The sequence below is a fragment of the Cylindrospermopsis curvispora GIHE-G1 genome (assembly GCF_014489415.1).
Taxonomy (GTDB): Bacteria; Cyanobacteriota; Cyanobacteriia; order Cyanobacteriales; family Nostocaceae; genus Raphidiopsis; species Raphidiopsis curvispora_A.
On sequence record NZ_CP060822.1, the window covers coordinates 1907501 to 2022843 of the forward strand.

Sequence of the window (115343 nt, forward strand, 5' to 3'; positions counted from 1 at the left end):
CCTCGTGCCCCGTACTACTCGGGATTCAGCTTCTATCCTTTGACTTTCGACTACAGGACTTTCACCCCCTCTGGTGCAGTATTTAGCTGCTTCGTCTAGTCTCTGGATTCGATGTTGCTGTCCCACTACCCCAAGAGGTATACCCCTTGGTTTAGGCTCTTCCCCTTTCGCTCACCACTACTGGGGGAATCTCTTTTGATTTCTTTTCCTCTGGCTACTAAGATGTTTCAATTCGCCAGGTTCGCTCTTTCCTGTCTATATATTCAACAGGCAGTGTTCAGGGTTGCCCCATTCGGATATTTCCGGCTCTCTGTTTGCTTCCAACTCCCCGGAACTTTTCGCAGGTAACCACGTCCTTCTTCGCCTCTGTGTGCCTAGGTATCCACCATGAGCCCTTATTAGCTTGACCACTTGGTTCTTCACTTGCTTCTATCTTTCGATTTCGGCTCTCTTATCTATCTATATGCAGTTTTCAAGGTTCTGGCTGGTTTCCACCAGCAGTCTAGGTCTTTCCTAGTTGCTAGTTTCTTCCTAATGTGGAGGTTAGCGGACTCGAACCGCTGACATCCTGCTTGCAAAGCAGGCGCTCTACCAGCTGAGCTAAACCCCCATTCAGGTGGGCCATCCTGGACTCGAACCAGGGACCTCACCCTTATCAGGGGTGCGCTCTAACCACCTGAGCTAATAGCCCTCTCGCGAACCAAATATTAGTTTGAAAGACTTCACAATCTTACGTCATCGACCTAGAGTAGACCATTTGATTCTCTATTCGCCTGCGGCTTTCGATTCCTCAATGGGTAGGTCTCCCTAAAAGGAGGTGATCCAGCCACACCTTCCGGTACGGCTACCTTGTTACGACTTCACCCCAGTCACCAGTCCTACCTTAGGCATCCCCCTCCTTTCGGTTGGGGTAATGACTTCGGGCGTGACCAACTTCCATGGTGTGACGGGCGGTGTGTACAAGGCCCGGGAACGAATTCACTGCAGTATGCTGACCTGCAATTACTAGCGATTCCTCCTTCACGAAGGCGAGTTGCAGCCTTCGATCTGAACTGAGCTACGGTTTCTGGATTCGCTTGCCATCCCTGGCTCGCTGCCCTCTGTCCGTAGCATTGTAGTACGTGTGTAGCCCAAGACGTAAGGGGCATGCTGACTTGACGTCATCCTCACCTTCCTCCGGTTTGTCACCGGCAGTCTCTCTAGAGTGCCCAACTTAATGCTGGCAACTAAAAACGAGGGTTGCGCTCGTTGCGGGACTTAACCCAACATCTCACGACACGAGCTGACGACAGCCATGCACCACCTGTCTCTGCGCTCCCTAAGGCACTCCCAGCTTTCACCGAGATTCGCAGGATGTCAAGTCTTGGTAAGGTTCTTCGCGTTGCATCGAATTAAACCACATACTCCACCGCTTGTGCGGGCCCCCGTCAATTCCTTTGAGTTTCACACTTGCGTGCGTACTCCCCAGGCGGGATACTTAACGCGTTAGCTCCGGCACGGCTCGGGTCGATACAAGCCACGCCTAGTATCCATCGTTTACGGCTAGGACTACTGGGGTATCTAATCCCATTCGCTCCCCTAGCTTTCGTCCCTCAGTGTCAGTTATGGTCTAGCAAAACGCTTTCGCCACCGGTGTTCTTCCTGATATCTACGCATTTCACCGCTACACCAGGAATTCCTTTTGCCCCTACCACACTCTAGTTCTGTAGTTTCCACCGCTTTTATTTGGTTAAGCCAAACTCTTTAACAGCAGACTTTCAGTTCCACCTGCAGACCCTTTACGCCCAATCATTCCGGATAACGCTTGCATCCTCCGTATTACCGCGGCTGCTGGCACGGAGTTAGCCGATGCTTATTCCTCAAGTACCGTCACTTTCTTCTTCCTTGAGAAAAGAGGTTTACGACCCAAGAGCCTTCCTCCCTCACGCGGTATTGCTCCGTCAGGCTTTCGCCCATTGCGGAAAATTCCCCACTGCTGCCTCCCGTAGGAGTCTGGGCCGTGTCTCAGTCCCAGTGTGGCTGATCATCCTCTCAGACCAGCTACTGATCGACGCCTTGGTGGTCCCTTACACCACCAACTAGCTAATCAGACGCGAGCTCATCTCCAGGCGATAAATCTTTCACCTCTCGGCACATCCGGTATTAGCAGTCGTTTCCAACTGTTATCCCCGACCTGGAGCCAGATTCTCACGCGTTACTCACCCGTCCGCCACTAGATGCCTAAGCATCCCGTTCGACTTGCATGTGTTAAGCATACCGCCAGCGTTCATCCTGAGCCAGGATCAAACTCTCCGTTTTGTTAAGTTTGTTTTTAGCTCTTTCTTTGACTGATTACCTCAGTCTGGTATTATTTTCTTGACGAGTAGATTGCTTTATACTGTCTTTCAAACTATATTGTTTTCAAGGTTCGGGTGGACTTGGGAGTCGCTGTTTCCTGCGTCTCTCTCAGCCACTTATTCAATATAGCGAACCTCTCTGGGAATGTCAACTACTTTTTTCACTTTTTTTGGAAAAAAGTTTTTTGGCTAAATTTTAGGGGCTAAATCCTTTACGGGTTAAGCATTTGAGCCATGGGCAAACTGTTGAAATTTTCGCTTAGGCTTGATTGTATTTGAACAAATAATGGAAAATTCGATGAAAGGTTTTTTGGGTGTATTACCACCGGTTTTATTGCTTGACCCGATGTTGCGGGTCTGGTTGATGGAGGATATTGGTAGGGGCGATCGCACGACTCAATCTCTATTATCCCAGCACCATACTATTGTACAAGCCAGGTGGGTGGCTAAGGCCCAGGGGATAATCGCTGGGTTGCCAATTGCAGCTAGGGTGTTTTATCTATTAAATGATCAAATCAGTTTTGTACCACTCAAGGCTGAGGGGGATCCGTGTCAACCTGGTGAAGTGGTGGCAGAAATTACAGGGGCTTGGGATGGGTTATTGATGGGGGAGCGGGTGGCACTCAATTTGGTGATGCGGTTAAGTGGAATTGCTAGTTTGACTAATTTATATGTGGAAAAAATAGCAGATTTGCCCGCCAGGTTTGTTGATACTCGCAAGACTACTCCAGGGTTGCGAATTTTAGAAAAGTATGCCAGTGCGGTGGGTGGAGCTATTAATCATCGGATGGGATTAGATGATGCGGTGATGATTAAGGATAATCACATAGTCGCAGCTGGCAGCATTACTCAGGCTATTCAACAAGTGCGATCGCAAATTCCATACCCGTTAAGTATTGAGGTGGAAACGGAAACTATAGACCAGGTTGAGGAAGCTGTACAATGTGGAGCTGAAATTATTATGTTGGATAATATGTCCCTGGATCTGATGACTCAAGCAGTAGGGTTGATTCGTCAACAGGATAAACGGGTGAAAATTGAAGCATCGGGCAATATTAGCCTAGATACCATTCGCAGTGTGGCACAAGTGGGAGTTGATTTTATTTCTAGCAGTGCTCCCGTCACTCAATCACCATGGTTAGATCTGAGTATGAGGTTAATTTAGATGCCTACAAGTGATTATAACTCCCTATTCGGAAGATTATAAGTCCAGATAGTTTGAGAACGGGCCATGTTTAACCACTGATGGTCATTGGTCAAATACCCGATTTCTGTCATGTACTCATGATGGGTTCTGGGAATGGCTAGGTAGTAATCTGATCCTGATTCTTCACACTCATATTCCTTAACCAAATGGGGAGATTGAACACTCAGATCCAGATTGGTCACGTCATAAAGTCTAATGGCTAGAATACTTCCCCCCCTTTGTTTTGCCAACTGGCGATCGCTCTCGGAAATGTACCAGTAAACATAGGCCCATTTAGCTGAGCGTGGTACAAAGACAATAGAGCTTCCTGTACCGATTTGGGAAGTAGGGGGAATGTGATTCTTGTGATTCTCTATTGGGGATTCTGGAGAATCAAGGGTATTGATGACTGGGACTGGTGCTTCTATATCCCAAACTAACTCACCGAAATCTAACCCTACTGCTTGATCGAAAACATCGGAGTCACTGGCAATCACTTCCTCCGTGTTTGGATATGGGGAGTAATTAACTGGATCCTCATTACTATTGTGATCTGTTTCTTTCAGAATTCTCCTTTTGGCACTTTTACTAGAACCTGATATCCCTCCAGCAACAAGATTTTTCTTTCGTCGAGATTTTCTCCCCATTAATAGCCAAATTAAAAACGTTAAGACTATTACTAAAAAGCATAAACCAATTAACAGTCCTAGGAGTTTTCTGTTTCCCACCACATCGGAAAATAGCCGCCTAGCATAATCCCAATAATTACCATTATTTCTTCCTGGGGAAGTGTCTGGGGAGACAGAACTTGACAGCAGGGCATTTTGGGAATAGATGGGAGCTAGATACTCAGAACCAGCAGAGGTGGAGTTTTGTGCTGTATTTGGTAGTGTCTCTACTGCTGACATCTCTTCTTCTTTGGCCTTAGATATAGCTTTTTTTCCTACTTGGGTGGTAGCAAGATCCACAAAATTAACCACTGTAGGATCAGAGTTACGCTTGTAAGCATAAACCAGAGGTAGTGAAAAAGGATATTTGGAATGATCGGGATAAGTACCCTGAATTTTGAGTATTCTTACCTGGGGAACGGTTTTTACCTGGCTGACTATGGCATAGCTCATACCATCCTTACCCAATTGTTGGATAATTTCCGTAGTTTTATCTCGGCTAATAGTAAGATATTTATCACTATTAGTAGTAAATTCGGAAAAATTGAACACTGGGTAACCACCGAGAGAACGGCGAGTTTCACTGGTGACAGAACGATCAATAAACCGAATTGCCATGGGAGGCCCACCTACCTGGGACCAATTAGTAATTTCACCTCTAAATATCCTCGTAAACTCCTCAATAGTTAAACCACCCTGAAATGGATTATCAACACCAACCACAACGGCAATTTTTTCTCTGGTTAGAACAACTTGCTCTATTCCCTGAGCTTTTTCTCCTGGAGTCAGTCCTCGGGCGATCGCCGCTACATCAATTTGGCCATTCAACAAGGATTTAATAGCTGCATCATTACCGCTTGTCCCTATTTCCACCTGAGTATGGGGAAACAGTTCCTGAAAGCTATTTTTCAGCTTTTGGTTGATTACTAACAATTTAATCGAACCATCAATTCTGACCTTATTCTTATTAGCGACTCTTGGTAACAGTTCCAAACCATTACTTTCCGTGTTTGATTGTGCTAGTGCTGGTGCAAAAAAGTTTGTTGTTAGCAGACTACCAGCTAAAGTTAAAAACAAGAATAATAAATTACGTGTTAGTTTATTTGCACTATTTAGATTTAGATTATTATTTTTACTTTCTTTTCGCATACCTTATTTACCAAAATGCTGTACTTTACAGATCTGTCGAGACAGGTAGTTCATTAACCAACAACAACTGACAGAAAATTAACACACAGAGTTCACTTTTTGCCAATGTTTTTCCACTTCTTAACAATTATACATTATATGGGACTTTTCTTAACTATTCGACCCCGCAAGAATAATGATCACTCCCGGAACCATTCGTGCTAAAATAAACATGCGAACTAGATAATAAACCAGCTTAGATATTCAGTAAAAATATCCTCCCACCAAAAGCCATGAATCAGATATGCTGTCTGAATCCTACTTATGAATGTGATAATCCCCAAGTTCCAGATCACACTAGTTCTTGCCCTACCTGTGGCACTCCTCTAGTAATATTGAAGAATCGTTATCAACCAGTTAAACGTTTAGGGGGCGGTGGATTTGCTAAAACCTACTTGGCGCTGGACACTCATAAATTAAATGAACTTTGTGTAATTAAACAGCTGGCACCTTCCTTAGGTAATCAAACAACACAAGCCTTAATTAAAGCTACAGAGTTATTTCTACAAGAGGCACAGCAATTACAAAAGTTGGCCGAACACACCCAAATACCTAGCTTATTTGCATACTTTCAAGAAAATCGACAGTTATATTTAGTAGAGCAGTTTGTTGATGGCAAAAATTTACTCGAAGAACTACAAACTGAAGGTGTGTTCAACGAAGGTAAAATTCGCCAGTTTTTGCAGGACTTATTGCTCATCCTCCAGGAAGTTCATAAGCAAGGAATTATACACCGAGATATTAAACCGGAAAATATTATGCGTCGTCACAAAGATGGTAAATTGGTGTTGATTGATTTTGGTGCTTCAAAGGAATTACAAGGAGGAGCAACTTCAGGAACTCGGATTGGTACAGATGGTTATGCACCCTGGGAGCAAAGAGTTGATGGTGTGGCAAGTACTGCTGGTGATTTATACAGTCTCGGTGTAACCTGTTTTTACCTGCTTACTAGTAAAAATCCCTATGAGCTTTGGCTTAAAGACGGTTATAACTGGGTGGCAAACTGGCGTAACTATCTAAATCAACCTTTAAGTCAGAAATTGCAGCAGATTTTGGATAAGTTATTAGTAGCTAGTTCTGAGAACCGCTATGGTTTGGCGGACAAGGTACTAGAAGAATTGAGACAACCGTTTAGTATTATCCCATCGAACTGTCCTAAAACAATAATATCAAACACTAAAAAACCCCGGCCATTCGGTTATATCCTAGCACTGATTAGTGTGGTTCTACTAGGAATTGGTTACCTATTAATAACCAAAACTCCACAATTTCAACCTAAGACCGAGCCTAATGGAATCCAAGAAACAGATAGGGGACTTTAATAAACGCATCTAACAACTAAAACTGGACAAAACCTGAGTAATAATATCCGTTGGTACCTGATCTGTAACTAGAACCTTTCCTATTTGAGTAGGTAGGACAAATCTCACCCTTCCTGATTTAACCTTCTTATCTAATTGTAAGGCATCAATTAGTTGATTAATATCCAAACCCACAGGCAATTTAGTTGGCAGTCCAGCTTTTTTGATAAGTGTATTTTGACGCTCTGCATCTGATTTTGACCAAAGTTCCAACCTAACAGCAATTTCCCCCGCCGCTATCATACCAAGACCTACGGCTTCACCATGCTTAAACACTCGATATTTAGTGACACTTTCCACTGCGTGACCAATAGTATGGCCGTAATTCAAAATTGCCCGGATTCCAGATTCTTTTTCATCTTGACTGACCACATTTGCTTTAGCTGCACAAGAATGAGTTAAGATATAGTTTATCAGGTCGGATTTTACATAGCGGAGTTGATCAAGGTGCTTGCTCGCTTCCAACTGAGTAAACAATTGGGGATCCCAAATTACCCCGTACTTGATCACTTCCGCCATTCCCGCTCTGAACTCACCGCTAGGTAAGGTTTGGAGAACTTGAGGGTCAATTAGTACTAATCTGGGTTGATAAAATGCACCGATTAGGTTTTTACCATAGGGATGATTAACCCCTGTTTTTCCACCCACGGAAGAATCAACCATCGCTAATAAACTAGTGGGGACTTGTACTAAATTAATTCCTCTTAGCCAGGTAGCAGCAGCAAATCCCGTCATGTCACCCACAACACCACCACCCAAAGCTACCATGGTAGAGTTGCGCTCTAATTTATGTTCTAAAGCTGTATCATAAATTTTTTGAATAGAGTTTAATGTTTTATATCTCTCTCCAGGTGGGAGACTATAGTGAACCACATCAAAACCAGCATTTTGCAAAGAGGCGATCGCCCGCTCTCCATAATGCTTAAATATCATGGGGTTAGAAACCAACAAGACCTTTTTACCTAGACTGAGACTAGCCATTTGTGGGCCCAGTTGATCTAGACTACCTGGTGCAACAATGATTTGATAGGAATTTTCTGGTATATCTACTTTAATTACGGAAGTCATCGAAAAACCCGGATATAATGGGAAATTATATATGATTGAATAGATTTAGTGAACTAAATTCTGGAGCAAGATCAATGGCCGTAGTAGAATATGTGGCTTTTTTGGCCGTGTTTACAGTTATCGCAGTGGGACTATTATTTGGTCTTCGTGCTGCTAAGATAATCTAGAGACTGTCCGTGGGGGAGACAGGGAATTAATTCCCTGTCTGAAAGCCAAAGTCGGTTCTCAACCGACTGGTTTTATGGGTTGGGTTTTAGGAAGTTTAGAAGGAGGACGCATTTGCAAACCCAATAGCTTTAACATTTCCCCATCCGTGTCATAATCGGGACAAGGGGTGGTAACCGTCAACATTTTCTGGTCATCACTAGAAAAAATTGAATTGGCACCCGCCATAAAACACAAAGACTGTTCCACAGGAGAAAGTCTGGCTCTTCCAGCACTTAAACGCACGTCAGAGGTGGGCATAATGATTCTAGCAGTAGCAATCATCCGCACCACATCCCAAATAGGAACTTCCGGTTGGTCGGCCAGGGGTGTTCCCTCAACCTGGGAGAGAATATTAATAGGAACTGATTCAGGATGGGGTGCCAAACTAGATAGAGTATATAACATTCCCACCCGGTCTTCCACACTCTCACCTAGACCGAGAATACCACCAGAACAAACAGTCACATTAGTTGATCGAACATTCTTAATTGTATTCAGGCGATCGCTATATGTTCTAGTGGTAATAACACTGCTATAATATTCTTCAGAAGTATCCAGATTATGGTTGTAAGCGTAAAGACCCGCATCTTGCAATTTTTGAGCTTGATTGGCTGTTAACATGCCCAAAGTGCAGCAGACCTCCAGTCCCATAGAGGTTACATTTTTAACCATATCCAAAACTTGTTCAAATTGGGAATTATCTCGTACTTCGCGCCAAGCAGCGCCCATACAGATTCGACTGACACCATTTTCCCTAGCTTTCTGAGCAATATTTAATACTGTTTCCTTAGCTAATAAAGCTTCTGGCTTGACCTCAGTTTTATAATGGGAGGACTGGGCACAGTAACCACAGTCTTCTGGGCAACCACCAGTTTTAATAGATATTAGCTTGCACACCTGTATTTGTTTAGGATTATGAAATTGACGGTGTACAGTAGCGGCTTGATAAACCAGCTCTAAAAATGGTGTATTGTAGATAGCGAAAATCTCATTTTTTTGCCAATCGTAGCGTATTTGCGCCATTACTATCCTTTTACTATCCTTTATAATGAACAGAAAGACACGAAAATTTTAACCGTGGGATACAAGTAGACTAGCATCATCTACGGACCAATGGCAATTAGCAATCATGTAGAATCAAGAAAACACTAAAAATCCTAAAAATGACCCTAGCTGAAACTCCAAATCATACAAACTCTCATAATCCTTTACTTTCCCTCAACTATGAATATAAATTGGAGTCATTAGGTAATGATTACTATGACGAAGTTGACGCGGAAGAATTTCCCCAACACATTTTACGCTGGCGAAATAACTCATTATTAGAACGTTTAGGAATAGACCATCAAATAATTACAGACCAAAACTTTATTGATAGCTTTGGCAAATTCGAAGGAAAGAAACCATTTTTAGCACTGCGTTATCACGGCTATCAATTTGGTGAATATAACCCCCATTTAGGAGATGGTAGAGGTTTTCTTTATGGACAAGTTAGGGGTGTGGATGGAGAACTATATGATTTTGGCACTAAGGGGTCAGGGAGAACGCCTTATTCCCGTGGTGGTGATGGAATGCTAACCCTCAAGGGAGGGGTGAGAGAAGTTTTAGCAGGGGAAGCATTACATCGTTTAGGTGTGAGAACATCCCGATGTTTAAGTATGATTGAAACTGGATTATCTTTATGGCGAGGAGATGAACCTTCTCCCACCCGTTCATCAGTTATGGTGCGCATGAGTAAATCCCATATTAGATTTGGCACTTTTGAGAGATTACATTATTTAAAACGCCCGGATTTAATCCAGAAATTATTAGATCATGTGATTGATCAATATTATCAAGATCTAAACAATCAGCAGGATAAATATGCTTTGTTTTATGCTGAACTGGTGAAGAGAGTAGCGGAGTTAGTGGCACAATGGATGTGCGCGGGTTTTTGCCATGGGGTTTTAAATACTGACAACATGTCTATTACAGGGGAAAGTTTTGACTATGGACCCTATGCTTTTATCCCCACCTATGATTTAAATTTTACTGCTGCCTATTTTGACTATTATCGGCGTTATTGTTATGGTCAGCAACCAAGTATTTGTTATTTAAATTTAGAACTGTTGCAAGAGCCATTAAAAGCGGTGATTGACCCAGCGGATCTGGATTATGGGTTAGCAAAATTTCAGGAATACTACCATGCAGAATATGGGAATTTGATGTTGAAAAGATTAGGTTTCGCCCAACCCAAATTTCCAGAAGCTGATGATTTGTTAGATCTCACAATTATTTTTTTAAAAGAAAGTCAAATTAATTATCATCAGTTTTTTGCCGATATGGCAAAGACATTTTCCCCCAGATGGCGTGAGGAACCTAGTTTAATTATGGAGGAATCACAAATTTTGCCAAGGTCATTATCTGTTTTTAAAAACTGGTGTGCACTTTATCATCAAGTCCTCAACAATTCGGTTTCCCAAGAAATGGCGACGAATGTTGGTACAACCTTAATCCAATATAATCCCCAGTCCAATTTACTAAGACCAGTAATTGAAGAGATTTGGCAACCAATTGTGGAACAGGATAATTGGCAACCTTTTTATGATTTGATCCAAAATTTTCATACCTAGATAACAAACCGTGCTGTCTAAACTTTTAACAGCACGGCTATTTGCCTTATTTATTTCCAAACTCTACTCAGATAAGCCTTGGCTGGTGTAAGCATCCATACCATAAGCAGGAGTGCGGGTTTCATAATTAATTTCTTGACCGGTAATTGACTTGGCTAGTCTTGCAAACGACTCAGAACGCCAATTACGTTCATGAATGGGCTTGCTTTGCTCACCCATAAAATATGCTAGGGAACCAATCAACCCAGCTGCGACCCAACCAATAACAAATAATGCAATTAACACAACCATTTGAGTAACTCCTTGTTGAATGAGTCTTTATTACTCTATATAAATAAAGATAACAAAATGTTAAGAAAATTGTCAAATGGGTCTCAAGTGTGGTAACCGCCATTTAAAGTAGGGGTTGCTGGAAAAAAAGACAGGCTTTTTGCCTGTCCCAAGAAAAAAGTGCGATTAGCAGGGAATTTAGAAATTCATCTCAGCAGCTTGGACTTTTTCTATTTGTTTCTTCTTCAGCACTAGCATTACCTGTGCCATCATGACTAAACAGATAAAGGCAATCAGCCACACAACCCTAGAACTATCTTGTAGGACAATTTCTACGTCTTTCTGACCAAAACCACCCACATTGGGGTTATTGGTTAAAGCATCACCAGATGCTACAGTTTGTCCCTCAGAAACAATTAATTCCGGACCCGCAGGGACAGTGTCTTCCACCACATCTCCCGATGCAGTGGTGATGCTAACTATAGATTTGACATTACCATCTTCATCTTCGGTTTGGGCAATCTTGCTAATTGTCCCCCCAGCAGAAGCATTGTAAATGTTATTGTTGCTCTTTTCACCTGTGGGGTAAACTTGTCCACGTCCCCGATTTCCGCCAACATGAATGGAATATTTGCCAAAGTGGATATTTTTGTCGGTAGCAGGGTTAGGTGACAATACAGGAAAAACAATTTCTTGATATTCTTCCCCAGGTAATGGCCCAACAATAATTACATTTTCTTGATCTTCCTTGTAGGTTTGGAATGGTAGATCTCCTACTTCTTCTTTGAGTTCTTCTGGTATGCGATCTTCTGGAGCAATCTTAAACCCTTCCGGTAACATCAATACCGCTCCAACGTTTAGACCAACCTTAGAACCATCCGCTCCTACTTGCTGTACGCTGGTATCGTATGGTATTTTGACCACCGCTTTAAATACGGTGTCAGGTAGTACGGATTGTGGTACTTCTACTTCCGTGTTTTTGGCAGCTAGGTGACAGTTGGCACATACAATTCGCCCTGTGGCTTCGCGAGGTGTTTCGGGAGCAGTTTCCTGCGCCCAGAAAGGATAAGCAGCAGCACTTTGGGGTTGAACGAAATCGCTAGCCAAGGAAAATGTCACGGAGGCGATCGCTATTAGTAATGTATTTAACATTACCTTAGCAGCGCGAGTTAACCTCGCTGGTGTAAGGGCGTTTCTCATCTCTATAAAGTCACGTTTCGGTTTTAGTTAGTCAGTTGTCATTAGTCAGCATTGAATTAAGCCCACCAGGGGTTTTCATTAGTGCGGAAGTCAGTTTCCGTCCAAGGGGTCAAAACGATAGTGTCATCGTTGACATTAGCATGAGCTAAAGCTAGGGATTTAGGTGCAGGTCCGCGTACAACTTTACCAGTAGCATCGTATTGAGAACCGTGGCAAGGACATTTAAACTTATTCTCTGCTACGTTCCAGGGAACAACACAACCCAGGTGAGTACAGATAGCATTAATGCCATAATCAGCAATTGCTTCTTTAGTTTCCACCACGATGTAGGTAGGGTCTCCCTTTAATCCTTGTACTAAAGTCCGATCTCCCACATTGTGACTAGAAAGGAACTTGCTGACACTAACATCATTGCCCAGTTCATCCTTTGCTACTGAGCCACCACCAGCACCACCGCTAGCGGGCGGGATGAAGTAGTTAACAACCGGATAAAGCACTCCAGCAGCTACCCCGGTAACAGTCCCAAAGGTGAGTAAGTTCATAAACTGGCGACGACCCATATCAGGTACGTCCATTGATTCAGAAAATTGAGCCATAGTCTACACGCTCTTTGTGTGATTTGTTGAGTATTTTGACAAGATTGGTAGCACTATATCAACTCTTGTCTGAGTCGAAATGCTAACGCCCCCAGTGATGTCTGATCTTATAGGATTGATCTGGCATCATCATTTATTAGCATTACATTTCTTTATATCCCTATCATACTTGAGTTAGGGAACTTAATATCATGACTCCATTTTTTATCTGGAGAACAGGAGGTAGAATCCAACCAAAAGTTATGCTCCCTCTACCAAAGCAGCATATTCTCCAGCTGTCATTCCCTGCACCACTTCTTGGGGATTACTTATATGTACTTTGATAAACCAGCCATTTCCATAGGGGTCATTTCCTATGGATTCTGGAGACTCAATCAAGGATTCGTTTCTTTCTATAACTACTCCTGTGACTGGGGATTTTAATTCTTCCACCGCTTTGACTGATTCGATTGTGCCAAAGGATTCTCCTCCAGACACATCATTTCCAACTTCTGTCAGTTCTAAAAATACTATATCTCCCAATTGGTCTATGGCAAAATCAGTAATGCCCACAGTAGCGATCTCACCTTCTATTCGTACATATTCATGACTATCGAGATACCGTAAATCTTCGGGATATTTGAGCTCCATAATTTTCCTCTATAGATTTAAAACCAAATTCAACCAAATTCAAAGATTGATTGCAAGCTAAGGGTCTCCAACCATCATTTGTGGACACGACTTTTAGACTTATAGAAGGGTCGTTTTACCACCTGGGCTGGATAGGTTTTACCACGTATATCCACTTCTAGCTGCTGTTTAATATTTGCTAACTCAGCAGATACATAAGCTAGAGCAATAGGATAGTTTAAGGTGGGAGACAGAGTACCGCTGGTCACCTGTCCAATAATTTTTCCAGATGATAGAACGGAGTAGCCATGACGGGGAATATTTCTTCCCTGAGTTTGTAAACCCACTAACTTACGCTCCACCCCCTGTATTTTTTGCCGTTCTAAAATCTCTCGACCAATAAAATCACCTTTTTTATCTAAATGGACTAACCATGCCAAACCAGCTTCTAAGGGTGTAGTATGATCATCAATGTCTTGACCATAAAGTGACATAGCTGCTTCTAACCGCAATGTATCCCTACAACCTAATCCACAAGGGGTGACACCCGCACCATGGAGACATTGCCAAAATTCCAGTCCCCTTTCCGAATCTACCATGATTTCAAAGCCATCTTCCCCTGTGTAACCAGTACGAGCTAAAAAGACCCTACCACCCAAAATTTCGGTTTCTAAATGACCAAAAGCTTTGATAGGTGTTAAATCATCAGCTACAAAAGACTGTAATATACCAGTAGCTTTTGGACCCTGGAGGGCAATTAATATCTTATCCCTAGATAGGTCTTCAAATTGAATTTGATTCAAGTCCAGATTTTGGCACAACCAATTCCTGTCTTTATCTGTGGTAGCTGCGTTAACAATAATTACCACTTTTTCATTATTTGTATCTTCCCTACTTTGACAATAAATAATAATATCGTCAATAATACCACCTTGAGCATTTAATAGTACAGTGTATTGAGATTGACCCGGTTGCAAACTACCTAAATCAGAAGGGACTAATTTTTCCAGTTGGACCATGAGGTTTTTACCCTGGAGGGTAAATTTACCCATGTGGGAAATATCAAACATTCCCGCACCATTTCTCACAGCTTGGTGTTCCTCAATAATACTGGTGTATTGTAAAGGCATTTCCCAACCGCCAAAGTTGGTAAATCTGGCTTTCATTTCCACACCAGTTTGATATAGAGGGGTTTTTCCCCCTGGTGAAGGAACAGAATGATTTACAGGACTGTCTGATTTGATCACGAGTTTTGAGTTAACTGACTGTATTTTAGATATTCTAATATTGTAGATTGATAAGATTTATTACTCAAAAATCATGAAGTATTGGCAAATATTTGTCGGTTTAGTTTTAACCGCAGTGTTCTTTGTATCTAACTTACCCGCACAAGCAGCCAGTTCTTCTAGTATTACCCGGTCTGCAGGGAGTAAGATAGAAATTCAAGATTATTCGGGAAAAAGTTTAGTAGGTAAGGAGTTCACCAACATTAAATTGGAAAATGCTAACTTTAGTAATGCTGATTTGCGAGGTGTAGTATTTAATGGCACATTCTTAACTGGTGCGAATTTACATGGGGTCAACTTTAGTGACGGAATTTCTTACTTGTCTAATTTTAAGAATTCTAATTTAAGCGATGCCATTTTTACTAATGCCATGATGTTGCGCTCGACATTTGACAATGTGGATGTTACCGGTGCTGACTTTACCAATGCCATTTTAGATGGAGTGGAGGTGAAAAAACTGTGTGCTAATGCTAGTGGAGTTAACTCTCAAACGGGAGTTAACACTCGTGAATCCCTAGGTTGTAGATAGAGTAAGCGGGTGATGGGACTCGAACCCACGACATTCTGCATGGGAGGCAGACATTCTACCACTGAATTACACCCGCAGTCAACAGTTGAATCGACCATTGAACTCGAGTTCAATGGTAAGGCAAAAATCTGTTAGTGTCAAGAGATTTTTGCCAGATCCTCCCCAATTGTAATTAAACTCAGAAATTAGAACTATGAACTGGTGGCAAAGACTAAAGAATAACAACTTAGCGCGATTTGGTGCAATAATACTGTTAGTATTTTACATAGGAGTAATTGGTGCCGATTTTATAGCACCCTATAATCCTTATGATTCTCAACCCCATGGTTCCCTATTACCACCGACCAAAATTTATTGGAAAACGCCAGATGGTAAATTTATTGGACCACATATTTATCCGACAACTCAGGGGGATACAAATTTAGAAAGCGGAGAAAGAAAACTAATTGTTGATTTTCAAAAACCATCATCTCTGGGTTTATTTGTAATTGGTTCTGAATATACATTATTCGAGGTAAAATTACCCTTACCTCCCACATGGGAAGAAGTAAAGATTATTCCTGGTATCACCCTAAATTTACATTTATTTGGTGCTAAAGACCCAGCTAAAATTAATTTGTTGGGAACAGATGAACAGGGTAGAGACCAATTTAGTCGGTTGCTACATGGGGGAAGGATTAGTCTATTTATCGGCATTTTTGGGATTATTATTACCTACCCATTAGGTTTAATCATTGGTGGTATTTCTGGCTATTTTGGTGGTTGGATTGATATTATTATTATGCGGTTGGCAGAAGTTTTGATGACCTTTCCTAGTATTTATTTATTAGCAGCACTGTCAGGAATTTTAAGTCCTCAATTGACCAGCACACAAAGATTTCTGCTAATAGTCTTAATTACTTCAGTGATTAGTTGGGCTGGTTTGGCCCGAGTAATTCGTGGTCAAGTCTTGTCTATTAAAGAACAGGAATTTGTTCAAGCATCACTAGCTATGGGAGGCAAACCTTTTTATATTATTTTCCGTCATGTATTACCTCAAACCGCCAGTTATGTAATTATTTCAGCCACTTTAGCTATTCCTAGTTTTATAGGTGCAGAAGCAGTATTAAGTCTAATTGGTTTAGGTATTCAACAACCTGATCCTTCTTGGGGAAACATGCTTTCTTTAGCTAGTAATGCTTCTATTTTAGTTTTACAACCCTGGTTAGTTCTAGCTCCAGCTATGCTGATAATATTGACAGTTTTAGCATTTAATTTGCTTGGTGATGGATTGAGAGATGCTCTTGATCCCCGGAGTATTCGTTAAGCCCACCCAAATCTAAGTAGGGAGGCACAATTATTTGTAGGATGGGTTGAGGAACGAAACCCATCCTATGTTCATCTTATATTTAATTCCACCCACCTAATATCTAATTCTTGGATCTATATAAGCATTGAGAATATCAATCACAATACTAGCACTAACAACAATTCCCCCGAAAAATACTAACACTCCCTGCACAGTAGGATAATCCCTGTCAGCAATTGCTTGATATAGTCTATTGGCCAACCCGGGCCAAGAAAAAGTCACCTCGGTTAAAATTGCTCCTCCCAATAAGGAAGCAAATGTTAACCCTAAAACTGTAATTACTGGTATGAGGGCATTTTTTAAAGCGTGGGATACTAAAATCTTGTTTTCTGGTATTCCTCTAGCTCGAGCTGCTTCCACATAGTCAGCTTTTAGAGTTTCTTTTAAATTCACTCTAACTATTCGCTCAAAAATGCCACTTAATAAAATTCCTAGGGTTAAACTGGGTAGAGCTAAATGATGCAAGGCCAGGAAAAAATAATTCAAGTTACCACTTAATAAACTATCAATGGTATATAAACCAGTAATAGTTGTGGGGGGACTAATATTGGGAGGAAAACGATTGGAATTAGGAAACCATTGTAACTGGACAGAGAAGACTAATTGTAATAACATTCCCGCCCAGAACATGGGGAGTGCATAGGTAATAATGCCAAATAATCTCCCCCCCAAATCCAAGGGAGTTCCTGGACGGGATGCAGAAAGGGTTCCTACTAAAATCCCCACAATGAGGGCTACTAACATGCTACAAACTGCTAGTTCCACTGTTGCGGGAAAATGTTGACTGATGATTTGCCAGACATTTTGACCACGACTAGTTAGGGAACTACCCAGGTCAAAACGGAGGATGTTCCCCAGGTAGTTGATATACTGTAGCCAAATGGGTAGGTCTAATCCCAACTGTTTTCTCAGTTCCTCTTTGGCACTTTCTGGAGCCCTACCTCCTAAAATAGCATCTGCTGGATCTCCCGGTGTTGCTCTTAATAAAAGAAAGACAATGGTGACAATGGTTAATAATTGCAGCGGTGCAAATAATAACCGAGAAGCTATGTAATACTGGAGGGCTTTAGACCGAGACATAGGGCAATAATTGTTTTTTGGGTTTTTATTTTTTGATATTTTTGTAAATCAGATTCTGAGTGGGATCAAGTTGGACGTTGTTCACGCCTTTTTGGGCAAAGACATAATCTTTGTTTTGCCATAGGGGAATATAAGGAACGTCTTCTAAAACCAGGTTCTGAATCTGATTAAATATTTTCTTTCTGGCTTCTGGATTCTGCTCTTGACGCTGTTGATCAATCAATTTATTCATGGTTTGGCTATAATAAAAAGCTCCTTGGGTTTGACTACCACCTGTTTCACAACCTTTGCTTTCTGAACCTTGCTCACATGCCAAAAATGGTTGGACATAGTTATCGGGATCTAAAAAGTCCGGATACCAATCTAATAGGGCTATGGGATAGGAACCTTTAGAAATTTCTTTGAAGAATGTTGCTCCTTCTACAGTTTTAATTTCTAGTTGTAATATTCCACCCATTTTGGTGTCAGCTAGGGATTTTAAGGTTTGTGCCACTAAACTACGGGTAGGTGAACTGGAAGGATACCAAACTTGAATTTTGGCTGGCTTTTCTACAGAGAATCCCGCAGCAGTTAATAGGTTTTTAGCTCGGTCAAATTCTCCGTCACCATATTTGTTTTTAAATAATGGTTGGGAAACACTAAATGTTGTTGGAATCATGCTATAAAGCGGATCCGCTTGACCATATAACACTCTCTCGTTTAATAAAGGACGATTGACTAGTGAGGCGATCGCCTTTCGTACTTCTGGTTGGTCTAGGGGTTGTTGATTTCTATTGAGTACTATATAACTAACTACACTACCTTGAGCAGTTATTGCTTGCCAATTTCCTATTTTTGCTCCCTCTTCTAAACTGCGAATTTGATCTGGTTGTAATGACAAATAAGCAACGTCAAACGCCCCTGTTTTAAAGGCATTAAACAGGTTGACGGGACTGGATTGAATTTGTACGTTAATGCCCTTATTTGCCGGTTTTTCTCCCCAATATTGCTCAAAAACATCAAATTTTAACGAATCCGCCCCATATTCTTGCAGTTTATATGGACCAGTTCCCACAAATATATTAGGTTGGAATTTACCCGCCCCAATTTGATAGGATTTAGGTGATACCGGACACACCCCCGAAAAGGCTAATAAAGCAGGAAAAGCGGCAAAAGGTTTCTTTAGTCTAATTGTTAATTCATGTTCCTTAGTTGCTTTTACTGAGTCTATAGTATCAGAAAGTAAAAACGAGGGTTTACCCTTATTTTCTATAAACCGCTGAATACTGAATTCCATAGCTTTAGCGTTAAAGGGAGTACCATCGTGAAAAACCACATCTTTACGCAAAGGTATGGTATATGTTAACCCATCCGCACTAACTTTAGGTAAAGAAGTAGCCAGTTGTGGTTGAATTTCCGTGCTACCTGGATTATACGTATACAGGCGATCGCTCATATTAAAAATTAAACCCAGGGATGCTAACTCATAAGCATCAGCGGGGTCAAGAGTTCTTGGTTTGGCAGTAGTGCCTATGGTAATGCGAGCATCAGCGGAAGTATTCTGGGGAGTGGTATTTAACTGCTGAGTAGGACTACAGCTAATAGTCACTAAGAAGCATAAAGAGAATACGGATAGAAATTTGGCTGGTTTACCTAACCAGCGGAAAAACTTAGTTATGACCATTGTTGTTTTAACCTTAGGAATAATTTGGCGAACTTGCCAAACTTGACCTCCTTCTCCTGGAATAATAACAAAGACATTTGGATCAACAATCACATTTTCAGGTTATACTTACTAAAAAATTCTCATTTTGCTTGGAGCTGAAATAGGGGAGTTCCTGAAAGTGATGGGCTGGAGGGACTTAACTTATAACAGCAAATCGGCGATAATAAACCTAGCTACACAGCTGGGGATTTCCCTAGCCAAGGTGGTTAAGGTATGTTTCACAGTGCCACAACGATATAAATTGGATAAGCTTTCTAAGATATATCGTGATGGAGTAGATGTGCGGCTTCAACCCGAATCCGCTCACCGATTAAAATCCCCATTTTTCCAAAGCGGGGACATGTCAATCAAGACTGGCAATAACAAAAACTGACCGGAGACCTGTGAGTGGTAGATTATCACCTGAGCAGTCTCAGTAAGAAAATTGCTTTGTAAACTAACTTTTTAAGGAGGAGCGTAGTCAATGGGACTACCTTGGTACCGAGTACATACAGTGGTGCTGAACGATCCAGGCCGACTGATTTCCGTACACTTGATGCACACAGCCTTAGTTGCTGGTTGGGCCGGCTCAATGGCACTCTATGAACTAGCTGTTTACGATCCTAGTGATCCTGTTCTCAACCCCATGTGGCGACAAGGGATGTTTGTATTGCCCTTTATGGCACGCTTAGGTGTAACCGAATCCTGGGGAGGTTGGAGCGTAACAGGTGGTACAGCAGTAGATCCTGGCTTCTGGTCATTTGAAGGCGTAGCTGCTGCTCATATCGTTCTCTCTGGTCTATTATTCCTAGCTGCTGTTTGGCACTGGGTTTATTGGGATTTGGAACTCTTCAGAGATCCCCGCACTGGCGAATCTGCTTTAGATCTGCCAAAAATGTTTGGCATTCATTTGTTCTTATCCGGTTTACTTTGTTTTGGATTTGGTGCTTTCCATCTTACCGGTCTATTTGGTCCGGGAATGTGGGTTTCTGATGCTTATGGTTTAACTGGCAGTATTCAACCAGTGGCCCCTGAATGGGGACCAGCAGGCTTTAATCCTTTTAACCCTGGTGGTGTTGTGGCTCACCACATTGCTGCGGGTGTAGTAGGTATTATTGCTGGTTTATTCCACCTATCGGTTAGACCACCGGAAAGGCTCTACAAAGCTCTACGGATGGGTAATATCGAAACCGTACTTTCCAGCAGTATTGCAGCAGTGTTCTTTGCGGCCTTCGTAGTAGCAGGAACAATGTGGTATGGAAATGCAACTACACCCATTGAACTGTTTGGACCTACCCGTTACCAATGGGATCAAGGGTACTTCCGACAAGAAATTCAACGTCGTGTCCAATCCAGTGTAGCTGGTGGTGCGACCTTAGCAGAAGCATGGTCACAAATCCCTGAAAAGTTAGCTTTTTACGACTATGTGGGTAATAGTCCCGCTAAAGGTGGATTATTCCGCACAGGTCCTATGGTTAAGGGTGATGGCATTGCCCAATCTTGGCAAGGTCATGCAGTATTCACAGATTCGGAAGGAAGGGAACTGACTGTTCGTCGTCTACCTAACTTCTTTGAAACCTTCCCTGTGATTTTGACCGATAAGGATGGGGTTGTCCGCGCTGACATTCCTTTCCGTCGAGCGGAATCCAGATACAGCTTTGAGCAGACAGGTGTAACTGTTAGCTTCTACGGTGGTAATTTGAATGGTCAAACATTCACAGACCCTGCTGATGTGAAGAAATATGCCCGGAAAGCTCAAGGTGGGGAGATTTTTGAATTCGACCGTGAAACCTTGGGATCTGATGGTGTGTTCCGCACCTCTCCTAGAGGTTGGTTTACCTTCGGTCACGCTGTATTTGCTCTCTTATTCTTCTTTGGTCACATCTGGCATGGTGCTAGAACTATCTACCGCGATGTGTTCGCAGGTGTGGAAGCAGACCTAGAAGAACAAGTAGAGTGGGGTCTGTTCCAAAAATTGGGTGATAAGACTACTCGTGTTCGCAAGGAAGCTTAATTAGGTGTAAGGCAAAAAGTATGGGTCTTCAGACTTCCTACTTTTTGCCACCGGGCCTGTTTAATGTCAATTGGTGACCAAACCTCCCGGTTTTCACTGTGTTTGATAAAATCAAAATACTACCCTGATAGGAAATCCTAACATGGAAAGCGTTGCATACATTTTAATTTTGGCTTTAGCAATAGGCGTTCTATTCTTTGCGATCGCCTTTCGTGAACCTCCTCGCTTTGAAAGAAAACCCAAAGAGTAATACTTAGGGTTGAACCGGTTAAAACTCACTCAAAACTACCCAGGTCTAGATTTGGGTAGTTTTGATTTTCATTTCCACCAATTTCATGTCAACTAGCAATTCGGCCAGAAAAAAAGTCATTGTTGCTGTGGGAGGTGGTATCGCAGCTTATAAGATTTGTCAGCTAATTTCCACCTTGTTCCAATCACAAGTGGAACTAAAAGTTATCCTCACCAATTCAGCTCAAAAATTCATTACTCCCCTAACTGTTTCTACCCTTTCTCGCCATCAGGCTTATACTGATGATGACTTTTGGCAACCAATCTACTCCCGTCCCCTTCATATAGAATTGGGAGAGTGGGCCGATATTATGGTTATCGCCCCTTTAACAGCCAATACTATAGCTAAGTTGGCTTATGGCATAGCTGATAACTTATTGACAAATACAGTTTTGGCTTCTACCTGTCCCATACTTTTAGCACCTGCTATGAATACTGATATGTGGGAACAGATCACAGTACAAAGGAATTGGCAACAAATATTGACAAATCCTCGGTTTTATGCTATGCAAACGGCTCAGGGACTATTAGCGTGCGATCGCACGGGAGCGGGGAGAATGGCGGAACCGGAGGAAATAGAGGTTTGGGTAAAATCTTTATTACATACTCAAGGGAAAAGAGATTTAAGGGGAAAACAAGTTTTGATTAGTGCGGGAGGAACTAGGGAATATTTAGATCCGGTGCGGTTTATTGGCAATCCAGCAACAGGTAAAATGGGATTAGCTCTTGCACAAGCAGCACTACACAGGGGAGCAGAGGTAACACTAGTCCATTGTCCTTCTAGCTGGAGTGTTCCCCTGGGGGTCAAGGGTATACCGGTGATTAGTGCAGCACAAATGCAAGAAGCAATGTTAGAATATTTCTCCAGTGCCAATATAATTATCATGTCCGCAGCAGTTGCAGATGTGAAACCAGGGGATTATAGCGCAGAAAAAATCCCTAAGTCCTCCCTACCGGAAAATCTACCTTTGACACCAGTACCGGATATAATAGCCCACCTGGGCAAAATCAAACAACCCCATCAATTACTAATTGGTTTTGCAGCACAAACTGGGGATATTGTCACCCCCGCACAAGAGAAATTACAAAGGAAGAATTTAGATGTGATCGTGGCCAACCCCATTGATAAATCTGACAGTGGTTTTGGCTCTGATAATAATCAAGCAGTGTTTTTAAAAACAGGAGGAGAGCGGCTAGATATTTCCTCCTGTTCTAAGTTGCAACTAGCTCATTATTTATTTGATTTTATATTTTGATTTCTCCTCGGGAGGCAAAATTATTTGTAGGATGAGTTTAATACGAAACCCATCCTACGTTCATCTTATATTTATTCCACCCACTTACTTAATCAACTAATACTGTTAACACTGTATAACTACCAAATATTTTTAAGATTTCAACATTAATACTTATATTTTTTAGAGCAGTAGTCATTAATGGTGATAAAATACCAGCTTCGATATCAAGAAAAAACAGGTATTCCCCCAAAGAGCGTTTGGTAGGACGAGATTCAATTCGGCTCAAATTAATTCCTAAATCCGCAAATACTTGTAATACTTTAACTAATGCACCGGGAATATTGGCCGGGACACTAAATGCTAAGGATGTGTGGGTTGATGAACTTGAGGAACTTCCCTCCCCACTTTCTGGTGCTACCACCCAAAATCTCGTACAGTTGTCAGGATAGTCATTAATTCTGTCACTTAATATGGGTAAGTCATACATTTGAGCTGCTTTCTCCGAGGAAATAGCTGCTGTTGTTGGTGATTTACCCAATTGTTCCAGAGCTTGGGTGGTAGAACTAGTTGGACTTAAATTTGCCTGGGGGAGAAATTTTCCTAACCACCCTTGGCATTGTGCTAATGCTTGCGGATGGGAATAAACCATTTCAATATCTTCTAATTTGGTAGCACAGGAAATTAAACAATGGTTAATTGGCAGGACTAAAGCTTGTTTAATCTGTAAATTTTCCAATTGCCATAAATTATCCATGGTCATACTTACACTTCCCTCAATGGAATTTTCCACGGGAACCACTGCTAAATTAACTTCTTGAACTGTTACGGCCTGTAGTGCTTTAGCTATAGTTGGATATGGACGTAGAATGACTTCTCCCTTAAATTCTTGATTTCCCTTAACCCAGTTTAAATAAAACGAAGCTGCTTGTTCTGAATAAGTACCCGGTGGTCCTAAATACGCAATGTTCATTTCTTCACCTGATGTGATGATATCCACCCTATCCTCCCTTACCCAAAAACGTTACAATTGTGAATATTTGTAAATATCGCCTTAATCTATGGCTACTAAGTTCACTGCTTCCCAATCGGTTACAATTGCTGTTCCTAAACAGTCCGTCCCCATTGAGCACTACTTACGTCAGCCCTATCGCTTAGTCAATGCTATGGTTGATAACAGTAGAGTTCAGCATATCTCCGAAGAAGTGTTTCGTCTTAAAATGCGTCCTTTAACTTTCATGTCATTAAATATCCAACCTACAGTAGATATGAGAGTTTGGGCGGATGCCCACGGAACCATCTATCTTCGTTCAGAAGGATGTGAAATCCGGGGTTTTGAATATGTTAACCAACGGTTTGCTCTGAATTTAAAGGGGTATCTCTCCCCTCACCATGATGCTGATCATACCCGATTAGAAGGTAAAGCGGATTTAGAAGTTTTGGTGGATATTCCTTACCCCTTTTCCCTCACTCCCAAGGCAATTTTGGAAACCTCTGGTAATGGTCTGCTCAAGAGTGTTCTACTCACAATCAAACAACGAATATCCCACCATCTTCTTGCTGATTACCGTTCTTGGGTAAGTTCACAAATGGAAATCAATCAGACAACTAATGATCACATCTCTATCCTCAAAGTTGACTTTTAAAGTTCATATCTCCCCTCACCTGACAGGGACTAAAACTCCGTCGATGCAGGGGACATGGACCATACTTTTGCAAAGCTAATAAGTGTTTCCTACTCCCATACCCCTTATTACGGTGTAAATCATACATATCATACTTCTTGCCTAATCGCACCACTAAATCATCCCGCCACACCTTAGCCATAATACTGGCAGCTGCTATGTTGAGCGATCGCCTGTCACCTTGTATAATAGTTTGCTGCTCTATTAGTAAATCACGAATAAATTGATTACCATCCACAAGACAAAGAGAGGGCTGGGACTTGAGTTTGAGGACAGCCCGTTTCATTGCCAACAGAGTAGCTTGCAAAATATTTAACCTATCAATTTCCGCAGTGGTAGCATAACCGATTTTCCATTCCACAGCTAGTTGGGCGATTTGCTGTGCTAGGTAATGTCTACGGGAAACAGATAGCTGCTTGCTATCCTTAATTTTAGATTCAACCAGTATTGATAAAGCGGAGTTTGGCAAGATAACTGCGGCAGCGACTACGGGCCCAAATAAAGCTCCACGACCTACCTCATCCACGCCAGCAATCCAACCTTCCTGGTACCAGTGGTCAGACAATTCCTGCCAATTTGATTCCATAAAAACCAGAATCTAGGAGAAAAAAGGTTTGATAGTGAACAGGTGATTTACTCTTGAGCGGAGGGACGACGACGACGACGACGGGTAGGAGAATAGAGATTAGATTCCTCCTCTGACAGAGGTTCAAAACCTATATCACCAGATTCCTCCGTGGGGGGTTCAATTGCCTGGGGACGGGAAAATTCCTCTAAAGGGACTTTTGATGTAGGAAGTTTGACCTTGGGAAATTCCAATTTAGGCTTTTCCTCAAGCATAGAATCCATATTAAACTCACCAGTATCAGATGTAATTTCGCCTGGTTGCATAATATTATAAATTACTGACTTGGGACTTTTTGCCTCCGTCTCTAATTTAACACCGGGAGAAATTCCCATCAAGGCAAACATATCCTGTTCATGGTCCGTCATTTCCACCTCTACAATCTGGGGTGGCTCTATTACTGGTTTAATTGGTTCTATTTTGACTTTATTTCTCTCTGGTCTTTCCGTCCATCCCACCCTACCAAAGCTTGGTGCTTTGGGAGATTCTTTTACCAACAAACTTTCCGATAGCAGGGAGGGTATGTCCATGATAGGAGTGAGTTCTGTGTCAGCTTCCAAATCCATCTCGCCACCAAATCCAGAAACCTCTGGTCTGCTTTCCTCCTTGAGGTTAGCACCACCAATGCGACTGCGACGAGTGCGAGTACGACGTTTGTGATCTCCCAACTCTTGATAGCTGGGATGGTTGACTAGATGACTAACTTCAGAATCAGTGTCAAACGCTTCACCAAAGCCATCAAATATCTCCCGATTCTCTCTAATTTCTGGGCCACGCACTACTGGAGTTCTAATTTCCCTAGGTTGGGCTGGGGTAAACTTTTCTGGCGCTTCCGCAGCGGGTATGGGCATGCGGTTTTCCACTTCCCCTGGTAGATGGACAATGTGTCCTAAACCACCACAGGTGGGACAGCTTTCACCAAACAGTTCATAAATATTTTGACCTTGACGTTTACGCGTCAGTTCTACTAGACCTAATTCTGTTAGTTGGGCAATTTGGGGACGAGCTTTATCTGCTTTCAGGGTCTTATTAAAGTGTTCTAAAACTTGCAGTTGGTCACGCCTTGATTCCATGTCGATGAAATCTACTACAATTACGCCAGCAATATTTCTCAGTCTTAGTTGACGCGCTATTTCCGTTGCTGCTTCGCAGTTTGTCCACAGCACGGTTTCCCTAGCTGTTGCAGAGCGGGTAAAAGAACCGGAGTTCACATCAATTACTGTTAATGCTTCCGTCGGTTCAATGATAATATAACCCCCAGACGGCAAATCCACCCTAGGACGTAATGCTTCCCTAATAGCAGCATTAATGCGAAAATATTCTAAAATCGGTGACCTGTCACGATGATGATCCAGTAGTACACCTTGGGGTGTCTGTCCTCCACTCCAATTTTGTAAATATTGTTTAACTCTTCTTAACCCTGTACTGGAATCTACTACAATGCGATTTACGTCCGCACCATACATATCCCGCAGTACCCTCTGAATGAAGTCATCATCTCGATTTAATAAAGATGGCGCTCTCGTGGATGCTGCTTCCTGCTGAATAACTTCCCATTGCTTTTGTAGCAATTCTAAGTCTTCAATTATAGCTTCCTCCGGTTTACCTTCTGCCTCTGTTCGCACTAATATACCCATACCAGCAGGTTTAATTAGTATCGCTAGGGCGCGAAGGCGGTTCCGTTCACTTTCGCTTTTTATCCGTCTGGATAAGTTGACACCCTTCCCATAGGGCATGAGAACTACATAACGTCCCGGCATGGTAATATTACCGGTTAGTCTGGGACCTTTTGTTCCCGTCGGTTCCTTCATTACTTGCACCAACACTTTCTGTTGTGGTGTCAGTAACTCCGTAATTGCTGCGGAACTACGTTTAATCTTTAATGGACCTAGATCGGTCACATGGATAAATCCGTTACGTTCTGGATCACCGATATTCACAAAGGCTGCGTCTATACCCGGTAATACATTCTCCACAACCCCTAAATAGATATCACCAATCTGGTGATGACCGGTTGCTACAACTAGTTCTTGTATTTGATCTTCGGAAAATACGGCAGCAATTTGATGCTGTTCTGCGATAATAATTTGTTTTGGCATTCAAGTTCCTCAAAAATTGGCAGCACCAATGGGGATTAGGAGGAGCTTATTTTATACCTCTAGCCCCTACTGGTAGCCCTAGGACTGCTACTGGTAATAAAAATTTTCCTCATGGACACGGCTTCACAAACCAGGAAGCCCATGACCTTTTGTAATTGCGTTGCACACGCTTGATCATTGCTAAGAGTTTGGAGACCTTGGGTCTACCAATCTAGCAGCATTCTATCAAAAAGTCCTGCTCAACGGACTGGGTTTTCCACCCTATTTTCTGTTGACACTCTCTGACTTAATAAATTCACTGATTTGACTGAAACTAATTTGCGGTTCCCAAAACTATCCGATTGCGGTGGATATGCAAAAGTTGAAATTTTACACTGGTCACCATCTCCAGTATAAACAATATTTGCTCAGGACGCAAGATCACACCATCATGACGACAGCTACCCAAATAACGCACAACGGCTTCAGATTCCATTGATGAGTTTTCTAATTTGACTAGACTTAGCTCAAACAGGCGATCGCGCAGATTTATGATTTGCTGCTTCCCAGACTTTGTCCGATGTTCTGACAAAATCTCTTTTTTAGATAATATGGATCCTATCCAATTTTGCCATGTTTGTGCGTCAATCAGTGCTGAAGTAGAAATAGTGAGCAGGTATTCAGCTGCTACCATAGATTGATTAGCAGCGGGTGATGACAAGTCTATTTCTTGGACTTGATATAGGGGGATATTGGAGGGAAGTTGGTCTACCAATTGGCGACGAAAGTCTTCTAAATCCATGGATTGGGTTAATTCCAGGTCTAAAATTTCCCCGCTGCTGGTGCTACCCAAAGACAAAGCACTTGCTAGAGCAATGCGGGGGTGGGGATGAAATCCTCCAGTAAAAGCAATTGGTAAACCCGCTCTTCTAATTACCCTATCAAATAACCGCATCAAATCCAAGTGACCGACCAAAGCCATATCATCTTCTTTACCAAACCACACTCTCAACCTTTGCACCCTGGTGGTATTAGGAACAAAATCGCCTGCGAACTCTGGTATGGGCTGGGGTTCAATTACCACATTATGACCGAAATCTGTGCTACAGACACCGCAATGGGAACAACCCTCAAAAGAACAGTCGGGAACGATTGCTGCAGCTAAAGCCCGTTTAAGATCTTCCTGTAACCACCTTTTGTCAATCCCGGTATCTATATGATCCCATGGTAAGGGTGCTTCCAGTAGGGAATTGAAGTTAATGAGATTGTCATCTCCCATTTCCATCACATTCCATTCACCATTTTCCACCTGGCGGTATTTCCAGTTTAGTCCTGCTTGAGAAATAGCTTCTCCCCAAGCTCGAAAAGCAGTTTCCACACTGTCATACCAGGAGTCCATTCCTGCACCCAATTCCCATGCTCGTTTCAGAACCTTCCCTAAAGTGCGATCTCCCCTACCAATAAAGTCTTCCATTGCAGAAAGACGAACGTCGGTAAAATTCACCTTTACATTCCTGGTTCGGCGAAATTCTTGCTTGAGTAGGTTTTGCTTGCGGACAAATTCTGATGTGGAAACAGAATGCCACTGAAAAGGCGTGTGAGGTTTAGGTGTAAAATTAGAGACTGTCAGGTTAAAACTGATAGACCTTCTGTCCTGGGCGCGACATTCTCTTTGTAACCATCTGACGGTTTCTGCTATGGCCAGGATATCCGCATCCGTTTCTCCTGGTAATCCAATCATAAAATACAACTTGATTTTATCCCAACCTTTTTCCCAAGCTGTTTTTATGCCCCGCAATAACTCTTCGTTAGTCAGACCTTTGTTAATAATATCGCGCATCCGTTGACTACCCGCCTCCGGTGCGAAGGTCAAGCTCCCTTGTCTTGTCCCTCCTAATATCTTAGCAATATTTTCATCGAATCTATCCACTCTTTGGGAAGGTAAAGACAGGGTAATATTTTCATTCCTTAGGCGGTTTTTGATTTCCATCCCCACTGCAGGTAGGGATAAATAATCGGAACAACTTAAAGATAACAGTGAAAACTCATTGTAGCCTGTTTTGTGCATTCCATCAACTATGGCTTCTACCACTTTTTCTGGCTCCACATCCCTGGCTGGTCTTGTCAACATCCCTGGTTGACAAAACCTACAACCACGGGTACAACCTCTTCTAATTTCTATTGTTAACCGATCATGCACTGTTTCCATATATGGCACTAGACCTATAGAGTAAGCAGGTATGGGCACTGCTACTCTTCTAATAATTCTTTGCGGTACATCCGGTCGCAAAGCTCTTATTTGACCATTTGTCATTTCGTAAAACTGTGGCACATACACACCTGGAATTTGTGCTAAATCCCACAGCAATTCTTCTCGACTTAGACCCCCTGCTTTACCCTCTTCTATCACCAGTCCAATTTCTGGTAGTAGTTCCTCTCCATCACCCAGTGCGATAAAATCAAAAAAGTCAGTGTAAGGTTCGGGGTTTGACGTTGCTGTTTGTCCACCAGCAAAGATTAAGGGGTATTCCCCTCCCCTTTGTTCCCGCATGAGCGGTATTCCCGCTAAATCTAACATTTCCAGGATATTTGTCGCCCCCAGTTCATAGCTGAGGCTAAATCCGATAATATCAAAGTCTTTTAACTGGCGTTTTGACTCTACTGCAAACAGGGGTGTTTGGGTTTGACGCAATTTTGCACCTAGATCGGGCGCGGGGAGGTAAGATCGGTCACACAGTTGATTCCGTTGGGCATTGAGGATGTTATATAGGATAACGTGCCCTAGGTTGGAAGCCCCTACCTCATACACTTCTGGGTAGCTTAAAACCCATCTTACCCTAGCCTGCTCCCACGGTTTATGTATTGCTAAGTACTCATTCCCTAGGTAGCGTGCTGGTTTTAAAATGTCCGGTGTTATTAGTTCTTTTATTGAAACAGTCACTTTACACTTTATTATTTTGGAGTTAATTAGTAGCTATTGCCTATCATCTTAGCAAAGGGAACTTTTTTCGGTCAAATAATTCTTGTAATTCTACAGTCCATTCTACCAAATTCCAGCTATATGGGAAAAGAAAATCAATAAGAAAAAAAATATTAAGAAAAGTTGGGATTTTAGTTAATTATTACTTTATATGCTAAAATTCTCCTCTATCGAAATATGTCCGCTCTTTTTTATTCGCCAACTACAAAGGAATCTCCAGCTCCGGGAGTGTGAACTAGTGTTTTAATTTCAGTCAATGAGTAATAATTACAACCAGTTAGTTAGTTATGAACACAAAATACGCAATACGTCAGCTTGTGGAAAAGGCCCTGGAAACAAAAAAGCTGACACTGGAAATTGAGAATCAGATTAATTCGGAACTGACTCAATTAGGTTATATTTCAGACGTTGACTACGAGGCTCTAGAGCTATTAATGGCAGAAATGGATGCAGGCAGAGTTCAGGTAGTTCCATACTAGACTTTTTACGCCCAGACTATATACTAAAAACGCGATCGCCCGTAATACTTATGGTAAGTGGAGCTATCCTGAATTCTTCCCTCTCCACTTCCCATAAACGCGATCGCTCTCGTGCGAAAAGGGAAACATTGGGTTATTGCAATCAAAGAGGCGAGCCAGAACGCCTATCCATTACTCACTTTTAGCCATTAACGTTATGAATAAAGATATAAATAGAAACAATGCATAAACTTCTGATATTTAAGGATGAGAAGCTACTGTGTCAAGCATTAACTCATCGTTCCTATGCTAACGAAAATCCAACTGAGGGAGATCACAACGAGAGATTGGAATTCCTGGGCGATGCCATTCTTAATTTTATTACTGGAGAGTATCTCTATTCTCGTTATCCGCAAAAAGGTGAAGATGAACTGACCCGTCGACGCTCTGCACTGGTGGAAGAAAAACAGCTGGCCAAGTTTGCCCTAGAAATTGGTTTGAATCAGAAAATGCGCCTGGGCAAAGGTACTATTCAAGATGGCGGTTACCAAAATCCTAATCTTCTTAGTAGTACATTTGAAGCTGTCATTGGAGCTTACTATTTAGATAATAATTGTAATATAGAAGCAGTTAAAGTTGCAGTTGAACCTCTGTTTGATTTTGTCTCACAACACACTATTGAATCCCGTTATAATGTAGATTCTAAAAATCGCTTTCAAGAATGGGTACAAAAAAAATTATGTGCAAATCCACCTAAATATAAAACTCAACAAATAGGCGGATCCCCCCATTTACCAGAATTTGCTTCTAGAGTTTTAGTAGATGGTAAAGAGTTTGGTCAAGGTAAAGGTAAAAATAAAAAAGACGCAGAAAAAGCCGCAGCAGAAGATGCGATCGCTCGTTTACAAAGAGAGGAATTGTTTTAATATATCAAGTTTTTATACATTATTTAGATCAGTATTTTCCCTCTTGACTTTATCCCCACTTAATGTAATAGTGTTACAAGTTGTGATTGGGTAGCCTAATTCGGATCCATAAAAGCTGGGTTTGAAGCGGAGGAACCACGTATTTGGGGCAAATCTTAATTGAGAGACACCTTCCAGTCTTAGCCCGTCAGCTAACTCCGTCGGCAATGGAAGGAACCTCCAAAATGTAAGCTGTTATACCAGTTATTATTGAGGTTTCTTTAGTCAGTTTGTAATTTATTAGACGCTTTTTGATGGAACAGGGCTGTTTATCATCTAATATTGGTTGGCAGTAAATCCAGTGTATGGTGGAAACTCTTGAATATCCAGCATATAAGAACTAATAATATTTCAAATTGTTATCCCTGCTTATCATTCCTATTTAGTTTCTAGCGGGAGTAATTAGAACTGTGAAAATTAAGCCCTTATTAGCACGACTAGAGAGTGCTATTGGTCGACCTGACCTAATTGACCAGATGTTACTGATACCAAGTGCCAAAGAGTGCGATAATGATAAGTATTCAGCCATTAAGCCCATCAAGTTAATGGTAGGTTATGATGGATCTCCTAATAGTCATACAGCATTAGATATAGCCTTTTGTATAGCTCATCAAACCCACCTAGCATCAAAGATAGAAGTTAAAGTTGAAGCTGTTTATGTATTAGAGGAGCAGATAATTAATAGCTTGGGTAATAATGCCAATAATGTTTATTTTCATCACCGGTTAGAATCACCCAAAAAGTCCGTGGAAGTAGGGAGTACGGGTCCAAAATTGTCCGTATTGGAAACCATGTTAAAAACCATAGTATTGACACAATCAAAGACAGAAGAAGCAGATAAAATTTTGTGGCAAGCCAGAAATTTAGCTGGGGAATGGCAGAGTTATTTTAAATCCCATTTACGATTTGGCAATTTGTGTACAGAACTGCAAAAAGTTGTAGAATTAGAAGGTGCTGATGCCCTATTTTTAGGTTGTCAATCCATCAATCATCCCCTAATTGAGAGATTAGACAATAATTTTCCTTGTCCTGTATTGGGCATTCCCAAATGTCTTGATTAGGAAGTAATCAGGGAATTAGCATGGAACCAAGCTGTTGTAAGTATTATCACGTTTGTTGTCGCTGCTGGTATTGCAGAACAGTATGGCAAAAGAATCTCTTTCAAGACTTTTTTGCACTATGGAATTCCCATCACTATATTACAACTCATTACTGCTGCTTGAACTGACTCAATCGGTTTAATTTACTATAACATGGCTTGTGTAGGGGTGTTGAGTTTAATAAACCCAACACCCGCATGGGTTACGCTACCGCTAACCCATCCTACAAATAATTGTTCCTACTTACTCGTTTTTTTGATGTTAGGGAGTGCTTCGCAATTGCCTGATAAACAATAAGAAAAAATTATATTTAGCGGTAAGCAAGATAAGTTTTTTTATAGTTGAAGGGGTGGAAATGTGGTAATATAGGAGTTCAATAATGGAGTGTTGGCGTTTTTAAAAAAATTGCACAGATTTCCATTATCAAGGTATCACATCCAAAGGTAAATAGTCAACCCCCCACATTAAAAAAAATCGGTGCGCGGGTATATTGATATCCTAAATTGGAATTAATTGCGGATCCCATCACAGTGTAATGTAGGTTGGGTTTTCTCAATCCAACCTAAATTATGACAAAACTAGTCGGTTTTAACCGACTTGAGCTTTGAGACCGGGAATTGATTCCCGGTCTCCCCCAAGGACAGTCTCCAGGTGTGGATTAATTCAAACAATAACGGGTAATTGGCGGTCTCCCATAGGGAGTGCTTCGCAATTGTCTGATAAACAATAAGAAAAAATTATATTTGGCGGTAAGCAAGATAAGTTTTTTTATAGTTGAAGGGGTGGAAATGTGGTAATATAGGAGTTGAATAATGGAGTGTTGGCGTTTTTAAAAAAATTGCACAGATTTCCATTATTAAGGTATCACATCCAAAGGTAAATAGTCAACCCCCCACATTAAAAAAAATCGGTGCGCGGGTATATTGATATCCTAAATTGGAATTAATTGCGGATCCCATCACAGTGTAATGTAGATTGGGTTTTCTCAATCCAACCTAAATTATGACAAAACTAGTCGGTTTTAACCGACTTGAGCTTTGAGACCGGGAATTGATTCCCGGTCTCCCCCAAGGACAGTCTCCAGGTGTGGAGGAAGTGCCAACGGCGAATTTATTCGCCTTGATATTTAACCGTGATGCGGCTCTTCAATATACCTTTTAATAACATCTGCTGAAACCTGTCCAGCAGTGGAATAAAAATAACTATTAGTCCATAGGCTAGGAAGTTTAAGTAATTCAGGAAATTTTCGTCTTAACAAGCAAGATGACCGTCCTTTAAAAGCTTTAACCACTTGATTTATAGCAACATCTGGTTGATGTTCTACAAATAAATGAACATGGTGCAACCTCAAGAGCGAGGATATCCCAGTCTTTTTCTTTGGCTAGTTCGTAAATTATCTGTCGAAGGCGTTTAGGTATCCATACAAGATGCACTACTGCATTACCTTTTGAGTGATTTCCTATTCTGTATTCCAGTGTTGTCTTCATATTGTTTCGTGGCTGCTATTGACAAAGTAGCGGTGATGCTAGGAATTGATCTTAGCGGAATCAGTAGAGGCTGTTTAAGCCAGCCTCAGAAAGTTCGTTTATGGACTCTTCAGAAATCTCCGTGTCTTCAGACCGGAGAAGCTTAACTCTATTGGGCCAGTCCATGTTCTAAAGCAAATCTCACCAGTTCTGTACGACTATTAGTGCCAGTCTTGCTAAATAGACGACTGACGTACTTTTCCACATTACGAACACTTGTTTCCAACTTGCGAGCAATTTCTTTGTTCATTAATCCTTGGGCAACCAGATTTAACACACTTTGCTCCCTTGGGGTTAAATCAATTGTAAACGGTGGTGGAGTCTGAGATATACCGGTCCTAGGACTTAATAAATCTTTAATCTTGGCAATCTCATGGGCCAACTTGGCAATTTCCGTGTTTTCACTGTCTTCACCCACAACTGTAGTCTGAGTAACACGCCTTTCTAGTAAATTGTTGATAATGGCAATCAGCTCATCTGGGTCAAAAGGCTTTGGTAAATAGGCATCCACCCCTGCTTGATATCCTTGAATGCGATCGCCTGTCATACCTTTAGCGGTTAAAAATATAACTGGTAGAGAAGCCAATTGGGGGTCATCTCGCAGTTGTTTGAGGAACTGATAGCCATCAACTTGGGGCATCATAACATCAGAAATTACCAAGTCAGGAGTATTTTGTTGTATTAATTCCCACCCTTCGCGGGCGTTACTGGCAACTCGAACACCGAAACCGCTTTCTTGTAAGTATTCCTTTACAGCTTCGCGTAACCCCGGTTCATCATCTACCAGTAACAGTTGTGCTGACATTGAAAATTTCCCTTGTTTTACCGTTGACCTAATTACTAATAACTTAGCATATCATTAGTCATCTCTAGAAAGTTTCAGATGGTTGGGGTGGTCGGGCAAATTTACTGTCTAAGATAGCGGAAACTGCACGAGCGTACTGGGGGTCGCTTAAAGTTCCGAGCAAATTGGGATTAGCTGCTAACTCTCGTTCCTGGGCTTGAGTTAAATCCAACTGAATATCAGGTGTAATACCCTTTTTATTAATATCAGTGCCTTTAGGAGTATAATAATGGGCAATAGTAATTGCTAAACCAGATCCATCAATTAACTCATGAACCGATTGTACTAAGGCCTTACCATAGGTTTGACTACCTACCACTACTGCTCGGTTATTATCCTTCAGGGCACCGGTCAGAATTTCACTGGCGCTAGCGGAGTTACCATCTACCAATATGGCCAGGGGTCTATTAGTTAGCGCGGTGCCATTAGCCTTGGTTTCCTCGCTACCCCCTACCCGATCTACGGTCTTGACAATACCACCTTGATTCAACCACATGCGCGCTATTTCAACACTAGCTTGCAGTAAACCACCGGGATTGCCACGGAGATCCAAGACATAAAATTCCACTTTTTGATTATTCAAGTCTCGAATTGCCTTATCCATTTGCTCCGCTGCATGACTACTAAATTCTTGCAATCGAATATAACCAATACGACGTCCATTATCCCGTTTCAGGGTGTATCTTACTATTGGTACCTCAATAGTTGCTCTTGTTAACTTGATATCAAAAAGATTGTTTCCCGGTCTGGATATTTTGAGGGTGATAGCAGTTCCTGCTTGACCCCGAATCAAACCAGATGCTTCATCTATCTTCATTTTACTAGTGGACTGACCATTTATGGCAATAATTTCATCCCCTGCTTTAATACCCGCTTTATCTGCTGGTGAATTTTGTATAGGCTCTACCACGGTCAAGCGTTTGGTTTGGTCATTGATTTCCATGCGGATCCCTATCCCCGTTACCTCTCCAGCTGTTTGACTGGTCAGGGTTTCAAATTGTTTGGGATCCATAAATCTAGTGTAGGGATCTCCCAGTCTCTGTAGAGCTGATCGGATAGCTACATAAGCTTCTTGCTTGGATGTGTAGTTTTTGCTTAATAGACCTTGTCTAATTGCTTGCCAATTTTGCTGATTGAATTTACCATCAACATATTCCCGATTGACAAGTTGCCATACTTGGTCTACCAGCGCCTTCGGACTATCTTGTAAAGCTGCTTTAACCTGTTTAGTCCATGCTTGACCAAATAAGTACAGGGTAGCACTGGTAGCAACCATTGTACCAACCAAAGCCACGCGCAGTGGTGAGTAAGGTTTTGCAGATTGATTCATGTAGGTCATCTCTTATAACACGTCGAGAGTTAAGAATTTGCTTGCCTTACCGCACAATCAACAACCATATCGGTGTTACCCTGATCACTCTTTGCTTTGAAGGCCCAAATTCCTTTCCCATTATAGCATTTTGTTGAACTAGTGGGGGTTTTTTAAGAAATGTTTATAAAACATTTGTACTAAAAAGGGGTGCTATGAGGTGCTGACCAAAAGAATGGACTGTATGATAGATAGGGGAACTGTGGTGAAATAGTTCTTTTGGAATTGTTCTTCCCTGATTGCTGCGCAAAAACAGTCGATTTTAGTCTTAATATTTCCATAATTGGGTCCTGGAAGGCCAACTTCATAATCCATTGAACTGGTAACTGGATTCTGACAGGTGATTTTTAAAAACTCTCCCTCAGCATGAACCCTAAACCCTAGAGATTTTAAAGATTCCAATCCCAAATCTAAACTTTGGTCATTGATACCCAATTTCTGCAAAACTTTTAACCGGGTTGTTTTTTGATTAGTGCGACTCAAAAATTTGGCAATACCCACCAAGTTCAACCAAATTTCTTCAGGTGTGTGATAATTGGGCTGTGACCAAGCCAAAGCTAAGTGTTTTTGATGAGAAATGGCAGTTTTCAACCAACCTTTTACCTCATCCCAGCTGGTGGGACAGTGTTTAATGGTCAATATGGAATCATGGCAATTTTCAGCCTGTTGGTTTCTCCAATCTATAATCATTGCCGATCTGTGAGATTTAACTTCCAAATGAATTCCTAGGTCACCAGTAGGACGGACATCAATTAATCTAATTTCATACTCTGGTTGTGCTTTAATGTTATTGAGATCTATTTCCACTATACAATCACATCTCCCCTGGGGTAGGTCATTTTTATCATGTCCCCACCAAATCCCGGGAAACCCTTTTTGGCTAGAATCATCTCGCATCACAAATTTGGTTTTCAGATATTGAATTTTCTTTCCCTGAGAATCTTGTAGATTATGGTGGGAAATATTTTCAAACCAACAGTTTTTAATCAGTAATTTTGGCACTGGATTTCCCATACCACAGGGTTCCAAAAGTTTCAGCTCTAAAAATAATTCTCTGCCTAAATCTGCCACAGTGACTACTATATCAGCTTGTACCGTAGGTGTGAGGTCAATTCCCCCTACAGATAATCGGAATTGTTGGTTAATCGCATCGGTAAATAATCCAATATTTTCCACAGATAAACTGAGTCCAGCAGCAAAAGGATGTCCTCCAAAACGATGTAATAAATGTGCCTGCTTTTGAACTAGTTGGTATAAATCAATGGAGTTAATTGAGCGAGCTGATCCGCGAGCTAAGTTTGTTTTAGTATCTAGGGATTCTCCCTTTTCTGTACCTAGGGAATCTGTACTTAATAAGATAGTTGGTTTTCCTGTTTCTTGAGCAATTTGACCCGCAACTAAACCCAACACCCCACCTGGCCATTGACTATCTACTAAAACAATCACATGGGTGGTAGATAAATCTAATTCTCCCAGTTTTTTTCTTGCCTGTTCTTGAACATCTTTTTGCAATGATTTACGTCGAGAATTGGCTAATTCTGTCTCTTGTGCTAGTTGACAACACCGTTTAATATCTCTACTAGTTAATAGCTCTACACAGAAACTTCCATCACCATGAATCCTGCTAACAGCATTAATACGTGGACCTAATCCAAAAGAAATATCCATGGGGCGATCGCCATTTTTGTGACACAGTTCCAGTAGTTTTTTGATTCCTGGTCTCCTGCTATGTGAGATATTTTTTTTAGATTCTTGGTGTAATTTATCAATTCCAACCTGAGCTAAATAGCGACAATCACCCTTTAATTGTACCAGGTCAGCAATTAATCCTATGGCAACCAAATCTAATAAATCTTCCAGGGGGTTTTGTGGTATATCTGGCAAAGTTTCATATAATGCTTCGACTAATTTATAAGCTACCGCAACTCCAGAAAGATGAAATAATGGATGTGTTTCGGGTAAGTAACGAGGATTGATAATAGCACTGACGGGAGGACGTTCCCTTGGTAGGGTGTGATGATCGGTGACAATTAGGTCTATACCTAATTTCTGGGCATAAACAATCTCGTCAATGTTTGTACTTCCAGTGTCGCAGGTAACTATTAATCTACAACCTTGTTGGGCTAGACGTTCAATTCCGGCAAAATTTAACCCATGGGATTCTGTTAGTCGGTTGGGAATGTAATAGGTTAATTGTTCATACTGAGGGAAAAACTCTCCTAATCCATCCCATAGTAATGCGGTGGATGTAATACCATCGGCGTCAAAATCTCCCCAAATGGTTACTTTCTCCTTTAAGATGGCTGCTGCTTTTAACCGATTGACTGCTAAATTCATCTCTTTTCCAAATTCAAAGGAACTTGCAGGTCGATAGTTTTTAAAATCGAGAAAATTGACCAGTTCTAATTCAGTTCTAATTCCTCTTTGCCATAGGATTTGCGCCACAAAGCTGGCTTTTGATTTCGATCCATGACGGATGTAATACTGTTTTTGAACCGCTTGGAGAAAATCTTGAGGAATTTCTATGTTTTCTAATAAAATCCACTTCATGGTATTAATTTATGTTGTCGTCTTACATTTAATTCCACCCACCCACTTGGGTTTAACATTCTATTTCTGGAATAGGTTGAATATTTGCCCCCGGTAATTGATTATCTATTTCACCATAACAACGATAGCTATATGGGCAATATTCACAGAGTTTTCTATGTTTTGGCTGTTGAGGTAATGGTTGATTTTTTTGATATTGTTCTAGCCAAACGGATAGATTCTCCAGCAGCTGTTTTAATTCATTTCCGTTTTTTTTATGCTGCACATTACTATATCTAAACTCAATTTTTTTTGAGTTCCCTTTTCCTGGGATAAACCAATAAGTCATAGATATATTTTGGGGTAAGTATGTGCTAGTTTCCGCCAAAACATACATGTAGAGTTTAGTTTGCCAATGACTGGCTAAAGACTTGATATCCTCTAAGTCTGGTAGTTGACCATAGGTTTTCCAGTCAAATATTTGCGCCTTTTCATTGTTGGCTATCAACAGGTCATAAATGACGGTTATTAAATAATCTCCCACTTGTAGATTTCTAGAATGTTCACTTTCCCGAAATGTCTCCCCCTCCTTTCCCTGTGTCAAGATTTCCGGTATCACTCCAGTTAAATCCAATATTAAACTTTTGAGTCGCTCATCTTCCCCTATAAAACTCTCAATCGGTAGTCCCATGGCTTGCTGTTGCATTAGCAAGTGAAAACGACTACCCAATGTTTTATGCTCTTCCTGTTTAGGGTCTGTGGGTGTTGTTAGCATGTCTAAACATGTATGCTGAAACTTCCTGGGACAGTTCTCAATTAAGTTCAGATATCCCTGGGAAATTCTAAATAATTCCTGTTCCACTCCTACCATTTTGCTGGGTTTTACCTAGTTTAATAGGAAAAATTATATCCCGAAACCAGGAGACTCAAATACTCAAATAAATGCTATCCTCAAGAACATGATAACCACTAAACCGAGAATGCCAACACCCACAACTACCGCTCATTAATGTCTACCCAAACCTACCCAGATATTAACAATCTGGGTAGGTGGGGTGAGCGTGCATAACTCCGCCATAAAAAAGAGTTACCTACCATCAGGTAAGGTTGGCTACGAAAGACAGGTCATGACACCTACAAATTAACTCCAGTTTGTAGCTCTGTCGGTAACTTCAACAAGAAAGGAATGTCTAGCTATGTCAAGAAATTGTCGAACAGCAGCCAACCCAAAAGTCACAGCTTTTCCCCTAGCCGCTGTAGTCGGTCAAGAGGCAATTAAAACCGCCCTACTATTAGCAGCAGTAGATCCTGGTTTGGGAGGGGTGGTGATTGCTGGTCGTCGTGGCACGGCCAAATCGGTCATGGCACGAGGTATCCATGCTTTACTACCAGGGATAGAAGTTGTCAAAGACTCCATGAGCAATTGTGATCCAGAGCAACCGGAAACCTGGGATGACCAACTACTGGGACAAACCCTAGAGGAAATAGTCACAGAAATTATACCTGTCCCCTTTGTACAAATACCCCTGGGAGTAACGGAGGATCGGCTTTTAGGTTCAGTAGATGTGGAGCAGTCAGTCAAACAAGGTAAAACCGTATTTCAACCGGGACTGCTAGCTACTGCTAACCGGGGTGTATTATATATAGACGAAATCAATTTGCTCGATGATCAAATTAGTAATCAACTGTTGGCTGTCCTTTCGGAAGGACGTAACCAAATAGAAAGGGAAGGGATAAGTTTTCAACACCCCTGTAAACCTCTCTTTATTGCTACCTATAACCCAGAAGAAGGTCCCCTGAGAGAACATCTCCTTGATAGAATCGCTATAGCTCTTAGTGCAGACGGAGTACTCGGGTTAGACCAAAGAGTACAAGCGGTAGAACAGGCGATCGCCTATTCCATATCTCCTCAAGAATTCATACAGCAATACAATGAGGATATAGACTCTCTCAAAACCCAAATATTACTGGCCAGGGAATGGTTGAAAGAAGTAACCATTTCCTGCGAGCAAATTACTTACCTAGTCAATGAAGCCATTCGTGGGGGAGTGGAAGGACACCGAGCAGAATTATTTGCTGTCCGTGTTGCCAAAGCATCAGCAGCTTTGGATGGACGTAATAGTGTTAGTGCCGAGGACCTACGCCGTGCAGTAGAATTAGTTATAGTTCCCAGAACCACGGTTATTCAAACCCCACCACCAGACCAACCACCACCACCACCACCCCAAAATCAGCAGGACTCACCAGAACAACAAGAGGACCAACAAGAAGAAGAACAAGAACAACAAGAGGACCAAGAACAACAGGAACCTCCAGATATTCCCCAAGAATTTGTCTTTGACCCAGAGGGAGTAATTCTCGATCCAGAGGTACTATATTTTACCCACATGGCTCAAAGACAAGGAAAATCGGGCAGTCGCAGTCTGATATTTTCCGAAGACAGGGGCCGTTACATCAAACCCATGTTACCCAAGGGCAAAGTTAAACGCATTGCCGTTGATGCTACATTAAGAGCTGCTGCTCCCTATCAAAAAGCGCGTCGTTTACGACAGCCAGGGAAAAGGATCATAGTAGAACAGGGGGATATGCGAACAAAACGGTTAGTGAGGAAAGCTGGTGCCCTAGTAGTATTTGTTGTTGATGCGTCTGGTTCAATGGCTTTAAATAGAATGCAATCAGCGAAGGGAGCAGTAATGCAACTTTTAACTGAATCCTATCAAAACCGAGATCAAATTGCCCTAATTCCCTTTAGGGGAGAACAAGCAGAAGTGTTATTACCTCCTACCCGGTCTATTGCTTTAGCGAAAAACCGGTTGGAAAAATTACCTTGTGGAGGTGGTTCCCCCTTAGCCCATGGATTAACCCAAGCGGTCAGAGTAGGTGTCAACGCCCAAATGGGAGGAGACATTGGACAAGTGGTGATAGTGGCAATTACTGATGGTAGAGGTAATATACCGCTCTCCAGATCCCTAGGAGAGTCCCAGGAACCGGGAGAAAAACCAGATATTAAAGGAGAGCTACTAGATATTGCAGCGAGGATTAGAGCTTCTGGGATGCAGTTACTAGTAATAGATACAGAAAGTAAATTTGTCTCAACTGGTTTTGCCAAAGAACTAGCGAAAACAGCGGGAGGCAAATATTATCAACTACCGAAAGCAACCGATAGAGCGATCGCAGCTATGGCCAGGGGGGCCATGGAGGAGATGAGAAGGTAGGAGTTACGGGGTTTCTGTAAAGGTTTTGACTTTGCCATCGGGAGAGTAAACAACTCTAATTCTGAGAGTTTTTCCTGCTTTATTACTAGAAACAAAGGGTTTACCAATTTCTGGCATACCTGTGTTATCAATGTATTCTCTAGCAGCTTGATTTAAAGGTAAAATCCGCTGAATTGTCCCATCAACCTCGAGGGTGATACTATATTCTAGAGTTTCCGTAAAATCTGCGGGTGGGAGCCATTTACCTTGTAGATACTTCCCTGCTTCTGCTACTTGGGGTGTATCGTCAGATTTGTTTTCCTCACTAGTTATGGTGGCTGGGTCTTGTTTTGCAGTTCCTGCTAGGTTTCTGTCATTCTCCCCAGTTCTATTACTTCTATCTAATGGTTGTGTCTGTGGTAGGGACGGATTGGGATTAAGTAAACTATTGGGTAACCTATTGACATCTCCCGGGGGTATGTTACCTTGTATCCCTGAATCTATAGGATACCCCGATATTTTAGGGGGTACCTGGACCTGGGTGCTATTAGGAATAGTGTCTCCTGCAATTTGTGGTGTTTTCAGGGTATTATTACCTAGTATGCCAGGGGTTGTTGTGGGGAAGACCGTGCCCGATCTAGGAACATCCAAATTTTCCTGGCTAGAATTGGGTAAACCAGACGGTAAGTCAGCTAGGTTAGGTGACCTAACATCACCATCGGGGTTCGTAGTGGGTGACCCAGTTGGCATAGGTTCTTGAAGTTTTTGTTGGTCACTTACTCGCACCGAGCGCATATTGTTAGCATATTGCCAGGTAAGGGGAGTTAGACCCAAAGCCAAAGTTAACACTGCTGCTACAGGAGCCCATGGGGGTAACTTGGAATTTATGAACCTCTCAGCTCCCATAGTTGGCAATGCAATTATATCAGCAGAATACTCATCCAAAGCGCTAGATAAATCAAACAACTGTAATAGACTCAGTTCAATCACCGATCCAGATCTTTGGGTAGCTAGGGAACCCAAGTATAGTTTATGAGTTAGATTCTCCTGGAATTCTAGATAAATAGTAGCATCTGAAACTCCCGTATTATCTCTATGATGTGGAGGGGAAGCAGATGGAGAAGCTGGAGACACACTAGAAGCAAGATCCTCCGATTCTGAGGGTGAGGAAGGTGTAGATTCCCGAAAAATCACACAAAACCTATCGGATGACTCTTGCAAAAGTTGCTGCACGTAGCTGCTTACAGCATTACATAAAACCTCCAACTGTTCCCGATTACCCTCAATAGGTATTCTCAAATCTTCTGGTAAAGTTGGATCATCAAAATGCAATTGAAAACGTAGCTGATCCACCACGGTTTGACTCATCCAACGAGATAATGGTGAGCTTTCCGCTAGGATTTCTAACGTACAAGTGGGGGGTGTATAACGGCGAACAACAGAATTGGATCCAGGCATAGTAAAAATACCATTATCTTGTGGAACGGTCTAGCAATGTTAACCAGAGTCGGCGATGTCCAGTAGGAGAGCTATAAAAGAGTAAATCTATCAGTAGTTTAACTGCTAAATTAGTCAACAAATCAGTAGAAATTTTATCATCATCTTCCATTCTTTCCTGGTAAACATTGCAGAAGTTATCGGTATAATCTGCCAGTAAAGCATTTTGATGAAGTTGCTGGTGATTAGCCGCTATTTTTTCTAATAACCCTACAGCGCGGCGAATTAACTCTTGATGTTGTTTAGCAAGATAACAAGTAATTAAAACCAGAGATCTAGCCTCGTCCACATCTAGCTTTTTTCTTCCTCCTGGACTTTTGCGTAGGGGATTAGATTGGCGTAATCGCCATAAAGCTATTCTATCGGGTACTTTTGATTCCAAATCCAGATGGGTAGCTGCGGATAACATCGCATCTGAACCAATACCAGTTAAAGTTTCCAGGGCTAAAAGCACTAAATCCAATTGGGTTTTAATGTTATCCCATTCTACCGAGTTAGGAGTCGGAAACTGACTTAATTCTTGCCATGGGGAATTGGCTTTGACTGACTTATCAGTCGATTGCATAACTTTTGTCATAGGTGATCCGGTAAATAAAAGCTATCAAGCATGACAACAACAAAGATTGATTGGTTTTGGTTGACTCAACTACCCAGTTTAAACAAGAGAATAGGTCTTAGTTTTATGGGAAATGAAAATTTATTGTCTTAATTGTGAGAAGTTTTTAAGTTTTGCCTATTTGATATGGGCGATAGTTACACCAGTACCACCGTCTACCCGGGATGCTGCTTCATAATGACTGACCCTAGGGTGCTGTTGCAAGAACTCATGAACTCCTTGTTTAAGTTTACCAGTTCCATGTCCATGAATAATCCATACTGGTCCTGCTGCTTGGGAAATAACTTGGTCTAAGATATATTCAGCATCTGCTACCCTTTTTCCGCGTAAATCAACAGTATTTTTTGATGTGCGCATCTCTAAATTCTGAGTTGATGTTGATGATGCTACTATAAGTTCTTGTTTTTGCCCAGAAACTACAGCAAGTGGGGCCTTAGTTTTGCTAGGTAGTAATGGTTTTTCCCCATCTAGGGATTCCACATCCTCCAGGTTTACCGTCATTTTCATCATTCCAAATCGCACTGTCAATTCCCCATTTCCATCCGCAGCAGATATTACCTGGGCAGTTTGCCCTAATTTAGGTATGCGCACCCTTTCACCAGGTTCGGGGATAAATCCTTGTTTCACTTTTGGGGGAGCTACTGGTTGGTATTTATCCGCAATTTCAGTTAGTAACTTAGTTGCTTTTTGTGCATCTTGAGCCGTGGGTTTACCTTGTTGGAGCTGGCGAATTACCTGGGCAATTTCTCCCTTAGCTTGAGTAATGGCTTTCTGTACCGCTATCTCTTGGGAAGCTCGCAGATCTTTTTCCCTTTCTTCTAACGCTGTGGCTCGCTGGGAAACTTCTTTGTATAATTTCTCCGTCTGCTTGAGTAGTTCCTGGGCCGCTGCAGCTTTTGTTTCCTGACTCCGTCTTTGAGCTTCTAGTCCTGCAATTACTTGATTAACTTCATCCGTTGTTTCTCCCAATTGGCTTTTAGCATTCTCCACTACCTCTGGTTTTAACCCCAAGCGCAAAGCTATGGCCAGCGCATTAGAACGTCCCGGAATCCCCCACAATAATCTGTAGGTGGGGGAAAGGGTGGTTTCATTAAATTCTACTGAGGCATTTTCAAAACGAATATCCTCATATTTTAAGGATTTTAATTCCCCAAAGTGTGTAGTGGCAATGGTTAATTGAGCATGATCTCCAAGATATTTCAACAGTGCGATCGCCAGGGCGCTACCTTCCGCTGGATCGGTACCTGCTCCTACTTCATCCAAAAGAATCAGGGAATGACTGGTTTGGTAGGGTGAAGAATGTATTTCTTCTTCGATAGCATTCAAAATGCGACTAATGCGACGAATATGGCCAGAAAAGGTGGATAAACTTTGTGCCAAGGACTGCTCATCTCCAATATCAGCTAAAACGTGACTAAACCAGGGTATTTCCACCGGTTCACGTGCGGGAATAAATAAACCTACCTTAGCCATTAATGCGGTCAAACCCAGAGTTTTCAAGGTTACAGTTTTACCACCGGTATTTGGTCCAGTAATAGTGACCACTCTAATATGGGGACTAATTAGTAAGTCTACTGGAACCACTGGATGTCCCTGTTCGTGTTTTTGTTGCCAAACTAACAAAGGATGGCGTAATTGCCGCAGAGTGATAATTTCCGAAGATGAACCTGGGATAGAAGGGTGAATCAATCGAGGTGGATTACCCTCTATCCAAAGACTATATCTAGCTTTAGCTGCAGCTACATCTATAGTGGTGACAATGGCTAGTAACTTTTCTAGATCCGGTTTTACTTCTGCTACTTTTGTAGTTAATATCCTCAGTATGGCTTCTATTTCTACCTGTTCTCGTTTTAAGGTTTGACGCAATTGGTTGCCCATAGAAACAATACTATTGGGTTCAATATACAAGGTAGCACCACTAGTAGAAGAGTCATGAACAATCCCGGGAACTGCATCTTTTTGTGGTGCTTTAACAGGCAATACATAGCGATCGCCTCTTTGAGTAATAATCAGTTCCTGTAGAGCATTAGACTTAACTTGAATAATATTATGGAGTTTCTGGGTAATTTGACTACGTAATTTACGTAAATCCTCGCGGATTTCGGACAATTTTTGACTAGCACGGTCTGCAATCTGGGCCCGCTCATCGATACAGTGATGAATTTCTTGCTCTAACTCAGGATAAGTTCGCAATTGGGAGACCAAATCGCAGAGAATGGGTAAATCTTCCTGATTATCAATTACTCGACGTAAATTTCTCGCTCCTGCTAAGGTAGTAGCTATGGCCAATAGTTCTTCACTTGATAACAGACCGTGAAGTTCAGCTCTTTCTAGGGAATCACCAATATCTTGAATTCCCTCAAAAGATAATCCTGAAATCAGTTGGCTTTCTAACTGATAGACCTCCTTGGTTTGGCACAATAACTCTTCACTTTCCTCCAGTGTGGATGGAATTGGTAAGGAGCGAGTAACTATTGTGCCTAACTTGGTTGCAGCAAAGCTAGAAAGATGTTGACAAAGCCTAGACCATTCTAATAATTCTAAAGTTTCCGTTGCTATCATGAATTGTCAAGTTTTAACTGAGTTTAAATGTAGACTTAAATAGTTTTATCTTTTATTGAGTTGGGGGGTGATTTGTCAGCCATCTTTTTCTCCACTGAGAAGTAGATTCTAGGGTAGATGTGAGAACTTCCTGTTCTCGTCGTTTCATGATATCAGGAGCTTTATCTTGAAGTTGAGGGTCACGATAGGGAATGGCTGCACGGGTGTTTAAGTGTTCTATTTCTGCTGCACCCAGAGGATAAGTTTCTGTGATATAGTTGTGCTGATGTGGAGCATAACCAGCAATGGTTCCCGGAGTGCGTCTTCCCACAGGAGTGGTAGAGCCAATTATCAACCCAGCACACACTAAAGCTGTGCGGACAGCAGCAGCACAAGAGTAAGTTGCCAGCAACCCACCTGGTTGCAAACAAAGAGCAACCTGTTTGATAAACTCCACAGTCCATAGTTGGGGACAATGGGGTGGAGAGAAAGGATCTAGAAAAATCACATCTGCTAAAAAACCAGAGGAAAACACCTCCTGAATGGATTTTCTCCCATCATTTATAATTAGTCTAACACTTAAATTATCATCTTGATAACAGTGTTTAAAGGCAATCTCCCTCAAAATTAGTTTATACTGTTGATGCCAATCAGCAAAAACATTGTGACAAATTGCGGCTTGGGGAACCAGAGGATCTGATTCTAGACCTATAACCTGTACCCGACAATTGGGATTTTCTCCCCAAATGGATTGTAACGCTACGGCGGTGTTGTACCCTAATCCGTAACAAACATCTAAAATTTTAACATTTCCTGTTTGGGCGAATAGGGGTACTTGAGTGGGAATCACAAACTTGAGAAAACTCTCCTGTTTAGCACCATAAAGACTGTGGAAAGACTCCTGAAACTCTCCAGAGAAAAAAGTGAGGGAACCATCTTTAGTGACCTGGGGTAGAAAATCCATAGTATTTCTCTCAGATTTGCCCAAGTCTGTTCAATGTGCGGGCATTTTCCTCGGGTGTCCCTATGGTGATTCGTAATCCACCAGGTAATAATCTAATTAAAGTACCTTGACTCCTTAACTTCTGACTGATGGTTTTTAACACTCCATCGGGGGAATGATTGTGTTTTAACCGGACATAAATAAAATTAGTATTACTGGGAACTACCTCTAAAATGGGGTGTGTGGATAAATCTCGAATCAATTTATCTCTTTCTGTGAGAGTTTCAGCGATAGAACTCAGTAAAAGTTGGCGATTTTGTAGTGCCACCAAAGCACCAGCTAAGGAAAAACTTGGTAAATTATAGGGTAGACGAACCTTTTCTAAAATAGAAATTACTTGGGGATGACCTACACAATAACCTACCCGCATGGCGGCCAGTCGAAAAGCCTTGGAAAATGTCCGTAAAATCACCCAATTAGGATGTTTGATTAATTTTTCTACCAGGGTGTTTTGACTGAATTCAAAATAAGCCTCATCAATAACCACTAATATGTCCGGTGGTAAACCTTGCAACCAATTTAACTCTGATATGGTCAAGCAGTTAGCGGTAGGAGAGTTAGGATGGACAACAAAAACCGCCCGCACGGGGGGATTTGCTCCTTCTAAAGCTGTTTGAGCAGCAGCTAGGTCCATTTCAAAGTGATCATGGTTCCTACCCACACTGACTACGGAAATACCCAAAGTTTGTGCCAGGATAGCGTACATGGAGAAAGTGGGATTGGCAACCAAAATAGAGCCTGCTCCTCCCAAACAGGTGGAAATTAGTAGGGAACGAATTAACTCATCCGAACCATTACCCACAGAAATGTGAACAGCACTGAAAGAATCAGAAGATAGACCAGCGGATTCACTCACATATTGAGCTATTTCCGCTTTTAGTGCTTCGTGCCCCCCATCGGGATAGCGATTAGACTCTATAGTGTGTTGAAAAGTCTCAGCCAGTTTTTTCTTAATTTCCTGTGGCAAATCATAAGGACTTTCATTAGTATCAAGCCTATCCAGTTCAGTATTTACTGGTTCTAACGTATCACTACTAGGGTGAGGTTTATAAGATGTGAATTCGGATAAATCCGGGCGAATAAAAGAAAACATGTTGTTTGTCTGATAACTAATCCAATCGCTCCAACTACCAGGATAAAGTTTAGCAGTGGAAATTCCCGCTATTTCCAAGGATAGCAAATTAACACAAGCGGTGACACCAGAACCACAATAAACTATGATTTCCGGACTATTTGCTATTGCTTGCCATCGTTCTCCTTGTTCTGACAGTAAATAGCCCTGGGCATTTGTTACCCCTTGCCAAGGGTAATTTATAGCACCCGGAATATGACCAGCAATTGGATCAATGGGTTCCCTTTCCCCACGATAGCGATCGCCTTCCCTTGCGTCTATTAAAACTGGTTTGTTTTCTGTTAGTGTAGACTGATTAATTTGTTTTACATAATGTTTAACATAATTAAAATCCACAATTTTTGTTGCTTGTGGGTGGGGAGTAAAATTTCCCCTGGTTCCTGGTATGGTAGATGGTATATTAGAGACGGGGTAACCCAAACTTTGCCATCCGGAAAAACCGCCATCCAAAACGGCTACATTTTCGTGGCCCAGGTAACGTAATAGCCACCATAATCGAGATGCAAATGCCAATCGAGAATCATCATAAGCGACTACCAAAGATTCCCCATGATTAATCCCCATTTGTGCCAGCTTATCAGCCAAAATAGACACATCTGGTAAAGGGTGTCTTCCCCCATGTTGACCAACCGCACCAGACAAATCTTGGTTTAAATCCAAGTAGTAAGCACCTGGTATGTGACCCATCTGGTATTGACTCCTTCCCAGTAGAGGATCAGTCAGGGAAAACCGACAATCCACAACTACTATGCACGAGTCATCCTGTGTATTATTATCTGAAGTGGTAATATTACCAAATAACCACTGTGGACTAACAAACAATTGCTGGCAATATTTTAATTGGCTCATGTTCCAAAGAATCTCAACAACATTGATAATACAATGACATTTCTCTTAAATGCTTGTGAGTTTAAATGCTTGTGATTGGCAAGTTCGTGTGGCCACTTCCAGTGATTTGTCTGGAATTGCCCAAATAATAGCCGAAAGCTTTTATTCCCAGAATGGTTTATGGGGATGGGCCTTTCCATTGTTTAGAGTTGGTATTTATGAAGACCTCAGATACCGTCTGCGAACAGTAATGCCTCACCAGACTTGTTTAGTCGCTGTTCATACCAGCCAATTAGGTAACCATCAGGTTCTTGGTACGGTGGAACTGGGAGTGCGATTTGTCCATAGCTGGACAAATTACAACAGATTATTGCCTTATGTGTCTAACTTGGCTGTTGATCCAAGATATCGGAGACATGGTTTGGGTTCTAGTTTACTAACTAGTTGTGAACAAGTGTGTAAAAGTTGGGGATTTCAAGACATTTATCTTCATGTTTTGGAAAAAAATCATCAAGCTAGGAAGCTATACTTGAAGTTGGGATATGAGGTCTATGGGGTGGAGTCCAGTTGGCAGGATTTTTTCTTACCCTCCCGACAGTTTTTTTTGCATAAACGTCTTAGATAAAATAATATCTCAAGTTAAGCTTACTAATAACTATGACAATTGAACTAAATGAAGAACTGAGTCAAGCAGTAGAGCAACGGCGCAATTTTGCTATTATTTCTCACCCAGATGCTGGTAAAACTACTCTGACAGAAAAACTATTATTATATGGAGGTGCTATTCACGAAGCTGGGGCGGTTAAAGCTCGAAGAGACCAGCGTAAGGTGACTTCTGACTGGATGGCTATGGAACAACAAAGGGGTATTTCTATTACCTCTACAGTTTTGCAATTTGTCTATCATAGCTGTCAGATTAATTTGCTGGATACCCCTGGACACCAAGATTTTAGTGAGGACACTTATAGAACTTTAGCAGCAGCTGATAATGCAGTGATGTTGATTGATGCTGCTAAAGGTCTAGAACCTCAAACTCGTAAACTTTTTGAAGTATGTAAATTAAGGGGCATTCCCATATTTACCTTTGTTAATAAACTTGACCGTCCCGGGAGAGAACCTCTGGAATTATTGGATGAAATTGAACAGGAACTAGGTTTACAGACATACGCCGTAAATTGGCCTATAGGTATGGGAGATAGATTTAAAGGGGTATTTGACCGTAACCATAACCAGATCCATCTATTTGAACGGAGCGCCCATGGAAGTAAAGAAGCTCGCAGCACAATGGTCAATCTGGGAGATGCTAAAATTCAGGAATTGTTAGATCAGGATCTTTACCACCAACTCAAGGATGAGTTAGAATTGCTGGAAGGTGCTGGCGAAAAACTGGATTTAGATTTAGTCCACCAGGGAAAAATGACCCCCGTATTTTTTGGCAGTGCTATGACCAATTTCGGGGTGGAGTTGTTTCTTAAGTGCTTTTTAGAATATGCACTCAAACCTGGAGATCATCAAAGCAGTGCAGGGAAAATTGCACCAACTTACCCAGAGTTTACGGGGTTTGTGTTTAAACTGCAAGCCAATATGGACCCTAAACATAGAGATAGAGTTGCTTTTGTCCGGGTTTGCACAGGCAAATTTGAAAAAGATATGACAGTCAATCATGCTCGCACAGGTAAAGCAGTTCGTCTATCTCGACCTCAGAAACTTTTTGCCCAGGAAAGAGAATCTATAGATGTGGCTTATCCGGGTGATGTGATTGGGTTGAATAACCCTGGTGTGTTTGCTATTGGAGATACGATTTATACGGGACAAAAGCTAGAATATGAGGGAATTCCCTATTTTTCTCCAGAACTTTTTGCCACCTTAAGAAATCCTAACCCATCAAAATTCAAGCAATTTCAAAAAGGTGTTTCTGAGTTAAGAGAAGAAGGTGCTGTACAAATTATGTATTCAACGGATGAAGCTAAACGAGATCCGATTTTGGCAGCAGTTGGTCAGTTACAGTTTGAGGTTGTTCAGTTCCGACTACAAAATGAGTATGGTGTGGAAACGATCCTTGACCTATTGCCATATACGGTAGCTCGATGGGTAGATGGTGGTTGGGATGCTTTGAATAAAGTAGGACGTTTATTTAATACTATTACGGTGAAGGATTCTATGGGAAGACCTGTTTTATTATTCCGTAACGAGTGGAACTGTCAACAATTACAAGGAGACCATCCGGAGTTAAAACTCAGCTCAATTGCACCAGTGTTCTCCGCTGGGCAACCTGTCGAATAATCCCCAGCGATCGCTCTTTTACTCTTTCCTACTCCTCCTATGGTCCCATCCCAAAAGTCCTCTCTAGAGAAGGGTTTGTCTGCTCTTAAACAAGGCAGTTACTATGTGGCGATTAGTAATCTTGTACCTATTGTGAATAGACCAGACAATCATCATATTAAGTTACAGGCTCAAGTGGGTCTGGTTATGGCTTATGCACACACAGGGGAACTTTCTAAAGCGATCGCCGTGTGTCAGACGTTAATTGGTAATGATCATGCCCAACCAACTAATTCTCAAGTACAACAATGGGCAAAGGTTGCTATTGAACATTTAATTAAACGGCAAAAAAAACAACAAGCTAAACAGTCTCGTTTAATTGCCCAGTATAATTTACAGAATACCTATGATTTAGTAGATTCAAAACAAACCATATCTAATGAAGATTATGAAGATTCGGATCAGGTTGAGCGTACCAATACTAAATCAAATATTTGCACTGGTCCAGAAACAGCAAGTATTTATTGGCGACAGGCCAAACGGGCTAAAGTGTGGCAACCCTTGCGGAAGTACCACTTTATCCGGTTTGCAATTTCAGGACTGGTCACCACCATGGCCTTATTTTTTACTTGGCAAATTCTGATCAGCCTGATATTTATTTCAATGAATGAGGTCTTACATAAATTGCCTTATGTAGATCCATTGCCTTTTTTATATGTAAACCCAACTTTATTGATTTTAACTAGCCTATTATTCCTGTTATTATTTATAATGTCTCCTTGGTTATTGGATGGATTACTGACAAAATTCTATCACCAACAGCCATTTTCCAAGGAAGCTTTACACCGATACAGTCGGGAGTCTGTAAGGATTATCCAAAGAACCTGTCAACTGAGAAAGTTCCCCCTACCTCAACTAAAAATCCTACCCCTAACAGTACCAATTATATTTACTTATGGAAACCTACCTCAGACTGCGAGAATCGTGATCAGCCAAGGAATGCTAACACAACTAGCAGAGGATGAAATAGGGACAATTTATGCCTTGGCCCTAGGGCAAATTAACCCTTGGGGTTTGGGGATTACGTCTTTAGCTATGTTAATCAGCCTACCATTTTACCTAATTTATCAGCAAACAGCCATCTGGTCAACTAAAAATCAAAATACATTATGGCACTGGGTTGCCACAGGGTTGGGTAGTGTGAGTTATGGAATCTGGAGTTTGTTGACCGCTACAACCTTCATTAATTCTCGCCTATGTTTAAAAAATAGCGATCGCCAGGCAGTAGAAATGACAGGAAATCCAAATGGACTAATTCGCGCCCTGTTAAAAACTACCATTGGCATAGCTAGGAACATTAAAAATCAACAACAGACGAGTTGGGAACTAGAAAGTTTAAATATAGTTGCTCCTGTAGATTATAAGCACAGCTTTTTTTTAGGCAGTACTGCTGGTCAATTCACCTGGGAATCATTATTAATATGGGAAAACAATCAACCATACCGTCAATGGTTTACACTAAATAATAGCCATCCCCTCCTGGGCGATCGCCTGGAAAATCTGTGTCAAATTGCTCGCCAGTGGTACTTAGATACAGAACTGCACCCCATGAAACCAACTTCACCCCAGGTAAAAATGCAGTCATTCTTATTACAAATCGCCCCATTTTTAGGCATACCTATAGGTTTAGGAATGGGGGTAATACTATGGTTAACTTGGCAAATTGGTTATGGGTTGGAGCTATTTCACCTAAAATGGATTTATGATGGGTGGTCTTTTTTGGTAGGATTTTTAATGATTGGATTTAGTATGGGCACAATTGTGAGGTTAAACGCCTTATTTCCGGGGATTAAACCCGACAACCTAAACGGTGAAAAACAGGTGCTAAAATTCCTAACTAACCCTGCAGTTCTACCAATTAATAGTCTCAACATCCGGATCTCCGGTAGACTTTTAGGTAAGGGGGGTTCTGGTAACTGTCTAGGCCAGGATCTAATTTTGGAATCGGAAATTGGTTTAATCAAATTACACCATACATGGTTCCCCACCTGGCAAAAACTGATGGGACAACAGATTACCCTAACGGGTTGGTTACGACGGGGAGCTACACCCTGGGTTGATATTCACAGTTTAGAAACCATAAATGGTAAGATTATCTATGGTCATCACCCTATGTGGTCAACAGTTATAGCACTGATTGCCCAGTTCTGGGGTGCTTATATTCTATTAATGGAACCTGTTGTCGGTAGATTTTGAAAACTTTGGAAGATTGCACGCCAATGACCAATCACAAACAAAACCAAGAAGACTTAAAAGATTTTCAGTGGCAGAAAGTCAAAGCTGCTAATGGAGTCATGAAAGGTGATTATAATCGGCAACAATTTGATTTAGAACCCAACTCAGAATTTAGTTTAGGGATGAGATTAGGAATAGGTGGGAAATATTTGCCACCAAGCCATCACAAGAAAACCCCAACCATGATGTGGAAGATATTAAAAGTCCTCCAAGTTTTAGAGATTTTCAAAGTATTCCTGACGGCTTTTGGCCAAGGGTTAAGGGGTGTTATAGTCATCCTTAGTAGGGCGTTTCGCGCCTATGGAACAAACAGCATGAGTTAATTGTGTAATCTGTGTAATATGTGATATATTGACCATATATTCAGCATGTATTCATGTCGTTTGAAACTATAGTTTAACAGATGGGATTAAAAAAATTGGTTTGTGGCGATTTTATTAGTAGCATTTATATAAGAGCCTATGTAAGAGCCAAAAGTCAATGTTTTTCTTTTCTCACTTTCATGTAAACCTCGGAGGAAAAAGTCATGTCCGTTCGTCTGTATATAGGTAATTTGCCCAAAGAAGAAATTGACCGTCAAGAGTTGCAAGCTGTATTTGCTGCTGAGGGTGATGCGGTTACTACCAAACTAATAAAAGACAGAAAAACAGGTAAGTGTCGTGGTTTTGGGTTCTTGACAGTTAACAATGACGACCAAGCAGACCAAATTATCGAAAAATATAATGGTCAACTGTTCAAGGATACGGCCATTAAACTAGAAAAAGCATTACCCAGAACAAAAGGTGAAGAGGGTGAGGAGCAGCAGACCCCCAAACCAGTTCTACAATCTTCTAGTACACCAGCTCCAGTTCCCAGCACCAACAAACAGGGTCGTCGTGAAAAAAGTTCCAAAAAATCCAAGCGTGGTGGGTCACCTGTGGAAAGCACAACATCAGTTGATACGGATGCAATTCGTCCCGATCCCCGCTGGGCTGAACAGCTAACAAAAATCAAGCAGATGTTAACCGCCACTGCTCCATAAACCGGTCCTTGGGGAGTGGGGTAAGTTAATCAAGTCCATGCAATAACTAGTATTTGTATGGGCTAGTTTTGTCTTTAGCCATGTAAATAGATGTAAATTATGGCGGAATGGGGATTACTTGCTGGTAAGATTTACTAAATTAGTATTTTATGTAACAGAATTTTGTTATTTTTTTTTATACGATTATATTTCAGGTCTGTTTTTAAAAATTGTCTAACTAAAAATTGCCAAACCAAAAAAATAAAACTGTTTAGGTTTTATTGGTTAACCTCAACTTAACTTTTGCTTAACCAAAGGGAAGTTATAACATAAGCTAAATACATGATTTAATCGAAGCCACAGGAGGTTTTTACCATAGATAAAAAAACTGCTGATGATAATAAAATCAATCATCATAGAAAGATAATAATCGGTTAAAATGTGATTTTTGTATTAGGATAAACAAAGAAGACCAACTTTTAAAATTCAGGTCAACCTGGATGGCATACCATACTACCCTGTGATAACTAGCAACACACCAAGTATCTATGAACTCTACAACTAATAAAAGGATTGCCCTGATTTCCGTCCACGGTGATCCGGCTATAGAAATTGGCAAAGAAGAGGCCGGGGGACAAAATGTTTATGTTCGCCAGGTAGGTGAAGCACTATCCCAGTTAGGATGGCAAGTTGACATGTTCAGTCGGAAAGTCAGTCCTGACCAGGAGAATATTGTGCAACATAATTCCCATTGTCGAACAATTAGATTGACAGCAGGACCGGTGGAATTTGTTTCCAGAGACAATGGTTTTCAGTATTTACGAGAATTTGTGGAACAGCTATTAAAGTTTCAGAAAGAAAGCGGTTTTAAATATGAACTAGTTCACACCAACTACTGGCTATCCAGCTGGGTGGGATTGCAATTGAGACAGATTCAAGGGACTAAACAGATTCATACATATCATTCCCTAGGAGTAGTCAAATATAACACCATAGAAAACATTCCACCCATTGCCAATCAAAGGTTGGCAGTAGAAAAAGAGGTGTTGGAAAAAGGGGAAGTGATTATAGCCACCAGTCCCCAAGAAGAAGAACAAATGAGAACTTTGATCAGTGGGAAAGGTAACATTACAGTTATTCCCTGTGGTACAAATGTTCGCCGATTTAGTTGCGTGGATAGGGGGGTGGCTAGAGATAAATTAGGCATTGACAAGAACGCCAAGGTTGTGCTCTATGTGGGGAGATTTGACCCTCGCAAAGGGATAGAAACCCTAGTTCGCGCAGTGCGGGAGTCAAGGTTTTTTGGAGACCAAAACCTGAAACTGATTATTGGTGGTGGGAGTACACCAGGTAATAGCGACGGGAAAGAACGCGATCGCATTGAGGGAATTGTCCGGGAACTAGGAATGGTGGAATGTACACTTTTTCCCGGTTTGTTAAAAAGGGACATACTACCCTATTACTACGCTGCAGCTGATGTTTGTGTCATACCCAGTCATTATGAACCCTTTGGGCTAGTAGCATTGGAATCCATGGCATGTGGTACACCAGTGGTGGCTAGTGACGTGGGAGGACTGCAATTTACCGTAGTAAATGAGAACACAGGTTTGTTGGCCCCCGTTCAAGACGTAACAGCTTTTAGCTATGCCATTGATAGGATTATTGGTAATCCTCAATGGCGAGATAAATTAGGTTTAGCTGGTAGTAAGAGAGTTGTAGAAAAGTTTAGTTGGGAGGGTGTGGCCAGTCAACTAAACACAGTTTACACTCAGATGTTAGATAGGTTAAGCTTCTCCGGTCTAAAGACACGGAGATTTCTGAAGAGTCCATAAACGAACTTTCTGAGGCTGGCTTAAACAGCCTCTACTGATTCCGCTAAGATCAATTCCTAGCATCACCGCTACTTTAAATTGATTTCGAAAGTATAGCCTCAGATAAGACTTACTTGTCAATAGCAGCCACAAAATAACATAAAGACAACACTGGAATATTGAAGAACCGCATCACGGTTAAATATCAAGGCGAATAAATTCGCCGTTGGCACTTCCTGTCTAAAGCCAAGTGGCTTCCGTGCCTTTCGGCGATTTTCTTGTGATTATCGGTTCACATAACACATCCCTTGTGAAACTACCATGTAGTGCATGGGGAATATGATGCTTTAAATGTAATTTAGCTATTGTTCCCTTTTCTAGGTCATTAGCATCTAAAATTACTATGTATGAACGGTGATATTCTGCATTATAAACCAAGCCCACAATCCATCCTGCATCTTCTTGTTGACCATGGGGATGGGGAATAAAGATTGGCTCACCCATGAAACCCCTGGGTGCAGCACTCCAAATCTGTTGTTTCCCCAATTCTAAATCAATTTTTAAAATGGCTTGTAAAGGAGCATTTCCCCGGGGATTATGAGCGACACTCATGTATAAATAACGGTAGGGTCTGCCTACGTGATCCGGATGAATGGCAGGAAATTCACAGGCGCGATCATTTATTAATTTGGCTGTCACTTTTTCTTGCAGTAAATCTAGCTCAAATCTCCATAATTTTCCAGGGGCGATCGCATCAAAGTTTGTTTGTCGGTAATCTTGATTGCTGTCAATGTCTGTTAAGGCTAAGGAATCATAGCAGATAGAATCAACAATAATTTTATTGTCTATTTCAAAACCATTAGCATGGTGAAAAATAAACCCAGCTGTGGTTTCTAAAACCTTTACTCCCGAACATACCATGGGACTATGCTGACGGGGAATGAGAATAATTTTGGTAGGGAGATTTTTTTCTGGTTTAATACATTGTGCTGCACCAACCTTTCCTAAGGCAAAAGGAATGGGGTTAAAACTGAGGGGGTTTTGGAAGAATATACAGTAATTTTCGGTAATAACAAAATCATGAATGAAGCAAAAACCATCAATTCTATGATTTTGCTTACTTACCACTTCAGCATCTTGATTGAGTTCAAAAATTGTAATCTTTGTTTTTATTCCTGGTTCAATGGCAAAGTTAACTAGTTTGCCCTGGGGATCTACCCGGGGATGGGCACTGAAAGCTTCTCCCGATGATAAACCATGATTAAAATATTCTTTGCCCAAGGTTTCTAAGGTGTAAGGATTTAATGAATAAGGTTCCGCTGCTTCCCACAATGCCAGTAGTTTTTTACCCCAGTAAATAACATTTGTATTAGCAATATTCTTGGTTTTAAAGTCCAGTATATTAGCCAACCAACCACCAGGTTTTTGAGTCCCAAACACTCCACGATAAAGAATTCTACCCGCTTTCTTTTCTGCTAAATAACCCTCAGTCTGTACAAATCGGTTTCGGAAGTGGGCTCGACCTTCACTAAATATAATTTGACTAATCATCCCATCACCATCAAAGGGATGATGTATTCTTTGTCCGTTGATATCTAATAACCCAGGACCATTTCTAAAAACTGTGCCTTCCAGCTCCTTGGGTATTTCACCTTCTATATCGTCAATCCAATAGTCATACTCTTCTTTCAGGGACTCATATCCCTGTTGCCAATCTTCACGAGTATAGGATTTTTCTAAATTTTGCTGATTACGTAGATCTATAGATTGCATGTTTTTATTAATTGATATTAAGTTTCACCTACTATTGTAACACCGGTAGGACTAATTTGGGAAAAACCTATTTGGCAACTCCATATTCCATTTCCTCCTTACCGGGCAAAAGTTTGACAAATAACATTGGTAGTAGGGCAATCAAGTTAGTTATTACCAGTAGCAGCCACAAACTGTCAAAATTGCTCTCTGTTATTCCTAACCAGTACATAATTAAAGCTCCGGATTCTCTGGAAACTAATCCACCTAGGTTAAATACTGACATCAATACTGCAAAGAGTGTTGCTTCTATTCCCAGGGGACAAATTCTAGCTGCTAATATCATAGTAGGCATAAATGCAATTTGTCCCATGGCTGCAATAATTAAGCTATCTCCCAAACTAAACCATCTATCATTTATCCCTAAAGCTCTATTGGTATGTGTAATTAAAATTAACATAGTCATTCTTAATAATATAGATATAAGAATACTCCAGGTAAAAATATTTTGAAATGGAACGTTTTTAAGAAATCGCTGGAAAATCCAAATACCAACTAAAGAAGCTAAACTAGTAAACAAATGTATCCTACCTAAAAACTCGGGTTGGAAATGCAGCTCGTTGGTAAAGAAGTAGAAATAAGCTGATTCTCCACTGGGAGTACATTGCCAGATAAAAATAAATAGGGTTGGTAGTAAAACTGCCCTAGTGCGAAAAGCTTGTAGAAGTTGATTAGTCTGAGTTCTAATACTCACTGACTTACTACTATCTTGCTGTGAGTCTTCTTGATAAACCGATGTTTCGGCAATAAACCAGGCAACCACGGAGATAAGCAAGGGGAATAAAGCAGTAATTAAAAATACTGTCTTTGTGGTAAAATACTCTAATACTAGTCCGCTAAAATAAGCTGTTAAGAAACTGCCCAAGGCAGTGGCTCCCCAACACAGGGATTGGAGAGAACCAGCCTTGGCCTGAGATTCTAACCTGGCACGTTCAACAACCAAGGAATCAACTATCACATCGCTGACAGCAATAGCTAAAGAAGATAAGGTGACTGTTATTGTTGCTTTCCAGCTGCTATCTACTAATGTTGCCAAGGCTAACCAACTAGCAGCACCTAGAATCCCAGATAGGACTAGATAGGGACGACGACGGTAGCCAAATATGGGAAAAGTATCAGAAACAAAGCCAAATAATGGTTTAATCATCCAAGGTAGAGTAACTATACCTAGAATGGCTGAAACTTCTACCGGACTTAGCTGTAATTCATCCTTGAGGAAAAAACTCACTGAAAGACGAGACAATCCCAAGGCGCCCTGGACAAGATAGACTGCTAGAATAGCAATTAGTTCTGGCCCGGGTTTATGTCCTAAAAAAATCTTCTCGGTGATTGAATTATTAATTGATTCTTTAAGCTTGGAAAGGCCAGAAGAGTTAATCAGCATGTGATCAGATAGTGTTAAGTTTTGTAAAAATTTAGATCCATATTATATGATACCTTCTGTATCCCGATTTGCCTTTTTGGCAACAATATAGCCTTAGCCATCATATCTACAGGGTTTTAGCCAGCTATTACTCCAACGATGTAACAGTGGAGGATTTGATAGAGGTAGTGTGGGCATTTTCCAATTGACCTGATATGCGACTTATGGTTAGTAGCGGTACTTCTTGACGACAGGATGGGCAAAACCAGTACAGTTCGCTGTGACGAATATGCCGCAAAACGGACCCGCCACAGCAGGGGCATGTATTGGCTCTATTACTCATGTCAATATCCTCCTAAAATTTTTATGCTTAGAGAAAAACTTAGTCAAGTTAAATGGATCCTTTGTTAATTTAGTGTTCACTAACTTGCCCGAGCAATTAGTTGTTTAGTCACAACTGCTTTTGTATATAGTGGTAATTTGATTTGACATATCCTGTTAGCAGTTCCAACCTCACTTAGAGGAATTTTAAGAGGAAAGAAATTTCTACTGAGTTTTTTTCAATTTAAATTAACTTTTCTAATTTCCACAAACAAGTTGGGTTGAAATAACAGTATATAGACAATAAATATAACCATTGTTATTATAGACTAGTATATAGTCGTTTCATCTGTCTTGGGGATCATAAGTGTAGGAGTATATTTGTTGCAATTGACAATTTTCAGATTTTGTAACTCCCCATACTATAATAATTAAATTAATATTCAATATTCTCAAATTCTCTGTTTGTATAACTATTGCTAAATCTGCTCATGAAAATTGCCACTTGGAATGTCAATTCAATTCGTACTCGTCTAGGACAGGTTATTAGCTGGTTAGGGGAAAATAACGTTGATGTTCTGTGTCTACAGGAAACCAAAGTCATAGACACGGATTTTCCCCTAACTGTATTTCATGACATGGGCTATAACACTTATATTTATGGACAGAAGGCTTACAATGGTGTAGCATTAATTAGTCGCCAGCCAATGAAAAGTGTAAGTACAGGGTTTTGTCAAGTCCTGGAAAATCTGGAACCTAAGTGGGATGACCAGAAAAGAGTGATCACGGGTATTGTAGATGAAGTAAGGATTATTAATCTGTATGTTCCTAATGGTTCAGCAGTGGGAAGTGAGAAATATCAATATAAATTGCAGTGGTTAGCAGTATTAAAAACATACCTGGAGGTTTTGCTGAAGTGTAATTCTGATATTATTATGTGTGGTGATTTTAACATTGCACTAGAAGATATAGACATTTATAAACAGGTAGATACAGAAAATCAGATTATGGCATCCTTACCAGAGAGACAAGCTTTAAGAGAGATTTTGAAACTGGGTTTTGGGGATGGGTTTCGCAAGTTTAATTCCCAGGGGGGTAATTATAGTTGGTGGGACTATCGTACTGGAGCTTTTAAAAGAAACTCAGGATGGAGAATAGACCATCACTACTTAACAGATGTACTTTATAAACAAGCTAAAAGTTGCTTTATTGATATTAGTCCTAGAAAGCTAGAACAGCCTAGTGATCATGCACCCGTGATAGTGGAAGTTTAGTGGGTTTATTGCTCCTGAAATCCACCACCACCAGGAGTTTCTATGACAAAAATATCTCCTGGTTGCATTTCTGCGGTAGCAGTGCTATCTAAAACCTCTTGGATGCCATTTTCACGTTGTATCCAGTTGTTTCCCACCTTTCCTGGTGCTCCACCATTTAATCCAAAGGGGGGGACTAAACGATGACCAGAAAGAATATTTGCCGTCATGGATTCCAGAAATTTGATTTTTCTGACCACCCCATTACCCCCGGAATATTTTCCTTTACCCCCACTATTCTCACGGATAGTAAAACTTTCCACTATTACCGGATAACGGGTTTCTAGCACTTCTGGATCGGTAAGTAGGGAATTAGTCATGTGAGTGTGAACTGCATCTGTGCCATCAAAGTCCATACCTGCTCCGGAACCACCGCAAATAGTTTCATAATATTGATATTTTTCATTGCCAAAAGTGAAATTATTCATAGTTCCTTGGGAAGCAGCCATTACACCTAGGGCACCATATAAAGCATCAACAATAGTTTGTGATGTTTCCACATTTCCTGCTACTACTGCTGCGGGATAGGTGGGATTTAGCATACAACCTTGAGGAATAATAATTTCTAAAGGTTTGAGACAGCCAGCATTAAGAGGAATATTGTCATCTACCAGAGTTCTAAAGACATATAATACTGCTGCTTGGGTTACAGCTTTAGGTGCATTAAAATTACTCTTTAATTGTGGTGATGTGCCCGTAAAATCAATTTTAGCTGTGCGATTTTCCCGATTAATAGTGACTTGAACTTGAATTTTTGCCCCACTATCCATGACATATGTAAAGGATCCATTTTTTAAAACATTGATAGTTCTTCTTACTGATTCTTCCGCATTATCTTGTACAAACTGCATATAAACTTTTACAGTTTCCAGCCCATAGTGATCAACCATTTTTATTAATTCTTGGCTTCCCCTGGCGTTAGCGGCAATTTGAGCTTTAAAATCTGCTATATTTTGCTCAGGATTGCGACTGGGATAGGGATGATTTAACAGATAATTTCTCACAGAGGTTTCTTGTAGCTCTCCTTCCTGAACCAGGAGAAAATTATCAAAAATAATCCCTTCTTGGGTAATATCCGTACTATGGGGAGGCATGGATCCGGGGGTAATACCACCGATATCTGATTGGTGTCCTCGGGATGCAACAAAAAATAGGGGAGAGTCTTGCCCAGTTTTTAAAAACATATTTGAAAATGGGGGTAAAAATATGGGCGTGATAGCAGTAACATCAGGTAAATGGGTTCCCCCATTGTAGGGATTATTGGATAGATAAACATTGCCTGGTTTAATTGTAGTTCCCAAATCATTAATTAAACAGCGCACGCTTTCACTCATGGAACCTAAATGCACAGGAATATGAGGAGCGTTAGCAACTAATAAACCAGAACTGTCAAAAATAGCGCAGGAAAAATCCAGACGTTCCTTAATATTAACTGATACAGCTGTGTTTTGCAGCACTATTCCCATTTGTTCGGCAATGAATTGATAGAGATTTTTAAAAATTTCTAAGCGAACTGGATCTGGCTGAATATGATCATATAGTTTTTTCATCTTTCTGCTCTTTCCAAGATTAAATGATTACGTTCAGTTAATTTTACTTGCCAATTGGGTTCAACCACAATGGTGCTGATTTTCTCCACAATAATAGCAGTACCTGGGATAATATCTCCCGGTTGTAAATCTTCTCTTCTATAAACTGGAGTATGCCACCATCTATTGGCGGTAAATAGCTCAACTACTTCTAAAGGTTGGGGAATTTGCCCCTGGGGAAGTTGACGGGAAATGATGGGTTCTTCTGGTGTGTCCATCTGTTGAATCACCTCGACAAAAATAGATTCCACAATTAAGGTTTTTTCTGGCTGAATAAACCCATATCTTGATTTGTGTTCCCTGGCAAATTGCTGCTGTATTAATTCTATATCGTTTCTAAAATCGACGGATAAGGTAGAATTAGTTCCCTCATACTTGAGGTTAAGGTTTTTAATCACCCTGACTGACAAATGATTTACCTGATGTTCTGCTGGATTTAATTCTTGATTGGCGGAAATTTCTAAACGGGTAACTAATTCCTGTAATTGGGGAATTAAGGACTGACTCAAGGGTTTTTCTACTCCGGTGACTCTGGTAGCTCTCACATCAGCTAAACCCATTCCATAAGCTGACAATACACCAGCAAAGGGATGCAAAAATATCTTTTTCATTCCTAAAGTATCCGCAATTAAACAAGCTACCTGTCCACCTGCACCTCCAAAACAACATAATACATATTCGCTAATATCATAACCCCGTTGTAGACTAATTTTTTTAATGGCATTAGCCATATTTTCCACAGCAATAGCAATAAATCCTGATGCTACCTGTGGAGGAGAAAAGGATTTTCCTGTAGTTAATGTCATATTCTGGGTCAAGTTTGTAAACTTCTCCAGCACTATTTCCCTATCCAAAGGTAATTGACCATCATTTCCAAAAACTGCTGGAAAGTATTGGGGTTGAATCTTCCCCAACATAATATTAGCGTCTGTGACTGTTAATGGTCCCCCCCGTCTGTAGGATGCAGGTCCGGGATTTGAACCTGCAGATTCTGGACCTACACGATAGGTGGATCCATCAAAAGATAAAATTGAACCTCCACCTGCAGCAATGGTATTAATCGCTAGGACGGGAACTCGCATCCGCGCACCTGCTATTTCCGAATCTAATTGTCTTTCATATTCCCCTTTAAAATGGGCCACATCTGTGCTTGTTCCTCCCATATCAAAGGTGATAATTAAATTAAATCCTGCTCTTTTACTAGTTTGTACTGCACCAACAATACCACCAGCAGGCCCACTTAAAATGCTATCTTTACCTTGAAATTTCTCTGCATCAGTTAACCCACCGTCAGATTTCATAAACATTAATTTGACCTCAGGAACCTGACTGGAAACCTGATTGACATAACGACGTAATATGGGTGTTAAATAAGCATCCACAACTGTTGTATCTCCCCGACTCACAAGTTTCATTAGGGGACTAACTTGATGGGAAATAGAAATTTGGGTAAATCCAATTTCTTCAGCAATTTTGCCTATTTCTTGTTCATGTGTGGGATAGCGATCGCCATGCATGAGAACAATGGCGCAACTGTCAATTCCTGTTTGATGAATTGTTTGTAGGTCGCATTTAATTTTCTGATAATTTACGGGAAATAACTCGTTACCATGAGCATCATATCTAGCATCTACTTCAATTACTGCTTCATACAGCATGGTAGGTAAAATTATCTGTCGGGCGAAAATGTTAGGACGGTTTTGATAACCAATTCTTAAAGCATCTTTAAAGCCTTTATTAATAACTAAAACAACCCGGTCTCCATGTCTTTCTAGCAGTGCATTTGTTGCTACTGTTGTTCCCATTTTAATCACTTCTATAGTTTGACCAGGAATACTCTGTTGGGGGGGAATTCCCATAATATCACGAAGTCCTTGAATTACCGCATCTGTATACTGATCGGGATTCTCTGACAATAATTTATAAACTATTACCCATTGTTGATCGGGTAAGGGAACAATTAAAAATCTCTGGGGGTAGTTTAATAATCTATTGATTATGTCCTGATTATCTGTTAACGCTACAATATCTGTAAATGTTCCACCTCTGTCTGCAAAGAATTTTAACACAGTTTATTTCCTCATTTTCCTAGCTAGATAATAGCATGACCCGGGAGTCAACCACCCAGCCATGAATTTTAACGATTAACCTATTTTATTTGAATGGAAAAATTCATTGGCAAGTTGTTGTTCAGACTACACCATTTTATCATTACTTGTATTAGCATCGAATATGTTAACAATTGACGATTTTTGTTAATCAACCAACTGTTTTTAAAAACTATAGTCCTATCTCTCCCTTTTGGTATATATGAAATATTCCCCATGGGCCAATGCGGTTCAAGTTCGTCAAACTAAGGAAAACTTTGCCAAACCAGAGGAAAAATTATCTTATGAATTGGGTAAAGCAGTACAAGAACTCCCTCCTATTTATACCCGACTATTAGCTGGAACTATTAGTGCAATTGTATTTAGCAGTATTTTATGGGCTCACCTTTCTCAAGTTGATGAAGTCGCAACTGCAACGGGTGAGTTAATCGCTTCTACTCAAATTAGACCGGTCACATCCCTGGGTAATGGTTCTATTTTAGCAGTAAAGGTCAAGGAAGGAGATCGGGTTACTAAAGATCAAGTGTTAATTGAAAGGAATCCTGATTTTCAACAAACTGATATTAACCGTTTAACAAAGGCCAGTAAATTAATTGAGGAAGATTTACAACGTTTAGACACTGAAAGAACTGGAGCAAAAACTAGGGGAACCAAATTACAAGACGAGTTGTTAAATTCTCGGTTATTAGACTACAAGGCTAAACAAATGGCTGCAGAAGCAGAAGCAAAGCGACAGCTTGCCAATATTCAGCAAGCAAAAATCAGATTGAGTCGCTTGCAAGAAAATCTAGCTAACAGTAAACCTAGTGTAGTTAATTCCCAAAACAATTTAGTCAACGCAGAAAATATTCGTAATCAAATACAAAGCAATTTGAAAATTGCCACCACTAGAGAAGAAAATCTCAGGACTCTACTCACTCCTGGTGCAGTTCCTAGGGTTGACTATCTGGAAGCTCTGGAGAGGGTAAATAGGGCAAATACGGATATTATCAGAGCTGTTAATGAGGTAAATAATGCTAAAAACAGACTACTGGAAGCCCAGGATAGGGTGACCTCTTTAGAAAAAGATATTGCTGCTCAAAAACAAGAAATTAATCAAGCACAACAGACCTATCAATCAGCTAAAAGTCAAAGTCTAATATTAGCATCAGAGAGACAAAGCGAAATTTTAACCCAGATAAATAAACGTAAAGAAGAACTGACCAATATTGTTGGACAATTAGACCAGGCAAAAAAACAAAGGGAGAAAGAAATAATTAAGGCCCCAGTATCGGGAATAATTTATAAAATCAAAGCCACCAAAGGTCCAGTTCAATCCGGTGAAGAATTACTCTCCATTTTACCTGAAGGAGAAGATATTCTACTAGAGGTAAAAGTTCTCAATCGTGATATTGGTTTTATTCGTCAAGGTATGACAGCAAAGGTGAAGTTGGCAACTTTCCCTTTTCAAGAATTCGGTGTGGTGGATGCTGAGGTTTTACAAATTAGTCCTAATGCGGTGGTTGATGAAAAATTAGGTTTGGTTTTTCCCACTAGGATTAGGTTAAATAAGCATTCAATTACTATGGATGGTCAGGAGGTGGAGTTTACTCCAGGGATGATGGCAAATGCGGAAATAGTGACTCGCAAAAAATCAATTCTGACTTTTATTGTGGAACCAATTACTAGAAGGTTCAATGAGGCTTTTTCCGTCAGGTAAGTTGGGATTGAATCTGAGTTATTAAACTCAACCCAGGAAAATCTTAGGATGGGTTACATCCACCCATCCTACAAATAATTCCCTACTTATAGCTGGGGAACAAACTGGGTTTTATCGGGAACAACAGTATACTCAGCTACGATTTGCTGGAACTCATTACCGTCTATGGTCTCTTTTTCAATCAAAAGATCTACTAGACGATCAGTAAGAGTACGATTTTGCTTCATGATGTTTTTTGCCAAATCATAACACTCTTCTACAATTGTTCTCACTTGTGTGTCAATACGAGCGGCAATAGATTCGGAATACTCGGATCTGGTTGTCCAATCACGTCCTAAAAAGACTTCGCCTTGTTGACTTTCTAGGGATAGGGGACCAAGTTCGGACATACCAAAACGTGTTACCATTTGGCGTGCCATACCGGTTACCTGTTGTAAATCATTTCCTGCACCGGTAGTAACTTCTGCTGCACCAAAAATTACATCCTCAGCTGCACGCCCTCCTAAAGCACCTGTAATTCTCGCCTTGAGTTGAGAACGGGTAATTAATCCTTGTTCTTCATTAGGCATAAACCAGGTTAAACCCTGTGCTTGTCCTCTGGGAATTAGGGTGACTTTTTGGACTGGATCATGATCTTTTAACAAAGTACCTATTAAGGCATGTCCTATTTCATGGTAGGCAATTAATCGCTTACTCTTGCTGTCTACTAAAGGAGTGCCTTCCATCCCTGCTACTACCCGGTCAACCGCATCATCAATTTCTAATAGGGTAATTGCTTCTTTGCGTCTTCTGGCGGTCAAAATGGCCGCTTCATTCAATAAGTTGGCTAGGTCAGCACCGCTAAATCCAGGAGTTCGACGGGCAATTGCCTCTAAGGACACGCTTTGATCTAGTTTCTTGTTGCGGGCATGAACCTCTAAGATTTCTAACCGTCCCTTAATATCAGGTGTATCTACGGTCACCTGTCTGTCAAAACGTCCAGGACGTAAAAGAGCTGAGTCAAGGACATCAGGACGGTTGGTAGCAGCAATAATAATGATGCCAGTGTTACCTTCAAAACCATCCATTTCCGTTAACAATTGGTTCAGGGTCTGCTCCCGCTCATCATTTCCACCACCTATACCCGCACCCCGTTGACGACCTACAGCATCAATTTCATCTATAAAGATAATACAAGGGGCGTTATCTTTGGCTTTTTTAAACAGGTCACGAACTCGGGAAGCTCCCACACCCACAAACATTTCTACGAATTCCGAACCGGATATAGAAAAGAATGGTACGCCTGCTTCACCAGCAATTGCTTTTGCTAATAGGGTTTTACCTGTTCCCGGTGGTCCTACTAGCAACACACCTTTGGGAATTTTTGCCCCTACTGCAGTAAATTTCTCTGGTTGCTTTAAGAAGGTAACAACTTCTTGTAATTCCTCTTTAGCTTCTTCAATACCAGCTACGTCGTCAAATTTTACTCCGGTTTTAGCCTCCATTTGGAAGCGAGCACGAGATTTACCAAAACTCATGGCTTGACCAGGTCCCCCAGGAAGGTTGTTAGAACGACGGAACAAAAAGAATAAACCACCAATCAATAAAACGGGGAAGACTAAATTGCCCAATAGACCCCAGATGGCACCGTCGTTACGAACTGGGTGAGCATCAAAACTGACTTGGTGTTCTTTTAGTTTGTTTATTAACTCGGGCGCATTTAAGGGTAGATCTACACGCCAACGTTGAACATGGTTCTCAATATCTTGATCCAGGGCTTCAATAATAGCTGTTCTACCCCCTTCGTATAGGTCCACACTAGTTACACGATCAGCATCCAGGTATTCCAAAAATCGTCCGTAGGTCATTCTGGTATTGGCAGCGTTTTTGCTTTGATCCCCTGGGGATCCAGCAAATGTACCTTGCCAGAGAAAAAAGCCTATTACTAGGGCCAGAACTGACCAAAGTGCTACAACTCTCCAGGAAAATTTCATCTGTTAATTCGCCTCTAGTACTAATATGACTAATTTTGTAACGGATGCTTATAAATCCATTTTGTAATTTGACATGGCAACACAGTTTGCCTAAGCTAGATCTGGGAGGTTTTCCCGCAATCTTAATTAAATTTAACATATTTCTCATACTATTATCAAACGAAAATTGAAAATCCTAGGAATGTGGATTAATTACAGCTGGGGATTTAATTTGTTAAATTATTACTCTGTGGGTAAACACAACATAAGGTGAGGAAGAAATGGGTGTCGAGTCAATTACCGATGAAATCGTCAAAGTTCATACTAATGGACATAAATCAGAATTGAAAAACCAAAAACATAAAAAACTACTACCCCCCAGCACTAAATCGGGTGATTTATCCCGCAGTTGGAAAATAGAGGATAGTGAAGATCTATATCGCATTGAAGGTTGGGGTAGACCTTATTTTTCCATTAATGCAGCAGGACATGTGACAGTCTCTCCCAAGGGAGATCGGGGGGGATCTCTGGACTTATTTGAGTTGGTCAATGCTTTAAAACAACGAAATCTAGGACTACCTTTGTTAATTCGTTTCTCTGATATTTTGGAGGATCGTATAGAGCGCTTAAACTCTTGCTTTGCTAAGGCGATCGCTCGCTATAATTATTCTGGAGTGTATAGGGGAGTTTTTCCAGTCAAATGCAACCAAGAACGGCACTTAATTGAAGATTTGGTGCGTTTTGGCAAGCCTCATCAGTTTGGACTGGAAGCAGGTTCTAAGCCAGAATTAATGATTGCTCTGGCTTTATTAGACACACCAGGAGCTTTATTAGTTTGTAATGGCTATAAAGACCGAGAATATATTGAAACAGCAATGTTGGCTCAAAAACTAGGACAAACTCCAATTATTGTCCTGGAACAAATTGAAGAGGTCGATTTAGCGATCGCAGCTAGTGCTCAGTTAGGGATTAAACCCATTTTGGGAGTACGGGCAAAATTAAGCACTCAAGGTATGGGTAGATGGGGAACTTCTACGGGAGACCGTGCTAAATTTGGCTTGACTATTCCAGAAATCATGGAAGCTGTGGATAGGTTAAGATCAGCCAATTTACTGGATTGTTTACAACTACTTCACTTTCATATTGGCTCACAAATTTCCGCGATTAATGTGATTAAAGATGCCATTCAAGAAGCTAGTCGTATCTATGTGGAACTGGCAATGTTAGGTGCTGACATGAAGTTCTTGGATGTGGGTGGTGGTTTAGGAGTAGATTATGATGGTTCCCAAACCAATTTCTATGCCTCTAAAAACTACAATATGCAAAACTATGCCAATGATATTGTAGCGGAGTTGAAAGATACATGCTCGGAAAGTAAAATTCCCGTACCTACCCTAATTAGTGAAAGTGGAAGAGCGATCGCATCACACCAGTCCGTGCTTATCTTTGATGTTTTAAGTACCAGTGATGTTCCACTGAATCCACCGGAGGAGCTCCAGGAAGGAGAATCCCCAATTATCAAATATTTGTGGGAGACATATCAGTGTATCAACAAAGAGAACTATCAGGAGTTCTATCATGACGCTGCCCAGTTCAAGGAAGAAGCGATTAGTCGATTTAACTTAGGCATATTACGTCTACAGGAGCGAGCCAAGGCTGAGCGTTTATACTGGGCTTGTTGTCAAAAAATCCTGGAAATTACTAGGCAACAAGAATATGTACCAGATGAATTGGAAGATCTGGAAAAAATCATGGCTTCTATCTACTACATTAATCTTTCCGTATTTCAATCAGCACCGGACTGTTGGGCCATAGACCAATTATTTCCCATCATGCCCATCCACCGTTTAGATGAAGAACCGACTCAAAGGGGTATTTTAGCAGATCTAACTTGTGATAGCGATGGCAAAATCGACCGATTTATCGATCTAAGAGATGTTAAATCGGTTTTAGAGCTGCATAAATTCAACCCTGATAAACCCTATTATTTAGGGATGTTCCTCAACGGTGCTTACCAAGAAATCATGGGCAACCTACATAACTTGTTTGGTGATACCAATGCTGTTCACATTCAACTTACGCCCAAAGGTTACCAAATTGAGCACGTTGTCAAAGGGGATACCATGAGCGAAGTAGTCAGTTATGTCCAGTATGATTCAGAAGACATGGTAGAAAATATTCGCCAGCGTTGTGAACAAGCTCTATTAGAAGACCGTATCACCTTATCCGAATCCCAAAGATTGCTGCAAACCTATGAACAAAGTCTGAGAAGATATACGTATCTAAATAACAGTTAATCAAAGTTATCAATCCCCATTCCCCTACCATTTCCTAAACTGTAATTGCTCCTAACAACTCGGCGATCGCTTGGTGTTCTGGAGGAATTTCGGCGGGTGGGATTTGACGTGCATCAGTAATTAGCCAATCTAAAGCTGCTGCTTGTACGTCAATAGCAGCGCCCATTTTATCTACACAATACCGTCCAAATACCAACTTATCTACCAAGCGAACTCCTGGACCTAAGCGAGACCATTCAAAAATCACACTATTATCCACAGTCGCACCTCCACAAATCCAGCAATTTGGTCCAATCATGGATGGTCCGACAATTTTGGCCCCATCCTCAATTCGAGTCATAGCACCAATGTAAACAGGTCCAGTAATATCTACCCGATCCCAATTTACGGCTACATTTAAACCAGTATATATATTTGGAGCAACTTCATAACCGGGTATTTGTACATTTTTAATCTCTCCCAGTAAAACACCGCGAATTGCCCGCCAATAATCAGGTACTTTACCAATATCTACCCATTCAAAATCCATGGGGATAGCATAAAAGGGAGCATTAATTTCCACCAGGTGGGGGAACAACTGACTACCAATGTCATATTCAACACCGGATGGGATATACTTAAACACTTCTGGCTCAAAGATATAAATACCGGTGTTAATATTGGTGCTGAGAGCTTCTTCAACGGATGGTTTTTCCTGAAAAGCTCGCACTCGGTTATCATGATCTGTGACAACCACACCATAACTAGAAACTTCCTCTTGGGGGACAGACTTGGTAATAATAGTAGCCATTGCACCCTTAGACCTGTGCCACTTAACTGCTGCGGTGAGGTCTAAATCAATTAAAGCATCACCACACAAAACTACAAATGTTTCATCAAAAAAAGGTGAGAAATCTTGGATACGACGCATTCCCCCAGCTGAACCGATAGCTTCCCCCACTAATTTCCCTTGATCGTCTATTTTACCCTCAAAAGAATAACCAATCTGCACTCCGAACCTTTGACCATCACGGAAATAATTTTCTATCTCCTCAGCTAAATGGCTCACATTAACCATGATCTGGTCAAACCCATGTTTACGCAATAACTCTAGCAAAAACTCCATTACTGGCTTTTGCAGAATGGGAATCATTGGTTTAGGAATGGTATATGTAATAGGGCGTACACGAGTGCCTTTACCCGCTGCTAGAATCATTGCTTTCATAAAATGTTACTCCTGTTCCTCAACCACAAGCCAGTTTATTATCATTAAAATACCCAATTATAGTTTGATTATCCAATACTTTTTGACAACCACGGATTTTTAGTTATAGCTGGCCCACCAACCAATAATTTACCATTACCATATATTTATCAAATTTGATCTAAGAATTTAGGGTACTAGCAACTACTTCTGTCTTAATAACCGCACTTTGACTTCTTGATAAAATTCTTCCTGGAATAGCTCTACTTTAGACTGGGCACAAAGGAGCAATAGTGCCCAAAACACACTGACTAGGTTACCATGCTCGGAATTGTGCTCACTGCTAGATTTTTTGTCCACCTGATTTGCTTGTTGTGTACCACTCCACAACTCTACCAGTTCTTCTAATCCCCAGGATGGTTCTGATGAATTTTCTTCTTTTGCTGCTAGAAGCAACACCTGTTCCACCTCCACAGCAACCTGGGTGAGATTTTCCTGGTGGGCTAATTCTAAGGCCGCTTTCATGGTTTTCATAGTTGGCTGACGCCTAGGTCGCTCCGATTTGTTTGGCTTTTCTACCTCCTTTAGCTGACTAGCCATAATCTGTAACTGCTCGATTAATTCTACCAGAGTAACGCGACGCTTAGGTGGGGGCATGGCAGCGGTCCGCCTTCTTAATTGCCTCTCTAACTGCAACCTCTCTATACTATGTGACTCTGTATTGTTATCATCTGTAACTACATCTTCAAAACTATTATCTATTGCACTATCTATTCTTGATAAATCCATTAAAGTATTTGCTTTAAACAGAACAAGCATAGATGCGGATAGAAAAGCCTGACCGGACTGGTGCAAATCTGATTCATAACCTTGGGTGGTACTTTGGGGTGACATGAATTCTAAATACCGGTCAATTACCTCCACTACCTCCACATCCCAGGGATCTATCTCTCCCCTTTTGGCCTGTTCAATCAGGTTGTTAATTGTTGCTAACAGATCTTTGGCATCCATGGGAATGTATAATTAAAAACCAATTTATTCTAAGTTATTCCGTTGTTTCTAATCGCGTCAATTGTACTCTTGATAGTACCCGCAATCGGTACTGCTACTAAAGTCCCCAGCAAACCCCCAATTTCAAATCCCATCAAAATGGCAATGAAAATCCATAGAGGATTGAGTCCGGTAAAATTACCAAGTAATTTGGGTGCTAGGATATTATCTCTGATCTGTTGTATGATGATTGCCACCATTGCTACTGGAAATGCTAACCACCAAGTCTGTAGGGATACTAGTAAGGTCACGAACCCTATACCTAAAGTAGCACCAATCACAGGAACTAGCTCGGAAATCCCTATAATAATTGCAAATAATAGGGCAAAGGGAACTCTTAAAAATAAAAAAATTGGTGTTAAAGCGATTACCATGAATAATGCTAACAACAGTTGACTCAAAAAAAAGTTATGAAAATTCAATTGTAAGGATTTACTCAAGGGTAATCCAATATAGGATGGTAGTTGATTAATTAACCCAGACCACAAGCGATCGCCATATATCAGCATATAGAATGCCAATACGACGACTAGGACTATATTTAACAGTCCGGACAATAAAGTTCCAGCAAAACCCACTGCACCGGAGGCAATTTGTTGTAGAATGTTTTGCACGCTGGCATTGATTTGACTGCTAACCACACTAAAATCAATATGCAAACGCTTTTGACGAGCTAAAACCTGTAACCTACTTAAATTTTCTTGACTGGAAGTCACCCAATCGGGGATATTCTTGAGGAGCTGGGTTGTTTGTTCAACTAGCATGGGGACTAGGGTAAAACCTAGAATCACCAATAGGGTTAAAGTGATCACTAAAACTATTATTACTGAGTAAGTTCTAGTAATCCTGGCCTTTTCTAGTAACTGCACAGGGTAATTGAGCAAAAAAGCTAAAATAGCTGCGATGCTGAGGATAGTGATTGGGTGCTGGAAGTAATGGAACAACAAAGAGAGTAACCAAACATTCACAGCGATAAGTGGACAAGCCAGTCCGTATGTTAATATAGTCTGCAGGGAAGCTGAAAGTCGCATGTTTAGTAATCAGGAACACAAAAATGGATAGAACTATAGCCGATCTTCGACAGGACTACTCTTTACAAGAACTAGACGAGAAAAGTATTAATGGTAATCCCCTTGTACAATTTAGAATGTGGTTTGATCAAGCTATAGCAGCGGAATTACCCGAACCTAATGCCATGACCCTGGCAACTTGCAGCTCTGACGGCAAACCTTCAGCCAGAATGGTCTTATTAAAAGACTTTGACGAGAGAGGTTTTGTGTTGTTTACTAATTATAATAGTCATAAAGGACAAGAATTAACGATAAATCCCCATGCAGCATTAGTTTTTTGGTGGGCACAATTGGAGCGTCAGGTGAGAATCGTGGGTGGGGTAGAAAAAATTTCCCCCCAGGAGTCTGATGGGTATTTTGAAGTGCGTCCCCATAGCAGTCGTTTAGGTGCTTGGGCTTCCAATCAAAGTGAAGTCATTCCCCATCGGGAGTTTTTGCAATCAAAACTGTTAGAACTTGAGCAAAAATATGAAAATCAATTAATACCCAGACCTCCTCACTGGGGAGGGTTTCGGGTGATTCCCCAGCAAATTGAATTTTGGCAGGGGCGCTCTAGTCGTTTACACGATAGATTACTGTATACCCGGTTGCATAATCATGATTGGAAAATAGAGCGGTTGTCGCCTTAAATATGTTTAAATATATTATTGATTATCAGCCTTGCTTGGGTGTGTTTGACCTGGAGTATTTCAAGTAGTAACCATACCAAACTAAAATAATAATCATCAAAGTTCCAATACTAAGCATATTGGGGAGCCAAAACACTACATTTATTTGATTTAACTCTCCCAGTTGCATTTGCCATGTTATTTGTCGGTTATTTGTTTCTGGTGGGAGAGGTTTTGCCGTGGAATTAATATTCTTGATTCCCCAGGGTGTTTTTAGGGTAAAGTCTATGTTGAAGAGGGAAATTTGAGTTGTATTTGAACTGTTTTGCTGGGCGACCACTCCTGCTAAAGAGCGCAGATCCAATTGATAAATTAAATTATTTCTGGATAGGAACAAAAAGTTATTTTCTTTTAGAGTTATGTTGGAAGTAATATTGATTGGTTCATGGAGAGAGGTTTGTAGGGAGCGTGGGTAAAAATTGGCTAATTTCTCCTCTAGTTCTTGACCATGAGTAAAAGGTATTTTCACCATCAGTTCACCAGGAGAAATATATTTGGTGGAACCCCCTATGTTGCTAACGCGACGAGATAAAACATTAAACCACTCCTGTAAATAATCACTGCTGAAACTGGTCAAGTTTTCAGCAATCCGAATGTGTTGTACCCATTCAGCATTATTACTGTCATGGAAATTAATACCCAGATTGTATTCTACACAACCGGATAAGATTAAGGACATAAAGATGATTAAAATCATCATCACCTTTTTGGAGTTTTTTGCCAGCTTTATTAAGCTTCTGCTATGGATACTGTTTTTAAAAACCAACCTTGTGGTTTTGTATGTGGCCATATATTTTCTCCTTTAGAACAAGGTAAACTCCATCTAACTGCTAACAACCCATTCAGAAACTCAACCAAACTAAATAGGAAATAGTACAAGCAGCAATAATTAAAGCCACCCAAATAAAAAGATTATCCTGTGTGTTTACCTGACTAAGATCCACATATTCTGAATCCGGGGACTTCTTGGGCAAAGTTGATTTTTGCGGAGCAATTAGGGTTTTGGTTTGACGCTCAGAAATTGTAGCAAAATCAGGTATCTCTGTCATCCATTCTTTTGGTCGTTTAAGTTTGGGAGCTTTTAATATGTAGACTAAGCGCTTAGCCTGGGATTTAACTTCATAATGGGGATGATGGGAAAGTTGTTGACAAAGGGCGATCGCCTCTTGGGATCTTCCCGTAGCTTCATAAGCGTTAACTAACCAGATATTTACTTCTCCAGCAAAGCGAGAATTTTGCGACAGTAGACTAGTAGCTTTTTCCAAGTTATCTACAGATTGTTGATATTCACCGTTCTCAAAGGCAATTTTGCCCTGGGAGTAGAGATTTTTCGCAGTTTCTAGGTTTTCTGTGCCCATTGGTGATTAGTTCATTGATAGTTACTTAGGGCTTAAATTTCTCCTCCAGCTCATCGAGAAACTTTTGGATACAAGCCCTATTAGTGTTTACTGAAACTGAGATCCTAAGATCATAGTTCCAATCCCCACATCCGTGAATATTTCTAACAATAGAGCATGGGGAATACGACCATCAATTATATGGGCGGCCTTTACCCCCTGAGCAAGAGAGCGCACACAACAGTTAACCTTAGGGATCATACCCCCACTCACTATACCATCATTAATCAATTCTCTTGCTTCTCTAATATCCACTTTAGGAATCAAAGTAGATGGATCCTTGTAGTTTGTTAAAATCCCCCTAGTATCCGTTAATAAAATTAACTTTTCCGCTCCTAAAGCAGCTGCTATTTCTCCTGCTACCGTATCAGCGTTAATGTTATAAGCCTGTCCGCTATCGTCAGCTGCTACGCTAGAAACTACTGGAATATAACCACTTTTAGAAAGGGTTTCTAGAACCTTGATATTAACACTGCTGACTTCCCCCACAAAACCAATACTTTCATCTCCCTGGGGACGAGCAGTAATCAAGTTACCATCTTTACCACAAAGTCCCACTGCCATACCACCAGATTGGTTAATCAGAGAGACTATTTCTTTATTGACTCTACCTACCAGCACCATTTCTACCACATCCATGGTTGGTGCATCGGTTACTCGCAGGCCATTTTTAAATTGTGGTTCGATCCCTAGTTTATCCAACCAGCTATTAATCTCAGGACCACCACCATGAACCAAAATTGGTCTTAGACCGACACAAGATAAAAATACAATGTCACGAATAACTTTGTCTTTAAGACTACTGTCTTTCATTGCCGCACCTCCGTATTTGACTACTACGGTACGACCTGAAAACTGTTGGATATATGGTAGAGCTTCGCTGAGAATCTTAACGCGGGTGGCTTCTGCTTGCCTGATATACTCAATATCGTTAACCATTATGTAAATATTCCAAGTTTGATGCTGAATTTGCTATGAAACTAAATATAGCTTTAGCGGGTTAATTTTGGGATTTCTCCACCGGTGTTTTCAGAACTCTAGGAATTGCCTGCACAATATTGGTTACAGTCTGTTCTGGTGTTTCCTGTTGGGTAATCTCAATATGTAAATCAGCCTGGGAGTACAAACTATAACGCTCATCTAAAAGCGATCGCAATTTACTCTGGGGGTCTGGGTCTTGTAAAAGAGGTCTTGTTTGATCTTCCTTTAATCGCTCTAGTAGTATTTCTACTGGTACATTAAGCCAAATTATTAACCCATGATGGAGATAACTCCAATTTTCTCGGCGCAGAACAATGCCTCCACCCGTAGCAATGGTTAATTTAGTATAGGCACAGACCTGAGCTAAAACATTACTTTCCAGTTGACGAAATGCTGGTTCTCCCTCGGTGGTGAAAATATCGCTGATGGGTTTACCCGCAGCTTTGACTATAATTTCATCAGTATCTATAAAACTATAATTGACTGCTTGTGCTAGTAAACTACCAATGGTAGTTTTACCACTTCCCATCATGCCAATTAAATATAGGTTTACTCCTTTTAATAATTGCTTGATTGAAGCATCCATGATCTATTCCTCATCTGTCAAAAAATCCCAATCATCATCAGTATCATTATCACTTGGGTTGGTGCTTGGGGGTTGATAGGGGGGAATAATGACTCGATAGTCCGCATCATAAATTGATTCAGCCTTGCCCACCCCAGTATTTTTAGGTGACTGGGAACTGTAGGAATAAACGGAGTCGGAAGGAGAAACATTCCGTTGGGTTGGTGATTTTGGTGGTTGGGTGAAATCCCAGTCATCACCTTCCTGGGAACCCATTTGCCAATCATCAAATTTATCACCGGTGTCATCATTGCCATTTCTTGACCTGGGTGGATGATTGACAGAATGTGTATTCTCTTGATTATAGGTATCAAAAGATTTTGATCCGCTTGGGGGAGCAGATGAACCGGTCTGAGTGGTGGAGTACCCAGTGATTTTCCACAGGGTGCTAACGAAGGTATTAATAAGTAAGGATGTTAAACCACCAGCAGTAATGCTAAATAAAATCCACAAAGCTAGGGGTAGGGGACGACTCCGCATTCCCAAGAACATTAGAGGTAAGCTAGGAGCAAGATTTTGGACTAATAAAATCATTAGTCCCACCAGTGTTACCACTAAAAAAGGTAATTTTCTACTCACCACTAGTTACCAATTGATTTTCTTGCCTGAGATATGCCTGAATAAAATTATCCAGATCACCATTCATCACATCACTAATAGCTGTGGTTTCAATGTTTGTACGCAAGTCTTTTACTATTTGGTAAGGATGAAAAACATAGTTACGTATTTGATTGCCCCAGGATGCTTCCACCATGTCACCACGAATTTCAGCTATCTCTTGGGCACGTTGTTCCCTGGCAATAACTAAAAGTTTAGCCTTGAGACGAGCCAAAGCTTTCTCCTTATTTTGTAATTGCGATCGCTCTTCTGTACAACGCACTGCTACTCCTGTAGGAATATGAACTATGCGCACTGCTGTTTCCACCTTGTTGACGTTTTGTCCACCCTTACCCCCTGCTCTGGAGGTAGTGATTTCTAAATCTTTCTCTGGTATTTCTAGGGTAACGGAGTTATCTATTTGTGGCATAACTTCCACTCCAGCAAAACTAGTTTGGCGTTTACCATTGGCATTAAAAGGAGAAATTCTCACTAACCGATGGGTTCCCATTTCTGCGCGTAGATAACCATAGGCATAACGACCTGTAATTTCCAGGGTAGCTGATTTTATCCCCGCTTCATCACCTTCAGATTCTTCAGCTAGTGTCACCTTATAGCCATGGGCTTCTGCCCAACGGGTGTACATCCGCATCAGCATAAATGCCCAGTCTTGGGCATCCGTTCCTCCTGCACCTGCATTGATTGTTAGGACTGCGCCCTGGCTATCATAGGGTCCAGAAAGTAGTTGTTGCAACTCCCACTGATCCAGATCGCGGTGCATTTGGTTAATGGTAGTTTCAGCTTCCTGTAAGAGTCCTTCATCTGCTTCTAGTTCCAATAGTTCCACTACTGCTTTAGTATCTTCTAAGTTAGCCTGCCAGTGGTAATACTGATCTAGGTGAGATTTGAGGTCATTTAGCTCCTGAAGTGTTTGTTGTGCCTGGTTTTGGTCTTCCCAAAATTCTGGTTGGGCTGAGATCTGTTCCAGGTCTTGAATTTTGGCTTTGACTGCAGGTACGTCAAAGATAGTCCTGGGTTTTACCCAGGCGATTACACAATACTTCTATTTCCCGTTTTAGTTCTAGAACTTCCATAGTTTATCCTATCCATAAGAACAAGAGTGGTGTGGGAGCAGTTAACTGCTCCCACTTTAATTGATTAGTCCCGACTATTTAAGGCAATTAACAGTCTCAAAATAAACACAAAAAGGTTAATGTATGTTAGATACATTGACAAGGCTGCGGGCAAGTACTCTTCATTACTGTAGGTGCGGGGTAGTATGTAAAAATCTACTACCGATGCTCCAGCAAAGAGAAATACTCCTAGGCCGGAGATACCAATTTCTAACCAGCTGGGTGTATAAACGCCGAACAGGGCAAAAACAAATTGAGTTAGGCATACAACAACCAAAGCTAGTATTCCCAGAGAAATGGTTTTCGTCAGGGCCATGCCATCGGAGTCTGAAAGATTACTACCGATTTGACGGGCCACAATGAAGGTGATACCACATGATAAGGCTGCTATGCCAATACCCTGAATACCCACTCCTTGGGTGCCTAGAGCCACGAATACTAAGCCGCTGAGGGTGTATCCTGACAACAGACTATAAATGGCTAGGAGTGGCAAAGCAATGGCATTTTGACCCTTCTTGGCCACATTTTGGGCAACAAAGAACAAAATCAGTTCCACTACTACCGCACCCAAAAAACTAGAAAAGAATAGTTCTGGGTAGGAATTAATAATACCTAGACCACCATAGGTGCCCACAGCGGTGAGAACAAGACCACCACCAACATAGGGCAAAGCCTTGGCAATAACGTTGGGACCAACAAGACTGCGGTTTTGAGCCTCACGAAAGGCTTGACGAAAATTACTGGTGTTGCTCATACTACAAGTTTACAGCCGAATTTACAAATAGCAATTATCTATGTCATTATAACAACTCTATTCTATCACTATGAACTTCCGCGAAGAATTTAAACTATTACTCCGTGCCCGCTATCCCCTAATTTACATTCCTACCCAGGAAGAAGAAAGGGTGGAAGCTACTATTAGAGAAGAAGCAACAAATCAAGGAAATCGCCCGGTTTATACCTGGGACTTTGTTGATGGTTATCAGGGAAACCCCAATGATCAGGGTTTTGGTAAACGCAATCCTCTGCAAGCTTTAGAATTTGTTGAAAAAATACCATCTTCTGTGTGTGCGGTTATAATTTTAAGAGATTATCATCGCTTTTTAGACGATGTGGCTATTGCTCGCAAACTTCGTAATTTATCCCGACTCCTGAAATCTCAACCGAAAAACATTGTTTTATTATCCCCACGTGTTCTGATCCCCGATGATTTGACAGAAGTTATGACTGTGGTGGAATTCCCCTTACCCACTGTCCCGGAAATTAAAACTGAAGTGGAAAAATTGTTACAGGTCACGGGTAACTCCCTGTCCGGTCAGTTTGTTGATGATTTGGTACGTTCTTGTCAGGGTCTATCAATGGAAAGAATTCGCCGAGTTCTGTCACGGGCTTTAGCATCTCATGGAGAGCTATTACCAGAAGATGTGGATCTGGTTCTGGAAGAAAAACGCCAAACTATTCGCCAAACTCAAATTCTCGACTTCTACCCTGCTACCGAGCAAATCTCCGATATTGGCGGATTAGATAATCTCAAAGACTGGTTAATTCGCCGTGGTGGCTCATTTACACAACGGGCTCGACAGTACGGATTGCCACACCCCCGTGGTTTAATGTTAGTGGGAATTCAGGGAACTGGTAAGTCCCTAACTGCTAAGGCGATCGCACACTATTGGCATTTACCTCTGTTACGCTTAGATGTGGGTCGTTTATTTGGAGGTTTAGTTGGCGAGTCGGAATCCCGCACTAGACAAATGATTCAAGTTGCTGAAGCTCTAGCTCCCTGTGTATTGTGGATTGATGAAATTGATAAGGCTTTTTCTGGTCTGGGTAGTAAGGGTGATGCGGGAACAACCAGTCGGGTATTTGGCACTTTTATCACCTGGTTAGCAGAAAAGACTTCTCCGGTATTTGTGGTTTCTACTGCTAATGATATTCAGTCTCTACCTCCAGAAATGTTGCGTAAGGGGCGATTTGATGAAATTTTCTTTGTGGGTTTACCCACCCAGGAAGAAAGAAAGGCTATTTTCCATGTTCACCTATCTAGGTTACGTCCCCATAATGTCAAGGGTTATGACATTGATAGATTGGCCTACGAAACTCCTGATTTTTCGGGAGCAGAAATTCAGCAGACTTTAATTGAAGCTATGCACATTGCGTTTAGTCAAGACCGTGATTTTATCACTGATGACATTTTAGAAGCTGCCAGTCAAATCATTCCTCTAGCTAGAACAGCTGTGGAACAAATTCAACAACTTCAACAATGGGCAGCTTCTGGTCGGGCCCGTCTAGCTTCTAAGCATAGCTCTTTAACTGAACGTATACAACGTCAATTATAGTAGGTAGTGGGATGTATCCTCTTGATAAAATAAGGAATAACTATGCTATCTGGTTTGCTTAAATTTGTGCTTGGATTTTTGTTAGCGATCGCCGTTTTGTTGGGTAGTGGTATGACAATAGCTATATACTTTATCAATCGCACTGCCATCGCTCCTGAAAAACCCATGTTTGCTAATGACAATCCCGATCCAAAACCTAATTTACCCAAGGTTACCCCCAAACAGGTGGTGAAGGTAAAACCAAAACCTACTGCAACACCAGACCTCCCAAGGGAATCACCTACCCCTTTACCACCAGGATCCTACACTGCTGTGGTTACCTGGTCACAAGGTTTGAGTGTGCGAGATAAACCCGCTTTTGAGGGTCAAGCTATTGGTGGGGTTGCTGGTAATCAAAAAGTGATTATTTTAGAAACCAGTCAGGATGGTAAGTGGCAAAAAATTAGGATTCCAGATACTGATCAAGAAGGTTGGGTTAAAGCTGGCAATACGGCAAAATCAAATTGAAAGGGATAAATGGGAACCCTGTTGGTTCTTATTTACTTCTATTCGCGCCTGGAATGCTTCCTTGAGATGGGGAATATGGGTCACAGTCAAAATACAGGCAAAATCGCTCGCTATTGCGTTAATAGAAGCAATCAGGCGATCGCATCCTTCCGTATCTTGGGTGCCAAATCCCTCATCTATAATTAACAACTGTAGTGCAGCGCCAGCACGCTGGGCCAGCAATTTAGCCAATGCTAACCGAATAGCAAAATTAATTCTAAACGCCTCCCCTCCAGAGTAAGTTTCATAAGCTCTTGTACCTCTTGTGTCAGCAATTAAAATTTCTAAAGTGTCCACCAACTTAGCGCCTTTCTTAGCTGATTTACTCCCCAACTTCTGGGTAATAAACTGTACATGTAACTGACTACCACTCAACCGAGAAAGTAACTTGTTAGTCTCTGCTTCCAGTTGTGGTAACACATTTTCAATCATCAGTGCTTGGATACCATTTTTACCAAAAGCCTGCGCCAATTCCTGGTAAACGCGCTGTTGTTTCTTACAAATTGCTAATTGTTCCTTTTCTTGCTCATATTGATTTTGCAGCATTTCTAACTGATGTAGCTTTTGTTCCAACCTGCCTAAATGAGTGATAGTTTCATCCATTTCTCGACGACGAAATACCATATTCTGGTCTAAATCAGCAATTTTCTCTCTTGGATTGACCATAGAGGCTAATTGCTTCTCTATTTCACCTATTTCCATGGTAACTTTTTGTTTTAGCGCCTCTCTTTGCTGCAAATCACTACTCAAATCTGCCAGTCTTTTTTCCAGATAAGGATATTGTTGTTGAGCAGATAACAACTGCTGATGTTTCAATTGCCAATGTTGACTCCCTTGAACTTTTTTATGAATTTCCTGATGTGCTTCATGACTATAACCAATAGCAGCAATATCCACTGCTAATCCCCTAATTTCCTGAGCTATTGGTGAATTAGTCTGTTCCCATAGCACTTGTGCTTGTAACTCCTCAATCTTGGCCACTAGTTTAGGCCTAATCTGTGCTAGTTGAGCCATTTTCTTTTGAGCATCTTTAATCTGAGCCTGTTTAATTTCTGCCCATCGCCAACGCTCTATCTCACTTCTAGCTAAAGCGTGACTTTCTTCCTGATAATTTAGCTGTTGTAAATGCTGATCTACTTCTTGGAGTTCCTGTTGTAGTTCTGGAGCATAATTCCCTTGTAATTTAGCCTGTAAACTTTCCTTTTCTGCGGTAAGTTGCTTCAACCTTTCCCGGTCATCCATCATAGCTTGTAGCTGAGCACCTAATTCTCCTTTTTTTTGCCTTAAAGACTCATATTCTGCCACCTGTCGGGATATTGCCTGATATTCCGCCCTTAGTGCTTGAATTTCTTGGTCAGACACTGCCAATAATTCTCGTGTTTGCCAAAATTGTTCCTGAGTATCCTTGTATTCTCCCTGAGTTTTTTCTACAACCCGACTCCAATTATGCTCATCTAAAGGACGTTCACACAGGGGACATAGAGCATTAGGCTCCTGAAGTAACTGTATCTTTTGTTCCAGCTTACCCAAAGATTTCTCGTATTCAATTTGATGAGTTTGCAAGCGTTCAATTACATGGCGACGATCATTTCCTTTTTCGTGTACCCTTTGAAGATAAACGCGTTTCTTTTCCAGCTCCTCAATTTGCTTATCCAGTTGTGCAGCGGACTCCTGTAACCGAGAGAAGTGAGAATCTTTAGATTGTAGTTGTTGTCGAGTATTTTCCAACCCCTCCAATTTAGCTGACAAAGTGGCATAAACCCGGTCTATCTGACTTTGTAAACTTGCTCGTTGTTGTAGGAGGGGAGTCACCTGGACTTGTAACTGATCCATCTGGTTAAGATGTTCACGAGCAGCAGATAAACTGCTCAAAGCCGTTTCCACTTCTCCAGATTTGTGTAAGCACCCTTGTAATTCCTGCTCCTGTTTTTCCGAGGCCTTTAATTCTACCGACTCCTGTTGTATTTGCAGTTGAATGGCCTGAACTCGTGTCATGAGTTCCTGTTCCCGTGATTGTTTACAACTAATAGCAAGATTATGTTGCTCAAATTTTCTAGTAAAAGACTCTTCCTGAGATTGTAGAGCTTGAAAACCAAGATAACCAGCTTGAATTTCTTCAGACTGACCTAAAATAGAATCCAACTCCTCCAATTGAGACTTGACAATCGAACTATCTTGATAAAGGCGATCGCATTCTGGGACGAGATTCTGGCACTGTTGTTGAACTACCCCCAACTTGGTTTCCCAGTCGTGACGTTGACGTTCAACCACCTGGAGATCTTGCAACTGTTGATAATCAGAAGTCTGTTGTTGTTGCAGATGATGTAACCTGGTTTCCAGAGCTGCTCTTTGGGTTTGGATTGTTTCCCTGTCAGTCAATTGTAACTGAATGTGGTGGATAGAACGTTCCAACTCTTCCACCCTTCCCTTACACTGCTTAGAATTATCCTTAGCTCTTTCCTCCAACAAATCATACTGATTGAGCTTTAATAACTCCGCCAAAATCTCCTTACGTTGAGCAGGTCCTTTTAGCATAAATTCATCAGCGCGACCTTGACGGAGATAAGCCGAATTAATAAAAGTTTCATAATCCAACTTAATATGTTGGAGAATTAGGTCTTGGGTAGCACGGATCCCCTTACCCGTAAGAGGACGAAAACCAGCAGGAGTTTCCAGTTGAAATTCCAAGATACCCGTAGCACCTCGGGTACGGGTACGAATTACCCGATATTTTTGTAAATTGTTGTAGAAGGTAAAATCAACCCTAACCTCTTGTGATCCAGCATAGATAACATCATCCTCAATGTTGGCACGACTTTGACCCCAGATTGCCCAGGTTATAGACTCCAACAAAGAAGATTTACCTGCTCCATTAGGACCACAAATGCAGGCCGTGTGCAATCCCGTAAAATCTAAAGTTGCATCACGGTAACTCAAAAAGTTTTTTAGAATCAGTCGAACTGGAATCATTATTAACTCTGGTGGGATATGAGTAAGTTGGCGTGAAAAGACCAAACCAAGTAGGGAGGCACAATTATTTGTAGGATGGGTCGAGTAACGAGACCCGTGGCGTTGGGTTTCATAGTTCAACCCAACCTACGTTCATCTTATATTTAATTCGACCCACCCACTTATACACGAGGTAGCAAATACTTCTATCCTAATAGTTTATTTCAAATTAGGGATGCAAAAAACAATTTTTTAGTGTTGAATGTTAAACAGTGGGGAAATTCTTGACATTAGCCATGGATTTTTTCCCAAAAAATACTAACAACTAAAGATGTTACCATACCACAATACTACCCAATAATATGAATACTATGTTCTTTGCCAAACATGTTTTTTGCCTATCTAGTTTACTAACCTTAGTGGTTTTAGGTGGTGGTTCTTCCGCAATAGCACAGGTTAGTCCATCAGATAATACTCCTCCTGGTCAAGCTACCCAATCTCAAATGGATGCTGCTTTAACAAGACCTATTCAAGAAGGGGGAAGTTATATAGGGGTGGGAGGAAATATTGGCATAAGTGGTGGTAGTTCGCCATTAGCTGATGGTAATTTTGGAATTGTCAGCAAGCTCTCCGTTTTCAATTCCTTTTCCATAAGACCAGGAGCGGTTTTAGGTAGTGATACCACATTTCTAGTTCCCATCACCTATGATTTTGCCTACCCACAAATAAAACAAGTATTAAATGGTTCCGCCCTACCCATTGCTCCCTATGCGGGAATTGGTGTGGCAATTAAAGACAGTAAGGATACTAATGTGCGAGTTCAAAATGATAAATATCCTAAAATTGCTCTGTTATTATCCGGTGGTGTGGATATGCCATTAAGTGATAGAATTACCGCTACAGCATCTATCAATGCGGGGTTTTTCCGCTCCGTTGATATTGGTTTGTTATTTGGCGTGGGCTATAGATTCAGCGGAATTTAGTCACCAGGGGGAGGGTACCTCCCCCATAACCCTATTTGGGACTTACTTGGTCAATAACCGTAATTTTACCATCATCACCCACGGTCCAAACATCATACACACCAAGTACATCGCCATTAGCATCCACATCCACATCCCCGCTGGCGCCTTGGTAATTAATCTTTGTGCCTGCTTTTATTAGTTTGAGTCCTTCACACACATCAGAAACTTCTGTGCCACTACCCCCAGCAACTTCCCGGATTTTGCTAGCAATTCCCACACCGGTATTTTCCTTAGCCGATTGAGCTGCTAACACCAACAAAGCTGCAGCATCCCAGGCTTGGGGTGCGTATTCTCCCGGAGTGCCACCTTTTTTTTCTTGCCACAATTTTTTGAAGGCCTCTAGGGCTTTACCGTTGGAACCGGGGGTTGTTCCTATTGCTCCAGATAGTAAATATTTACCATCTGCTCCCTTACCTACTTGTTCTGGGAAGCTATCTGATTTCACTCCATCAGTTAATAGGATTTGTACTCCCTTAGCTACTCCTTGTTGATAAGCAGCTTTGAGAAATAAACTGCCTGTTTCTGCATACATTACACCCAAAACTGCATCTGGCTTACCTGCAAAAGCGGCACCAGCTTCAGTTTCAAAAGTTTGAGCTTTGGGGTCGTAGCGCACAGGTTTGTTTTTATTAACTACTGTTCCACCTAACTTTTCAAAAGTTTCCACAAATGCTTTTTCAAAACCTACACCATAGTCGTTATTAATCACAACTGTGGAAACCCTCTTAAAACCCTTTTTCTTGGCCAGTTGAGCTAAAGCCAATGCTTGATAGGTATCTGGTGGTGCAGTCCGTGCCCAAAAACCTTGAAAGTCACCTTTTTGAGCTTTTTCGGTAAATACAGGACTGGTGCTTCCTGGTGATATGAGCATAACCTTATTGGGTGTAGCTACTGAAACAGCTGCGGTGGAAACACTACTAGCAAAGGAACCAACTACACCAGCTACTTTATCTACTGTAGCTAGTTTAGTCATACCAGCTGCACCACTTTCTGGTTTAGTTTGGTCATCTACTTCCACTAGTTGTACTGGTTCACCATTCACACCACCACAAGCATTGACAGTTTCTACCAGTAGGGGGACTGAACCCGCCATTTGTTGACCAATGGAAGCTAGATCCCCAGTGGTTGGCAATAAACTACCAATTTTTAGACCTTTACCAGTTCCTGTGTTTGCAGGTGAGGTGGTATTACTTGTATTTTCGGTTGTATTTTGAGTTGTATTTTCACAACCACTCAAAAGACAGGCACTAGTTACCAATGTTACACTCAACATCAGAGAAACGTTACGTTTTAACATCTGTTTCCTTTCACTCCTTCCAATACCCTTAGAACCTCAAGTCAGCATAGTCACCCGTAGGTTATCCGTGCATGACTTTTAAAGATTAATCAAAGATTAAATTGTTATTTGCGCTGCTTTGTTTAGCCAGGATGATTGTTTCACAACTTTTTATTTTTGTCAACCGTGTCAACTCGGATAATCAATATTTAATAATTGTTCCAGGGTGTAAGGGAACTTGGTGGGAAACTGTACTTTAAATTTTGTCTTGATCTGGACAAATTTTTATGAAACCCAACCCCTGCATGGGTCTCGTTACCCGACCCATCCTACAAATAATTGTGCCTCCCTACTTAAGCTCTTCATTTAGTAATGGTTAGTCAACCAAGATAATTAATATCTAGCAACTGTTCTAGACTATAGGGAGATTCTCTGGGAAAATCAATTTGATAGTTTGTTTTTCGTTGTACGTAACCTAAAGCTCTTTGATAAATCTTTGGCATTTCTGCAACTAGATGGCTACGTAGGTTACTGGTTAATTTACTATTTACCTGATCTCGAAAGTTGTAAATTTCCGCTTGCCAATGTCCGGAATTTCTTTCAATTTCCACATGCCAATACTGATAGAGTAATAAGTGTCTAATAACCTGTTGCAGCAAACTTTCTACTGCATTTTTTTTCTCGTTACCCAAGTCAGTTAATTCCTCAATTAAATTTTCTAAATCCAGCTGGTCAAACTGCTTATTCCTCAATAATTTAATGTTGGTCAACAACCACTGGTAATCATCTGTTTCGTGCAGTTGCTGTAAATCTCCTAACCCTAAGTCTTCTAAATTGCCAACACTCATACTTTCCCTCCCTAAATATTAGCTACTGACTAGAAAACCTTGTACTTTCTCTAAATAAGTCTCCGGATCCTCTAACATGGGAAAATGAGCTGTATCAGGGATTATTTCCAACTGAATTTTATCATTCAAATTGGCTGCTTTTTTCCCAAGATCAGCAGGAATAATGATATCATGTTCTCCAGCAATTAATAATGTGGGTACTGTTAATTTGGCAAATTCATCAGGCATGGTTTCTGCTTGTTCTTTGCTTACAGATGTGAAAATTGTCCCTAAAGCTGCATCGTAATTCGCAGCTACAAAATCTTCTAAAAAGGCTATTCTTTCACTATCAGGAATTGGACGATGCAAAAATCTCGCCATGAACATTCTGTCAGCTAAGGGTATTTTGGTTAACCATTGGGGGCGAAATTTAACTACATAACCACCGAATTGATAAAATGCAGCAAAGGCTTTTTCATCATATTCAAAGATTCCACTACAAGTCAAAATTCCTTTCACCACTCTTTGGGGATAACGATTGAAAAATAAGGTGGCAATTGAAGCTCCCATGGAATGAGCATTAATATACACGCGCTCTAGGTTCAATTGGTTTAATAAAACTGCTAGATCTTCCGCGTATTCTGTTAGTTCATAACTTAATTTAATAGTTTCTTGATTATTCCTAGGCTGACATTCGGAACTGCCAAAACCTCTTAGATCATACAACAAACAATCAAATCTCTCCGATAATACTTCAGCTGTACTACGCCAATATCTACAAGAACCTGCCCAACCATGCAAAAACACTATCACCGGTTTTGCTATTTTCGATGGTTTTCTTATCCACTCATAGTAGTGATTCACACCGCGAACTTCTATATAAGCCATAGACCGTTAGTTATAATCCATATAATATATAGCTTTTTCCAGAACACCTCCCACAGGATTGATAAAGAATAGGGGGACAATTTTTGCTGTATCTCATCCCCAAACTCTTTTATCTATTTAGTCTAAGCAGATTCTGGCTTGGGCAAAGAAGAAGGATGAACTAACAATTCGGCTGTAGAACGCTTCTCTACCATCTCTCTTGTCACCGTGCAGGTGGTTACATCTTTACGAGATGGCAGCTCATACATTACGTCTAACATTAGTTCCTCTACAATCCCTCGTAGCGCCCTGGCTCCCGTTTTCCTCCTGTACGCCTCCTGGGCGATCGCACTTAATGCTTCCTCTTTAAACTCCAGGTTTACATTATCCATTTTAAGCAGTTTTTGATATTGCTTGACTAAAGCACTACGGGGTTGGGTGAGGATAGCCATGAGAGCATCCTCATCCAAGGGTTCAACCACTGCTACCATGGGCATGCGGCCGATAAATTCTGGAATCATGCCAAATTTAACTAAATCATCGGGTTCTAATTGTTTGAGGGTAGTTGCTACCCGTTTTTCTCTAGATTGCCCTTCCCCAGACTGCACAAAGCCCATTGACTTTTTCCCAACTCTGTGGTCTACCACTTTTTCTAAACCTACAAAAGCTCCGCCGCAAATAAATAGGATGTTGCTAGTGTCAATCTGAATGCAGTCCTGATAGGGATGTTTACGTCCCCCCTGTGGTGGTACGTTGGCAATAGTACCTTCTAACATTTTTAAAAGGGCTTGTTGTACACCTTCGCCAGATACATCTCTAGTAATGGAAGTGTTTTCACTCTTACGAGCAATCTTATCTATTTCGTCAATGTAGATTATACCCCTTTGTGCTTCTTCCACATCTAAGTTGGCAACTTGTAATAGTCTCAGGAGAATATTCTCCACATCTTCTCCCACATATCCTGCTTCCGTTAAGGTTGTGGCATCCGCTACAGCAAAGGGAACATCCAGGATTTTAGCTAAGGTTTGAGCTAACAGGGTTTTACCACAACCAGTAGGACCAATTAACAGAATGTTGGATTTTTGTAACTCCACACTGTCCTCTCCTGGAGACTTGCCATTTGCCTTACCTTGAGCTACTGCTAAACGTTTGTAGTGATTGTAAACAGCAACAGAAAGCACCTTCTTTGCCTCGTCTTGCCCGATTACGTGCTCATCTAAGTAGTTTTTAATTTCCCTAGGTTTAGGAATTTGATTCAGGGAGAGATTAGCAGAATTAGTACGACGTTTTGGAGTTTGTTCTGGTTTAGGTGGGGAAGAATTGGCTGTATTATTAGCATCTAACAGTTCTTCGTCCAAAATTTCGTTGCATAGCTCAACACATTCGTCACAGATGTATACTCCCGGACCTGCAATTAACTTCCGCACTTGCTCCTGAGACTTGCCGCAAAACGAACATTTTAAGTGTGAATCGTATTTAGACATATCAAGCCTCTTATTGCACGATGGTGACTGGTGTCCCGGATGAGGGGAGATTTTGCCTGGAAATAACCTGGTCAATTAAGCCATAGTCTTTAGCTTCCTGTGGTGACATAAAAAAGTCACGCTCGGTATCAGCTTCAATTCTTTCTAAAGGTTGCCCAGTGTGTTTTGACATTAGTTGATTTAAGTTAGCCTTAATGTAAAGAATTTCCCGTGCTTGGATCTCAATATCAATGGCTTGTCCCTGGGCACCACCCAGAGGCTGATGAATCATGATCCGTGAATCTGGTAATGACATGCGCTTACCCGCAGTCCCTGCAGTTAACAAAAATGCTCCCATACTAGCTGCTAGTCCAAAACAAATAGTTACTACGTCAGGACGTATTTGTTGGATGGTATCATAGATTGCCATTCCTGCATAAACAGACCCCCCGGGGGAGTTGATGTACAGTTGAACGTCCTTTTCTGGGTCTTCCGCATCCAGAAACAACAACTGGGCAACTATGGAGTTGGCTACATTGTCATCTATGGCGGTTCCTAAAAAAATAATCCGCTCCCGCAGTAATCGCGAGTATATGTCAAATGCTCTCTCACCCATACCAGACTGTTCCACCACCATGGGGACAATACTGCTAGGGCTAGGATTCAGGTTACTATAACCACATTGGATATTCATGGTGCTCAGACTAGTGATTGGGGTATTTTCCGACTGTGATATAAGCATACAAAAATCTTTAAAACTTCAGTTAGACTAATTTGGACAGAATGTAAGTTCGTTGGAGATGGAGGCGAGGATATGGTTTTTAAATATTGAGGTTTTTAGGGTTTGTGTTAACCATTATGCCTTATATTTACTTTTCTTGTGGTTTCTTTGGAAAAATTAGGTATTTATTCACGGGAAGACTTTACAAACCATGATTTGTCTTCCCATTCTTCTTACTCAGGAGTAGCGGTTTCTGGTTCTTGGTCTCCACCACTCAAGGAACCTTCGGGTACTAGTTCTAGGGATGAGTTGGCAATTAGCCACTCCAGAACTTTCTCTCTTTCTAACTCTATCTCTAATACTAAGTTTAAATTCTTTACATCTATGTCTTCACCAGAGTATTGTTGTAACACCTCGTCGGCTTTTTTCTTAACTTCTTCCTTATCTACTGTGATTGATTCCCGTTTAGCAATTTCTCTTATGGCTAAGTCGCGTTTGAGATCCTCAATTGCAGAGGTTCGTATATTTTCTCGTAATTGAACCACAGTTTCTTTAGTGAACAGTTTTTTCACGTCTAAACCCTGCTGTGCTAGATTGAAAGCAGTTTTTTCTAATCTGTGATCTACCTGTTGTTCAATCATGGTTTCTGGCAAATCAATTTCTACATGCTGCAACAACTCTTGCAACAAAGCCTCCTGCTTATTTTCAGTATTTTTTTCTTCCACTTTCTGTTGAAATTGTTTTTCCAAGGATGCTCTTAATTCTGCTAAGGTTTTAAAATCACTGACATCTTGGGCAAAATTGTCGTCCAATTCCGGCAGTTCTTTTTCCTTAATTTCCTTGAGTGTTACTGTAAATAATGCTGCTTTATTGGACAGGTTCTCATCGGGGTAATTATGGGGAAACTGAGCTGGAATTTCCCTAGTTTCTCCCGGAATCATGCCCACTATACCAGTGACAAATCCAGGAATAAACCGATCCTCATTTAAATCCACTGAAAAATCTTCTCCCTGGGCACCAGGAATTAGTGCGGGTTCCTGTTCTGGGGTTTCCGCAAGTGATCCACTAAAATCCACTAGCACTACATCTCCTAGTTGGGCCGCCCTTCCCTCTACTGGGACTAAGGTCGCTATTTTCTCCCGTTCTTCCTCAATGGCCCGATCCACTTTGCTGGAATCATACTTGACTTCCTCCGCTTTAATTTGCATTCCTGTGTATTGTTTAATGTTTACTTCAGGTTCCACATCCACCGCAGCAGAAAATGTCAAGGTTTCTCCTGGCTTATATTTACCAATAAGATCATCGAAAGATGAAACCAGTTTTGGCTGACCAATGGCTTTTATATTCTCTTGTTTAACTGCTTGTTCAATAGCTTCTGGAATTAATTCCTCTAACACAGATGCTTTAACACGATTTGCGCCAATACGTTGTAATAATATCTGTCGGCTTACTTTGCCTTTACGAAACCCAGGAATGTTTACATTACGCATTAGGTCTTTAATTACCTGCTCGTATTTTTCTCTGGTGGATTCCTGTGTGATTTCTATTTCTAGTCCAATTTGGCTTCTTTCTAGTTTTTCCTGGGTAATTTTCATGCTTGGTCTCTTGTGGTATTTTTATCTTGACAGCTGTAGCAATCTGATTTAACTAACTTGCTAGGGTACAGATGTTGTAATAGTCGCTGATAATCAACAGCAATCGTTAGAAATTATAAATCAGTTTTGTGCAGTTTGGGCAATAGATAGTGTGTGTTGGGAACTCAGCCCCCATTGTCCATTCCCTATTTTATCTAAAAGTTGTTTTGATCCAACCTCATATCCATTCTACTCATGGTTATTTTCTGCTACAATAGGAATGATTAGTTTAAGGAGTGCCATTTGTCTAAATCCTATTCTGTAGCTATTTTGGGTGCTACCGGTGCTGTTGGTACAGAACTACTGGAACTACTAGAAAGTCGTAAATTCCCGGTTGGTAATTTAAAATTATTGGCATCAGAACGCAGTGCTGGTAAGGTTATCCAATTTCAGGGAGAGAATCTGGTAATAGAGTCAGTTAATGACGGATCCTTTGACCAGATTGATATTGTTTTGGCTAGTGCTGGAGGTGGAACCTCCAAAACTTGGGCCCCAAAGGCCGTGGAGAGGGGAGCGGTAGTTATAGATAATTCTAGCACTTTCCGCATGCACCCGGATGTGCCTTTGATTGTCCCAGAGGTGAACCCTCAAGAGGCGGCAAATCATAAAGGCATTATTGCCAATCCTAACTGTACAACAATCCTCATGGCATTGGTTGTTTGGCCATTACATCAGGTCAAACCAGTTAAACGAATTGTAGCTGCCACCTATCAATCAGCCAGTGGTGCTGGAGCCAAAGCCATGGAAGAGGTGAAAATCCAGTCCCAGTATATATTGGAAGGTAAACAACCCGTGGCCCAAGTCCTTCCCTATCCCCTGGCTTTCAATTTATTCCCCCATAACTCTCCTATGACTAGTATGGGATATTGTGAAGAGGAATTAAAAATGGTCAACGAAACCCGGAAAATATTCGGGAATCAAGATATTAGAATTACTGCTACTTGTGTGCGGGTTCCCGTACTGCGGGCCCATTCGGAAGCTATTAATCTGGAGTTTGACACCCCCTTTGCTCCACATACTGCTAGGCAAATCTTAAGTGATTCCCCCGGTGTGCAATTGCTGGAAGACTGGCACAAAAATTATTTCCCCATGCCCATGGAAGCTAGTGGGAAAGATGAGGTTTTGGTGGGTAGAATTAGACAGGATATTTCCCACCCCTGTGGACTGGAACTGTGGCTATGTGGGGATCAGATTCGCAAGGGAGCAGCTTTAAATGCTGTACAAATCGCTGAATTATTAGTCAAACAAAATCTTCTGAGCTAAACTGCGGTATGATCAATTTGTAATCCTCGATTGTCAGTCATCTTTAATAATTTACTGTAAGGAGTGAAAAACGGGTGGGAGATTTTGGCACAGTCATAACGGCAATGATTACGCCGTTTACACCGGAGGGAAACGTTAACTACGATCTGGCAGGAAAATTGGCCTCCCATCTGGTTGATAATGGCACAGATACTGTGTTAGTATGTGGTACAACTGGTGAGTCACCGACCCTCAGCTGGGATGAAGAATACCAGCTGTTTGTTGAGGTCCTACAAGCTGTGTCGGGGAAAGCTCAGGTGATCGCAGGTTGTGGTTCCAATTCCACTACAGAGGCGATCACAGCTACCCAAAAAGCAGCTAAATTGGGTGTACATGGTTCTTTACAAGTGGTACCCTACTACAATAAGCCTCCCCAATCAGGACTATATAACCATTTTCAGGCGATCGCCAAATCCTGTCCAGATATGCCAGTCCTGTTATATAATGTTCCTAGCAGAACAGGTCAAAATTTAATTCCGGAAACAGTGGTGCGATTGGCAGAAATTGATAACATTGTGGGAATTAAAGAAGCTAGCGGTAATTTGGATCAAACCAGCGAAATTTGCCGCTTGACACCACAGGAGTTTAAGATTTACTCTGGAGATGATTCCCTGACTTTACCTCTACTAGCAATTGGGGCCAAGGGAGTGGTTAGCGTGGCTTCCCATTTAGTAGGTAATCAAATTAAGAAAATGATTGAGTCTTTTAGTCTTGGTCAAATTAAAACTGCTACCGAGATTCATCTACAACTCTTTCCCCTGTTTAAGGCTTTGTTTTTAACTGCCAATCCCATTCCCGTTAAACAAGCACTAAAAATAACCGGTTGGGATGTGGGATCCCTGCGTCTACCACTATTAGAAGCTGATATGGAAGTATGTCAGAAATTAAAAACGGTGTTGTGCGAAATGAAATTGATCTGAATCACCATTTTAAAATGTCTTCATTGGTAATTTTATAAGCAGAATGATAAAGATTACCTACAGGTAGCAGTGAACAGGTTTCATTTCTAAGTAACAAGTGTTAAAACTTTAACAAGAATGTGAAAATGTATATAAACAAAGTACCTTGACAAAATACACGGTAGTATCTTTCCCCTAAGGTTTCGTGGTTAACCGTATTGGGGGAGGTGATATGTAAGTGTTTTATTTTATACGATAAATCTAACTTTCAACTGACGGATCACTGACACAATATTATCTAGGAGACAATGGCTAGAAACGAAGTTAATTCTGCCCTCAAAATTATTCCCTTGGGGGGACTGCACGAAATAGGTAAAAACACATGTGTTTTCGAGTACGAGGATGAAATTATCCTCCTGGATGCTGGGCTGGCTTTCCCTACAGGAGCCATGCACGGGGTAAACATAGTATTACCCGACACCACATACCTCAGAGAAAACAAGCACAAGATCCGGGGAATGATTGTCACCCATGGTCACGAAGACCACATTGGTGGCATAGCATTTCACCTGAAACAATTTGATATCCCGGTTATTTATGGTCCCAGACTGGCACTAGCTGTCCTGGAGGGAAAACTGGAAGAAGCAGGAGTGAGCGATCGCACCCAATTAAGAAAAGTAATGCCTCGTGACGTGGTACGTATTGGCAAATCCTTTTTTGTGGAATATATTCGCAACACCCATTCCATAGCGGACAGTTTTACCGTGGCCATTCATACTCCCATAGGCGTGGTAATTCACACAGGGGATTTCAAAATTGACCACACGCCCATAGACGGAGAAACCTTTGATTTACAGCGTCTAGCAGAACATGGAGAAAAGGGAGTATTATGTCTCCTGAGCGACTCAACCAATGCGGAGGTGCCAGGTTTCACCCCTTCAGAGCGTGCGGTTTATCCCAATCTGGATCGAGTATTCTCCCAAGCGAGGGGAAGACTATTTGTCACCACATTTGCTTCCAGCGTTCATAGGATCAACATAGTGTTACAGCTGGCCAAGGAGCATAATCGGGTGGTAACAGTTATAGGGCGTTCAATGTTGAACTTCATTGCCCATGCTCGTAACCTAGGTTATATCAAATGCGAAGATAACCTATTTCAGCCCTTACATACTATTCGTAACTTACCAGATGAAAACGTAGTGATTCTCACCACCGGTTCCCAAGGGGAGACTATGGCCGCCATGACCCGCATTGCTAATAAAGAACACCCCCACATCAAAATTCGAGAGGGGGACACAGTAGTTTTCTCTGCCAACCCTATTCCTGGTAATACCATTGCCGTGGTCAACACCATTGACAAACTAATGATCCAGGGAGCCAAAGTAGTCTACGGTCGAGAAAAGGGAGTACACGTTTCCGGTCATGGTTGTCAAGAAGATCAAAAACTGATGATAGCCTTAACCCGTCCTAAATTTTTTGTGCCTGTCCATGGGGAACACCGGATGTTGGTTAAGCACTCAGAAACCGCCCAGAGTATGGGAATTCCCCCGGAAAATATGGTAATCATCCGCAATGGAGATGTGATAGAACTAACGGAAAACTCCATCCGTATTGCTGCTCAAGTCCCGTCCGGTATCGAGCTGGTAGATACCACCAGTTCAGGGATGGTGAGCGCTAAAGTCCTACACGAAAGACAAACTATGGCAGCAGAAGGACTAGCAACAGTAGCAGCAGCCATTGATTGGAATGGCAAACTGCTGGCTAAACCAGAAATCTACCTCCGAGGTGTAGTCAGTAGCATCGAGCGATCGCTATTATTAAAGTGGGTACAGCAGCGGATTGAGGAAATTCTGAGTGTTCGTTGGTCTGATTTTTGCACCACAGGTAGTAATGATGTAGACTGGGGTGGACTGCAAGACACCCTAGAGAAAGAGTTAGGTCGTTCACTGCGGCGGGAATTACAATGTCAGGCTTCCGTAACATTGTTACTACAAGTTCCCGAACAATTACCCGAAACCACAGTTAAAGCTTCTGATGGTAGAAGAAGAAGGCCCCGTTCTACCGCTGTGGCTTCATAGACAGGAACTGGGAGAGGTGGAAATCAACATGTTGCCACCTTTCCCCAGATATGTTAAGATTCATTACGTTAGTCACCAAACTCATGTAAAGGTTCAGGTGTGAACTAGAATTGGAGAGGTGCCAAGTTATCAAAAACTGTGGGCAACAAACTATTCTTCCGGTAGAAGTAATCGTCAAATTGTATATTCATCAGTCACAAACAACCCTCATCATAAAAGAGGAGTAAACATGAAAGTATTTGAGAATACAACCAAAAAGATTTTTTTGACCAGTTGGGTATCGCCACACCAAATGGACGCAAATCCCGGTAGTGTGGTCAACAAAGAAAAGCATTCCCAGTCTGGATGGGACATACTGCAGCCTGTGCGTAACTGGTTAGATAACATCAAAGTGCAGGATAGAGACTTTGCCCACATACTGTGTAAACTAATTCCCGCCCAGTGTCCTTTTGAGCGAGATGTCAAACTACTAGGAAAAGTCCTGTTTCACATTCCCCCCTTGTGTAAGCTCAATCCCTTTTATGAACAGCTGACCTATCTAAGATTTCGGGCCCTATGTTATTTAGCAGACGAATGTGGTGAAGCCTAGGGATTTCCATCCCCCCGATCCTTTTGTCTACGCCATTTTTGAATGGCATCTTGAGCATCCTCAAAAGCAGAGGTTTGGGGGGGTACTAAACCAGCAGTTTCTATAGCTTGGCTAAGTTCTCCCTGATCGGCATGATTTTTAGCCAGTTGTAAAATTTGGTCGCTCCAGTGATTAATAGCAGCTTGGGCCAGATCAAACTCCGGTTGTCCCGGTGGTATTTTTTTAGCCATTTTAATGGCATCACCATAACTAGATGCTTGGTCTGGTCGAATGAGGGACTTGGCCGTATCCAAGAGAGGAGAAGTTAAATTTTGGGAAAATTCCGAATTGCTGCTGGTATCATGGGGCGTGGAGAATTTATGCAGTCGGAAACTGGCATGATTTTGTAGAATTATCGTTGCCATCACAATCACCCCAATAATAGTACCACCCCCCCACCAAATAAATTGTTGCCAAAGGGGAGCTGATTGTGGAGTGGAAAGTTGAGCATAATCCTTGGCAAAGGGAGGAGTAGGGATAAATCTACCACCACCTCCACGGGACTGTAAAGAGGTGACTACAGATTGATTTTTATTTTCTGCTATTTGATTTTCCGGTAAGGAGGAATTCAAATCAGGAGACTTTTGGGACTGGATCTCCTGAGCTAGGGGTAAAATCTGGGCGAAACTTTCCTGGGGAAAAATTAACTGTTCAGTAGAATTGTAATTCCACGCTTCTTCCAACTCTGAAGCTGGGAACATAGAATTGAGGCACTCAGGAATAGCAATTACAGGATTTTGAATAGGTCGCCAATGATGTTGACATAGCTGTGGAGTGAGATAACTTAAATAAGAGTCTAAATCTTTTAAACTACGACATTGGGCGGAAGATAAAGCTTCTAATAATGCTGCAGTAAAAAAACCATGACCTAATTCACTGCTTTCATGAGAGAATTGTTCTGGACTGCAAGACAGCATAATGGCCATATTTAATTCCCGAGCCAGATCGAGCATTTCCTGACCTACAGGAGCATCTGCTTGGGTTCCAAAAGCACGATTAATATCAAATATCAGTAAGACATTTAACCCAGCAGTCTGGAAACCTTGCATGATTTCCCCAACTGGTATAGCAGTTTCCCATATCCTGTCCGGATTGGCATCCTGGGGCAATAAATAGTCTTTATTGTTATAATTGACACCATAACCACTCAAGAAAAACCAGAGATAATCTCCTGGTTGCCAAAATTTTGTCTCCAGTTCGTGCAATAAATATAATATATTTTCTCGGTTGGGGTGAGAAGACCTTTCTCCTCTTGGTGGGGAAGAATTTGTCATTAACACACAATTCTCCTCTGAGAACCCCAATTCGGTCACTAATAAATCGTTTAATGCTTCTGCATCGTTTTGAGCCCAACCTAAGGGTTGAAACAACTCATACTGATTGATGCCAATAGTAATTGCCCAGTAATTTGCCATCCCGCCCTTAGTCGGTTACTATGTGCTTGAAACAAAATATCATGAAGTATAGTATTAACAAGTTACAATTAGCAGTTATTATAGATCATATTCTTCTTACTTACTAGCCAATTTGGCAGGGAAATTCTTAGATTTCCACTACTTAGCGGTTTTTTTAGAGAAGAGTCGTTGAGAAGCCCACACTTACCTGTAAGGGAGTGTGTGGAGTATGTCACTATTGAAATTAATAGAGCTGTTGGGTTGAGGAACGAAGCTTAACCTACATTGTATTTATAATGTTTTACTAGATTAATGGCAATCGCTCAAAAATTAATGATAAATTCCCCGTTGATGGACTAGAATAGGGAGGTTGTCAAAAATCACCATACTGGTTCTTATGGCCGTTCCTAAGAAGAAAACCTCTAAATCAAAACGAGACAAGCGTCGAGCTACTTGGAGACATAAAGCTGCTGTTGAGGCCAAAAAAGCTCTTTCTCTGGGTAAGTCAATTTTGTCTGGACGTTCTACTTTTGTTTATCCCACCGACGAAGACGAAGAATCCTAGATTAAGTGGGTGGGTGGAATTGGAATCAAATATAAGATGAACGTAGGTTGGGTTGAAGTATGAAACCCAACACCACGGGTTACGCTACCACCCATCCTACAAATAATTGTGCCTCCCTACTTGCTCCAGAAAAAGCACCCTAACCAGTTGGTGAGTGCTTTTTCTGGAGGAGATTGTAAAAACCTACCCTCCAATAATCTTTTTCAAGGTGGACATCTTACTTAAATATGGTGCATAGCGCCAGTTTAAGTCTAAGCGAAAACCATTGTACAAAACACTTTTATAGTGAGAAAAAGTGTCAAATCCTGCTTTACCGTGATAGCTACCCATACCGCTATCACCAACCCCCCCAAATGGTAAAGAAGAAACCGCTACTTGAATAATCGTGTCATTGATACATACGCCACCCGACGAAGTATTAGTCAAAACCTGTTCTTGCAGCTTTTTATTTTCAGAGAATAGATACAGAGCTAAAGGTTTGGGTTTAGAGTTAATGATTTCTATTACTTCTTGAATATCTGTATATTCAATTATGGGTAAAATAGGTCCAAATATTTCCTCTTCCATAATTTTATCAGTTAGGGAAATATTATCTATTAGTGTTGGTGCTATATATAAGCGTTCTGGGTTTATTTTACCTCCCACAATAATTCTACCAGCTTTAAGTAGTTCGGTTAATCTATGGAAATGATGTTTATTGATAATTCGGGCAAAATCTGGACTAACTTCTGGATTATCTCCATAGAATTCTTGAAGAACTTGCTGGAGAGCATTAATTAAATCAGATTTAATTTTCTTATTTACCAATAAATAATCAGGTGCAATACAAGTCTGACCAGCATTAATAAACTTGCCCCAAATAATACGTTTACTGGTGTGTTCTAGATTAATTTCTTTGTCAACAATACAAGGACTTTTGCCACCTAATTCTAGGGTGACTGGTGTAAGATGTTTAGCTGCTGCTGTCATAACTATTTTACCAATACCAGTACCACCTGTGAAGAAAATGTGATCAAATTTTTGTTCTAGTAAATGCTTGCTAGTTTCCACCCCACCTTCTACCACCCTAATGTATTCTGGCGGAAAATATTCGCCGATCAGTTGGGTTAGTAGTTTGGCTGTATGGGGTGCTAGTTCAGAAGGTTTAATAATGGTGCAATTACCTGCAGCGATAGATCCCACCAAGGGGGAAATAACCAACTGCAATGGATAATTCCAGGGGGAAATAATTAAAACCATTCCTAAGGGTTCAGGCAATATTTTAGCCGAATAGTTAAAGAATTCTAGGGGAACTCCAGTCTTTTTAGGTTTAGTCCATTTTTTTATGTGCTTGATGGCATAATCTATTTCTTTAATAGCTCCGATTTCCATGGCATAACTTTCAAATTCTGGTTTTTTTAAATCACCCTTTAGAGCTGCAATAATAGACTCTTTATTATCAGTCACCAGGGTTCTCAATTTTTGTAGTTGTGCCAGGCGAAAATTAACATCTTTAGTTTTACCCGTGGCAAAGAATTCCCTTTGTGTTTGGAGATAGGTGGTTATGGTATTTGGGTCTATACTAGCAATGGAAATCATGTAATCTTCCTCTAGGTTAACAGCTTCTCAACTCAAAATAGTTCAAAATAACTTAAAACAAAAAATATCTTTGTGCCATTGGTAAGATTGTAGCTGGTTCACAAGTTAATAATTCTCCATTTGCTCTCACTTCGTAGGTTTCTGGATCAACTTCAATGCGCGGTAACCAATCATTTAGTTTCATATCCTGTTTAGTAATTGTTCTAGTTTTGCCAGCAGCAACCACTGATTTCTTCAGTCCTAACATTTGGGGAACTTCTCTGACTAAACTTATCTGAGACATGAAAGTTAGTGATGTTGTGTGACGAGCACCAGCAAAATTACCAAACATAGGGCGGCTATGAACAGGTTGAGGTGTGGGAATACTGGCATTGGCATCACCCATTTGGGCCCAAGCAATCATTCCCCCCTTAATTACTATTTCCGGTTTCACACCGAAAAAAGCTGGGTTCCATAAACATAGATCCGCCATTTTTCCCTCTTCCACCGAACCAACATAATCAGCAATCCCATGGGTAATAGCAGGATTAATAGTGTATTTTGCTATATATCTTTGGGCGCGAAAATTATCTGCTTCTTTTCCTGAGGTAGAGAGTTCACCCCGCTGTACTTTCATTTTATGGGCAGTTTGCCAGGTTCTAATAATTACCTCTCCCACCCTTCCCATAGCTTGAGAATCAGAAGAAATCATACTAAAACCACCCAAATCGTGCAGAATATCTTCAGCTGCGATCGTCTCTCTTCTAATACGAGATTCGGCAAATGCTACATCTTCAGAAATGCTAGGGTCTAGATGATGACACACCATTAGCATATCTAAATGTTCATCTAGTGTATTGAGAGTATAAGGACGAGTGGGATTGGTGGATGATGGTAACACATTGGGTTGTCCACACACTTTAATAATATCAGGTGCGTGACCTCCCCCTGCTCCCTCTGTGTGGTAGGTATGAATGGCGCGATGTTTAAATGCTGCAATGGTATCTTCAACAAAACCAGCTTCGTTTAAGGTATCAGTGTGAATAGCTACCTGAATATCATATTCATCGGCAATGGTTAAACAGGTGTCAATTGTTGCGGGTGTAGTGCCCCAGTCCTCATGAAGTTTTAAGCCTATTACTCCAGCTTCTATTTGTTCTATTAGTCCTTGAGGTTGACTGGTATTACCCTTACCAGAAAACCCTAAATTGACAGGGAAAGCATCTGCTGCTTGTAGCATTCGGTAAATATTCCATGGTCCTGGGGTACAAGTTGTGGCATTTGTTCCCGTAGCAGGTCCCGTTCCTCCACCAATCATGGTCGTAATCCCGGAAGCAATAGCTACCTCAATCTGTTGGGGACAGATAAAGTGTATGTGGGTGTCTATTCCACCAGCAGTGAGAATCATACCTTCACCAGCTAGAGCTTCAGTTCCAGGTCCAATAATGATGTCTATGTTGTCTTGAATGTAGGGATTTCCAGCTTTACCAATCTTATAAATTTTCCCATCTTTAATGCCAACGTCTGCTTTAACCACACCCCACCAATCCAAAATTAGGGCGTTAGTAATGACTAAATCTACTGCACCATCCCTATTGGCAATTGGGGATTGTCCCATACCATCCCGAATCACTTTTCCCCCACCAAATTTGACCTCGTCTCCATAGGTAGTGAAGTCCCTCTCTACCTCTATAAATAACTCAGTGTCTGCCAATCTAATTTTGTCTCCTACGGTGGGTCCGTATGTTTCAGCATAAGCCCGGCGATTCATTTTATAAGGCATTATTTCTCCTGTTTATTATTTTGACTGGTTTAATTATTTTTTTGTTTTGTTTATGTGCGTGATCTTATAACTTACCGTTGATTTTACCGTTGAACCCATAGATTTCCCTTCTCCCCACTAGGGGAACTAGGGTAATTTCTTTCTCATCTCCAGGTTCAAATCTGACTGCTGTTCCTGCGGGGATATCTAATCTCATTCCCCGTGCTTTTTCTCTGTCAAATTTCAGGGAGCTATTAACTTCATAAAAGTGAAAGTGTGAACCAATTTGGATAGGTCTATCTCCTGTATTGGCTACTATAAGGTTAATGGTGCTGCGACTAGCGTTTAGTTCTATGTCACCTGGTAAGGTGATAATTTCTCCTGGAATCATGCTGGTTCCTCTATCGAATGGGATTGTGAACGGTTACTAATTTTGTGCCATCGGGAAATGTAGCTTCTACTTGCACTTCATGAATCATTTCCGCTACACCCTCCATTACGTCGTCTTTTGTTAGTAGGGTTGTGCCATAACTCATTAGTTGTGCTACTGTGTGTCCATCCCTTGCTCCCTCAAGAATGGAGGCGGAAATCAGGGCTATGGACTCGGGATAATTTAACTTCAATCCTCGATTTTTTCTTCTTTCAGCTACTAAAGCAGCTGTGAATATTAATAACTTGTCTTTTTCCTGGGGTGTTAGTTGCATTTTTACCTCCTGGTAATTTGCCAGACTCTAGGAATACAATTACCACGGTTTAACAAAGATTGTCGCAAATCCTGCCAAACATTTGTAAACCAATTTCTTACCCAGGATGTAGAACTACCACGATATCTACACAACATTCCCTGTTCTAACCTGGTCACACCAGCATCCCACCCATTAGCAATCCCAGAACGGGACTTTTCTATCCTTTCCTCGGATATGGGTAAACCAACACAGACAAAACTGCCAATTACCGGGTTCCCTTTTAAACTATGAGGGTTGTAAAATGCTTCTACACCACCGGGTATATATTGTCTGTCTATCCATAGTGGTACTTCCCCTTGCCATATTTCTGTATGGGATAGGATTTCCCCTTCCACGAATTTTTCCCCTCTTGCTGTTCTCCCCAATCTACTGATTTCCCACCCTATAAAACTACCCCCTTCTCCTAATTCTATGCGCACGTCTTGTCTATATTTCCCACCATTAAATACTATTGTCTCTTGAGGTAGGTATTCTAAACATGATCCCCTATCTATTTGGATACTTACTGTTTGTTTAGCATACAACCCATTGCTCCGATAGATTTTATTGGCAGCTGCTGTGGTTATTAGTACGTCCGTCTCCGATTGTAAGTGAATTTTTGAACTCAGGCGATCGCCTGCTACCACACCTCCAGCGGTATGCAAAATCACACTGTGACATATTTTTTCACCTTCTGGATAAAAGGGGCGTTGTACTTTTAAGGGTGCTTGATTGTGACTGAACATTAATTGGGTGGAGTTTTGACGTTGAGCATAGACTAACTCGAGTTTTCCATGCCAACTATTTTCCTGATTATCCATAAGTAAGGAAACGCTATAATTGACTACCTAGCCATCTACCAAAAACTATGACTGCCAAAGTAATTAGTATCTGTAACCTCAAAGGTGGAGTGGGTAAAACCACTCTAGTAATGACCTTAGCAGAATATTTAGCAGGTGACACCATATATGACAAACGGGTGCTTCTGATTGACTTGGATCCTCAAACTAATCTCACTAGTGCTATGATGTCGGAAGATGTATGGGAGTGGGAATATGACCAAAAGGGTTTAACTCTACCTTTCTTACTGAAAAATGTCGATTACTTCCTGGAAAAACCCCATAGTACAAGGTTCATTGTTCAAGACCACGTTTCTAATGTCAGAAATAAAAACTCTTTTAACTGTCTGCATTTAATTCCTAGCAGTCCCAGACTATTTGATGTTCAAGAGTACTTACCAGCTAATGCTGTAGCTATTTTACATAACATTCTTACACCCTTAAAAGAACAATATGACTATGTTCTCATTGATTGTCCACCTAGCATCAACAATGTGATCAAAAGTGCCTTCTACGCTAGTGATTTTTGTTTAATCCCCTGTGTACCCAGTCGCATGTCAATTCATGGTCTGGAATTACTCCTGGAAAAACTCAGACTATTTAAAAAAGAATATGACCATCATATTACTCCTATGGGTACCATCATCTCCCGCTATAATGGTACTAATTCTCAAACACACAATTTGAATTTTATTACTGTTAATCCTCTATTACCTCCCACTTTTACGATCAAAATTCCAGAAAGATCGAAAATAGCTGAAGGATTGGATTTTGACCAGCAGTTAACCTATAAACAAAAATATGGTGATGTCCATGAAACCATGATAGCGCTAGCTAAAGAGTTTATGTACAGAGTGGATAACAGCACTGTTTTTCAATCAGTGATTGCCTAATTACTTGGAATCACGGCTCTATCAAAAACACGGTTACTTGTATCAATAGCGTTAATTTCCATCCTATCTGCATAAACATCATAAGCAGCAAAACTCAAATCCCTAGTAGAGTATTCTGTCCATGGGGAGCGACCAACGGGACGACTTCCCGCACCTGCACCGCAAATCAGATAGGTTGTGCCATTAATGGGTTTAGTTCGCTCATAATGATGTTCGTGACCGTTAATGTAAAGTTGAACTCCATACTTTTGAAATATGGGGGTGAAGGTTTTGATGAAATTGGCATTGCTCCCATAAACACCAGAAGCATAAATTGGGTGATGACCAAATACAATCTTCCAAACAGCTTTGCTGGAGTTTAGTTCTTTATCTAACCAAATTAGTTGATTTTTCCAGTCCGCATTGCCATTGGTATCTAAAGCGAAAAACTGAACGTTTTCTCGGGTGAAGGTATAGTATCTCCCTAACATGTTAAATTTGGGATAATTCACTTGAGGCACACCATTATCGGTTCTAATGTCGTGATTGCCCAAGCAAGCATGAAATTTCACGCCCTTTTCCAGTAAGGGTTGATAGGGACGTTCAAAAACTGCTTCTACTTTCTCAATTTCCCCATTGTTATAAATGTTGTCTCCAGCCAAAATAACCAGGTTGTAGGGTTTTTTTTGATGATATTCATTCATCGCTTTTGCTACTGCATACTGTCCTTTATCTCCTGTCCCCGTGTCTGCTACGGAAACAAATCGCAGTAATGGGCCCTGATGTTGGACATTCCCCGCTATAGCAGTCTTGGGGTTAGCATTTTGACTGTTTTTGTTAATCAGGTTTTTGCTTACAACAGTTAATCCTAGTGTACCTAAACCGCATAGGAGAAAAAATTCTCGTCTTTTCATAGCCATAATGTCGGTATATGTTAGTTAGTGTTCACACATTTAATTATGTCCCAAGATAAAAAGCCTAGGTCTAAACAACAATTTCCAGTAATGGACCTATCACGAGTGTACCATAAAAAACCGCCATTTTGGAAAATTTTAATTATTCAGGTGCTGCGTGGGACAATAGGAATTCTCGAGAGGATGGTAACTAGGTTGGAGACTTCTTCTTCTACGACTCCAGAAAAAGGAGATCTCCTACTATGGTTTGTTCGCAAATGGGATGGGTTTTTACGGGGGTTTCGTCTGTTTTTACCTTCTAAGGTGGCTAATAATGTATCCGATGGTTTCTTAACTCTTATTTTTGCCTTTCTTGCACTGTTGGCAATTGGTGCTACAGCAATTTCTCTGATTTCCCAAATCGGTTCTCAACCAGTTCCCCAGTTAGTTCAACCACTAGCTGATTCTACTGTTGAGGGCAAATCTCAACCCCAGTTAGTTCAACCACCAGCTGATTCTACTGTTGAGGGCAAATCTCAACCCCAGTTAGGTCAACCACCAGCTGATTCTACTGTTGAGGGCAAATCTCAACCCCAGTTAGGTCAACCACCAGCTGATTCTACTGTTGAGGGCAAATCTCAACCCCAGTTAGGTCAACCACCAGCTGATTCTACTGTTGAGGGCAAATCTCAACCCCAGTTAGGTCAACCACCAGCTGATTCTACTGTTGAGGGCAAATCTCAACCCCAGTTAGGTCAACCAGTAACTGCGTTTATAGAAAAGCAGCTAAAAGAAATCACCGCAACAAGTATAATAAGCAAAGATAAACAAAAAATAGAGCTGGAACTTGTTCAATCAATTAAAATTAACTTCCGTATAAGTGAGATAGTTATAAGGATAACTAATGCTTGGTATAAATTAGAATCTTCACAACAAGAAAAATTAGCAGCAAAAATATTAAAGAGCTGTCAAGAAATGGACCTGATTCATGTAAAACTTGTTAATGCTCAGAGTCAAGTAATTGCCAGAAGTCCGGTAATCGGGACGAAAATGGTCTTCTTCCAATTTCCTACTTCATAGGATATAATAGTCCCGGATCCTTAATTTTCTCGCAATTTTTTTCAAAGACCACATTTTTACGCATTGGCAATTTATGACCCAAACCTTCCAAGTAGAAATCAACCATCAAGGGAAAAAGTATAACTTAGAAGTTCCTCAAGGTGAAACCATATTGTCTGTTGCTGACCAAGCACAACTAGGCCTACCTTCTTCCTGCCACGCAGGAGTATGTACCACTTGTGCGGCTTTAATTACAGAAGGGACTGTTGACCAATCAGATGGTATGGGTGTAGGAATGGAACTCCAAGCACAAGGTTATGCTTTGCTTTGTGTCGCTAGACCTCTTTCAGACCTAAAAATTGAAACGGAAAAGGAAGAAGTGGTCTATCAAAAGCAATTTGGTACAGCCAACTAACAACCGATAATTAATATTAATAATTAATAACTAATTAACAAATAATGGCCGTACTTTAGTAGAATCAGTACCGTAAATCAATACCTTTACCAACATGACTACCCATTTCATTACCGCTGAAGTAGATCTGCAAGAAACCCCGGCAGAATTACAACAAACCATTGAAGCAGAAATAAAAAAACAAGGTCAACCCCTCCGCTGGGCTGTAACCTCTGTAGATACCACAAGAGAAAAAGCAACCGTGGAAGCGGTGGTCACCCGTTAACCTATTGGCTTGATCTGATGGAACGCCCATACACCGCAGTTCTTATTATACCAACTGGCATAGGCGCTACTATTGGTGGTTATGCAGGTGATGCCATACCATTAGCTAGGGTCATGTCACAGGTATGCGATCGCCTGATTACCCATCCCAACGTACTAAATGGAGCAAGTCTATACTGGAACATATCTAATTCCTACTATGTAGAGGGATACGGTTTAGATAAGTTTGCCTCTGGAGAGTGGGGACTACGCCCGGTGCGTAGTAATAGAATAGGGGTAATTTTAGACAAAGCCATAGAGCCGGATTTAATGCTGCGGCACTTACAAACGGTGGATGGTGCCAGAGCGACCCTAGGTTTAAACATTGTAGACAGTATAGTTACGGATACTTCCCTAGGGGTAGAAATAGGTGTATCAGCCTCTGGAGTAAGTTGGGGAACTATATGTAACCCAGACAGTTTGTTGCGGGCGGCGGCAAAATTGGTAACTACAGAGAAAGTAGAAGCCATAGCAGTAGTGGGGAGATTTCCTGATAGTATAGAGGGGGAACGGGGCGAAAAATATCGTCAGGGGAAGGGGGTAGACCCAGTAGCAGGTGCTGAAGCTGTAATTAGCCATTTATTGGTGCGAACTTTTAAAATTCCTTGCGCCCATGCTCCAGCTTTAGCAACATCCCCACCCGAATTGGATTTATCACCTCTTGCAGCTGCTGAAGAAATAGGTTATACTTATATGCCATCTGTTTTAGTGGGCCTGAGTCGTGCACCCCAATTTATTACCAGTGAAAAAAACAAAAGTTTACCTGGGGATATTTGGGTAGAGGAGATTGACGCTGTCATATCACCTGCGGGTGCTTGTGGTAGTAGTCTGCTCATGAGCTTAAGTCAGAAACAGTGTCAAATAGTCACGGTTACAGGCAATGAGACACTAATCACCGTACCTGCTGCATCTCTAGGAATCAAAGCTACACAAGTATCCTCTTACTTAGAAGCAATAGGTGTATTGGCAGCCCATAAAGCGGGAGTAGATCCCCAAGCATTATTAAGAGAATAAATATCGCCCATTTTTTTATTTTTCCCAGCCGTTTGCGATAACTAATTAATACCCGTGGTAGAGCAACAAAAACAAGAACCAGAGATTCCAGAGCTTTCACGCACCCAAGTTCTAATAGCCATGGGACTAACAGCCATTATCCTATGGACAGTTGCCAAACTGTGGTTAGGGTTTGGAGATGTTATTCTATTTAGGTTGTACTGGCAACCCACACACGTAGTTTGGGGTTTAGGATTGGGTTTGGGCATCACTATTTTCAGCAGTTTAGCCTATCGGCTTTCTTCTGATTATCGAGAAAGTGCTGATTATTACCTTCGTATGGTACTTAAACCCTTAGTTTTACCTGACTTAATATGGTTAGGACTGCTACCCGGTTTAAGCGAGGAATTATTGTTTCGTGGTGTAATGCTACCAGCTTTAGGAGCAGATCATCTGGCGGTGATAATTTCCAGTCTTTGTTTTGGAGTTCTGCACCTCACTGGTGCCAAACAGTGGCCCTACGTGGTGTGGGCAACAATTATCGGCATAGTTTTATCCTATGGTGCCCTGTGGAGTGGTAATTTACTAGTACCCATTGTAGCGCACATTTTCACAAATTGGCTGGCTAGTTATTTGTGGAAAAGATGGCAAATGGCAACATAGTACAGGGAGGAAGTCGCCGAAAGACACGAGGAGGTGCCAACGGCGATTTCAGCTAAAAATCATCTATTAAACTGCTTAACCTATCAATCACAGGATCAGTTTTTTCCACTGGAACAGGTTGGGAAACAGATGGGTTAAAAACGCCCAAGCTTACTGGTGAAACCACAGATTGGCCCTGATTGACCATGTTGGCCAGTTGGGCTACCTGTTGACTAAGTTGCAGAATATGAGATTCCCTGGCAAAAAAACGCTGTTCAAGCTCCTTGACCTGACGTTGTAACTCACTGATTTTTTGATCTGGAGACAGGGGGATTGTAGCACGGGTGGGCGACTCCAACACACACAGGTACTGCGAAAGAGTTTCCTTACACAAGTCACTAAAAGTCTTGCTGGGGTTTGCCTGCAAATAACTTTCCACCTGTGCTAGTAGACTCTCGTCGCTAATCCCAGGATTAAAAGTTACAGATTTAACAGTCTTTTTTGACCACTGGAACATTGTTTTTATTACCTAGCAACGCGACTAGCAGATAATTGGGCTTCACCATAAAGATATTGTCCCAAAGCATTAGCTTCGCGAGAGGGAGCAGCCAAATAAGCGTTAATTCTCGCCTCTTTGAGTAATCTTTGTATATCCGCCCAGAAGAACTCGCCGCCACCACCGGTGATAATTACATCGGTCACCCGGTCTGGCAACCAAGCTAACACACGAGAGCAAATTTCTCTAGAAAACTGCTCCGTCAAGTTGGGGAGGAAATCATCCAGATTAGTTGGCTTAGTAGCACCTTTAGGACGATAAAAACGTTCACCTTTTGGTTTGTTCACAGCAGAAATAAGTGCTAAAGACTGGCTATCAGCACCTTCAATTTCGCCTGCAACTCTCTGATAGAATTCACTCATACCAAAATCTTCACTTAGGGAAAGACCTCGAGCAAAGCGAAAGTGATCAACCATGATTAGGTCAATAGTTTGATGACCAATATCCACAATTCCCACGGAAATTGTGGTTAAATCAGGAACTAATGGACTCTTATTTGGTTGAGACTCGGTCCACAAAAGACTACCATAGCCCTCTGGCATCACCCAAACCTTAGTTATACTAATATATAAGGAATCACCACGAAAGTTAACAATATGTTGGCCAGTTAACAAGCTAATTAACTGTGCTTTCTCCCTTTCAAATTGTTCTAGAGAAAGGAAGGGTAGACCCAAAATCACGGAAATTTCGTCTTGTAGCTTGAAATAACCAGCAGCAGCTAATACTTTGATTAAAGCATCCTCTACTTTGGATTTGCCAACGCCCAGATTCGCACCGAAGTCTGCTGCTAATTGACCGACTGCATAGCCACTCCCTTGATACTCCAACCACAAATCCATGAGGGGATCGGCAGTCTTACCTTCAAATACTCCACTACGTATCTGTTCTGCGGACATGTGCTTAACATTGGCGGGAATAAAAGCTACAGTTCCAGGTTCGCGACTTACGCAGGTTTTAGTGGAGGTTCTACCCAAATCAACACTGAGAATATTTTTCCCAGAAATGCTGGTGGGCTTATGAGTAGGGCTGATGCTGGATACAGTTGGTTTGCTAATACCACTATTCATAGGCACAGCGGCCAAATTAATTGGATTAGCTGCGGAGGTTGGTTCTGTCATGAAGGCTCCTGTTTGTTGACTTAGTGGATCATTTCTATTCAGATTTATCTACGGATCTGTTGACTTTTGCGCTTAAATACCCAAAGAAAAAATAATACTAATATACCAACCAAAACAATTTTGGATATGGGGTCTATGTATTTTTCCACAAGTTTATACTGGGTTCCCAAGAGGTATCCTGAATATGTCAAAAAGCCAACCCATACTGCACTACCAAGGGTGGTATACAGCAAGAAAGGCAACATGGTCATGTTGGCCATTCCAGCAGGGATGGAAATCAAGGTGCGGATTCCCGGTACTAAACGACCTATAAGAACTGCTTTGCCACCCTGTCTATTAAACCAGGTTTTAGCCTTGTCAATATCATCGCTAGATATAGCCAACCACTTACCATATTTTTTAGCCAGTTTTTTCAACTGTTGTTCTTGTAACAACTTGCCTGGATAGTACCATATAAGAGCACCAAGTGTCGAGCCCACTAGTCCCGAAAAAAACACACCAATGATATTCAGTTTTGCTCCTCCTGGTTGATAGGGACTGGCTGTAAATCCTGCCAATGGCATAATCAGTTCCGAGGGTATAGGAGGAAAGAGATTTTCTAGGAACATCATCATAGCAATTCCTATATATCCTAGAGAGTTAATTGTGTTGGTAATCCATTCAAGCATACTGAATTATTTGTAAGTGTGTCCTTGGTGGTTGATGGGGAATTAGGTTAATATGTCTCCCATTCCCCAGTGGTAAGTTTAGTCCATAGCCATTCCTAAACGCTAGAGGTTAGGGATTGGGACACAGATTCAGATTGCCATTCTAAGGGATTCCAAACTCTTTCTTCCACGGCCATTTGCTCAATTAAACTGGCCAGTCTCAAAGCTTTCAGAGCTTGTTCACCACCCACAGAGGGCTGATTACCCCCACGTACACAGTTGACGAAATGTTCCAACTCGGCACTTAAGGGTTGAATGTTACTAGTATAGACTTTTTCTATGATGCCATCTTGTCTATAAAGGGTCTGACGCTCGTTCTGGGGATTGGTATTTTGTCGATGAATAAAAATTTCATTGTTGAGAAAATCAGCTTCTGTAAATGAATTTTTGCAATGAGCAACGATGCGGCGAATTTTTCGGTGGGTGACCTTACTAGCTGTGAGAGTGGCCACAATGCCATTGGCAAACCCTAGGGTAGCAGTGACGTAATCTAAATATCCCGAATCTAGTGAACGTGTGCCATTAGCTGTTAATTTGACTACTGGCGAACCAGCTAACTCTAGCAGCAGGTCTATGTCATGTATCATTAGGTCTAATACCACTGATACATCATTAGCTCGACTTGAATAGGGGCTCATCCTATGGGACTCCAGTGCTAAAACCTCCTCGGTTTTCAACACCTGGCTTAGTTCTCTAAAAGCTGGGTTAAATCGCTCAATGTGTCCTACCTGTAAAATACATTGGGACTGGGCGGCAGCATTTACTAGAGATTCTGCTTCAGGAATGCTCGCGGCAATAGGTTTTTCAATTAGTACGTGGATTCCAGCAAGCAAACAGTTAATGCCTACAGCATAATGAAGTCTCGTTGGCACCACTACACAAACAGCATCTACATGGGGTAACAAATCACAGTATTCTTCAAAAAATCGAACTTTATATCTGCTGGCAGTTTCTATTCCTCTCTCAACGTTAATATCAGAAACCCCCACTAGCTCCACATCTTTCATGGAACTGAGCAACCGGGCATGATGTTGACCCATGTTACCCACCCCAATCACCCCCATGCGAATTGCACGCGGTTGGGTGCGTTGTGAGTATAGGTTTGGTTCCGCAACTGATATACTATTGTTGTGCACTATTGTTTTCTCCTCAACCACCAAATTAAAAAATGCTACGGCTGTTGGCAATTATACTAAACTGTCAAACATTATCCGTGCAAAACCATCCAAATGGTAACATAGTAGCCCAGTTTATGAAGAATTTTAAAATTTTTAAAATTTATGTTTTTTATGTTCAATTCCCGATTTACCCTAAAAGTTGCTAAAAATTGATTATGAAAGCTGTAATTCTTTTGTCCGGAGGTTTGGATTCATCTACGGTCTTATATCAGGCTCGTGCGGATGGTTATGAATGCTATGCTATTTCTTTTGATTATCATCAGCGACATCGGCGAGAGTTACAATCAGCTATGTCTATCGCCAAATCCTTAGGAGTGGTTGAACATCAACTGGTCACTTTTGATTTACGTTCTTGGGGGGGATCAGCTTTAACTGATAATTCCATACCTCTCCCTGAGAATCGTCCCCTAGACCAAATGTCAGGGTCTATTCCCATCACTTATGTACCCGCCCGGAATAGCATTTTTTTGAGTTTTGCTCTCGGCTATGCTGAAGCAATCGGGGCTGAACGGGTATATATAGGTGTTAACGCTTTAGATTATTCTGGCTATCCTGACTGTCGTCCTGATTATATCCACGCCATGCAGGAGGTGTTCCGTTTAGGAACTAAACAGGGTCGGGAAGGAAAACCTATTGATATTATCGCACCCCTGATTAATCTGACTAAAATCCAAATTATCCAGTTGGGTAACCGTTTAGGTGTACCCTGGGAATTAACTTGGTCTTGTTATACTGGTGGGGAACACCCCTGTGGTGTCTGTGACTCCTGTCAGTTACGTTGGGCAGCTTTCCATGAATTGGGTCTAAAGGACCCAGGTGTGTAGTTAATTTTGTTGTAATTAAGTGCGCCCTGCTGGAATCGAACCAGCCTGAAGACGAATTAGTTACCTAAATTACCCAATTACTCGGATAACTCGGCTGCAAAACCGTGCTTGCGACTTTCACCGCACACG

97 protein-coding genes, 3 tRNA genes, 2 rRNA genes, 2 pseudogenes and 1 riboswitch (1 of these 105 cut by a window edge) are annotated in these 115343 nt (G+C 41.2%); of the genes and pseudogenes, 40 read left to right on the top strand and 64 right to left on the bottom strand.

Translation table 11 applies throughout. From position 1 onward, the window contains the following. The 4 genes from IAR63_RS08530 to IAR63_RS08545 form a co-directional block, all read right to left on the bottom strand. A 23S ribosomal RNA gene (locus IAR63_RS08530) occupies positions 1–409 on the bottom strand (it extends 2412 nt beyond the left edge of the window). Between the two features lie 128 nt (positions 410–537). Next, positions 538–610: transfer RNA gene (locus tag IAR63_RS08535), tRNA-Ala, on the bottom strand. 7 nt (positions 611–617) lie between these two features. Continuing rightward, positions 618–691, bottom strand: a tRNA-Ile gene (locus tag IAR63_RS08540). A 119-nt stretch (positions 692–810) separates the two neighbouring features. Next, positions 811–2298 (bottom strand): 16S ribosomal RNA (locus tag IAR63_RS08545). Together the 16S and 23S rRNA genes with 2 tRNA genes alongside form the textbook arrangement of a ribosomal RNA operon. A gap of 324 nt (positions 2299–2622) precedes the next feature. Between IAR63_RS08545 and nadC the strand changes: the two genes are divergently transcribed. Next, positions 2623–3501 carry a carboxylating nicotinate-nucleotide diphosphorylase gene (nadC, locus tag IAR63_RS08550; protein WP_407927154.1) on the top strand — a complete coding sequence of 293 codons (879 nt, stop codon included), beginning with the start codon at positions 2623–2625 and terminating at the stop codon, positions 3499–3501. A 14-nt stretch (positions 3502–3515) separates the two neighbouring features. Here the strand turns inward: nadC and IAR63_RS08555 are convergent, their stop codons facing one another. Then, positions 3516–5339 (bottom strand): DUF4912 domain-containing protein, encoded by a 1824-nt coding sequence (locus IAR63_RS08555; RefSeq protein ID WP_187707255.1) that lies wholly within the window; start codon positions 5337–5339, stop codon positions 3516–3518. Positions 5340–5611: 272 nt separating this feature from the next. On the opposite strand from IAR63_RS08555, the gene IAR63_RS08560 reads away from it, so the two are divergent. After that, the gene (locus tag IAR63_RS08560; protein ID WP_187707256.1) at positions 5612–6700 is read left to right on the top strand and encodes a serine/threonine-protein kinase; all 1089 of its coding nucleotides are present in this window, start codon (positions 5612–5614) and stop codon (positions 6698–6700) included. A 9-nt stretch (positions 6701–6709) separates the two neighbouring features. Here the strand turns inward: IAR63_RS08560 and aroB are convergent, their stop codons facing one another. Next, positions 6710–7807, bottom strand: a complete 1098-nt coding sequence (gene aroB, locus IAR63_RS08565) for a 3-dehydroquinate synthase (protein ID WP_187707257.1) — start codon at positions 7805–7807, stop codon at positions 6710–6712. Positions 7808–7881: 74 nt separating this feature from the next. On the opposite strand from aroB, the gene petL reads away from it, so the two are divergent. Next, complete coding sequence (gene petL / locus IAR63_RS08570) at positions 7882–7974, top strand: cytochrome b6-f complex subunit PetL (RefSeq protein ID WP_071985129.1); 93 nt, start codon at positions 7882–7884, stop codon at positions 7972–7974. Between the two features lie 58 nt (positions 7975–8032). Here petL and bioB read toward each other — a convergent pair whose 3' ends face one another. Then, positions 8033–9037: a biotin synthase BioB gene (gene bioB / locus IAR63_RS08575; RefSeq protein WP_187707258.1), complete on the bottom strand. Its 1005-nt coding sequence runs from the start codon at positions 9035–9037 to the stop codon at positions 8033–8035. Positions 9038–9177: 140 nt separating this feature from the next. Here bioB and IAR63_RS08580 point away from each other — a divergent pair, with 140 nt between their 5' ends. Next, the gene (locus tag IAR63_RS08580; protein ID WP_187707259.1) at positions 9178–10626 is read left to right on the top strand and encodes a protein adenylyltransferase SelO; all 1449 of its coding nucleotides are present in this window, start codon (positions 9178–9180) and stop codon (positions 10624–10626) included. Between the two features lie 63 nt (positions 10627–10689). On the opposite strand, the gene IAR63_RS08585 is transcribed toward IAR63_RS08580, so the two are convergent. The 5 genes from IAR63_RS08585 to gcvT form a co-directional block, all read right to left on the bottom strand. Continuing rightward, a complete protein-coding gene (locus IAR63_RS08585; RefSeq protein ID WP_057177940.1) occupies positions 10690–10917 on the bottom strand; it encodes a photosystem II protein, Psb35-related in 228 nt (75 codons plus the stop codon). A gap of 177 nt (positions 10918–11094) precedes the next feature. Beyond that, positions 11095–12096, bottom strand: a complete 1002-nt coding sequence (petA, locus tag IAR63_RS08590; protein ID WP_187707260.1) for a cytochrome f — start codon at positions 12094–12096, stop codon at positions 11095–11097. A gap of 56 nt (positions 12097–12152) precedes the next feature. Then, positions 12153–12692 carry a cytochrome b6-f complex iron-sulfur subunit gene (petC, locus tag IAR63_RS08595; RefSeq protein ID WP_187707261.1) on the bottom strand — a complete coding sequence of 180 codons (540 nt, stop codon included), beginning with the start codon at positions 12690–12692 and terminating at the stop codon, positions 12153–12155. A 240-nt stretch (positions 12693–12932) separates the two neighbouring features. Next, positions 12933–13322 (bottom strand): glycine cleavage system protein GcvH, encoded by a 390-nt coding sequence (gene gcvH / locus IAR63_RS08600; RefSeq protein WP_187707262.1) that lies wholly within the window; start codon positions 13320–13322, stop codon positions 12933–12935. Positions 13323–13396: 74 nt separating this feature from the next. Beyond that, positions 13397–14467, bottom strand: coding sequence for a glycine cleavage system aminomethyltransferase GcvT (gene gcvT, locus IAR63_RS08605; protein WP_235678394.1), 1071 nt, complete (start codon positions 14465–14467; stop codon positions 13397–13399). A 154-nt stretch (positions 14468–14621) separates the two neighbouring features. Here gcvT and IAR63_RS08610 point away from each other — a divergent pair, with 154 nt between their 5' ends. Beyond that, complete coding sequence (locus tag IAR63_RS08610) at positions 14622–15116, top strand: pentapeptide repeat-containing protein (RefSeq protein ID WP_187707264.1); 495 nt, start codon at positions 14622–14624, stop codon at positions 15114–15116. A 4-nt stretch (positions 15117–15120) separates the two neighbouring features. On the opposite strand, the gene IAR63_RS08615 is transcribed toward IAR63_RS08610, so the two are convergent. After that, positions 15121–15192, bottom strand: a tRNA-Gly gene (locus IAR63_RS08615). Positions 15193–15309: 117 nt separating this feature from the next. Here IAR63_RS08615 and IAR63_RS08620 point away from each other — a divergent pair. Then, positions 15310–16422 carry an ABC transporter permease gene (locus tag IAR63_RS08620; RefSeq protein ID WP_187707265.1) on the top strand — a complete coding sequence of 371 codons (1113 nt, stop codon included), beginning with the start codon at positions 15310–15312 and terminating at the stop codon, positions 16420–16422. A gap of 96 nt (positions 16423–16518) precedes the next feature. On the opposite strand, the gene IAR63_RS08625 is transcribed toward IAR63_RS08620, so the two are convergent. Further along, a complete protein-coding gene (locus IAR63_RS08625) occupies positions 16519–17544 on the bottom strand; it encodes an ABC transporter permease (protein ID WP_187707266.1) in 1026 nt (341 codons plus the stop codon). A gap of 25 nt (positions 17545–17569) precedes the next feature. Further along, positions 17570–19207, bottom strand: coding sequence for an ABC transporter substrate-binding protein (locus IAR63_RS08630; protein WP_187707415.1), 1638 nt, complete (start codon positions 19205–19207; stop codon positions 17570–17572). 505 nt (positions 19208–19712) lie between these two features. Between IAR63_RS08630 and psbB the strand changes: the two genes are divergently transcribed. The 3 genes from psbB (at position 19713) to coaBC (ending at position 22786) form a co-directional block, all read left to right on the top strand. Then, on the top strand, positions 19713–21242 hold the full coding sequence (gene psbB, locus IAR63_RS08635) for a photosystem II chlorophyll-binding protein CP47 (RefSeq protein WP_096544346.1): 1530 nt from the start codon (positions 19713–19715) through the stop codon (positions 21240–21242). Between the two features lie 142 nt (positions 21243–21384). Next, on the top strand, positions 21385–21492 hold the full coding sequence (locus IAR63_RS08640; RefSeq protein ID WP_006276052.1) for a photosystem II reaction center protein T: 108 nt from the start codon (positions 21385–21387) through the stop codon (positions 21490–21492). Between the two features lie 85 nt (positions 21493–21577). Beyond that, the gene (gene coaBC / locus IAR63_RS08645) at positions 21578–22786 is read left to right on the top strand and encodes a bifunctional phosphopantothenoylcysteine decarboxylase/phosphopantothenate--cysteine ligase CoaBC (RefSeq protein WP_187707267.1); all 1209 of its coding nucleotides are present in this window, start codon (positions 21578–21580) and stop codon (positions 22784–22786) included. An 88-nt stretch (positions 22787–22874) separates the two neighbouring features. Here coaBC and pheA read toward each other — a convergent pair whose 3' ends face one another. Further along, entirely contained in the window at positions 22875–23738 is an 864-nt protein-coding gene (gene pheA, locus IAR63_RS08650) for a prephenate dehydratase (protein ID WP_187707268.1), read from the bottom strand. Positions 23739–23826: 88 nt separating this feature from the next. Between pheA and IAR63_RS08655 the strand changes: the two genes are divergently transcribed. Next, the gene (locus tag IAR63_RS08655; RefSeq protein WP_187707269.1) at positions 23827–24411 is read left to right on the top strand and encodes a DUF1997 domain-containing protein; all 585 of its coding nucleotides are present in this window, start codon (positions 23827–23829) and stop codon (positions 24409–24411) included. Here the strand turns inward: IAR63_RS08655 and IAR63_RS08660 are convergent. The 3 genes from IAR63_RS08660 to IAR63_RS08670 all read right to left on the bottom strand — a co-directional run bounded on the left by IAR63_RS08660 (position 24395) and on the right by IAR63_RS08670 (position 30094). Next, positions 24395–25036, bottom strand: coding sequence for a ribonuclease HII (locus IAR63_RS08660; protein WP_187707270.1), 642 nt, complete (start codon positions 25034–25036; stop codon positions 24395–24397). The genes IAR63_RS08655 and IAR63_RS08660 overlap by 17 nt on opposite strands. 47 nt (positions 25037–25083) lie before the next feature. Then, a complete protein-coding gene (rne, locus tag IAR63_RS08665) occupies positions 25084–27174 on the bottom strand; it encodes a ribonuclease E (RefSeq protein ID WP_187707271.1) in 2091 nt (696 codons plus the stop codon). Positions 27175–27487: 313 nt separating this feature from the next. Further along, complete coding sequence (locus IAR63_RS08670; protein WP_187707272.1) at positions 27488–30094, bottom strand: TIGR03960 family B12-binding radical SAM protein; 2607 nt, start codon at positions 30092–30094, stop codon at positions 27488–27490. A 326-nt stretch (positions 30095–30420) separates the two neighbouring features. On the opposite strand from IAR63_RS08670, the gene IAR63_RS08675 reads away from it, so the two are divergent. The 3 genes from IAR63_RS08675 to IAR63_RS08685 all read left to right on the top strand — a co-directional run bounded on the left by IAR63_RS08675 (position 30421) and on the right by IAR63_RS08685 (position 32617). After that, complete coding sequence (locus IAR63_RS08675; RefSeq protein ID WP_006276045.1) at positions 30421–30612, top strand: hypothetical protein; 192 nt, start codon at positions 30421–30423, stop codon at positions 30610–30612. 221 nt (positions 30613–30833) lie between these two features. After that, the gene (gene rnc / locus IAR63_RS08680) at positions 30834–31517 is read left to right on the top strand and encodes a ribonuclease III (RefSeq protein WP_187707273.1); all 684 of its coding nucleotides are present in this window, start codon (positions 30834–30836) and stop codon (positions 31515–31517) included. A gap of 82 nt (positions 31518–31599) precedes the next feature. Beyond that, a riboswitch (cyclic di-AMP (ydaO/yuaA leader) is annotated at positions 31600–31738 on the top strand. Positions 31739–31966: 228 nt separating this feature from the next. Further along, positions 31967–32617, top strand: coding sequence for a universal stress protein (locus IAR63_RS08685; RefSeq protein ID WP_187707274.1), 651 nt, complete (start codon positions 31967–31969; stop codon positions 32615–32617). A 1165-nt stretch (positions 32618–33782) separates the two neighbouring features. On the opposite strand, the pseudogene tnpA reads toward IAR63_RS08685, so the two are convergent. Further along, positions 33783–34143, bottom strand: a pseudogene (gene tnpA / locus IAR63_RS08690) (IS200/IS605 family transposase). 8 nt (positions 34144–34151) lie between these two features. On the opposite strand from tnpA, the gene IAR63_RS08695 reads away from it, so the two are divergent. Then, positions 34152–34289: a hypothetical protein gene (locus IAR63_RS08695; protein ID WP_187707275.1), complete on the top strand. Its 138-nt coding sequence runs from the start codon at positions 34152–34154 to the stop codon at positions 34287–34289. Between the two features lie 2 nt (positions 34290–34291). Here IAR63_RS08695 and IAR63_RS08700 read toward each other — a convergent pair whose 3' ends face one another. From IAR63_RS08700 to IAR63_RS08715, 4 genes are all read right to left on the bottom strand, one after another. Beyond that, positions 34292–34987 carry a response regulator transcription factor gene (locus tag IAR63_RS08700; protein ID WP_187707276.1) on the bottom strand — a complete coding sequence of 232 codons (696 nt, stop codon included), beginning with the start codon at positions 34985–34987 and terminating at the stop codon, positions 34292–34294. Between the two features lie 64 nt (positions 34988–35051). Further along, entirely contained in the window at positions 35052–36356 is a 1305-nt protein-coding gene (gene ctpB, locus IAR63_RS08705) for a carboxyl-terminal processing protease CtpB (RefSeq protein ID WP_187707277.1), read from the bottom strand. 192 nt (positions 36357–36548) lie between these two features. Next, on the bottom strand, positions 36549–38945 hold the full coding sequence (gene recJ, locus IAR63_RS08710) for a single-stranded-DNA-specific exonuclease RecJ (protein ID WP_187707278.1): 2397 nt from the start codon (positions 38943–38945) through the stop codon (positions 36549–36551). Positions 38946–38997: 52 nt separating this feature from the next. Then, complete coding sequence (locus tag IAR63_RS08715) at positions 38998–39795, bottom strand: PD-(D/E)XK nuclease family protein (protein ID WP_187707279.1); 798 nt, start codon at positions 39793–39795, stop codon at positions 38998–39000. A 325-nt stretch (positions 39796–40120) separates the two neighbouring features. Between IAR63_RS08715 and bchD the strand changes: the two genes are divergently transcribed. Further along, positions 40121–42139 carry a magnesium chelatase ATPase subunit D gene (gene bchD, locus IAR63_RS08720; RefSeq protein WP_187707280.1) on the top strand — a complete coding sequence of 673 codons (2019 nt, stop codon included), beginning with the start codon at positions 40121–40123 and terminating at the stop codon, positions 42137–42139. A gap of 3 nt (positions 42140–42142) precedes the next feature. On the opposite strand, the gene IAR63_RS08725 is transcribed toward bchD, so the two are convergent. The 6 genes and pseudogenes from IAR63_RS08725 to IAR63_RS18415 all read right to left on the bottom strand — a co-directional run. Continuing rightward, complete coding sequence (locus IAR63_RS08725; protein ID WP_187707281.1) at positions 42143–43576, bottom strand: DUF4335 domain-containing protein; 1434 nt, start codon at positions 43574–43576, stop codon at positions 42143–42145. Between the two features lie 13 nt (positions 43577–43589). Further along, a complete protein-coding gene (locus IAR63_RS08730) occupies positions 43590–44192 on the bottom strand; it encodes a DUF3038 domain-containing protein (protein WP_407927155.1) in 603 nt (200 codons plus the stop codon). 156 nt (positions 44193–44348) lie between these two features. Then, on the bottom strand, positions 44349–46793 hold the full coding sequence (locus IAR63_RS08735; protein ID WP_187707282.1) for an endonuclease MutS2: 2445 nt from the start codon (positions 46791–46793) through the stop codon (positions 44349–44351). A 52-nt stretch (positions 46794–46845) separates the two neighbouring features. Continuing rightward, the gene (locus IAR63_RS08740; protein WP_187707283.1) at positions 46846–47736 is read right to left on the bottom strand and encodes a tRNA (5-methylaminomethyl-2-thiouridine)(34)-methyltransferase MnmD; all 891 of its coding nucleotides are present in this window, start codon (positions 47734–47736) and stop codon (positions 46846–46848) included. 10 nt (positions 47737–47746) lie between these two features. Then, the gene (locus IAR63_RS18410) at positions 47747–48868 is read right to left on the bottom strand and encodes a histidinol-phosphate transaminase (RefSeq protein ID WP_235678395.1); all 1122 of its coding nucleotides are present in this window, start codon (positions 48866–48868) and stop codon (positions 47747–47749) included. A gap of 78 nt (positions 48869–48946) precedes the next feature. Continuing rightward, positions 48947–49756 (bottom strand): annotated as a pseudogene (locus IAR63_RS18415) (sulfurtransferase); the annotation flags it as partial. Positions 49757–49805: 49 nt separating this feature from the next. Between IAR63_RS18415 and IAR63_RS08750 the strand changes: the two are divergent. The 6 genes from IAR63_RS08750 (at position 49806) to IAR63_RS08775 (ending at position 57124) form a co-directional block, all read left to right on the top strand. Beyond that, the gene (locus tag IAR63_RS08750; protein ID WP_187704983.1) at positions 49806–50360 is read left to right on the top strand and encodes a GNAT family N-acetyltransferase; all 555 of its coding nucleotides are present in this window, start codon (positions 49806–49808) and stop codon (positions 50358–50360) included. A 32-nt stretch (positions 50361–50392) separates the two neighbouring features. Next, the gene (prfC, locus tag IAR63_RS08755) at positions 50393–52018 is read left to right on the top strand and encodes a peptide chain release factor 3 (RefSeq protein ID WP_187704984.1); all 1626 of its coding nucleotides are present in this window, start codon (positions 50393–50395) and stop codon (positions 52016–52018) included. Between the two features lie 39 nt (positions 52019–52057). Beyond that, positions 52058–54253, top strand: a complete 2196-nt coding sequence (locus IAR63_RS08760; RefSeq protein WP_187704985.1) for a M48 family metallopeptidase — start codon at positions 52058–52060, stop codon at positions 54251–54253. A gap of 23 nt (positions 54254–54276) precedes the next feature. Further along, entirely contained in the window at positions 54277–54615 is a 339-nt protein-coding gene (locus IAR63_RS08765; RefSeq protein WP_187704986.1) for a hypothetical protein, read from the top strand. Between the two features lie 203 nt (positions 54616–54818). Then, positions 54819–55313: an RNA recognition motif domain-containing protein gene (locus tag IAR63_RS08770; protein WP_187704987.1), complete on the top strand. Its 495-nt coding sequence runs from the start codon at positions 54819–54821 to the stop codon at positions 55311–55313. 527 nt (positions 55314–55840) lie between these two features. Then, the gene (locus tag IAR63_RS08775; RefSeq protein WP_187704988.1) at positions 55841–57124 is read left to right on the top strand and encodes a glycosyltransferase family 4 protein; all 1284 of its coding nucleotides are present in this window, start codon (positions 55841–55843) and stop codon (positions 57122–57124) included. A 219-nt stretch (positions 57125–57343) separates the two neighbouring features. Here IAR63_RS08775 and IAR63_RS08780 read toward each other — a convergent pair whose 3' ends face one another. The 3 genes from IAR63_RS08780 to IAR63_RS18420 all read right to left on the bottom strand — a co-directional run bounded on the left by IAR63_RS08780 (position 57344) and on the right by IAR63_RS18420 (position 60621). Continuing rightward, the gene (locus IAR63_RS08780) at positions 57344–58876 is read right to left on the bottom strand and encodes a carotenoid oxygenase family protein (RefSeq protein ID WP_187704989.1); all 1533 of its coding nucleotides are present in this window, start codon (positions 58874–58876) and stop codon (positions 57344–57346) included. Positions 58877–58943: 67 nt separating this feature from the next. Beyond that, a complete protein-coding gene (locus IAR63_RS08785; protein ID WP_187704990.1) occupies positions 58944–60299 on the bottom strand; it encodes a folate/biopterin family MFS transporter in 1356 nt (451 codons plus the stop codon). 127 nt (positions 60300–60426) lie between these two features. Beyond that, positions 60427–60621 (bottom strand): hypothetical protein, encoded by a 195-nt coding sequence (locus tag IAR63_RS18420; RefSeq protein ID WP_072149094.1) that lies wholly within the window; start codon positions 60619–60621, stop codon positions 60427–60429. A 469-nt stretch (positions 60622–61090) separates the two neighbouring features. On the opposite strand from IAR63_RS18420, the gene xth reads away from it, so the two are divergent. Continuing rightward, complete coding sequence (xth, locus tag IAR63_RS08790) at positions 61091–61873, top strand: exodeoxyribonuclease III (RefSeq protein WP_115538112.1); 783 nt, start codon at positions 61091–61093, stop codon at positions 61871–61873. A 5-nt stretch (positions 61874–61878) separates the two neighbouring features. Here xth and IAR63_RS08795 read toward each other — a convergent pair whose 3' ends face one another. Together IAR63_RS08795 and IAR63_RS08800 are read right to left on the bottom strand one after the other, a co-directional pair. Then, a complete protein-coding gene (locus IAR63_RS08795) occupies positions 61879–63462 on the bottom strand; it encodes a hydantoinase B/oxoprolinase family protein (RefSeq protein WP_115538111.1) in 1584 nt (527 codons plus the stop codon). Beyond that, the gene (locus tag IAR63_RS08800; RefSeq protein WP_187704991.1) at positions 63459–65570 is read right to left on the bottom strand and encodes a hydantoinase/oxoprolinase family protein; all 2112 of its coding nucleotides are present in this window, start codon (positions 65568–65570) and stop codon (positions 63459–63461) included. Before IAR63_RS08800 ends, IAR63_RS08795 begins: the two co-directional genes overlap by 4 nt. 241 nt (positions 65571–65811) lie before the next feature. On the opposite strand from IAR63_RS08800, the gene IAR63_RS08805 reads away from it, so the two are divergent. Then, positions 65812–67308: a beta-barrel domain-containing protein gene (locus IAR63_RS08805; RefSeq protein WP_187704992.1), complete on the top strand. Its 1497-nt coding sequence runs from the start codon at positions 65812–65814 to the stop codon at positions 67306–67308. A gap of 86 nt (positions 67309–67394) precedes the next feature. Here IAR63_RS08805 and ftsH2 read toward each other — a convergent pair whose 3' ends face one another. Further along, on the bottom strand, positions 67395–69281 hold the full coding sequence (gene ftsH2, locus IAR63_RS08810; RefSeq protein WP_187704993.1) for an ATP-dependent zinc metalloprotease FtsH2: 1887 nt from the start codon (positions 69279–69281) through the stop codon (positions 67395–67397). A 260-nt stretch (positions 69282–69541) separates the two neighbouring features. On the opposite strand from ftsH2, the gene speA reads away from it, so the two are divergent. Further along, positions 69542–71557: a biosynthetic arginine decarboxylase gene (gene speA, locus IAR63_RS08815; protein WP_006278638.1), complete on the top strand. Its 2016-nt coding sequence runs from the start codon at positions 69542–69544 to the stop codon at positions 71555–71557. 34 nt (positions 71558–71591) lie between these two features. On the opposite strand, the gene IAR63_RS08820 is transcribed toward speA, so the two are convergent. The 3 genes from IAR63_RS08820 to IAR63_RS08830 form a co-directional block, all read right to left on the bottom strand. Further along, the gene (locus IAR63_RS08820) at positions 71592–72761 is read right to left on the bottom strand and encodes a nucleotidyltransferase family protein (RefSeq protein WP_187704994.1); all 1170 of its coding nucleotides are present in this window, start codon (positions 72759–72761) and stop codon (positions 71592–71594) included. Positions 72762–72944: 183 nt separating this feature from the next. Continuing rightward, positions 72945–73751: a segregation/condensation protein A gene (locus IAR63_RS08825; RefSeq protein ID WP_187704995.1), complete on the bottom strand. Its 807-nt coding sequence runs from the start codon at positions 73749–73751 to the stop codon at positions 72945–72947. Between the two features lie 29 nt (positions 73752–73780). Beyond that, on the bottom strand, positions 73781–74821 hold the full coding sequence (locus tag IAR63_RS08830; RefSeq protein ID WP_187704996.1) for an AI-2E family transporter: 1041 nt from the start codon (positions 74819–74821) through the stop codon (positions 73781–73783). Between the two features lie 23 nt (positions 74822–74844). Here IAR63_RS08830 and pdxH point away from each other — a divergent pair, with 23 nt between their 5' ends. Further along, entirely contained in the window at positions 74845–75489 is a 645-nt protein-coding gene (gene pdxH, locus IAR63_RS08835; protein WP_187704997.1) for a pyridoxamine 5'-phosphate oxidase, read from the top strand. Positions 75490–75514: 25 nt separating this feature from the next. Here pdxH and IAR63_RS08840 read toward each other — a convergent pair whose 3' ends face one another. The 7 genes from IAR63_RS08840 to IAR63_RS08870 all read right to left on the bottom strand — a co-directional run bounded on the left by IAR63_RS08840 (position 75515) and on the right by IAR63_RS08870 (position 81015). Beyond that, positions 75515–76318 carry a DUF3153 domain-containing protein gene (locus IAR63_RS08840; protein WP_235678210.1) on the bottom strand — a complete coding sequence of 268 codons (804 nt, stop codon included), beginning with the start codon at positions 76316–76318 and terminating at the stop codon, positions 75515–75517. A 52-nt stretch (positions 76319–76370) separates the two neighbouring features. After that, positions 76371–76886 (bottom strand): outer membrane protein assembly factor BamD, encoded by a 516-nt coding sequence (locus tag IAR63_RS08845; RefSeq protein ID WP_187704998.1) that lies wholly within the window; start codon positions 76884–76886, stop codon positions 76371–76373. Positions 76887–76973: 87 nt separating this feature from the next. After that, positions 76974–77867 carry an acetylglutamate kinase gene (gene argB, locus IAR63_RS08850; RefSeq protein ID WP_187707418.1) on the bottom strand — a complete coding sequence of 298 codons (894 nt, stop codon included), beginning with the start codon at positions 77865–77867 and terminating at the stop codon, positions 76974–76976. 58 nt (positions 77868–77925) lie between these two features. After that, entirely contained in the window at positions 77926–78492 is a 567-nt protein-coding gene (locus IAR63_RS08855) for a shikimate kinase (RefSeq protein ID WP_187704999.1), read from the bottom strand. Between the two features lie 3 nt (positions 78493–78495). Then, a complete protein-coding gene (locus tag IAR63_RS08860) occupies positions 78496–79113 on the bottom strand; it encodes a LapA family protein (protein ID WP_235678211.1) in 618 nt (205 codons plus the stop codon). Then, positions 79103–80222, bottom strand: a protein-coding gene (prfB, locus tag IAR63_RS08865) for a peptide chain release factor 2 (protein WP_187705000.1) whose coding sequence is annotated in 2 segments (ribosomal slippage) — positions 79103–80149 and positions 80151–80222 — 1119 coding nt in all. Because the reading frame shifts where the segments join, the coding sequence is not laid out codon by codon here. The genes IAR63_RS08860 and prfB overlap by 11 nt, the downstream gene beginning before the upstream one ends. 64 nt (positions 80223–80286) lie before the next feature. Beyond that, positions 80287–81015: a Bax inhibitor-1/YccA family protein gene (locus IAR63_RS08870; protein ID WP_187705001.1), complete on the bottom strand. Its 729-nt coding sequence runs from the start codon at positions 81013–81015 to the stop codon at positions 80287–80289. A gap of 70 nt (positions 81016–81085) precedes the next feature. Here IAR63_RS08870 and IAR63_RS08875 point away from each other — a divergent pair, with 70 nt between their 5' ends. Further along, on the top strand, positions 81086–82597 hold the full coding sequence (locus IAR63_RS08875) for an AAA family ATPase (protein WP_187705002.1): 1512 nt from the start codon (positions 81086–81088) through the stop codon (positions 82595–82597). 42 nt (positions 82598–82639) lie between these two features. After that, complete coding sequence (locus IAR63_RS08880) at positions 82640–83104, top strand: SH3 domain-containing protein (RefSeq protein ID WP_187705003.1); 465 nt, start codon at positions 82640–82642, stop codon at positions 83102–83104. Here the strand turns inward: IAR63_RS08880 and sbcC are convergent. Further along, positions 83096–86113 carry an exonuclease subunit SbcC gene (gene sbcC, locus IAR63_RS08885; protein WP_187705004.1) on the bottom strand — a complete coding sequence of 1006 codons (3018 nt, stop codon included), beginning with the start codon at positions 86111–86113 and terminating at the stop codon, positions 83096–83098. The two genes, IAR63_RS08880 and sbcC, sit on opposite strands and share 9 nt — an antisense overlap. Positions 86114–86454: 341 nt before the next feature. Between sbcC and IAR63_RS08890 the strand changes: the two genes are divergently transcribed. Then, complete coding sequence (locus IAR63_RS08890) at positions 86455–87075, top strand: hypothetical protein (RefSeq protein ID WP_328701181.1); 621 nt, start codon at positions 86455–86457, stop codon at positions 87073–87075. Between the two features lie 31 nt (positions 87076–87106). On the opposite strand, the gene IAR63_RS08895 is transcribed toward IAR63_RS08890, so the two are convergent. The 6 genes from IAR63_RS08895 to tig form a co-directional block, all read right to left on the bottom strand. Then, a complete protein-coding gene (locus tag IAR63_RS08895) occupies positions 87107–88414 on the bottom strand; it encodes an ABC transporter substrate-binding protein (protein WP_187705005.1) in 1308 nt (435 codons plus the stop codon). A gap of 359 nt (positions 88415–88773) precedes the next feature. Further along, positions 88774–89241 carry a DUF29 domain-containing protein gene (locus IAR63_RS08900; RefSeq protein WP_006277590.1) on the bottom strand — a complete coding sequence of 156 codons (468 nt, stop codon included), beginning with the start codon at positions 89239–89241 and terminating at the stop codon, positions 88774–88776. A gap of 18 nt (positions 89242–89259) precedes the next feature. Next, positions 89260–90108 (bottom strand): alpha/beta fold hydrolase, encoded by an 849-nt coding sequence (locus IAR63_RS08905; RefSeq protein WP_006277591.1) that lies wholly within the window; start codon positions 90106–90108, stop codon positions 89260–89262. A 122-nt stretch (positions 90109–90230) separates the two neighbouring features. Continuing rightward, positions 90231–91571 (bottom strand): ATP-dependent protease ATP-binding subunit ClpX, encoded by a 1341-nt coding sequence (gene clpX, locus IAR63_RS08910; RefSeq protein ID WP_187705006.1) that lies wholly within the window; start codon positions 91569–91571, stop codon positions 90231–90233. 10 nt (positions 91572–91581) lie between these two features. Further along, positions 91582–92292 (bottom strand): ATP-dependent Clp endopeptidase proteolytic subunit ClpP, encoded by a 711-nt coding sequence (gene clpP / locus IAR63_RS08915; RefSeq protein WP_187705007.1) that lies wholly within the window; start codon positions 92290–92292, stop codon positions 91582–91584. Between the two features lie 212 nt (positions 92293–92504). Continuing rightward, a complete protein-coding gene (gene tig, locus IAR63_RS08920) occupies positions 92505–93866 on the bottom strand; it encodes a trigger factor (RefSeq protein WP_187705008.1) in 1362 nt (453 codons plus the stop codon). 282 nt (positions 93867–94148) lie between these two features. On the opposite strand from tig, the gene IAR63_RS08925 reads away from it, so the two are divergent. The 4 genes from IAR63_RS08925 (at position 94149) to IAR63_RS08940 (ending at position 98773) form a co-directional block, all read left to right on the top strand. Then, positions 94149–95168, top strand: a complete 1020-nt coding sequence (locus tag IAR63_RS08925; RefSeq protein WP_187705009.1) for an aspartate-semialdehyde dehydrogenase — start codon at positions 94149–94151, stop codon at positions 95166–95168. 74 nt (positions 95169–95242) lie between these two features. Further along, positions 95243–96127 (top strand): 4-hydroxy-tetrahydrodipicolinate synthase, encoded by an 885-nt coding sequence (dapA, locus tag IAR63_RS08930; RefSeq protein ID WP_187705010.1) that lies wholly within the window; start codon positions 95243–95245, stop codon positions 96125–96127. 287 nt (positions 96128–96414) lie between these two features. Further along, entirely contained in the window at positions 96415–98184 is a 1770-nt protein-coding gene (locus tag IAR63_RS08935; protein ID WP_096546319.1) for a ribonuclease J, read from the top strand. A gap of 229 nt (positions 98185–98413) precedes the next feature. Continuing rightward, on the top strand, positions 98414–98773 hold the full coding sequence (locus IAR63_RS08940) for a Mo-dependent nitrogenase C-terminal domain-containing protein (RefSeq protein WP_187705011.1): 360 nt from the start codon (positions 98414–98416) through the stop codon (positions 98771–98773). Here the strand turns inward: IAR63_RS08940 and IAR63_RS08945 are convergent. Beyond that, the gene (locus IAR63_RS08945; RefSeq protein ID WP_187705012.1) at positions 98770–100227 is read right to left on the bottom strand and encodes a caspase family protein; all 1458 of its coding nucleotides are present in this window, start codon (positions 100225–100227) and stop codon (positions 98770–98772) included. The genes IAR63_RS08940 and IAR63_RS08945 overlap by 4 nt on opposite strands. Before the next feature lie 376 nt (positions 100228–100603). Between IAR63_RS08945 and rpmF the strand changes: the two genes are divergently transcribed. After that, a complete protein-coding gene (gene rpmF, locus IAR63_RS08950; protein ID WP_040008035.1) occupies positions 100604–100771 on the top strand; it encodes a 50S ribosomal protein L32 in 168 nt (55 codons plus the stop codon). Between the two features lie 183 nt (positions 100772–100954). Here the strand turns inward: rpmF and IAR63_RS08955 are convergent, their stop codons facing one another. The 5 genes from IAR63_RS08955 to IAR63_RS08975 form a co-directional block, all read right to left on the bottom strand. Beyond that, on the bottom strand, positions 100955–102349 hold the full coding sequence (locus IAR63_RS08955; RefSeq protein ID WP_187705013.1) for an aldehyde dehydrogenase family protein: 1395 nt from the start codon (positions 102347–102349) through the stop codon (positions 100955–100957). A gap of 52 nt (positions 102350–102401) precedes the next feature. Then, positions 102402–104111, bottom strand: coding sequence for an urease subunit alpha (ureC, locus tag IAR63_RS08960; protein WP_187705014.1), 1710 nt, complete (start codon positions 104109–104111; stop codon positions 102402–102404). A 64-nt stretch (positions 104112–104175) separates the two neighbouring features. Continuing rightward, complete coding sequence (locus IAR63_RS08965) at positions 104176–104481, bottom strand: urease subunit beta (RefSeq protein WP_009344256.1); 306 nt, start codon at positions 104479–104481, stop codon at positions 104176–104178. A gap of 10 nt (positions 104482–104491) precedes the next feature. Beyond that, entirely contained in the window at positions 104492–104794 is a 303-nt protein-coding gene (gene ureA, locus IAR63_RS08970) for an urease subunit gamma (protein WP_096546330.1), read from the bottom strand. A gap of 2 nt (positions 104795–104796) precedes the next feature. Beyond that, a complete protein-coding gene (locus tag IAR63_RS08975) occupies positions 104797–105636 on the bottom strand; it encodes an urease accessory protein UreD (RefSeq protein WP_187705015.1) in 840 nt (279 codons plus the stop codon). A gap of 47 nt (positions 105637–105683) precedes the next feature. Here IAR63_RS08975 and IAR63_RS08980 point away from each other — a divergent pair, with 47 nt between their 5' ends. Continuing rightward, on the top strand, positions 105684–106547 hold the full coding sequence (locus IAR63_RS08980) for a ParA family protein (protein WP_187705016.1): 864 nt from the start codon (positions 105684–105686) through the stop codon (positions 106545–106547). Here IAR63_RS08980 and IAR63_RS08985 read toward each other — a convergent pair. Next, complete coding sequence (locus IAR63_RS08985; protein WP_407927157.1) at positions 106544–107440, bottom strand: metallophosphoesterase; 897 nt, start codon at positions 107438–107440, stop codon at positions 106544–106546. The two genes, IAR63_RS08980 and IAR63_RS08985, sit on opposite strands and share 4 nt — an antisense overlap. A 45-nt stretch (positions 107441–107485) precedes the next feature. On the opposite strand from IAR63_RS08985, the gene IAR63_RS08990 reads away from it, so the two are divergent. From IAR63_RS08990 to IAR63_RS09010, 5 genes are all read left to right on the top strand, one after another. Then, positions 107486–108499: a hypothetical protein gene (locus IAR63_RS08990; RefSeq protein WP_187705018.1), complete on the top strand. Its 1014-nt coding sequence runs from the start codon at positions 107486–107488 to the stop codon at positions 108497–108499. A 73-nt stretch (positions 108500–108572) separates the two neighbouring features. Continuing rightward, entirely contained in the window at positions 108573–108893 is a 321-nt protein-coding gene (locus IAR63_RS08995; protein ID WP_187705019.1) for a 2Fe-2S iron-sulfur cluster-binding protein, read from the top strand. Positions 108894–108987: 94 nt separating this feature from the next. Continuing rightward, positions 108988–109158, top strand: coding sequence for a hypothetical protein (locus IAR63_RS09000; protein WP_167379316.1), 171 nt, complete (start codon positions 108988–108990; stop codon positions 109156–109158). A 17-nt stretch (positions 109159–109175) separates the two neighbouring features. Beyond that, on the top strand, positions 109176–110210 hold the full coding sequence (locus IAR63_RS09005) for a DUF3326 domain-containing protein (RefSeq protein ID WP_187705020.1): 1035 nt from the start codon (positions 109176–109178) through the stop codon (positions 110208–110210). A 54-nt stretch (positions 110211–110264) separates the two neighbouring features. Then, complete coding sequence (locus IAR63_RS09010) at positions 110265–110852, top strand: CPBP family intramembrane glutamic endopeptidase (protein ID WP_187705021.1); 588 nt, start codon at positions 110265–110267, stop codon at positions 110850–110852. Positions 110853–110904: 52 nt separating this feature from the next. Here the strand turns inward: IAR63_RS09010 and fcmC are convergent, their stop codons facing one another. The 4 genes from fcmC to IAR63_RS09030 all read right to left on the bottom strand — a co-directional run bounded on the left by fcmC (position 110905) and on the right by IAR63_RS09030 (position 114333). Then, positions 110905–111348 carry a filament morphology membrane protein FcmC gene (gene fcmC / locus IAR63_RS09015; RefSeq protein WP_187705022.1) on the bottom strand — a complete coding sequence of 148 codons (444 nt, stop codon included), beginning with the start codon at positions 111346–111348 and terminating at the stop codon, positions 110905–110907. 8 nt (positions 111349–111356) lie between these two features. Further along, on the bottom strand, positions 111357–112505 hold the full coding sequence (gene fcmB / locus IAR63_RS09020) for a filament morphology actin-like protein FcmB (protein ID WP_187705023.1): 1149 nt from the start codon (positions 112503–112505) through the stop codon (positions 111357–111359). Positions 112506–112549: 44 nt separating this feature from the next. Further along, positions 112550–113173, bottom strand: coding sequence for a DedA family protein (locus IAR63_RS09025; protein WP_187705024.1), 624 nt, complete (start codon positions 113171–113173; stop codon positions 112550–112552). A gap of 95 nt (positions 113174–113268) precedes the next feature. Further along, a complete protein-coding gene (locus tag IAR63_RS09030; RefSeq protein WP_187707421.1) occupies positions 113269–114333 on the bottom strand; it encodes a Gfo/Idh/MocA family protein in 1065 nt (354 codons plus the stop codon). Between the two features lie 212 nt (positions 114334–114545). Here IAR63_RS09030 and queC point away from each other — a divergent pair, with 212 nt between their 5' ends. Next, positions 114546–115214, top strand: a complete 669-nt coding sequence (gene queC, locus IAR63_RS09035) for a 7-cyano-7-deazaguanine synthase QueC (RefSeq protein ID WP_187705025.1) — start codon at positions 114546–114548, stop codon at positions 115212–115214. Positions 115215–115343 lie beyond the last annotated feature (129 nt).

Bases quoted from the DNA above. Each gene is read 5' to 3' on its own strand.
- IAR63_RS08730 (WP_407927155.1), bottom strand. From the start codon at position 44,192: ATGACAAAAGTTATGCAATCGACTGATAAGTCAGTCAAAGCCAATTCC.
- gcvH (WP_187707262.1), bottom strand. From the start codon at position 13,322: ATGGAGCTCAAATATCCCGAAGATTTACGGTATCTCGATAGTCATGAA.
- IAR63_RS08585 (WP_057177940.1), bottom strand. From the start codon at position 10,917: ATGGTTGTGTTAATTGCATTATTTGTTATTGGTTGGGTCGCAGCTGGG.
- IAR63_RS08760 (WP_187704985.1), top strand. From the start codon at position 52,058: ATGGTCCCATCCCAAAAGTCCTCTCTAGAGAAGGGTTTGTCTGCTCTT.
- IAR63_RS08880 (WP_187705003.1), top strand. From the start codon at position 82,640: ATGCTATCTGGTTTGCTTAAATTTGTGCTTGGATTTTTGTTAGCGATC.
- IAR63_RS08735 (WP_187707282.1), bottom strand. From the start codon at position 46,793: ATGATAGCAACGGAAACTTTAGAATTATTAGAATGGTCTAGGCTTTGT.
- petL (WP_071985129.1), top strand. From the start codon at position 7,882: ATGGCCGTAGTAGAATATGTGGCTTTTTTGGCCGTGTTTACAGTTATC.
- IAR63_RS18410 (WP_235678395.1), bottom strand. From the start codon at position 48,868: ATGTTTTCTTTTATTCGCCCGGATTTATCCGAATTCACATCTTATAAA.
- IAR63_RS08975 (WP_187705015.1), bottom strand. From the start codon at position 105,636: ATGGATAATCAGGAAAATAGTTGGCATGGAAAACTCGAGTTAGTCTAT.
- IAR63_RS08630 (WP_187707415.1), bottom strand. From the start codon at position 19,207: ATGGTCATAACTAAGTTTTTCCGCTGGTTAGGTAAACCAGCCAAATTT.
- ureC (WP_187705014.1), bottom strand. From the start codon at position 104,111: ATGCCTTATAAAATGAATCGCCGGGCTTATGCTGAAACATACGGACCC.
- ftsH2 (WP_187704993.1), bottom strand. From the start codon at position 69,281: ATGAAATTTTCCTGGAGAGTTGTAGCACTTTGGTCAGTTCTGGCCCTA.
- IAR63_RS18420 (WP_072149094.1), bottom strand. From the start codon at position 60,621: ATGAGTAATAGAGCCAATACATGCCCCTGCTGTGGCGGGTCCGTTTTG.
- pheA (WP_187707268.1), bottom strand. From the start codon at position 23,738: ATGAACATTGCGTATTTAGGACCACCGGGTACTTATTCAGAACAAGCA.
- IAR63_RS08825 (WP_187704995.1), bottom strand. From the start codon at position 73,751: ATGGATGCCAAAGATCTGTTAGCAACAATTAACAACCTGATTGAACAG.
- IAR63_RS08985 (WP_407927157.1), bottom strand. From the start codon at position 107,440: ATGAAAAGACGAGAATTTTTTCTCCTATGCGGTTTAGGTACACTAGGA.
- bioB (WP_187707258.1), bottom strand. From the start codon at position 9,037: ATGGCGCAAATACGCTACGATTGGCAAAAAAATGAGATTTTCGCTATC.
- IAR63_RS08610 (WP_187707264.1), top strand. From the start codon at position 14,622: ATGAAGTATTGGCAAATATTTGTCGGTTTAGTTTTAACCGCAGTGTTC.
- queC (WP_187705025.1), top strand. From the start codon at position 114,546: ATGAAAGCTGTAATTCTTTTGTCCGGAGGTTTGGATTCATCTACGGTC.
- pdxH (WP_187704997.1), top strand. From the start codon at position 74,845: ATGGATAGAACTATAGCCGATCTTCGACAGGACTACTCTTTACAAGAA.
- IAR63_RS08840 (WP_235678210.1), bottom strand. From the start codon at position 76,318: ATGGCCACATACAAAACCACAAGGTTGGTTTTTAAAAACAGTATCCAT.
- IAR63_RS08965 (WP_009344256.1), bottom strand. From the start codon at position 104,481: ATGATTCCAGGAGAAATTATCACCTTACCAGGTGACATAGAACTAAAC.
- IAR63_RS08830 (WP_187704996.1), bottom strand. From the start codon at position 74,821: ATGCGACTTTCAGCTTCCCTGCAGACTATATTAACATACGGACTGGCT.
- IAR63_RS08620 (WP_187707265.1), top strand. From the start codon at position 15,310: ATGAACTGGTGGCAAAGACTAAAGAATAACAACTTAGCGCGATTTGGT.
- IAR63_RS08870 (WP_187705001.1), bottom strand. From the start codon at position 81,015: ATGAGCAACACCAGTAATTTTCGTCAAGCCTTTCGTGAGGCTCAAAAC.
- IAR63_RS08560 (WP_187707256.1), top strand. From the start codon at position 5,612: ATGAATCAGATATGCTGTCTGAATCCTACTTATGAATGTGATAATCCC.
- IAR63_RS08625 (WP_187707266.1), bottom strand. From the start codon at position 17,544: ATGTCTCGGTCTAAAGCCCTCCAGTATTACATAGCTTCTCGGTTATTA.
- IAR63_RS08995 (WP_187705019.1), top strand. From the start codon at position 108,573: ATGACCCAAACCTTCCAAGTAGAAATCAACCATCAAGGGAAAAAGTAT.
- IAR63_RS08820 (WP_187704994.1), bottom strand. From the start codon at position 72,761: ATGAAAGCAATGATTCTAGCAGCGGGTAAAGGCACTCGTGTACGCCCT.
- IAR63_RS08935 (WP_096546319.1), top strand. From the start codon at position 96,415: ATGGCTAGAAACGAAGTTAATTCTGCCCTCAAAATTATTCCCTTGGGG.
- rnc (WP_187707273.1), top strand. From the start codon at position 30,834: ATGCATAAACTTCTGATATTTAAGGATGAGAAGCTACTGTGTCAAGCA.
- IAR63_RS08725 (WP_187707281.1), bottom strand. From the start codon at position 43,576: ATGCCTGGATCCAATTCTGTTGTTCGCCGTTATACACCCCCCACTTGT.
- IAR63_RS08905 (WP_006277591.1), bottom strand. From the start codon at position 90,108: ATGGCTTATATAGAAGTTCGCGGTGTGAATCACTACTATGAGTGGATA.
- IAR63_RS08740 (WP_187707283.1), bottom strand. From the start codon at position 47,736: ATGGATTTTCTACCCCAGGTCACTAAAGATGGTTCCCTCACTTTTTTC.
- recJ (WP_187707278.1), bottom strand. From the start codon at position 38,945: ATGAAGTGGATTTTATTAGAAAACATAGAAATTCCTCAAGATTTTCTC.
- petC (WP_187707261.1), bottom strand. From the start codon at position 12,692: ATGGCTCAATTTTCTGAATCAATGGACGTACCTGATATGGGTCGTCGC.
- gcvT (WP_235678394.1), bottom strand. From the start codon at position 14,467: ATGAAAGCCAGATTTACCAACTTTGGCGGTTGGGAAATGCCTTTACAA.
- tig (WP_187705008.1), bottom strand. From the start codon at position 93,866: ATGAAAATTACCCAGGAAAAACTAGAAAGAAGCCAAATTGGACTAGAA.
- ctpB (WP_187707277.1), bottom strand. From the start codon at position 36,356: ATGAATCAATCTGCAAAACCTTACTCACCACTGCGCGTGGCTTTGGTT.
- IAR63_RS08990 (WP_187705018.1), top strand. From the start codon at position 107,486: ATGTCCCAAGATAAAAAGCCTAGGTCTAAACAACAATTTCCAGTAATG.
- xth (WP_115538112.1), top strand. From the start codon at position 61,091: ATGAAAATTGCCACTTGGAATGTCAATTCAATTCGTACTCGTCTAGGA.
- IAR63_RS08655 (WP_187707269.1), top strand. From the start codon at position 23,827: ATGGCTACTAAGTTCACTGCTTCCCAATCGGTTACAATTGCTGTTCCT.
- ureA (WP_096546330.1), bottom strand. From the start codon at position 104,794: ATGCAACTAACACCCCAGGAAAAAGACAAGTTATTAATATTCACAGCT.
- IAR63_RS08940 (WP_187705011.1), top strand. From the start codon at position 98,414: ATGAAAGTATTTGAGAATACAACCAAAAAGATTTTTTTGACCAGTTGG.
- IAR63_RS09025 (WP_187705024.1), bottom strand. From the start codon at position 113,173: ATGCTTGAATGGATTACCAACACAATTAACTCTCTAGGATATATAGGA.
- sbcC (WP_187705004.1), bottom strand. From the start codon at position 86,113: ATGATTCCAGTTCGACTGATTCTAAAAAACTTTTTGAGTTACCGTGAT.
- petA (WP_187707260.1), bottom strand. From the start codon at position 12,096: ATGAGAAACGCCCTTACACCAGCGAGGTTAACTCGCGCTGCTAAGGTA.
- IAR63_RS08780 (WP_187704989.1), bottom strand. From the start codon at position 58,876: ATGCAATCTATAGATCTACGTAATCAGCAAAATTTAGAAAAATCCTAT.
- IAR63_RS08955 (WP_187705013.1), bottom strand. From the start codon at position 102,349: ATGATTTCCATTGCTAGTATAGACCCAAATACCATAACCACCTATCTC.
- rpmF (WP_040008035.1), top strand. From the start codon at position 100,604: ATGGCCGTTCCTAAGAAGAAAACCTCTAAATCAAAACGAGACAAGCGT.
- IAR63_RS08980 (WP_187705016.1), top strand. From the start codon at position 105,684: ATGACTGCCAAAGTAATTAGTATCTGTAACCTCAAAGGTGGAGTGGGT.
- coaBC (WP_187707267.1), top strand. From the start codon at position 21,578: ATGTCAACTAGCAATTCGGCCAGAAAAAAAGTCATTGTTGCTGTGGGA.
- IAR63_RS08875 (WP_187705002.1), top strand. From the start codon at position 81,086: ATGAACTTCCGCGAAGAATTTAAACTATTACTCCGTGCCCGCTATCCC.
- IAR63_RS08660 (WP_187707270.1), bottom strand. From the start codon at position 25,036: ATGGAATCAAATTGGCAGGAATTGTCTGACCACTGGTACCAGGAAGGT.
- IAR63_RS08640 (WP_006276052.1), top strand. From the start codon at position 21,385: ATGGAAAGCGTTGCATACATTTTAATTTTGGCTTTAGCAATAGGCGTT.
- IAR63_RS08765 (WP_187704986.1), top strand. From the start codon at position 54,277: ATGACCAATCACAAACAAAACCAAGAAGACTTAAAAGATTTTCAGTGG.
- IAR63_RS08675 (WP_006276045.1), top strand. From the start codon at position 30,421: ATGAACACAAAATACGCAATACGTCAGCTTGTGGAAAAGGCCCTGGAA.
- IAR63_RS08775 (WP_187704988.1), top strand. From the start codon at position 55,841: ATGAACTCTACAACTAATAAAAGGATTGCCCTGATTTCCGTCCACGGT.
- IAR63_RS08945 (WP_187705012.1), bottom strand. From the start codon at position 100,227: ATGGCAAATTACTGGGCAATTACTATTGGCATCAATCAGTATGAGTTG.
- bchD (WP_187707280.1), top strand. From the start codon at position 40,121: ATGTCAAGAAATTGTCGAACAGCAGCCAACCCAAAAGTCACAGCTTTT.
- IAR63_RS08795 (WP_115538111.1), bottom strand. From the start codon at position 63,462: ATGAAAAAACTATATGATCATATTCAGCCAGATCCAGTTCGCTTAGAA.
- psbB (WP_096544346.1), top strand. From the start codon at position 19,713: ATGGGACTACCTTGGTACCGAGTACATACAGTGGTGCTGAACGATCCA.
- aroB (WP_187707257.1), bottom strand. From the start codon at position 7,807: ATGACTTCCGTAATTAAAGTAGATATACCAGAAAATTCCTATCAAATC.
- IAR63_RS09000 (WP_167379316.1), top strand. From the start codon at position 108,988: ATGACTACCCATTTCATTACCGCTGAAGTAGATCTGCAAGAAACCCCG.
- IAR63_RS08890 (WP_328701181.1), top strand. From the start codon at position 86,455: ATGAATACTATGTTCTTTGCCAAACATGTTTTTTGCCTATCTAGTTTA.
- IAR63_RS08900 (WP_006277590.1), bottom strand. From the start codon at position 89,241: ATGAGTGTTGGCAATTTAGAAGACTTAGGGTTAGGAGATTTACAGCAA.
- IAR63_RS08555 (WP_187707255.1), bottom strand. From the start codon at position 5,339: ATGCGAAAAGAAAGTAAAAATAATAATCTAAATCTAAATAGTGCAAAT.
- IAR63_RS08805 (WP_187704992.1), top strand. From the start codon at position 65,812: ATGAAATATTCCCCATGGGCCAATGCGGTTCAAGTTCGTCAAACTAAG.
- nadC (WP_407927154.1), top strand. From the start codon at position 2,623: ATGGAAAATTCGATGAAAGGTTTTTTGGGTGTATTACCACCGGTTTTA.
- clpX (WP_187705006.1), bottom strand. From the start codon at position 91,571: ATGTCTAAATACGATTCACACTTAAAATGTTCGTTTTGCGGCAAGTCT.
- clpP (WP_187705007.1), bottom strand. From the start codon at position 92,292: ATGCTTATATCACAGTCGGAAAATACCCCAATCACTAGTCTGAGCACC.
- IAR63_RS08580 (WP_187707259.1), top strand. From the start codon at position 9,178: ATGACCCTAGCTGAAACTCCAAATCATACAAACTCTCATAATCCTTTA.
- fcmC (WP_187705022.1), bottom strand. From the start codon at position 111,348: ATGTTCCAGTGGTCAAAAAAGACTGTTAAATCTGTAACTTTTAATCCT.
- speA (WP_006278638.1), top strand. From the start codon at position 69,542: ATGGGTGTCGAGTCAATTACCGATGAAATCGTCAAAGTTCATACTAAT.
- IAR63_RS08785 (WP_187704990.1), bottom strand. From the start codon at position 60,299: ATGCTGATTAACTCTTCTGGCCTTTCCAAGCTTAAAGAATCAATTAAT.
- IAR63_RS08855 (WP_187704999.1), bottom strand. From the start codon at position 78,492: ATGGATGCTTCAATCAAGCAATTATTAAAAGGAGTAAACCTATATTTA.
- IAR63_RS08700 (WP_187707276.1), bottom strand. From the start codon at position 34,987: ATGTCAGCACAACTGTTACTGGTAGATGATGAACCGGGGTTACGCGAA.
- fcmB (WP_187705023.1), bottom strand. From the start codon at position 112,505: ATGACAGAACCAACCTCCGCAGCTAATCCAATTAATTTGGCCGCTGTG.
- rne (WP_187707271.1), bottom strand. From the start codon at position 27,174: ATGCCAAAACAAATTATTATCGCAGAACAGCATCAAATTGCTGCCGTA.
- IAR63_RS08845 (WP_187704998.1), bottom strand. From the start codon at position 76,886: ATGGGCACAGAAAACCTAGAAACTGCGAAAAATCTCTACTCCCAGGGC.
- IAR63_RS08750 (WP_187704983.1), top strand. From the start codon at position 49,806: ATGCTTGTGAGTTTAAATGCTTGTGATTGGCAAGTTCGTGTGGCCACT.
- prfC (WP_187704984.1), top strand. From the start codon at position 50,393: ATGACAATTGAACTAAATGAAGAACTGAGTCAAGCAGTAGAGCAACGG.
- IAR63_RS08895 (WP_187705005.1), bottom strand. From the start codon at position 88,414: ATGTTAAAACGTAACGTTTCTCTGATGTTGAGTGTAACATTGGTAACT.
- IAR63_RS08715 (WP_187707279.1), bottom strand. From the start codon at position 39,795: ATGGTAGGAGTGGAACAGGAATTATTTAGAATTTCCCAGGGATATCTG.
- IAR63_RS09005 (WP_187705020.1), top strand. From the start codon at position 109,176: ATGGAACGCCCATACACCGCAGTTCTTATTATACCAACTGGCATAGGC.
- IAR63_RS08770 (WP_187704987.1), top strand. From the start codon at position 54,819: ATGTCCGTTCGTCTGTATATAGGTAATTTGCCCAAAGAAGAAATTGAC.